Origin of the sequence: Bradyrhizobium oligotrophicum S58 (assembly GCF_000344805.1) — a bacterium.
In the GTDB taxonomy this organism is placed as follows: Bacteria; Pseudomonadota; Alphaproteobacteria; order Rhizobiales; family Xanthobacteraceae; genus Bradyrhizobium; species Bradyrhizobium oligotrophicum.
On sequence record NC_020453.1, the window covers coordinates 7,420,001 to 7,535,343 of the forward strand.

The 115,343-nt window shown below is 65.1% G+C and carries 100 protein-coding genes and 1 rRNA gene (2 of these 101 running past the window's edge); 48 read left to right on the forward strand and 53 right to left on the reverse strand.

Annotated elements, in window-relative coordinates:
• Positions 1-1,477: ribosomal RNA gene (locus S58_RS32125) — 16S ribosomal RNA — on the reverse strand (it extends 12 nt beyond the left edge of the window).
• Between the two features lie 807 nt (positions 1,478-2,284).
• Here S58_RS32125 and S58_RS32130 point away from each other — a divergent pair.
• On the forward strand, positions 2,285-4,348 hold the full coding sequence (locus tag S58_RS32130; RefSeq protein WP_042340358.1) for a M23 family metallopeptidase: 2,064 nt from the start codon (positions 2,285-2,287) through the stop codon (positions 4,346-4,348).
• Positions 4,349-4,357: 9 nt separating this feature from the next.
• Here S58_RS32130 and S58_RS32135 read toward each other — a convergent pair whose 3' ends face one another.
• On the reverse strand, positions 4,358-5,137 hold the full coding sequence (locus S58_RS32135; RefSeq protein WP_144058433.1) for a hypothetical protein: 780 nt from the start codon (positions 5,135-5,137) through the stop codon (positions 4,358-4,360).
• 212 nt (positions 5,138-5,349) lie between these two features.
• The gene (clpB, locus tag S58_RS32140) at positions 5,350-7,989 is read right to left on the reverse strand and encodes an ATP-dependent chaperone ClpB (RefSeq protein WP_015669610.1); all 2,640 of its coding nucleotides are present in this window, start codon (positions 7,987-7,989) and stop codon (positions 5,350-5,352) included.
• Positions 7,990-8,172: 183 nt separating this feature from the next.
• Between clpB and S58_RS32145 the strand changes: the two genes are divergently transcribed.
• Positions 8,173-9,000 (forward strand): MOSC domain-containing protein, encoded by an 828-nt coding sequence (locus tag S58_RS32145; RefSeq protein WP_042340359.1) that lies wholly within the window; start codon positions 8,173-8,175, stop codon positions 8,998-9,000.
• Positions 9,001-9,366: 366 nt separating this feature from the next.
• Here S58_RS32145 and S58_RS32150 read toward each other — a convergent pair whose 3' ends face one another.
• Positions 9,367-10,023 carry a TIGR02594 family protein gene (locus S58_RS32150; RefSeq protein WP_015669612.1) on the reverse strand — a complete coding sequence of 219 codons (657 nt, stop codon included), beginning with the start codon at positions 10,021-10,023 and terminating at the stop codon, positions 9,367-9,369.
• Positions 10,024-10,279: 256 nt separating this feature from the next.
• Between S58_RS32150 and S58_RS32155 the strand changes: the two genes are divergently transcribed.
• Entirely contained in the window at positions 10,280-11,143 is an 864-nt protein-coding gene (locus tag S58_RS32155; RefSeq protein ID WP_015669613.1) for an alpha/beta fold hydrolase, read from the forward strand.
• Between the two features lie 465 nt (positions 11,144-11,608).
• Here S58_RS32155 and S58_RS32160 read toward each other — a convergent pair whose 3' ends face one another.
• The gene (locus S58_RS32160; protein ID WP_015669614.1) at positions 11,609-12,028 is read right to left on the reverse strand and encodes a secondary thiamine-phosphate synthase enzyme YjbQ; all 420 of its coding nucleotides are present in this window, start codon (positions 12,026-12,028) and stop codon (positions 11,609-11,611) included.
• A 70-nt stretch (positions 12,029-12,098) separates the two neighbouring features.
• A complete protein-coding gene (locus S58_RS32165) occupies positions 12,099-13,301 on the reverse strand; it encodes an ATP-grasp domain-containing protein (protein WP_015669615.1) in 1,203 nt (400 codons plus the stop codon).
• Positions 13,302-14,730: 1,429 nt separating this feature from the next.
• Here S58_RS32165 and S58_RS32170 point away from each other — a divergent pair.
• A complete protein-coding gene (locus S58_RS32170) occupies positions 14,731-16,893 on the forward strand; it encodes a malate synthase G (RefSeq protein ID WP_015669616.1) in 2,163 nt (720 codons plus the stop codon).
• 64 nt (positions 16,894-16,957) lie between these two features.
• Here S58_RS32170 and S58_RS38755 read toward each other — a convergent pair whose 3' ends face one another.
• The gene (locus tag S58_RS38755; protein WP_015669617.1) at positions 16,958-17,113 is read right to left on the reverse strand and encodes a Thivi_2564 family membrane protein; all 156 of its coding nucleotides are present in this window, start codon (positions 17,111-17,113) and stop codon (positions 16,958-16,960) included.
• A 175-nt stretch (positions 17,114-17,288) separates the two neighbouring features.
• Here S58_RS38755 and S58_RS32175 point away from each other — a divergent pair, with 175 nt between their 5' ends.
• Positions 17,289-19,382, forward strand: coding sequence for a methyl-accepting chemotaxis protein (locus S58_RS32175; protein ID WP_015669618.1), 2,094 nt, complete (start codon positions 17,289-17,291; stop codon positions 19,380-19,382).
• Between the two features lie 11 nt (positions 19,383-19,393).
• Here S58_RS32175 and S58_RS32180 read toward each other — a convergent pair whose 3' ends face one another.
• Positions 19,394-20,047 (reverse strand): DUF2865 domain-containing protein, encoded by a 654-nt coding sequence (locus S58_RS32180; RefSeq protein WP_042340360.1) that lies wholly within the window; start codon positions 20,045-20,047, stop codon positions 19,394-19,396.
• 15 nt (positions 20,048-20,062) lie between these two features.
• On the reverse strand, positions 20,063-20,812 hold the full coding sequence (locus tag S58_RS32185; protein WP_015669620.1) for a L,D-transpeptidase: 750 nt from the start codon (positions 20,810-20,812) through the stop codon (positions 20,063-20,065).
• A 228-nt stretch (positions 20,813-21,040) separates the two neighbouring features.
• Here S58_RS32185 and S58_RS32190 point away from each other — a divergent pair, with 228 nt between their 5' ends.
• From S58_RS32190 to S58_RS32200, 3 genes are all read left to right on the forward strand, one after another.
• Positions 21,041-22,159 carry an AI-2E family transporter gene (locus tag S58_RS32190; protein WP_042341053.1) on the forward strand — a complete coding sequence of 373 codons (1,119 nt, stop codon included), beginning with the start codon at positions 21,041-21,043 and terminating at the stop codon, positions 22,157-22,159.
• Positions 22,160-22,239: 80 nt separating this feature from the next.
• Positions 22,240-22,611: a DUF883 family protein gene (locus tag S58_RS32195; protein ID WP_015669622.1), complete on the forward strand. Its 372-nt coding sequence runs from the start codon at positions 22,240-22,242 to the stop codon at positions 22,609-22,611.
• A gap of 110 nt (positions 22,612-22,721) precedes the next feature.
• The gene (locus tag S58_RS32200; protein ID WP_015669623.1) at positions 22,722-23,165 is read left to right on the forward strand and encodes a hypothetical protein; all 444 of its coding nucleotides are present in this window, start codon (positions 22,722-22,724) and stop codon (positions 23,163-23,165) included.
• A gap of 73 nt (positions 23,166-23,238) precedes the next feature.
• Here the strand turns inward: S58_RS32200 and S58_RS32205 are convergent, their stop codons facing one another.
• On the reverse strand, positions 23,239-23,679 hold the full coding sequence (locus tag S58_RS32205) for a hypothetical protein (RefSeq protein WP_015669624.1): 441 nt from the start codon (positions 23,677-23,679) through the stop codon (positions 23,239-23,241).
• A gap of 426 nt (positions 23,680-24,105) precedes the next feature.
• On the opposite strand from S58_RS32205, the gene S58_RS32210 reads away from it, so the two are divergent.
• Positions 24,106-24,438, forward strand: coding sequence for an energy transducer TonB family protein (locus tag S58_RS32210; protein ID WP_244440676.1), 333 nt, complete (start codon positions 24,106-24,108; stop codon positions 24,436-24,438).
• A 140-nt stretch (positions 24,439-24,578) separates the two neighbouring features.
• Here the strand turns inward: S58_RS32210 and S58_RS32215 are convergent, their stop codons facing one another.
• Positions 24,579-25,382, reverse strand: coding sequence for a response regulator (locus S58_RS32215; protein ID WP_042340361.1), 804 nt, complete (start codon positions 25,380-25,382; stop codon positions 24,579-24,581).
• A 196-nt stretch (positions 25,383-25,578) separates the two neighbouring features.
• On the opposite strand from S58_RS32215, the gene S58_RS32220 reads away from it, so the two are divergent.
• A complete protein-coding gene (locus tag S58_RS32220) occupies positions 25,579-25,815 on the forward strand; it encodes a NepR family anti-sigma factor (RefSeq protein ID WP_042341055.1) in 237 nt (78 codons plus the stop codon).
• On the forward strand, positions 25,816-26,364 hold the full coding sequence (locus S58_RS32225; protein WP_015669628.1) for a sigma-70 family RNA polymerase sigma factor: 549 nt from the start codon (positions 25,816-25,818) through the stop codon (positions 26,362-26,364).
• 135 nt (positions 26,365-26,499) lie between these two features.
• Here S58_RS32225 and S58_RS32230 read toward each other — a convergent pair whose 3' ends face one another.
• The 15 genes from S58_RS32230 to urtA form a co-directional block, all read right to left on the reverse strand.
• Entirely contained in the window at positions 26,500-28,155 is a 1,656-nt protein-coding gene (locus S58_RS32230) for a CHASE domain-containing protein (RefSeq protein ID WP_015669629.1), read from the reverse strand.
• 300 nt (positions 28,156-28,455) lie between these two features.
• Positions 28,456-29,079 (reverse strand): urease accessory protein UreG, encoded by a 624-nt coding sequence (gene ureG, locus S58_RS32235; protein WP_015669630.1) that lies wholly within the window; start codon positions 29,077-29,079, stop codon positions 28,456-28,458.
• 139 nt (positions 29,080-29,218) lie between these two features.
• Positions 29,219-29,947: an urease accessory protein UreF gene (locus S58_RS32240; protein ID WP_042340362.1), complete on the reverse strand. Its 729-nt coding sequence runs from the start codon at positions 29,945-29,947 to the stop codon at positions 29,219-29,221.
• Complete coding sequence (ureE, locus tag S58_RS32245) at positions 29,928-30,557, reverse strand: urease accessory protein UreE (protein ID WP_015669632.1); 630 nt, start codon at positions 30,555-30,557, stop codon at positions 29,928-29,930. Before ureE ends, S58_RS32240 begins: the two co-directional genes overlap by 20 nt.
• Before the next feature lie 27 nt (positions 30,558-30,584).
• Positions 30,585-30,884: a putative quinol monooxygenase gene (locus S58_RS32250; RefSeq protein ID WP_015669633.1), complete on the reverse strand. Its 300-nt coding sequence runs from the start codon at positions 30,882-30,884 to the stop codon at positions 30,585-30,587.
• Between the two features lie 47 nt (positions 30,885-30,931).
• The gene (gene ureC, locus S58_RS32255; RefSeq protein ID WP_015669634.1) at positions 30,932-32,647 is read right to left on the reverse strand and encodes an urease subunit alpha; all 1,716 of its coding nucleotides are present in this window, start codon (positions 32,645-32,647) and stop codon (positions 30,932-30,934) included.
• A 54-nt stretch (positions 32,648-32,701) separates the two neighbouring features.
• Positions 32,702-33,241, reverse strand: a complete 540-nt coding sequence (locus S58_RS32260; RefSeq protein ID WP_015669635.1) for an HD domain-containing protein — start codon at positions 33,239-33,241, stop codon at positions 32,702-32,704.
• Between the two features lie 4 nt (positions 33,242-33,245).
• Entirely contained in the window at positions 33,246-33,551 is a 306-nt protein-coding gene (locus S58_RS32265) for an urease subunit beta (RefSeq protein WP_015669636.1), read from the reverse strand.
• A gap of 127 nt (positions 33,552-33,678) precedes the next feature.
• Positions 33,679-33,981 (reverse strand): urease subunit gamma, encoded by a 303-nt coding sequence (locus tag S58_RS32270; protein WP_015669637.1) that lies wholly within the window; start codon positions 33,979-33,981, stop codon positions 33,679-33,681.
• Between the two features lie 49 nt (positions 33,982-34,030).
• The gene (locus tag S58_RS32275) at positions 34,031-34,867 is read right to left on the reverse strand and encodes an urease accessory protein UreD (protein WP_015669638.1); all 837 of its coding nucleotides are present in this window, start codon (positions 34,865-34,867) and stop codon (positions 34,031-34,033) included.
• 59 nt (positions 34,868-34,926) lie between these two features.
• Positions 34,927-35,622, reverse strand: a complete 696-nt coding sequence (urtE, locus tag S58_RS32280) for an urea ABC transporter ATP-binding subunit UrtE (RefSeq protein ID WP_015669639.1) — start codon at positions 35,620-35,622, stop codon at positions 34,927-34,929.
• Positions 35,623-35,625: 3 nt separating this feature from the next.
• Positions 35,626-36,387 (reverse strand): urea ABC transporter ATP-binding protein UrtD, encoded by a 762-nt coding sequence (urtD, locus tag S58_RS32285; protein WP_015669640.1) that lies wholly within the window; start codon positions 36,385-36,387, stop codon positions 35,626-35,628.
• A gap of 4 nt (positions 36,388-36,391) precedes the next feature.
• On the reverse strand, positions 36,392-37,555 hold the full coding sequence (urtC, locus tag S58_RS32290; RefSeq protein ID WP_015669641.1) for an urea ABC transporter permease subunit UrtC: 1,164 nt from the start codon (positions 37,553-37,555) through the stop codon (positions 36,392-36,394).
• Positions 37,552-39,114 carry an urea ABC transporter permease subunit UrtB gene (gene urtB / locus S58_RS32295; RefSeq protein WP_377812517.1) on the reverse strand — a complete coding sequence of 521 codons (1,563 nt, stop codon included), beginning with the start codon at positions 39,112-39,114 and terminating at the stop codon, positions 37,552-37,554. Before urtB ends, urtC begins: the two co-directional genes overlap by 4 nt.
• Before the next feature lie 132 nt (positions 39,115-39,246).
• Complete coding sequence (urtA, locus tag S58_RS32300) at positions 39,247-40,569, reverse strand: urea ABC transporter substrate-binding protein (RefSeq protein WP_015669643.1); 1,323 nt, start codon at positions 40,567-40,569, stop codon at positions 39,247-39,249.
• Between the two features lie 508 nt (positions 40,570-41,077).
• Between urtA and S58_RS32305 the strand changes: the two genes are divergently transcribed.
• From S58_RS32305 to S58_RS32315, 3 genes are all read left to right on the forward strand, one after another.
• Positions 41,078-42,493, forward strand: coding sequence for a DEAD/DEAH box helicase (locus S58_RS32305; protein WP_015669644.1), 1,416 nt, complete (start codon positions 41,078-41,080; stop codon positions 42,491-42,493).
• A 24-nt stretch (positions 42,494-42,517) separates the two neighbouring features.
• Positions 42,518-42,808: a translation initiation factor IF-1 gene (gene infA / locus S58_RS32310; protein ID WP_015669645.1), complete on the forward strand. Its 291-nt coding sequence runs from the start codon at positions 42,518-42,520 to the stop codon at positions 42,806-42,808.
• A 302-nt stretch (positions 42,809-43,110) separates the two neighbouring features.
• Complete coding sequence (locus S58_RS32315; RefSeq protein WP_006612155.1) at positions 43,111-43,323, forward strand: cold-shock protein; 213 nt, start codon at positions 43,111-43,113, stop codon at positions 43,321-43,323.
• A gap of 330 nt (positions 43,324-43,653) precedes the next feature.
• Here the strand turns inward: S58_RS32315 and S58_RS32320 are convergent, their stop codons facing one another.
• From S58_RS32320 to S58_RS32335, 4 genes are all read right to left on the reverse strand, one after another.
• On the reverse strand, positions 43,654-44,238 hold the full coding sequence (locus S58_RS32320) for a TadE/TadG family type IV pilus assembly protein (protein WP_015669646.1): 585 nt from the start codon (positions 44,236-44,238) through the stop codon (positions 43,654-43,656).
• Between the two features lie 17 nt (positions 44,239-44,255).
• Positions 44,256-44,801, reverse strand: coding sequence for a TadE/TadG family type IV pilus assembly protein (locus S58_RS32325; protein WP_015669647.1), 546 nt, complete (start codon positions 44,799-44,801; stop codon positions 44,256-44,258).
• A gap of 310 nt (positions 44,802-45,111) precedes the next feature.
• Complete coding sequence (locus S58_RS32330; RefSeq protein ID WP_015669648.1) at positions 45,112-45,612, reverse strand: pilus assembly protein N-terminal domain-containing protein; 501 nt, start codon at positions 45,610-45,612, stop codon at positions 45,112-45,114.
• A gap of 131 nt (positions 45,613-45,743) precedes the next feature.
• On the reverse strand, positions 45,744-46,571 hold the full coding sequence (locus S58_RS32335) for a sterol desaturase family protein (RefSeq protein WP_015669649.1): 828 nt from the start codon (positions 46,569-46,571) through the stop codon (positions 45,744-45,746).
• Positions 46,572-46,957: 386 nt separating this feature from the next.
• On the opposite strand from S58_RS32335, the gene S58_RS32340 reads away from it, so the two are divergent.
• The 10 genes from S58_RS32340 (at position 46,958) to S58_RS32385 (ending at position 57,186) form a co-directional block, all read left to right on the forward strand.
• Entirely contained in the window at positions 46,958-47,122 is a 165-nt protein-coding gene (locus S58_RS32340; protein WP_015669650.1) for a Flp family type IVb pilin, read from the forward strand.
• 326 nt (positions 47,123-47,448) lie between these two features.
• On the forward strand, positions 47,449-47,973 hold the full coding sequence (locus S58_RS32345; RefSeq protein WP_015669651.1) for an A24 family peptidase: 525 nt from the start codon (positions 47,449-47,451) through the stop codon (positions 47,971-47,973).
• 126 nt (positions 47,974-48,099) lie between these two features.
• Positions 48,100-48,900, forward strand: a complete 801-nt coding sequence (cpaB, locus tag S58_RS32350) for a Flp pilus assembly protein CpaB (RefSeq protein WP_042340364.1) — start codon at positions 48,100-48,102, stop codon at positions 48,898-48,900.
• Between the two features lie 17 nt (positions 48,901-48,917).
• Positions 48,918-50,396 carry a type II and III secretion system protein family protein gene (locus S58_RS32355; RefSeq protein ID WP_015669653.1) on the forward strand — a complete coding sequence of 493 codons (1,479 nt, stop codon included), beginning with the start codon at positions 48,918-48,920 and terminating at the stop codon, positions 50,394-50,396.
• Between the two features lie 22 nt (positions 50,397-50,418).
• The gene (locus S58_RS32360; protein WP_015669654.1) at positions 50,419-51,156 is read left to right on the forward strand and encodes a CpaD family pilus assembly protein; all 738 of its coding nucleotides are present in this window, start codon (positions 50,419-50,421) and stop codon (positions 51,154-51,156) included.
• A complete protein-coding gene (locus S58_RS32365; protein WP_015669655.1) occupies positions 51,153-52,421 on the forward strand; it encodes an AAA family ATPase in 1,269 nt (422 codons plus the stop codon). Before S58_RS32360 ends, S58_RS32365 begins: the two co-directional genes overlap by 4 nt.
• Positions 52,422-52,442: 21 nt before the next feature.
• Positions 52,443-53,906, forward strand: a complete 1,464-nt coding sequence (locus S58_RS32370; protein WP_083938717.1) for a CpaF family protein — start codon at positions 52,443-52,445, stop codon at positions 53,904-53,906.
• Positions 53,907-53,916: 10 nt separating this feature from the next.
• Positions 53,917-54,891: a type II secretion system F family protein gene (locus S58_RS32375; protein WP_015669657.1), complete on the forward strand. Its 975-nt coding sequence runs from the start codon at positions 53,917-53,919 to the stop codon at positions 54,889-54,891.
• 8 nt (positions 54,892-54,899) lie between these two features.
• Positions 54,900-55,874 carry a type II secretion system F family protein gene (locus S58_RS32380; RefSeq protein ID WP_015669658.1) on the forward strand — a complete coding sequence of 325 codons (975 nt, stop codon included), beginning with the start codon at positions 54,900-54,902 and terminating at the stop codon, positions 55,872-55,874.
• A gap of 73 nt (positions 55,875-55,947) precedes the next feature.
• Positions 55,948-57,186, forward strand: coding sequence for a Zn-dependent hydrolase (locus S58_RS32385; RefSeq protein ID WP_015669659.1), 1,239 nt, complete (start codon positions 55,948-55,950; stop codon positions 57,184-57,186).
• A 6-nt stretch (positions 57,187-57,192) separates the two neighbouring features.
• On the opposite strand, the gene S58_RS32390 is transcribed toward S58_RS32385, so the two are convergent.
• The gene (locus S58_RS32390; protein WP_042340367.1) at positions 57,193-58,008 is read right to left on the reverse strand and encodes a tetratricopeptide repeat protein; all 816 of its coding nucleotides are present in this window, start codon (positions 58,006-58,008) and stop codon (positions 57,193-57,195) included.
• A gap of 196 nt (positions 58,009-58,204) precedes the next feature.
• On the opposite strand from S58_RS32390, the gene S58_RS32395 reads away from it, so the two are divergent.
• Both S58_RS32395 and S58_RS32400 read left to right on the forward strand, forming a co-directional pair.
• Positions 58,205-59,587, forward strand: coding sequence for a leucyl aminopeptidase family protein (locus tag S58_RS32395; RefSeq protein WP_015669661.1), 1,383 nt, complete (start codon positions 58,205-58,207; stop codon positions 59,585-59,587).
• Positions 59,580-60,419 carry a C40 family peptidase gene (locus S58_RS32400; RefSeq protein WP_015669662.1) on the forward strand — a complete coding sequence of 280 codons (840 nt, stop codon included), beginning with the start codon at positions 59,580-59,582 and terminating at the stop codon, positions 60,417-60,419. The genes S58_RS32395 and S58_RS32400 overlap by 8 nt, the downstream gene beginning before the upstream one ends.
• A gap of 732 nt (positions 60,420-61,151) precedes the next feature.
• Here the strand turns inward: S58_RS32400 and S58_RS32405 are convergent.
• Positions 61,152-62,498 carry an O-antigen ligase family protein gene (locus tag S58_RS32405; RefSeq protein WP_015669663.1) on the reverse strand — a complete coding sequence of 449 codons (1,347 nt, stop codon included), beginning with the start codon at positions 62,496-62,498 and terminating at the stop codon, positions 61,152-61,154.
• Positions 62,499-62,670: 172 nt separating this feature from the next.
• On the opposite strand from S58_RS32405, the gene S58_RS32410 reads away from it, so the two are divergent.
• Positions 62,671-63,519, forward strand: a complete 849-nt coding sequence (locus S58_RS32410; protein WP_015669664.1) for a DUF6502 family protein — start codon at positions 62,671-62,673, stop codon at positions 63,517-63,519.
• The gene (locus S58_RS32415; RefSeq protein ID WP_015669665.1) at positions 63,516-64,769 is read left to right on the forward strand and encodes a DUF5666 domain-containing protein; all 1,254 of its coding nucleotides are present in this window, start codon (positions 63,516-63,518) and stop codon (positions 64,767-64,769) included. The genes S58_RS32410 and S58_RS32415 overlap by 4 nt, the downstream gene beginning before the upstream one ends.
• 376 nt (positions 64,770-65,145) lie before the next feature.
• Here S58_RS32415 and S58_RS32420 read toward each other — a convergent pair whose 3' ends face one another.
• The 8 genes from S58_RS32420 to S58_RS32455 all read right to left on the reverse strand — a co-directional run bounded on the left by S58_RS32420 (position 65,146) and on the right by S58_RS32455 (position 74,604).
• The gene (locus tag S58_RS32420; RefSeq protein WP_198409255.1) at positions 65,146-65,556 is read right to left on the reverse strand and encodes a hypothetical protein; all 411 of its coding nucleotides are present in this window, start codon (positions 65,554-65,556) and stop codon (positions 65,146-65,148) included.
• A gap of 173 nt (positions 65,557-65,729) precedes the next feature.
• Positions 65,730-65,987: a hypothetical protein gene (locus S58_RS32425; protein ID WP_015669667.1), complete on the reverse strand. Its 258-nt coding sequence runs from the start codon at positions 65,985-65,987 to the stop codon at positions 65,730-65,732.
• A 38-nt stretch (positions 65,988-66,025) separates the two neighbouring features.
• Positions 66,026-67,663, reverse strand: coding sequence for an ABC transporter ATP-binding protein (locus S58_RS32430; RefSeq protein ID WP_015669668.1), 1,638 nt, complete (start codon positions 67,661-67,663; stop codon positions 66,026-66,028).
• 5 nt (positions 67,664-67,668) lie between these two features.
• Positions 67,669-68,847 carry an ABC transporter permease gene (locus S58_RS32435; protein WP_015669669.1) on the reverse strand — a complete coding sequence of 393 codons (1,179 nt, stop codon included), beginning with the start codon at positions 68,845-68,847 and terminating at the stop codon, positions 67,669-67,671.
• Positions 68,847-69,959 carry a microcin C ABC transporter permease YejB gene (locus S58_RS32440; RefSeq protein ID WP_015669670.1) on the reverse strand — a complete coding sequence of 371 codons (1,113 nt, stop codon included), beginning with the start codon at positions 69,957-69,959 and terminating at the stop codon, positions 68,847-68,849. Before S58_RS32440 ends, S58_RS32435 begins: the two co-directional genes overlap by 1 nt.
• A 3-nt stretch (positions 69,960-69,962) precedes the next feature.
• Positions 69,963-71,840, reverse strand: a complete 1,878-nt coding sequence (locus tag S58_RS32445) for an extracellular solute-binding protein (protein WP_015669671.1) — start codon at positions 71,838-71,840, stop codon at positions 69,963-69,965.
• Positions 71,837-73,681, reverse strand: a complete 1,845-nt coding sequence (locus S58_RS32450; protein WP_015669672.1) for an extracellular solute-binding protein — start codon at positions 73,679-73,681, stop codon at positions 71,837-71,839. Before S58_RS32450 ends, S58_RS32445 begins: the two co-directional genes overlap by 4 nt.
• A 374-nt stretch (positions 73,682-74,055) precedes the next feature.
• A complete protein-coding gene (locus S58_RS32455) occupies positions 74,056-74,604 on the reverse strand; it encodes a c-type cytochrome (protein ID WP_015669673.1) in 549 nt (182 codons plus the stop codon).
• Between the two features lie 254 nt (positions 74,605-74,858).
• Between S58_RS32455 and S58_RS32460 the strand changes: the two genes are divergently transcribed.
• Positions 74,859-75,593: a 3-deoxy-manno-octulosonate cytidylyltransferase gene (locus S58_RS32460; protein WP_015669674.1), complete on the forward strand. Its 735-nt coding sequence runs from the start codon at positions 74,859-74,861 to the stop codon at positions 75,591-75,593.
• 27 nt (positions 75,594-75,620) lie between these two features.
• A complete protein-coding gene (locus tag S58_RS32465) occupies positions 75,621-76,481 on the forward strand; it encodes a prephenate dehydratase (RefSeq protein WP_015669675.1) in 861 nt (286 codons plus the stop codon).
• Between the two features lie 182 nt (positions 76,482-76,663).
• On the opposite strand, the gene S58_RS32470 is transcribed toward S58_RS32465, so the two are convergent.
• Positions 76,664-77,557, reverse strand: a complete 894-nt coding sequence (locus tag S58_RS32470) for a LysR family transcriptional regulator (protein ID WP_015669676.1) — start codon at positions 77,555-77,557, stop codon at positions 76,664-76,666.
• Positions 77,558-77,657: 100 nt separating this feature from the next.
• Between S58_RS32470 and S58_RS32475 the strand changes: the two genes are divergently transcribed.
• Positions 77,658-78,527, forward strand: coding sequence for an SDR family oxidoreductase (locus S58_RS32475; RefSeq protein WP_015669677.1), 870 nt, complete (start codon positions 77,658-77,660; stop codon positions 78,525-78,527).
• An 84-nt stretch (positions 78,528-78,611) separates the two neighbouring features.
• Positions 78,612-79,280, forward strand: a complete 669-nt coding sequence (locus S58_RS32480) for an NAD(P)-dependent oxidoreductase (protein ID WP_015669678.1) — start codon at positions 78,612-78,614, stop codon at positions 79,278-79,280.
• Positions 79,281-79,512: 232 nt separating this feature from the next.
• Here the strand turns inward: S58_RS32480 and S58_RS32485 are convergent, their stop codons facing one another.
• On the reverse strand, positions 79,513-80,532 hold the full coding sequence (locus tag S58_RS32485) for an LLM class flavin-dependent oxidoreductase (RefSeq protein ID WP_015669679.1): 1,020 nt from the start codon (positions 80,530-80,532) through the stop codon (positions 79,513-79,515).
• A 372-nt stretch (positions 80,533-80,904) separates the two neighbouring features.
• Here S58_RS32485 and metF point away from each other — a divergent pair, with 372 nt between their 5' ends.
• Both metF and metH read left to right on the forward strand, forming a co-directional pair.
• Entirely contained in the window at positions 80,905-81,822 is a 918-nt protein-coding gene (metF, locus tag S58_RS32490; RefSeq protein WP_015669680.1) for a methylenetetrahydrofolate reductase [NAD(P)H], read from the forward strand.
• Positions 81,822-85,688, forward strand: coding sequence for a methionine synthase (gene metH, locus S58_RS32495; RefSeq protein WP_015669681.1), 3,867 nt, complete (start codon positions 81,822-81,824; stop codon positions 85,686-85,688). The genes metF and metH overlap by 1 nt, the downstream gene beginning before the upstream one ends.
• Positions 85,689-85,834: 146 nt before the next feature.
• Here metH and S58_RS32500 read toward each other — a convergent pair whose 3' ends face one another.
• The gene (locus S58_RS32500; protein WP_244440677.1) at positions 85,835-87,085 is read right to left on the reverse strand and encodes an IS4 family transposase; all 1,251 of its coding nucleotides are present in this window, start codon (positions 87,083-87,085) and stop codon (positions 85,835-85,837) included.
• Positions 87,086-87,527: 442 nt separating this feature from the next.
• On the opposite strand from S58_RS32500, the gene S58_RS32505 reads away from it, so the two are divergent.
• From S58_RS32505 to S58_RS32515, 3 genes are read left to right on the forward strand one after another with little or no spacing between them, the layout of a single operon-like run.
• A complete protein-coding gene (locus S58_RS32505; protein ID WP_015669682.1) occupies positions 87,528-88,661 on the forward strand; it encodes an ABC transporter permease in 1,134 nt (377 codons plus the stop codon).
• Positions 88,658-89,371, forward strand: coding sequence for an ABC transporter ATP-binding protein (locus S58_RS32510; RefSeq protein WP_015669683.1), 714 nt, complete (start codon positions 88,658-88,660; stop codon positions 89,369-89,371). The genes S58_RS32505 and S58_RS32510 overlap by 4 nt, the downstream gene beginning before the upstream one ends.
• A gap of 2 nt (positions 89,372-89,373) precedes the next feature.
• Positions 89,374-90,399 (forward strand): HlyD family secretion protein, encoded by a 1,026-nt coding sequence (locus S58_RS32515; protein ID WP_042340368.1) that lies wholly within the window; start codon positions 89,374-89,376, stop codon positions 90,397-90,399.
• 239 nt (positions 90,400-90,638) lie between these two features.
• Here S58_RS32515 and S58_RS32520 read toward each other — a convergent pair whose 3' ends face one another.
• The 9 genes from S58_RS32520 to S58_RS32560 all read right to left on the reverse strand — a co-directional run bounded on the left by S58_RS32520 (position 90,639) and on the right by S58_RS32560 (position 102,474).
• A complete protein-coding gene (locus S58_RS32520; protein WP_015669685.1) occupies positions 90,639-91,271 on the reverse strand; it encodes a glutathione S-transferase family protein in 633 nt (210 codons plus the stop codon).
• 60 nt (positions 91,272-91,331) lie between these two features.
• Complete coding sequence (locus tag S58_RS32525; protein ID WP_015669686.1) at positions 91,332-91,925, reverse strand: GNAT family N-acetyltransferase; 594 nt, start codon at positions 91,923-91,925, stop codon at positions 91,332-91,334.
• 10 nt (positions 91,926-91,935) lie between these two features.
• Positions 91,936-93,438 carry a glycerol kinase GlpK gene (gene glpK, locus S58_RS32530; protein WP_015669687.1) on the reverse strand — a complete coding sequence of 501 codons (1,503 nt, stop codon included), beginning with the start codon at positions 93,436-93,438 and terminating at the stop codon, positions 91,936-91,938.
• 155 nt (positions 93,439-93,593) lie between these two features.
• Positions 93,594-94,367, reverse strand: a complete 774-nt coding sequence (locus tag S58_RS32535; protein ID WP_015669688.1) for an SDR family NAD(P)-dependent oxidoreductase — start codon at positions 94,365-94,367, stop codon at positions 93,594-93,596.
• Positions 94,368-94,585: 218 nt separating this feature from the next.
• Complete coding sequence (gene pimD, locus S58_RS32540; protein ID WP_042340369.1) at positions 94,586-95,728, reverse strand: pimeloyl-CoA dehydrogenase small subunit; 1,143 nt, start codon at positions 95,726-95,728, stop codon at positions 94,586-94,588.
• Between the two features lie 185 nt (positions 95,729-95,913).
• The gene (pimC, locus tag S58_RS32545; protein WP_015669690.1) at positions 95,914-97,104 is read right to left on the reverse strand and encodes a pimeloyl-CoA dehydrogenase large subunit; all 1,191 of its coding nucleotides are present in this window, start codon (positions 97,102-97,104) and stop codon (positions 95,914-95,916) included.
• A 219-nt stretch (positions 97,105-97,323) separates the two neighbouring features.
• Positions 97,324-98,511, reverse strand: a complete 1,188-nt coding sequence (locus tag S58_RS32550; RefSeq protein ID WP_015669691.1) for an acetyl-CoA C-acyltransferase — start codon at positions 98,509-98,511, stop codon at positions 97,324-97,326.
• A gap of 20 nt (positions 98,512-98,531) precedes the next feature.
• Positions 98,532-100,196 carry a dicarboxylate--CoA ligase PimA gene (pimA, locus tag S58_RS32555; RefSeq protein WP_015669692.1) on the reverse strand — a complete coding sequence of 555 codons (1,665 nt, stop codon included), beginning with the start codon at positions 100,194-100,196 and terminating at the stop codon, positions 98,532-98,534.
• A 184-nt stretch (positions 100,197-100,380) separates the two neighbouring features.
• The gene (locus tag S58_RS32560) at positions 100,381-102,474 is read right to left on the reverse strand and encodes a 3-hydroxyacyl-CoA dehydrogenase NAD-binding domain-containing protein (protein ID WP_015669693.1); all 2,094 of its coding nucleotides are present in this window, start codon (positions 102,472-102,474) and stop codon (positions 100,381-100,383) included.
• A gap of 212 nt (positions 102,475-102,686) precedes the next feature.
• Between S58_RS32560 and S58_RS32565 the strand changes: the two genes are divergently transcribed.
• From S58_RS32565 to S58_RS32605, 9 genes are all read left to right on the forward strand, one after another.
• The gene (locus S58_RS32565) at positions 102,687-103,571 is read left to right on the forward strand and encodes an IclR family transcriptional regulator (protein WP_015669694.1); all 885 of its coding nucleotides are present in this window, start codon (positions 102,687-102,689) and stop codon (positions 103,569-103,571) included.
• 66 nt (positions 103,572-103,637) lie between these two features.
• Positions 103,638-104,435, forward strand: a complete 798-nt coding sequence (locus S58_RS32570; protein WP_015669695.1) for an ABC transporter ATP-binding protein — start codon at positions 103,638-103,640, stop codon at positions 104,433-104,435.
• Entirely contained in the window at positions 104,432-105,145 is a 714-nt protein-coding gene (locus S58_RS32575; RefSeq protein WP_015669696.1) for an ABC transporter ATP-binding protein, read from the forward strand. Before S58_RS32570 ends, S58_RS32575 begins: the two co-directional genes overlap by 4 nt.
• A 12-nt stretch (positions 105,146-105,157) precedes the next feature.
• Entirely contained in the window at positions 105,158-106,036 is an 879-nt protein-coding gene (locus tag S58_RS32580; protein ID WP_015669697.1) for a branched-chain amino acid ABC transporter permease, read from the forward strand.
• A gap of 2 nt (positions 106,037-106,038) precedes the next feature.
• Positions 106,039-107,055, forward strand: coding sequence for a branched-chain amino acid ABC transporter permease (locus S58_RS32585; RefSeq protein ID WP_015669698.1), 1,017 nt, complete (start codon positions 106,039-106,041; stop codon positions 107,053-107,055).
• A gap of 11 nt (positions 107,056-107,066) precedes the next feature.
• Positions 107,067-108,290 carry an ABC transporter substrate-binding protein gene (locus S58_RS32590; RefSeq protein ID WP_015669699.1) on the forward strand — a complete coding sequence of 408 codons (1,224 nt, stop codon included), beginning with the start codon at positions 107,067-107,069 and terminating at the stop codon, positions 108,288-108,290.
• Between the two features lie 355 nt (positions 108,291-108,645).
• Positions 108,646-109,869 carry an ABC transporter substrate-binding protein gene (locus S58_RS32595; protein WP_015669700.1) on the forward strand — a complete coding sequence of 408 codons (1,224 nt, stop codon included), beginning with the start codon at positions 108,646-108,648 and terminating at the stop codon, positions 109,867-109,869.
• 254 nt (positions 109,870-110,123) lie between these two features.
• Positions 110,124-111,347, forward strand: a complete 1,224-nt coding sequence (locus tag S58_RS32600; protein WP_015669701.1) for an ABC transporter substrate-binding protein — start codon at positions 110,124-110,126, stop codon at positions 111,345-111,347.
• Positions 111,348-111,375: 28 nt separating this feature from the next.
• A complete protein-coding gene (locus tag S58_RS32605; protein ID WP_015669702.1) occupies positions 111,376-112,656 on the forward strand; it encodes a glycerate kinase type-2 family protein in 1,281 nt (426 codons plus the stop codon).
• 18 nt (positions 112,657-112,674) lie between these two features.
• Here S58_RS32605 and S58_RS32610 read toward each other — a convergent pair whose 3' ends face one another.
• Entirely contained in the window at positions 112,675-113,187 is a 513-nt protein-coding gene (locus S58_RS32610) for a MarR family winged helix-turn-helix transcriptional regulator (RefSeq protein WP_015669703.1), read from the reverse strand.
• A 196-nt stretch (positions 113,188-113,383) separates the two neighbouring features.
• Here S58_RS32610 and S58_RS32615 point away from each other — a divergent pair, with 196 nt between their 5' ends.
• Together S58_RS32615 and S58_RS32620 are read left to right on the forward strand one after the other, a co-directional pair.
• Positions 113,384-114,424, forward strand: coding sequence for a branched-chain amino acid ABC transporter permease (locus tag S58_RS32615; RefSeq protein WP_015669704.1), 1,041 nt, complete (start codon positions 113,384-113,386; stop codon positions 114,422-114,424).
• 3 nt (positions 114,425-114,427) lie between these two features.
• Positions 114,428-115,343, forward strand: partial view of a branched-chain amino acid ABC transporter ATP-binding protein/permease gene (locus tag S58_RS32620; protein ID WP_015669705.1) — the 5' portion only. Its footprint extends 854 nt past the window's final position; the window shows 916 of its 1,770 coding nt (coding positions 1-916); its start codon is at positions 114,428-114,430; its stop codon lies off the right edge, out of view.

Sequence of the window (115,343 nt, forward strand, 5' to 3'; positions counted from 1 at the left end):
CCAGCCGCAGGTTCCCCTACGGCTACCTTGTTACGACTTCACCCCAGTCGCTGACCCTACCGTGGTCGGCTGCCTCCATTGCTGGTTAGCGCACCGCCTTCAGGTAAAGCCAACTCCCATGGTGTGACGGGCGGTGTGTACAAGGCCCGGGAACGTATTCACCGTGGCGTGCTGATCCACGATTACTAGCGATTCCAACTTCATGGGCTCGAGTTGCAGAGCCCAATCCGAACTGAGACGGCTTTTTGAGATTTGCGAAGGGTTGCCCCTTAGCTTCCCACTGTCACCGCCATTGTAGCACGTGTGTAGCCCAGCCCGTAAGGGCCATGAGGACTTGACGTCATCCCCACCTTCCTCGCGGCTTATCACCGGCAGTCTCCTTAGAGTGCTCAACTAAATGGTAGCAACTAAGGACGGGGGTTGCGCTCGTTGCGGGACTTAACCCAACATCTCACGACACGAGCTGACGACAGCCATGCAGCACCTGTGTTTCGGGCTCCGAAGAGAAGGTCACATCTCTGCGACCGGTCCCAAACATGTCAAGGGCTGGTAAGGTTCTGCGCGTTGCGTCGAATTAAACCACATGCTCCACCGCTTGTGCGGGCCCCCGTCAATTCCTTTGAGTTTTAATCTTGCGACCGTACTCCCCAGGCGGAATGCTTAAAGCGTTAGCTGCGCCACTGGTGAGTAAACCCACCAACGGCTGGCATTCATCGTTTACGGCGTGGACTACCAGGGTATCTAATCCTGTTTGCTCCCCACGCTTTCGTGCCTCAGCGTCAGTATCGGGCCAGTGAGCCGCCTTCGCCACTGGTGTTCTTGCGAATATCTACGAATTTCACCTCTACACTCGCAGTTCCACTCACCTCTCCCGAACTCAAGATCTTCAGTATCAAAGGCAGTTCTGGAGTTGAGCTCCAGGATTTCACCCCTGACTTAAAGACCCGCCTACGCACCCTTTACGCCCAGTGATTCCGAGCAACGCTAGCCCCCTTCGTATTACCGCGGCTGCTGGCACGAAGTTAGCCGGGGCTTATTCTTGCGGTACCGTCATTATCTTCCCGCACAAAAGAGCTTTACAACCCTAGGGCCTTCATCACTCACGCGGCATGGCTGGATCAGGGTTGCCCCCATTGTCCAATATTCCCCACTGCTGCCTCCCGTAGGAGTTTGGGCCGTGTCTCAGTCCCAATGTGGCTGATCATCCTCTCAGACCAGCTACTGATCGTCGCCTTGGTGGGCCATTACCCCACCAACTAGCTAATCAGACGCGGGCCGATCTTTCGGCGATAAATCTTTCCCCGTAAGGGCTTATCCGGTATTAGCACAAGTTTCCCTGTGTTGTTCCGAACCAAAAGGTACGTTCCCACGCGTTACTCACCCGTCTGCCGCTGACGTATTGCTACGCCCGCTCGACTTGCATGTGTTAAGCCTGCCGCCAGCGTTCGCTCTGAGCCAGGATCAAACTCTCAAGTTGAACTTGAAGCTTTGAACCGGCTGATCACAACGTTTGACGAGGTCCCACCAATCAGTACCCACGCTTCACAGCGCAAATACCATGGTGTTACCTTTGAAACATTGTCCGCCGAAGTCTTCTCGTCCGATCCCAGAACCAAAAGCCGAAGCTCTCAATCCTGAGACCCGCAAGGACTCCGCCGTCCACGTTTCTCTTTCTTCATCTTCACTTGTCAAACAGCCCGGGACCTCAGTCCCACCCTCTTCAAGAGGGGTCACCCACTCTTTTCCGACGGCGATGATCAACCGGGTTCTACCGGTTGTGCACCACTCAACAGAAGTGAGGAGCAACATTGACGCGTGTGCTCGCCCCGGTGTGTCCCGAAGCGGCGCCGCGTTCAGTGATTGGGTGTATAGGGGGAGCCGATCGGGGTGTCAACGCCCAATGTCAACAAATCGTCGCATCGAATCATTTTTTTCGGGACGACCAGAGAACCCCGATTTCTTGCGGACTTCGTGCCCCACTTGGGCCACAATCCTGCGACGATTTGTTAAGCATCGACCTGGGTTGATTTGGGTCCAGCGGGGGCCACCATCGATTCACGGATGATCCAGATCAAGGACATGGCGAGCCCTTCGCCTGACTCACACGGCCGAGACGACATCGAGAGATCCTGAAGAACAATAGCGGCTCGCAGATTCCAGCCTACTGGCTCAAGAGTCTCGAACCGTCAGAGGCGCGCCATCATTCCGAGCCGTTTGTCTTAGACGGTAATCCAACCGGCAGCTGAGTGATCTCGGTGCTGACTTTGAACTTGGGGGACGAAGGTTGAACCATCGGACGTCACGCGGGGGGTTTGGACGCGAGGTCGGCATGATCGATCTCGGTCATGAGCCGCCGCTATCGGTCGATGGCACCGAAGCCGCGGTCATCGACCGTCGCCGCGTCTCCGTCCAATGGTTCTCGGGCACGATTCTGACTGGTCTGTGCGGCGCGGCCCTGATCGGCGGCGCCGTTTTTGCGTCGCTGGACGGCGAGCTGACCTTCGCGCGCATGCCGGAACGGGTGGAGAGCGCGCTGCGCGGCGCGTTCGGCGCCAATGACCGGGTCGCCACCTTGCGCAAGAGCGATCGGCTGCCGCCGCCGAGCGAAGCCGCCGCCGCCCGCAACGTCGTGCGCGTCTCCACCGTGACCCGCTCCGGGTCGCGCGAGCTGGTGCGGGTCCGCCCCTATGTGCGGATCTCGGGCAACCTGTCGATGGCCACGAGCGACCTCTCGGCCAAGATCCCGCCATTCAACGCCCAGCGCCTGCTGAGCGACACCGACAACGACAAGACCGGCCCCGGCGAGGATCCCAACAATCCAGAGGCCGTCGAGCCGGACGCCGAAGTCTCGTTCGTCACCAAGGATCTCGCGACCGTGCTGCCGAAGGCCAAGATCGCGGCCTCGGTGGCGCTGGACGAGATCGTGATGCGGGTCCGCGATGCGGCGAACTGGCGCGGCAACAATGGTGGCGTCCGCTATGCCTCGCTCGCCAATGCCGCAGCCGACGCAACCGCCGCCCAAGGCGTCCAGAGCGGTGATCTCAAACTGTCCTACGCCAATGACGGCAGCTCGCCCGATCCCTATGCCGGCTTCGAGACCCGGGTGGTGCCGGAGAATGTCACCCTGCTGCCCAAGACCAAGGACCAGATCACCGGCGGCAACCCGCTCGGCGAACGGGTGCATCTGGCGAAGAAGGGCGACACCGTCGCCTCGATCCTGCGCGACCAGGGTGCGACGCCCGACGAGGCCAGGTCGATCGCAGCCCAGCTCGGTGCCCGCGGCCGCGACGGCGGGCTGAAGGAAGGCGAGAAGCTGCGCATCCTGATGGCGCCGACCAGCCCTGCCCCCGGCGCCCGGCTGCAGCCGGTTCGCGTGATCGTCGCCAACGACACCATGATCGAGGCGGTCGCCGCGCTGTCGGACCTCGGCAGATATGTCGCCGTCGACGTGCAGAGCATGAACACGGTCACCGAGACCGCCGACAACGCCAATGACGAGGAGGATGACGGCACCGGCGTCCGCCTCTACCAGAGCATCTACGAGACGGCGATGCGCAACAAGGTGCCGACGCCGGTCATCGACGACATGATCCGGATCTACTCCTACGACGTCGACTTCCAGCGCAAGGTGCAGCCGGGCGACTCGTTCGACGTGTTCTATGCCGGCGACGACGACGACAAGCCCGCCAACAACGACAAGAGCGAGGTGCTGTATGCCTCGCTGACCGTCGGCGGCGAGACCAAGAAATACTATCGGTTCCAGACCCCGGACGACAGCGTCGTCGACTATTACGACGAGACCGGCAAGAGCGCGAAGAAGTTCCTGGTGCGCAAGCCCGTCAACAACGCGATCATGCGCTCCGGCTTCGGCGGCCGCCGCCATCCGATCCTCGGCTATGTGAAGATGCACACCGGCGTCGATTGGGCCACCGCCTATGGCACGCCGATCTTCGCCTCCGGCAACGGCGTCCTGGAAAAGGTCGGCACCGAAGGCGGCTACGGCAAATACATCCGCATCAAGCACAACAACGGCTATGAGACCGCCTACGGCCACATGTCGGCGTTCGTGAAAGGCATGGAGCCGGGCAAGCGGGTACGACAGGGCCAGGTCATCGGCTTCGTCGGCTCGACCGGCCAGTCCACCGGACCGCACGTCCACTACGAGATCCTGGTCAACGGCCGCTTCGTCGATCCCCTGCGCGTGAAGCTGCCGCGCGGCCGGTCGCTCGAAGGTCAGATCATGGCGGGCTTCGAGAAGGAGCGCGACCGCGTCGATCAGATGATGACCGGCCGCGGCAACGGCGCCTCGCGCATGTCCGATGCCGGCCCGATCCAGATGAGCCGGTAGTCCCGGCCGTCAGCGCATCATGGGCGCCACCGGCACGACCGTGGAGCCGACCCGCGGCGTCGACTGCGCCGGCACGACGAAGTCGGGCGCGGCCCGCAACCCGCGCAGCGCCGCAGCGCGGGCTGCCGCCGGGGCCGGAGACGCATTCGACACCGTCTGCGAGGGAATGGCGACCTGCGCGTCCAGCAGCGCCTGCATGTTGGCGATCGTACATTTGATCGCGAGCTTCTGGACGTTCGCATAGGCAATGCAGGTGTCGGCGGGCACTCCGACATTGGCGGCGAAATTGTCCATGTCGTCATGGACGAGCTGCCTCACCTTGTAGAGATGCGTGCCGAACGTATAGACGGTGACGTAGTCGTTGATGATCGCCTTGCCGAACACGATGCCCGCGGTCGTGATCGTGATGGCCTTCAAGGCCGCGGCGGTCGAGCTCGTTGCATTGATGATCGATGTCGCGCCGACCAGGCCGGCATCCAGCGTCTGGTTGGTCGCCAACGCATTCTGCTGAAACTTGGTCGCGTTGACGAAGAACACTTCGCAGGCCGCGTAGACATTGGCGAACCCGACCTGCATGTAATCATTCGCGGCCTTCTGCCCGTCGTTTGGACCGTTGCACGCATTCACCTTTGCAAGAATGACCGCGTCGTCGACGGCCGGCCCGTTGCCGGCAAATTGCGCACACGCGCCGAGACCAACCACCCCGAGCAGGCCGGCGGCCCGCACGCACCCACGCCACACCCTGCTCTGTCTGCTCGGCTTCTGTCGTCCGACCATGACCTTTCGCATCGTACGCCCCTCCCGCCACATGTACGGCGAGAGTGTGATGACCGCGTCCGTGGGCGCGCAACGGGAATCCGGCCAGCCATGCAACGATCGACGCCGCGTGTTTCCTTTCTACAACACGCCCGGTAGTTGAGATAGAGCGAGATACCTTTCGGCAAAAAAGGCCCCGCCGTCTGGCGGGGCCTTGCTCTGCAGATCGTCCGTGGGCGCCAAGCTCAGTTCAGCTTGCGCTTGGGGATCGGCGCCTCGAACGGCGCGATCTCAGCGGTGCGATGCGCCTTGCCGTTGAAGGTCAGCACGTTGCCTTCCGTCGATATCGCGACCTTGTCGCCGTCCTTGATGTCGCCGGCGAGGATCATCTCCGCCAGCGGATCCTGCACGCTGCGCTGGATCACCCGCTTCAGCGGCCTTGCGCCATAGGCCGGATCCCAGCCCTTGGCGGCGAGCCAGTCGCGCGCGTCGGCATCGAGCGACAGCGTGATCTTGCGCTCCTCCAGGAGTTTCGAGAGCCGCGCGAACTGGATCTCGACGATCCGGCCCATCTCACTCTTCTGCAGCCGATGGAACAGGATGATCTCGTCGACGCGGTTGAGAAACTCGGGGCGGAAATGACTCCGCACCGTGCCCATCACCAGTTCGCGCACCTCCGACGTATCCTCGCCTTCCGGCTGATTGACCAGGAAGTCGGAGCCGAGATTCGACGTCATGATGATCAGCGTGTTGCGGAAGTCGACGGTGCGGCCCTGACCATCGGTCAGGCGGCCATCATCGAGCACCTGCAACAGCACGTTGAAGACATCCGGATGCGCCTTCTCGATCTCGTCGAACAGCACGACCTGATAGGGCCTGCGCCGCACGGCCTCGGTCAGCGCACCGCCCTCGTCGTAGCCGACATAGCCGGGAGGCGCGCCGATCAGCCGCGACACCGAATGCTTCTCCATGTACTCGGACATGTCGAGCCGAACCATCGCGGTCTCGTCGTTGAACAGGTACTCGGCGAGCGCCTTGGTCAGCTCGGTCTTGCCGACGCCGGTCGGGCCTAAGAACATGAACGAGCCCATCGGCCGGTGCGGGTCCTGCAGGCCGGCGCGCGAGCGTCGCACGGCGGTCGCGACCGCATGCACGGCCTCGAACTGGCCGACGACGCGCTTGCCGAGCGAGTCCTCCATCCGCAGCAGCTTGTCCTTCTCGCCCTCGAGCATCTTGTCGACCGGCACGCCGGTCCAGCGCGAGACCACCTGCGCGATGTGGTTGGCGGTGACCGCCTCCTCCATCATCTCGCCGGCATTCTCCTTGGCCTCGATATCGGCGAGCCGCTTCTCCAGATCGGGAATGCGGCCATAGGCCAGCTCGCCCGCTTTCTGGTACTCGCCGCGGCGCTGCGCGTTGGCGAGCTCGATGCGCAGGGCATCCAGCTCGCTCTTGAGCTTCTGCGCGTTGGACAGCTTATCCTTCTCGGCGCTCCACTTCGCCGTCAGCGCCGCCGATTTCTCCTCGAGATCGGCGAGCTCCTTCTCCAGCGCCTGCAGGCGGGTCTTGGAGCCGAGGTCGCTTTCCTTCTTGAGCGCCTCCTGCTCGATCTTGAGCCGGATGATCTCGCGATCCATCGAATCCAGCTCTTCCGGCTTGGAGTCGACCTGCATCTTCAGCCGCGCCGCCGCCTCGTCCATCAGGTCGATGGCCTTGTCGGGCAGGAAGCGGTCGGTGATGTAGCGGTTCGACAGCGTCGCAGAGGCCACCAGCGCGGAGTCGGTGATGCGCACGCCGTGATGCTGCTCGTATTTGTCCTTCAGGCCGCGCAGGATCGAGATGGTGTCCTCGACCGTCGGCTCGGTGACGTAGACCGGCTGGAACCGCCGCGCCAAGGCCGCGTCCTTCTCGACGTGCTTCTGATACTCGTCGAGCGTGGTCGCGCCGATGCAATGCAGCTCGCCGCGCGCCAGCGCAGGCTTCAACAGGTTGGACGCGTCCATGGCGCCATCGGCCTTGCCGGCGCCGATCAGCGTGTGCATCTCGTCAATGAACAGCACGAACGCGCCCTCTGCCCCGGTGACCTCCTGCAGCACGGCCTTCAGCCGCTCCTCGAACTCGCCGCGATATTTCGCACCGGCGATCAACGCGCCGAGATCGAGCGACAGCAGCCGCTTGTCCTTCAGGCTCTCCGGCACGTCGCCATTGACGATGCGCAACGCGAGGCCCTCGACGATCGCGGTCTTGCCGACGCCGGGCTCGCCGATGAGCACGGGATTGTTCTTGGTCCGCCGCGACAGCACCTGGATGGTGCGGCGGATCTCCTCGTCGCGGCCGATCACCGGATCGAGCTTGCCGTCGCGCGCTGCCTGGGTCAGGTCGCGGGCATATTTCTTGAGCGCATCATAAGCGTTTTCGGCGGTCGCCGAGTCGGCCGTGCGGCCCTTGCGCAAGGATTCGATCGCCGCGTTGAGGTTCTGCGCGGTGACGCCACCCTTGGCGAGAATGCTGCCGGCCTCGCTATTCTTCTCCAGCGTCAGCCCGAGCAGCAGCCGCTCGACGGTGACGAAACTGTCGCCGGCCTTCTCGGCCGCCTTTTCCGCAGCATCGAAGGCGCGCGCCAGCTCGGGCGACAGATAGACCTGTCCGGCGCCGCTGCCCGACACTTTCGGCATCTTGCCGAGCGCGTCTTCGGTGGCCTTGAGGATCGCGCGCGAATTGCCGCCGGCGCGATCAATCAGACCGCCCGCCAGTCCCTCGCCGTCGTCGAGCAGGACTTTCAGAAGATGCAGCGGCGAGAACTGCTGATGGCCGTCGCGCACGGCCAGCGACTGCGCCGATTGAATGAAGCCCCGCGCGCGCTCGGTATATTTGTCGATATTCATGATGTTTCCCTCAGCCTGCTGTCACGCCCCGAAGGCACGGTTCCAGCATCTTCATTGGGTTTCGGTTCGCGCACGTTGACGTCCATCAACGCCGCAACTTCTGACGTCGCCGGCTTGCACCCGGCTTGAGCTGAAATGTGGGAAGGCCGGCCAGAAACGGAAGGGGCCGCTTCACAAAATCGTGTGCCCTGGCCGCTGCCGCGGGAATCTCCTATGACCGCGGCCATGAGCCAGACCCCCTCCGCGCGCATCGCCGGCCTGTACCGATATCCGGTCAAGGGCCTTACCCCGGAACCGCTGCAGAGGGCGCCGCTACGGATCGGCCAGACCCTGCCCGCCGACCGTCGCTACGCGGTGGAGAACGGCCCGACCGGGTTCGATCCCGAAGCTCCGGTCTGGAAGCCGAAGACGGCGTATCTGATGCTGATGCGCAATGAGCGCCTCGCCGGCTTCAAGACCCGGTTCGACGACGCCACCAATATCCTGACCATCCGGCGCGACGATCAGATCGTCGCCCAAGGCGATCTCGAAAGCGACGAGGGCCGCGCAGCCGTCGAGCGGTTCTTCGCAACCGAGTTCGCCGACGAGCTGCGTGGTCCGCCGAAGCTGCTGTCGGGCGGCGGCTACAGTTTTACGGATCTGGCGCGCAAGGTGGTCTCGATTATCAACCTCGCATCTCTGGCCGAGATCGAAAAGCTGGTCGGCGCCGCCGTGCATCCGCTGCGCTTCCGCGCCAACGTCTACGTCACCGGCTGGCCGGCCTGGCACGAGGCGGCGCTGTTGGGCGAGACGCTGCAGATCGGCTCGGCGCGCCTCAAGGTCGTCAAGACCACCACCCGCTGCGCCGCCGTCAACGTCGACCCCGACACCGCCGCGCGCGACCTCGACATCCCGCCCGCGCTGCTGAACCACCGCGGCAACAATGAATGCGGCATCTACGCCGAGGTCATCGAAGCCGGCGACATCGCCGTCGGCGACGAGATGGCGGTAGAGCAGCCGCGGCTGGTGTGAGGCCTGGCGTAAGTCTCGGTCCCTCCTCGCGTCATTGCGAGGAGCCGAAGGCGACGAAGCAATCCAGACTTTTCGCGTGGCCCTGGATTGCTTCGCTCCGCTCGCAATGACGACGTTGCCACGTAGTTGTGATCCAATATTTTACCGCGGACTCGGTACGCCCCCTCGCCCCGCTCTTACGGGGTCGCGACGAGCTTCGCTCGCGCTGAGAGGGTCGGGATGAGGGGCAGACACTCGGAAATGTGCGTGGTGAGACCTGTACCCCCTCACCCGGATTGCATCTTCGATGCAATCCGACCTCTCCCCGCAAGCGGGGAGAGGTGCACCGTACGAGCCGCGACGGCTCCCCTATCAGTTCAAGACTTATCAGTTCGGCATCACGTAGGCATACACCCGCCCGCGCGACACGGCGCTCTCGCGGACGCGGTTGCCGTTGTTGCCGGAGATCACGATCGGGTTGCCCTGGGCATCGACGCCCGAGACCACGCCGACATGTCCGCCGCCACGGCGGCTCATGACCGCGATCGCGCCGACCTGCGGGCCGGAGACGCGCTGGCCGTAGCTTGCGAACGAGCGCGCCATGTCGGAGCCGGTGCCGTGATGGCCGGTGCGCTCCAGCACCATGTTCATGAAACGCGCGCACCACAGGCTGCGACGGCCGGTGGGATTGCCGCCGCCGATGAAGCTGCGCGCCGCGGACACCACGGTGCTGCTGCCACCGAAGCCGCCGGACGACGCCATGCCGTCAGGAGCCGTACCCGGCATCATGACGCTGGCCTGCGCATCGGCAACACTGCTCACCTGCATCTGCGCGACGCCGCGCTCCCAGCGCGACTGCCGGGCGAACGAACGACGGTGGTGATGATGCCGCGCAGCGTAATGGCCCCCGTGGCTGCGGTGGGCGTGATGCCCGGAGCCGTGATGCGGACGGGCCGAAGCCGGTGTTGCGGTGACGGCGACGACTGCCGAGCACATGGTGAGCGCAACGATGTGAAGCGACCGGCGAAGGGTAGACACAACCATACTCAATCCTTCTGTTACTTCCCCCAGTACCCTGACTTGGCACCCCCTGGTCCTCAGCGCGGCCCCTCTGCAAGCCGCCAGCGAGGTCCGTAAAATGTTGCGCTGTGACCAAACCATGACCATCGATGGCAAATGGCCGGCGCCGAGAGGGTGATTCCGGGTTTATTCTACGGCAAAAACAAGGCCGGCAGCCGCCCCATTGTCGCGCCTCGCGCCAATCGTCATCATCAGGCACGTGACACGGGAGAAGCCGAAGATGCCTTACGCGACTGCGAAAGATGGCGTTCGCCTCTATTTTGAAGAGGTCGGCGACGGCACGCCGCTCATCTTCCTGCACGAGTTCGCCGCCGACCACACCAACTGGGAGCCGCAGCTGCGCTACCTCGCGCGGCGCCACCGCTGCATCGCCTACGCGGCGCGCGGCTATACGCCCTCGGACGTGCCGGCCGCGGCGGACCTCTACACTTACGTGCACTTCTACACGGACGCCCTCGCCGTGCTCGACCACCTCGGCATCGACAGCGCCCACTTCGTCGGCCTGTCAATGGGCTCCTATTCGTCGCTGCAGGTGGCTTTGAACGCGCCTGATCGTATCCGCTCCATGGTGCTCGCCGGCGTCGGCTCCGGCTCCAGCCTCGCCCAGCTCGAGGCCTTCCGCACCCAATGCCGGGCGACGGCCGAGCAGTTCGAAACCTTGGGGTCAGCCGAGACCGCCAAGGTCACCCGCGAGGCCCCCGGCCGCATCCCGTTCCTGGTCAAGGACCCACGCGGCCACGCCGACTTTTACGCCGCCCTCGCCTGCCACGACGCGAGAGGATCGGCCAACACCATGCGCGGCTTTCAAGGCGCGAGGCCCTCGATCTACACGATGACGGAGGCCATCCGCCGTGTCACCACGCCCGCCCTGATCATCTGCGGCGACGAGGATGACGCCTGCATCGAACCGAGCCTGTTCCTCAAGCAGCACCTGTCGGCCTCGGGGCTGACGTTCTTCCCGAAGTCAGGCCACGTGCTGAACCTGGAGGAGCCGGCGCTGTTCAACGAGGCGGTCGAGCGGTTCATCGCGTTGGTGGAGGCCGGGCGATGGGGAGCGCGGGACCCGAGGTCGATGGTGGGATGAGGATGCGGGCTAGCCTCACCAGAGGGGGACTTGCCGCGAACTCCGGCGACATCGAAACCGCGCGCGCTTCACCATGGGGTTCGCCGTCGGTCGGGCCAATGCCGTCGCCCCACCTGAGGTGTCATCGTCCGCGCAGGCGGACGATCCAGTACGCCGCGGCCCCTCAGTCGAACACTGCTGTCCGTGAATACTGGATCGCCCGCCTTCCGGGCGATGACGGTGGAATGTGGAGTTGCTACTGGATGCCCGCCGGAGCCCGTCATCGGGCTCGCCGAAGGCGAGACCCGTTGGCGGGCATGGCAGCCGAGGCTGTAGCCCCCTCCTTCGTCGTCGCGAGCGCCAGCGAAGCGATCGAGGACTACGTAGACGATCTGCCTTTGTGGCCGCTGGATCGCTTCGTCGCTTACGCTCCTCGCAATGACGGCCTCTCAACCTTCGGCCTTCCAACACCGCAGCGGAGTAACCCTACTCCCCGATGATCTTGATCAACGCGCGCTTGCGCCGTCCGCCGTCGAACTCGCCGTAGAAGATCTGCTCCCAGGGGCCGAAATCGAGCTTGCCGCCGGTGATCGCGACCACGACCTCGCGGCCCATGATCTGGCGCTTCATGTGGGCGTCGGCGTTGTCCTCGCCGGTCCGGTTGTGCCGATAGCCCGACACGGGTTCGTGCGGCGCCAGCTTCTCCAGCCATTGCTCGTAGTCGTGGTGCAGCCCGCTCTCGTCGTCATTGATGAAGACCGAGGCCGTGATGTGCATCGCGTTGACCAGCAGCAGCCCCTCGCGCACCCCGCTCTCCCTCAGCGCCGCCTCGACATCGTCAGTGATGTTGATGAAGGCGCGCCGGCCCGGGATGTCGAACCACAGCTCCTTGCGAAATGATTTCATCCGCCCGCTTCTCCAACGCTCTCAAGAGAGCAATCCATCGAATCTGAACTGTTCAGGCCCGCAGCCGCCATCACCCCGCCGCAGCCAGGATCTCCGCCCACGCCTCCGGCGTGACCGCGTAGGGACCGACTGCGCCTGCATGGAATTTGCGCCACAGGGACGGGCTGATCAGCGTCGCACCGAGCGCGACGAGAACGGGAATCGCCGCGCGCGGATCGCCGGCGATCGGCGTCAGCTCTTCCGCCGATCCGGCATAGTCGCCAAGCGCGCAAATCGCGTCGACCGCTTCGCGCAGCACCGCGGTTCGCGATCCGCTGTGCTGTGCGGCACCGAGGATCGCGAGCAGCGTCTGGCGCGTGCGCACGCCGGCCATCCCGGCCGCACGCTCCGGAGCCGCGACGCCGGTTGCAGCCTCGAGCATCGCAGCGACGAGATCAACGCCCGCGGCAAATGCGTTGGCCGGCTCGACCAGCCGCGGGTTGACGTCGATGATGACAGGTCCATCATCACCGATGATCACGTCCATCGACAGGCCGCCGTGCCAGGCGAGCGACGCGACCAGCCGCGCCAGCATCCCGGCGAGTTCGGGCAGGACCATGCTCTGCTTCAGCGCGGCCCCGCCACCGACGCCCTCACGCACGCGAAGGCAGGCGTGATGCGCGACCAGGCGGCCGCGGTCGGCGACGGCCTGGACCATGGCAAGCGGGCCGGACACCTGGACCTGCGCAATCAGCTCGGATCGGCCCAGACCGAATTCGTGCGCCGCAGCCACCAGCTCCTCGACATTCCCGGCGCGCCGAACGCCCGAGCTTGCCGTGCTCACCGGTCGCTTCAGGAAGACCGGGTAGGTATCGATGCCGCGAAGGTCGTCGGCATGCGCGATCAGGTAAGTCTGCGGTTGCGGCGCGCCGGCGGCTTCGAGCGTGTGAAACGCGGCGATCTTGTCCTGCACACGCGCGAGACTATCGAATGGCGGCACGATGGTCGCGACGTTGAGGTGCGGCAGCCGCGCCGACAGGACGGTGACCTGCTCCTGCGTCGGAAACAGCAGATCGATGCTGCGCCCAGCCGCAATCCGTTCCGCCGCAGCAAGCCATCCGAACGGATCGCGCCCGAACCGCGGCACGTCGTGAACGGCCCGCACATGTCGCGTGAAGCGCGACAGGCAGATGCGTGTCGATGAGAGCAGCTCGACCTCGTGGCCGAGCGCGCCAAGCCGGCCTGCAACCTGGCGCGACGTCAGGCCCGATCCTTCCGACAGCAGGATGCGCATGAGGCTCCTTGTTCACTCGGTTCAGGACATCCGCCATCGAACCGCGGGCTACCAGCCCCAGGCATTTGTCGCACATGGTCGAGCTGTATCAACACCATCTGCAACGGCTATCGACCCTATCATCTCGGGATTTTGGGGTCGCCCTGCGGGCGTCCCGGAATGACGCCCCCCTGGCGAGCGAGAGCAAGAGAAGCGCGAGTTCTGCCCGACGGGCAATCAGCGCATGGGCGTCATGCACCAACTGCCCGTCGTGTTGGTTTGTCGCAGCTTTCGTGCTTGCACCGTCGGGCAAATCAGATCCATGTTTCCGCCCGTCCCGCCTCACTGCAAGAGGGGCGTATCGCGGTCGTCACGAACGCTGAGGTGGGATGCGGTGGGCGTGTCGGGTTGCGCGTGGGATTTCCCGCGCGGGCGAACAATTCCGGCACGCACGGTCAAGTCGCGCGGTCCTGACATCCCGACGCTGATGTCCTGCGCAACGCGGTGACGCGTTGTGCACACGGTGGCCAGAAAGCCCGGCGCACCGAGGAGAACGCGAAGCAGCCGTTAGACCATCGCGCAGGGAAGGCCGGGTGTTCCGGCTCGTACCTGTGGTTCCTGCCGCCTGCATTTTTTCCGCAGGCGGGCCATGGGTGCGGCCAGCATCCGGCCTTCCCTGCGCCTCTTCGTGATCGAGAGGCGGCCAAGAGCAAAGCTCGGACGCGAACACGCGCCGCGAGAACGAAGTCGCATGGGCGATGATCCCGATGAGTTACGATCTCCTTGAGTTGGGTGGCGCCTCCACACCCACAGCCGTCATCGCCCGGCTAGACCGGGCGATCCAGCAGTCCAGAGACGCCAGTGAGCCCCTGAGAAGCAGCGGCGTACTGGATCACCCGCTTTCGCGGGTGATGACGGCGGCGTTCATACCAGCAGCCGCGAGCGAGGCCGCGATGAGTTCGTCGCGTGCGAATGACCACAGACCTCGACCAGGACGCATGCTCACCGCAGGAGCACGCCGGAGCGTCCGGTACGGAAGACATCATTCGAGGCAAGGCGCCTGCTGTCGCCCTCCCCTGGAGGGGGAGGGTCGGCGCGCATCGCGGCAGCGATGCGCGCCGAGGTGGGGTGGAGCCACGGGCGCCGGTGCGTGTGGAGAGATCACCCCACCCCGGCTCAGGCTTCGCTGCGCTCACCGTGAGCCGACCCTCCCCCTCCAGGGGAGGGTCGCAGCACGGCGACGAGGAGGCGCCCGCTTTCTGGTTCTTTTTCAGGGCCTCACGCAGGATGCTCCCCTGCTCGCGCCCCCCCGACCAACTGCGATACCCCTCCCCCCTTTCGCTGGCCTCCGCTTGGCGCTAAATGCACTGCACAAGCTGCCCGAGGCGGCCATTTCAGCATGCCCAGATCACGCGCAACGTCGCTTTGACCCCGAGAGAAACGTCTCATCATGACCCGTATCGACGCCCATGGACTGAAGATCGCCCCCGTTTTGTTCGACTTCATCGCCAAGGAGGCCGCGCCGAAAACCGGGATCGAGCCGGACGCGTTCTGGGCCGGCGTCGCCGCGATCCTGCGCGATCTCGCCCCTAAGAACCGCGAGCTGCTCGCGTTCCGCGATACCCTGCAGGGCAAGATCGACGCTTGGCACCTCGCCAACAAGGGCAAGGCGTTCGACCTCGGCGCCTACACGGCCTTTTTGAAGGAGATCGGCTATCTCCTCCCCGAGCCGGCGACCCACAAGGTCGAGACGGCCCCGGTCGACGAGGAAATCGGCAAGATCTGTGGCCCGCAGCTGGTGGTGCCGCTGACCAACGCGCGCTATGCGCTGAACGCCGCGAACGCGCGCTGGGGCTCGCTGTACGACGCTTTCTACGGCACCGACGCCATCCCGCATGATCCCAGCGAAGGCGGTAAGGGCTACAACAAGGCGCGCGGCGACAAGGTGATCGCCAAGGCCAAGGCCTTCCTCGACGCCGCGGTGCCGCTCGCCACCGGCAGCCACACCGACGTCACCGCCTACAGCGTCATCGCCGGCCAGCTCTCGGCCAAGCTCAAGAGCGGCAACGCCACGGCACTCAAGACCGCCGCACAGTTCGCCGGCTACCAGGGCGCGGCCGACGCGCCACACGTCATCCTGCTCGCCAACAATGGTCTCCACATCGAGGTCGTGATCGACCGCAGCCACGTCATCGGCAAGGACGATCCGGCCGGGGTCTCCGACATGATCCTGGAGGCCGCGGTCTCCACCATTCTCGACATGGAGGACTCGGTCGCCGCCGTCGATGCCGAGGACAAGGTGCTCGTCTATCGCAACACGCTCGGCCTGATGAACGGCACCCTGGCGGCCGATTTCGAGAAGGGCGGCAAGACGCTCACGCGCGCGCTGAACAGCGACCGCAGTTACACGACGCCTTCAGGCGGCACGCTGACCCTGCACGGCCGCAGCCTGCTGCTGATCCGCAATTGCGGGCATCACATGTTCACCGACGCGGTCCTCGGCGCTGACGGGGAGGAGGTGCCGGAGGGCATTCTCGACGCGGCGGTCACCGGCCTGATGGCGATCCACGACCTCAAGGGTCTTTCCAAGGTCAAGAACAGCCGCACCGGCTCGATCTACATCGTCAAGCCGAAGATGCACGGCCCGGACGAGGTGGCCTTCGCCGTCGAACTCTTCGGCCGCGTCGAAAAGATGCTCGGCCTGCCGGAGAACACGATGAAGATCGGCATCATGGATGAGGAGCGCCGCACCACGGTCAACCTCAAGGCCTGCATCCAGCAGGCGTCCAAGCGCATCATGTTCATCAACACCGGCTTCCTCGACCGCACCGGCGACGAGATCCACACCTCGATGGAAGCGGGTCCGATGATCCGCAAGAACGAGATGAAGGCGCAGCCCTGGATCAAGGCCTATGAGGACTGGAACGTCGACAATGGCCTGATCTGCGGCCTGCCCGGCCACGCCCAGATCGGCAAGGGCATGTGGGCCGCGCCGGACAAGATGGCCGACATGCTGGCGCAGAAGATCGGCCACCCGCAGGCCGGCGCCACCACCGCCTGGGTGCCGTCGCCGACGGCCGCGACCCTCCACGCCCTGCACTATCACCAGGTCAACGTGCACGCCCGCCAGGACGAGCTTGCCAAAGGCGGCCCGCGCGCCAAGCTCGGCGACATCCTCACCATCCCGGTGTCGCAGTCGAACTGGGCGCCCGACGACGTGCGCCAGGAGATCGACAACAACTGCCAGGGCATCCTCGGCTATGTCGTGCGCTGGATCGACCAGGGCGTCGGCTGCTCCAAGGTGCCTGACATCCACGACGTCGGCCTGATGGAGGATCGCGCGACCTTGCGCATCTCCAGCCAGCATCTCGCCAACTGGCTGCACCATGGCGTGGTCAGCAAGGAGCAGGTGATGGATTCGCTGAAGCGCATGGCGGTCGTCGTCGACAAGCAGAATGCCGGCGATGCGCTGTATCAGCCGATGGCGCCGTCGTTCGACGGCGTGGCGTTCAAGGCGGCCTGCGACCTTGTGTTCGAAGGTCGCACCCAGCCCAACGGCTACACCGAGTACATCCTCACCGCGCGGCGGCGCGAGGCAAAAGCCAACGCCTGATACGACAAGCCCCGGCCTTTCGCCGGGGCTTTTTTTGATCGAACGGAGGTAACATGATGCCAAATCATATGACTGCGATGTACCGGAGCAGCGAAATCACGCCGAGCACGATCACAATGACGCGGCAGATCTGCTTGGCGCGGCCGTCGATCGGCAGCAGGTTGATCAAATAAAGGATCAGAATGACGACGAGAAAGGTGACGAGAGCACTGATGAGCATGGATGACCCCTGGACAAGATGGCGCGCTGGCGTTGACCAGCTAACCCGCTCGCCCGCTGCTAGTTCCATGCTCGGAACTTGGGCTTTCCAAGCCGCGTATCCGTAGTTCCACGGATCGAACCCTCATCCAGTTTTTTACCGGTTTGCGGTCGAATGCAGTGAATCGGAGATCGACATGCTGAACCGCCTCACCATCTCTTCACTGCTGAAGGCGGTGATCGTCACAGCCGCCCTCGCCGTCATCGCCCTCGTCTCGCTGAACGCCTGGACGTCCTGGAACAGGCTGCAATCCGCCCAGCGGCTGGCGCGCGTGGCCGAGGTATCGGGCGTCCTGTTCAAGGCCATGAACAGCATGCGCAGCGACCGCTCGACCACGATCCGGGTCCTGAATGCCGATCAGGCCATGGACGGAGACACCGAGAAATTCCTGCGTTCCGGCCGTGAGATCTACGTGCCCGCGCTGAACCAAGGTCTCGCACTGCTGCAGGGGATCGATTTCGCGCAAAGTCAGACTCTGGTGGCCGACCTCGACCGGCTCAACAAGACGCTGATTGCCGAGCATGCGGAGTTCTGGACCGAGATCGTGAAGCCGAAGGCGGCGCGCCGGGCCGGGCTGGCGAAGGAATATGGCGAGACCTTCGATACGCTGCTGCCTTTGCTCGACAAGATCGCGGGCAACGTCGCTGCCAGCGTCAATCATCAGAGCGCGACCATCGATCAGCTGCTTCTGATCAAGCAGATGGCCTGGCTGATGCGCAACACCGCCGGCGAGGCGTCGCTCATCATCAGCAATGGGCTGACGGCCGGCAAGGTTTCACCCGAGGTGGTGCTGGCCTACAACAAGCTGGTCGGCGGCATCGAGACCGGTTGGAAGGCCGTCCAGCTCGCCACCTCCGGCATGGACCTGTCTCCCGCGCTTGCCGCCGCGATGTCGAATACCGAGAAAGCCTACTTCACCCCGGAGTATGCCGGCCTGCGCGAACGGCTGCTCGCGGCGCTGCAGAAAGGGGAGAAGCCAGAGCTGACGCCCTATCAGTGGAGCCCGTTCTCGGTGAACAAGATGACGAGCGCCGTTGCCCTGGCTGAGGCGGCGCTCGACGCCGCCAAGGAGCATTCCAGCGCGCAGCAGAGCGCGGCCATGGAGTCGCTGATGCTGCAGCTGACGCTGCTGCTCGTTGCGATCGGCCTGAGCGGCGCGGCGATGGCTGCCATCAGTGGCCGTGTCATCCGTCCGCTGCACCGGATGCGCGATGCGATGCTGGCGGTCGCGGGCGGCAACCTCGGCGTCGACACCGGCTACACGAAAAGGCAGGACGAGATCGGCGCATTGGCCAATGCGCTCGAGACCTTCAAGCAGCAGGCGAAGGACAAGCTCGCGATCGAAGCGCAGGAGCGCGAGCGCAACGCTGCAACCGCGGCGCGCCAGCGTGCGATCGAGACCTATGTCGCCGAGTTCGAAGGGCTGGTACGGGGCTCGCTGGAGCAGCTGGGCCAGGCTTCGACCGACATGCAGGCGACGTCCGCCGGCCTCACCAACGTGTCGCGGCAGACCAATGCCCGCGCCGAGGTTGCCGAGAAGGCCTCGAGCGACGCCTCGATGAGCGTGCAGACCGTCGCCTCCGCCGCGGAGGAGCTGAACGCCTCGATCGCCGACATCAGCAAGCAGGCCTCCCACGCCGCCGGCATCGCCAGCCGCGCCGTCGAGCAGGCGCGCATGACCGACGGCACGGTGCAGGGGCTGGCGCAGTCCGCGAACCGGATCGGCGAGGTCGTCGGCCTCATCAACAGCATTGCCTCGCAGACCAACCTGCTGGCGCTCAACGCGACCATCGAGGCGGCGCGCGCCGGCGAAACCGGCAAGGGGTTTGCCGTCGTCGCCTCCGAGGTCAAGACGCTGGCGAGCCAGACCGCCAAGGCGACCGACGATATTTCCGAGCAGATCGCCGACATCCAGCGCGTCGCCAACGATGCGATCGATGCCATCCAGCGCATCGGCGGCATCATCGGCGAGGTCAACGAGGTCGCCACCGCCATCGCCGCCGCCGTGCAGCAGCAAGGCGCCGCGACGCAGGAGATCTCGCGCAGCACCCAGTTTGCCGCCGACGGCACCAAGCACGTGTCCGAGAACATCACCGGCGTGAAGTCGGACGCCGATGCCGCCGCCGCTGCGGCCGACAACGTCCGCAATGCGTCAGAGACGCTGGAGAGCCAGAGCAGGAGCCTCGGCCATCAGGTCACGGATTTCCTCAACAAGATCCGCGCGGCCTAGAGGTCGCGGGATCAGTCGGAGGCCATCACCGGCGCGCGCTCATACTTGGCGCGCAGCGCTGCGGGCGCCGGCGAGAAGTTCAACTCGGCGCGCTTGCCGCTGCCGGTCCGGTTGGCCACCTTGAGGCCCTCGTCACTGGCAACGACGTCGCCCCTGCGCAGGGTCGGGTCGCTGTCGATCGACACCTTGGCGAGGCCGAAATGGTCCTTGCCGTTGCAGGTGCAGCCGTCGACGATCTCAGTGCGATACTTGAACGCGTTCGGCAAAGCCGAATATGCCTTGCCGCCATCGGTCTCGGCGCCATCGATCGAGCTGCCATAGACGACCTCGGTCTTGGACGCCGGGCAGAAGCTGTTGCACGCCGCCTCCTTGCTCTGGTCACCGGTGGCTCCGAGCGGGAAATAGCGACCATCACAGGTGCGCACGCACCAGGCCGTGCCGCCGCCACCGGAATAGACCGGCTGGCTGCGCGGCGCCGAACGCTGCACCGGCGCCGCCTCGTCGGCAAACGGCATCCGGATGTAGGGCTGCGGCGCTTGCCGCTGCGGCGCACCGAACAGCGCCGAGAAGAAATCCTGCGCGCCTGCCGTGGCCGGCATCGCCAGAGCGCCCCCGGTTGCGGTGATGGCCACCGCAATGGCAGCGAATGCTCGTCGAGCTCTCATGATTTCCACTCCAGATCAGTTGACGGCCGCGACCGGCAGCGACATCGCCTGCCGGCCGGACGGCAGCGACGTCACCCGCGGCGCGCGGTCGACGTTGGTACGAGCCTGGAGCGATCCGCCCTTCGGCAGCACGACGACCTTGCTGCCGACTTGCACGCGGCTGAACAGGTCGGAGACGTCCTCATTGGTGAGGCGGATGCAGCCGGACGACACGAACTTGCCGATGGTGGACGGATCGTTGGTGCCGTGGATGCGATATTCACTGGAGCCCAGATACATGGCCCGCGCGCCGAGCGGATTGCCCGGGCCGCCGGCCATGAAACGCGGCAGATAGGGCTGACGCGCGATCATCTGCGCCGGCGGGTGCCAGTCCGGCCATTCCGCCTTGCGCGTCACCGTCTGCACGCCCGACCAGGTGAAGCCTTCGCGCCCGACGCCGACGCCATAGCGCAGCGCGCGTCCGCCGCCGAGCACGTAGTAGAGATAGGTATTGCCGGTATCGATGATGACCGTGCCCGGCGCCTCCCGCGTATCGAGATTGACGATCGTGCGACGCAGACGGTCCGGCAGCTGACTGTCCTCGCCCTGCTCCACCGCAGGTCCCGTTGCATCGTCAGGCGGAAACGCCTGCTGCTCGACCGGCGCATAGCCGAGGCTCTGTGCATGAGATGCGGGCGCCCCCGCGACGAAGAGCGCGGCGACGCCGGCGATCAACGAAGCGGTCCGCCGCGACGCGCAGCGATGGCCGGTAGCGAGCTTGGTCATGGAATGCCCCCTGTCAGACGAGCACCGCGGTGCGATGCGTGATTGCTTTCCAAACGCCGAACGCCTCGCCGCAGTTCCGGCCCGGATGTGGTCGCTCTGCGTCAGTCAAGCGCGGCAGCTCTCACGTTCTCGCGACGGAACCCGCAGCAGCTTCGACAGTTGTGTGCCTGTAAAGCAGGGCGTCACGAACGCGAGCTACGCGCGTCAACTCCGTCGGGGGAAATCATGGTGCGTGTACTTCCCACCGAGCGGCTCCTCGCGGGCGGAAATGACGGCTCTGCCGTGAATGAAAGCCACCACGAGCTCCCTCCCGTGATCAAGCGGGCGGAGGTCGTCGCGATCACGCTGGTCATTCTTGCGGCCATCTGTGTGACCGGCGTTCTCTACATTGCGAGAGGCTTCTTTCTTCCCATCGTCATGGCGTTCGTCGTCGGAACGATGCTGTCGCCCGCAGCCAACTTCCTCGAACGCTATCGTGTACCTCGCGGCGTCGGTGCCGTGCTGATCGTGATCGCGGTCGCCGCAGGGCTCGCCTTCATCATCGGCCTGATCTCGGCGCCGGTGCTCGACTGGACCAACCGACTTCCCGAGCTTGCAGCGCAGCTCAAGGACAAGCTGCACGTATTCGACCGGCCGCTCGCGTTGTGGCACGAGATGCAGGCGGCGATCGGCGGCGGAAGCGCGCAGACCTCGACCAGCCTGGAGCTGCCGAAATTCGACTGGGTCCAGCCGACGATCGAATTCCTGTCGCCGACCTTCACCGAATTCCTGCTGTTCTTTGCCACCCTCGTTCTGTTCATCGCGAGCTGGCGCGATCTGCGGCGCACTCTGATCATGACATTCGGCGATCACGAAGCGCGACTGCGGACGCTGCGCATTCTGAACGAGCTCGAGCTCCACCTCGGCAACTATCTGCTGACCGTCACGCTCATCAACACCGGCGTCGGCATCGCGGCGGGCATAGCCTGCGCGATCGCCGGCATGCCCAATCCCGCGGGCCTCGGCGCGCTCGCGGCGACGCTGAACTTCATTCCGATCATCGGGCCGATCGCGATGTTCGCCGTGCTCGTTCTGGTCGGCATGATCGCGTTTCCCACGTTGAGCAGTGGCATGGTCGCGCCGCTGATCTTCGCCGTGATCACCTTCATGGAAGGCCATTTCGTCACGCCGACGATCATCGGACGACGGCTCGCGCTCAACGCACTGGCCGTGTTCATTGCTCTCGCGTTCTGGACATGGCTGTGGGGCCCGATGGGAGCGTTCCTTGCATCGCCGCTCCTGATCGTTGGGCTGATCATGAAGGAGCATCTGCTGCCAGACACTTCCCCGCAACTGCCACCGGACTAATTCGGTTTCATTCGAGGAACTTCCGTTCCCGCTCAGCGTTTGTCGATCAGACGCATATAACCTCGCTCCAGGAGATTCCCATGTCACCGACCGACGGTGAGACCGCCTTCAAGGATCTCACTGACAAAGCGAACTATGAACGCCTGCAGAAGGATGTCCACGCCGTGAAGAACGATATCGCAGCTCTCACCGACCAGATCACCGACGCGCTGAACGCCTTCGCCGGCCAGGCCGGCAAGCAAGCCCGCAGCGGCTATCGCCAGGCGCGTGACAATATGGACCAGACCTTCGACGACATGTCGGAACGCGGTGGCGCGATGCTGGGCGCGGCTCAGGACGCTGCGAATTCGTTGGAGGAGCGGTTGGAAGACGTGATCTCCCAGCGCCCGCTGGCGACCGTAGGTCTTGCGCTCGGCCTGGGATTTCTGATCGGCGCGGCGTGGCGGCGCTGAGACCCACTTCAGCAGCCGCGCAGATCTTTGTGAGCTGATGAGTCGGCGCCGCAAGCGGCGCCGATTTGAATTTATCCGATTGCCATTCAAGAGAAGTGGGGAGAGCACCTATGCTTCAGCGCCTGATCGCAGACGTCAAGGAATCGACCGGGCACACCCTCCGGCTCACGTCTCTCGCGCTTGCGGCTGCAGCGGGGTTGTTCGTGACGACGTGCTTCCTCTGCGCCGCCGCCTTCGTCGCCGTGCTCCAGCGCTACGGCCTGATTGCAGCTTGCCTCGCGGGTGCGGCCATATTCTTCGTGGTGACGTTGATCGCTGCGATCAGCTACATGGTCCGCAAGCGGTCGCTCGCTAAGCGCATGCCCCGCCCGACTGAAGCTGCACGGTCGGCCGCGCAGTCGCTTCTCGCGGATCCGATGCTGTTGGCCAGTGGCCTGCAGCTCGTGCGCATGATCGGGGTCAAGCGCCTGATCCCCATTCTTGCCGTGGGCGGGCTCGCGCTCGGCCTCCTCGCCCGTAGCCAGATGACGGAAAATGCGGAGCCGGCGGAATAGTCGCCAGCGCTCGGATCGTGAACGCCTATTGTAGCTAGAGATCCGCTCGCTGAGGGTCACCGCAAGCGATAGCTCAGGTCACGCAGCGTCCCGGTTGCAACCGCTTTGCAATCTCGGTCAGCACGGAAACGGACGGCTCACAGGCAACCGGCCGCTTTGCATCGCGCCGCTCGGTCTCCGTGGTGATGATCCGCGAACCCTGCGGCGACGCACCCTGGCGATCCCGCAGCTCCGTACCGGCGAGCGGCAGCCGCAACAGGAACGAGGTATCGGTGAACGCAGCGAGCTTGATGGAGACCGTCTGCGTTGGCGCAGCGTTCGCTACCGCGGCAGCGCGATCAGCCTTGCTCGCCCGGTTGACATCGTTCACGCCCGCCGACAGCTCCGCCTGATTGGACGCCTGCGTGGGCAGGTCAGCGGCGAGATCGTGCCCGGAGGCGAGTTGCATCGCACCCACGAGCATTGCCGAAGCCGCGAGTGTGCCCAGGGTGACGACTTTTCCAGTCTGCGACATTGTCTCTGCTCCCCCGCCAGCGGGCGATCGGCATACCAACGTAAGTCGCAGCAACTGGGTTCTCGGACGGGCAAATCACTTAACCGTGTGTCAACGCATGCAGCATTTGCGAAAATATTTGCTCCACCTCGGAACGACTTCTTGGGCCGTGCGTCATCATGGCAGCCGGTTATTCCCCCTGCCCCATTGACCGGCGACGCGGGGCACCGCCGTGGTGATGCCGGCGGTGCCCCGCATTCTTTTGCAGCGTCGAGCTGGCATATGGCATCGCTTCCCACTCAGCCCTCCCAACGGTATATGTCGGCCCCGCTGCAGCTTTGTTGCTTGCGCGTGGGGACGGAGATGCAGAGGACGTCGGGTTTCGCTGGCGGGGTGCGGAAGGTCGGACTGGCGCTGGCCATCATGAGTCTGCTTCCAGCCCCTGGGATGGCCGACGGCGGCAAGGAGATTTGGATCAAGAGCCTCCTCAGGCAGCTGAATACTCAGCGCCGCTATCCGGCTCGGGCCACCGACGAAGGCGGGACCGCCAAGGTCGTCTTCCGTATCGACCGCGCCGGCCATCTGGTCTCCACGGCCTTGGTCGAAAGCACCGGCGACCCCGCGCTGGATCAGGAGGCGCTGGCCATGGTCAAGCGTGCGCAGCCGTTTGCGCCACCGCCGCCAGAGCTGGCCGATAGTGAGCTGACCTTGCTCTTGCCAGTCGTCTTCGCCCCTCGGCGGACGTCGGACGTCATCAAGCTCCGCGCAGCAACGCTTTAGTCGAACAGACCAGACCGAAACGGCGCCCCCGCTCGGGAAGGCTCGACTGCGCACCGCTGTGATTTTGCACCCGGCGCCAAACAAAACGGCGCGCCCACCAGGAGCGCGCCGAAAAAAGATAACCAAAGTTAATCGGTGTCTCAGGCGGCCGGCTTCGGCATCCGGTTGCGCGAGTTGCGCTGGAAGAACAGGGCCTGGCTGGCCACGGCCGAAACCATGGCCGGCTGGAACGGCTTGGAGATCAGGAACGCCGGCTCAGGGCGCTCACCGGTGAGGAACCGTTCCGGATAGGCCGTGATGAAGACAACCGGAACCTCGAACGTCCGCAGCAATTCGTTGACGGCGTCGAGACCCGACGAGCCATCGGCAAGCTGGATGTCGGCCAGGATCAGGCCGGGCTTCTTGTTCTTGGCAAGCGCGACGGCATCGGCATGCGTTCGCGCGACGCCAATGACGTTGTGCCCGAGATTCTTGACGAGGCTCTCGAGGTCCATGGCGATGAACGTCTCGTCCTCGATGATCAGCACGTCGGTTGCGATCTCCACCGCGAGCTCGCGACCGGCCGCATCCGCCAAACGTCGGGTTTCCGCGACATCGATGTCGAGAATGAACGACACTTCCTCTTCCGGGAAGCCCTCGAGCGACAACAGCAGAAATGCCTGCCGCGGTAGTGGGGTGATGTTCGAGAGGCGGCGCTCCGGGGGCATCGGCAACGTCGCCACCTCGGCGTCATCATTGAGTGCAACCGAGTTCCAGATCTGGGTAAACAGCCGGAACAGAGCGGCCCGCGCGCCATAGCGCTCGTCCAACAGCTCCGGATCCTGGATCAGAGCCTCCAGCATCGCGCCGACGTAAGCGTCTCCAGAACCCTGGCTGCCAGTGAGGGCACGCGCATACCGGCGCAATAACGGCAAATGTTCAGCAACTAGCTGTGATCGGCTCATCCCCACTCCATTTGGTATTCTGGGCTTCGGCCCGGGTTCCATGACGGGCTAATTACGCTCGAAACGAAGAAAAGTTCCCCGCACGCGTGGAACTTTTGTCGCCCGGTTGCATTAGTTCCCGGTCATACCCCCTCGACAGCGAGGATAATTCTTGAAGCTTCAGGGACTTAACTCTCGGGGAAACGTGGAAAAGGTCATGAAAGATGTAAAGTCTCAAGCCAGCAGGAATGCGGCACCGCGTAAGCCCGGCGGACTCAACGCGGAGATCCAATCCAGAATCGGTCATCAACTTCGCGCGATGTACGACGATGTCGTTCGTCAGGGGGTTCCGGATCGGTTTACGGATTTGATCCGCAAGCTTGATGGACCGACAGCTCAGTCCCACGTGGAGAATGGCGGGGGATCCAACGACCAAAACGACGGGAGGGAGTGAATGCCTCTCACTGATTCCTTGCGGGACGATATCCTCGCGGCCGTCCCAAGCCTCCGTGCATTTGCTATTTCCTTGAGTGGTAACAGCGATCGCGCCGATGATCTGGTGCAGGAGACACTGCTTCGGGCGCTGGCGAACATCGATTCGTTTCAACCGGGCTCCAATCTGCCCGCGTGGCTGTTTACGATTCTGCGCAACCTGTTCCGCTCCGACTATCGCAAACGTCGTCGTGAAGTCGAAGATGCCGAAGGCAACTACGCCAAGACGCTCAAGACGCACCCCTCGCAGGGTGCCCATCTCGAGTTCGAAGAGTTTCGCGCAGCACTCGAGAAGCTGCCTCAGGATCAACGCGAAGCGCTGATCCTGGTCGGAGCATCCGGATTCTCATACGAGGATGCGGCGGCAATCTGCGGCTGCGCCGTGGGCACGATCAAGAGCCGCGTCAACCGCGCGCGCTCGAAACTCGCGGCACTGCTCTATGTCGAAGGCGCCGAGGATTTCGGCCCCGACGAGACGATACGGGCCGTGATCGGCGGCAGCGGCGGCTGATCGCGCCTTTCATCTAAGCCAGAAGAGGCGGCGTTCCCAAAGGGAAACGCCGCCTCTTCTTCATTTGTATTGTCTCGTTTGTCTTGTCTCGACGGCTGCTGCTCGAAACTCGCGCTCGGCCAGGGCCACCGCGAGTTATCGCGATGGATGAACAGGGGCCGAAAACTGCTCGGTACGATCGCGCTCGGTCATGTCGATGACGGTCTCCATCGGCGCGGACAATTCGTAGACGTAGCTCGCCTCGGTGAAGAAGCGCTTGGACGTGCCGCCGAGCGCCTCGGGGGCGACGCGATCGAGCAGAATCAGCCCGAAATCGCTGTCGGGCCGCCGCGTCGCCTCGCTGGTGTTGCACTCCTCCCAGCGGAAATTGAACATGGAATTGGGCTCCTCGCCCGTCACTTCCCATTTCGCGGTGATGTGCGGGTGCTTGCCGACCAGCGACAGCCCTTCGTCAGAGTGCGACGCGAGCTCGAAGAACAGCAGTGACAGGCTCTGCGCCGCCCGCGCGCTCACCGTGATATCGGGACCACTGACGGCAATCCGCTCGGCATGCGGAATGGCGCGAGCCTCGAACAGGCCGCGGAGCTGGACGCCCTGCCATTGGCTCTCGCTCAGCAACGTCACCACGTTCGACATCGCGTGGATGCGCCCGATCAGAAGCTCGCGGGCCACGTCGATATCGCTGCCATGGCGCAACGTCCGCGTCACGATGGACTGGATCACCGCAAGGATGTTCTTGACCCGGTGGTTGAGCTCATCGATGACCGCCGTCAAGCGGCGCTCGAAGCCGATCCGCACCTGGATTTCCCGGCTCAATCGCAGATTATTGTAGGCGACATAGCCGAACAGGCCGCAAATGATTCCGGTCAGAGCCAGCCCGATCACCCCCACGATTGCCGCGGTCTGTTGCGCCCGCCGCACCGCGTTGCTCTTGGCGTAGTAGACCAGCGACCAGTCATGGTTGCCGAATGCCACCGTGCGGATCGACGATGGCGCCGGATCGTCCGGGCCACGCGTCCGGTTGGTCACCGCCCCCTGGTCGTTGGCGACCAGTTCGTCGGAGGCGTTGCGCGGGTCCTTCAAGGCGACCGAGAACAACGACAGATCGTCATTGGTGAGCAGTAGCGGCCCGATCTCGTAGGAGAACGTGACGAAGCCGGCCGGCGCGGTCGCCCCCTGCGGGACCACGGGGGCCGCCAGAACGATCCCGATCGGACCATCGACCCGCAACAGCGGCGTCGGGTCGGACGCGACCGGCTTGCCCTCCGCCATCGCCCTCGCCAGCATCGGCCCGACGATCGGCTGCCGATCCAGCGCCACGCCGGGAAGCTTCGAGGTTTCGGCGTTGCGCGGCTCCAGATCCATCAGCACGTCGAGCGGGCGATCGATGCTGGGACCGAGCGGCGTGTCGTCGTAATTGCGGATGGTCGGGTTCGGAAAGCCCGCCTGGCGCAATTCGGCCTGCGCCACGGGAAGCTCATCGGGCCGCAGCCGCGCGATCCACGACGCCACCACGAAATCGGTCTTGAATGCGTAGATCGACGACCGCAGCGGCTCGAGCATGTTGGCCTTGATCACCGACGGCGCCCTGAACAGCCCCGAGGCCACCCGGGCGAGCAGCTCGCGCTCGGTCAGCCGGTCCTGGACGAGGCTGGCATGGACGTCGATGGCGCGCGCCAGTGCAATGCGGTCGAGGGCCAGTTCCTGGTCATGAACGCGGTAAGCCGCCAAGCCGGATAGCGCCGTCCCGAGCAGCGCGATCACACCGATGATGACACCCAGCCGAAGCACTCGTTTACTCTAAGGTGAAGGGTTGGCGGAGGAGAAAACGAGTCATCCAATAACCGGGCCTGCTACTCAAGTATCGCGCACCTCGAGGTGAGCGGAAGTGATCGAAGCGATCACCGGAAACGATCCCATGATACCGGTCACGGCCATCCCACCAGCCGCCAATGCGCCTCGCGGGAGGCACACCCCGGGTCGAGGCAACACCCCGGAGCATAAGTTGTTCCGCCAGGTGAGGCTTTTTTGCGTCTACTACAACAGCTGACACGTTCGGCAACGATGTGGCGACCTCGGCAGATTAGTCGCTCAGGCCGACGTTTTCAGGCCGCCCTTGGCCTCGATGAAGCCAATGATACTGTCGAGCCCCTGACTTTTCTTCAGATTGGTCATGACGAAAGGGCGCTCGCCGCGCATCCGCCTGGCGTCCGTTTCCATCTTCTCGAGAGAAGCGCCGACATGCGGCGCGAGGTCGATCTTGTTGATGACCAGCAGGTCCGAGCGGGTAATCCCGGGACCGCCCTTGGAGGGGATCTTGTCGCCGGCGGCGACGTCGATGACGTAGATCGTGATGTCGGCCAGTTCCGGCGAGAACGTCGCGGCCAGATTGTCACCGCCGGATTCGATCAGGACCAGATCGAGCCCGGGGAACTTGGCGCGCATGTCGGCGACGGCCGCGAGATTCATCGACGCATCTTCCCGGATCGCCGTGTGCGGACAGCCCCCGGTCTCGACGCCGGCAATGCGGTCCGGGGTCAGCGAGCCGGAGCGGACGAGGTATTCGGCATCCCACTTCGTATAGATGTCGTTGGTGATGGCCGCGATATCGTAGCGCCCACGCATCGACTTGCAGAGGAGATCCATCAGCGCGGTCTTTCCGGATCCGACCGGACCACCGACGCCCACGCGAAGCGGACCATGAGACGAAGCCATATTGATTGCCCTTCTGCCGTTCCCAAGGGGGAAGCGAAATCCTCAGATCCCATTTATCGCAATGTCCATGGACCCGCGCATTCAAATTCAACCGGCCGCTGGCGATGGAGCATCAGGCCGAAGGGACTGCGTCAGCGCCTCACGATCGGAACAGCCGCGTATACTGCGTCTCGTGGCTAAGACTGGCGAGATCGGAACGGAACGTGGAGCTGCCGACCTCGTCGAGCGAGGCTGACGCGGCGCGTGCCGCGGTCGCCGTCACGACCGACTCGAGGGCAGCCAGCACGCGCTGGCTCTCGGTCTGGCCGAGCGGGATCAAACGACTGCCCGCCGAAATCCAGTTCGAGGTCACGGCATGCAGGAAGGCGTGCAGCAGCGGCCGCAACGGGATCTCATGAATGGCCCCCACCAATCCCACCGCAACGGGATAGACGATGGTCTCGCATTGCGCCACGGCCTCGTCGAGCCCAGCGCGGCTCCAGGCGGAACGCGCAATCTCGATGAAGGCGCGCCCTTGCGCGGTTGTTTCCAGTTGCCGCTCACGCGACGGCACGAAGGCGGCCGCGAGCTCGGCCACTTCGCGGAGGGTCGCCATGTCGTCCAGCTCGACCGCCCGGTGCGCGTGCACGAGGAAAACCGCATCGCAGAAGCCGGCCCCGTCCGTGAGCATCGTCGAAAGCCAGCCGCGAAGCGAGGCGGCATCGCTGATGTCGCCGGCTTCGACGGCCCATTCGATGCCGCTGGAATAAGAGAAGCCGCCGACCGGGAACGCCGGCGACAGCCACGTCATCAGCCGATAGAGCGCGGCGGCTTCGAGCTCGGTCAGCACCTCCAAGGAGCTCGTTCGCTCACTTGTGGTCGTGAGCATGGGAATGACCGTGATGATGGTCGTGGCCGCAGTGCTCGTCATGCTCATGATGATGATCATCATGCGCGTGGCCGTGGCCGTGGCCGTGATGCGCATGATCGTGGTCACCATGACCGTGACCATGGCCATGATGCTCATGCCCCTGATGATCATGGTCATCATGACCAGGCGCATGGCTGGGCTCGGCATAGGCTCCGCCCTCCGGATCGAACGGTGCCTCAATCTCGATGACGCGCGCACCGAGGCCCTTGACCATCGCCTCGATCACATGGTCGCGACGGATGCGCAGGCTCTTGGCCATGAGCTGGGTCGGCAGATGCCGGTTGCCGAGGTGCCAGGCGAGCCGCACCAGGTGATGCGGATCGGCGGCACGGATCTCGAGCAGCGGCTCGGCGGCGGCCACGACCTCGATCAGCCGTCCGTCCTCCAGCACCAGGGCATCGCCACCGCGAAGTGCGGTGGCGTGCTCGAGGTCGAGCAGGAACTCCAGCCCGCGCGTACCGGTCATCACCAGACGCCGGCGATGCCGATCATCGAAATCGAGCAGGACGGAATCGGCTGCAGCCTCTTTCCAACGATGCTGCCCGAGCACGCGGGTGGCGCGGATCATGCTGAAATCCTCATTCTCTTATTCCGCTCAGCGGACATCGACCTTCTCGGGCGTAATGATCTCGATCTTCGGCGGCGCCGACATGCATTGGACCGCAACGCGTCCGAACGTTTTCATGTGCTCGGTCGAACGGTGCGGCACCAAGGCCTCGGCATTCTCCCACTGCTCGACGAACACCATCTTGCTCGGATCGGTGACGCTCTCATGCAAATCATAGGCGATATTGCCGGGTTCTTTGCGGGTCCCCGCAATGCAGGCGGTCGCAGCGGCAATGAATTCCGCACGGGTTTCGGGCTTGATGGTCAAGGTGGCAACGACATAGATCACGAACTCGTCCTCCCGGTACTTTTCTGGTTCTGATACCGGGCGGAAGCCTAGTACATGAAGTACCGCTGCGCCATGGGCAGCACCTCGGCCGGCTCGCAGGTCAGGAGCTCGCCGTCGGCGCGCACCTCATAGGTCTCCGGATCGACCTCGATGTTCGGCGTCGCATCGTTGTGAATCATGCTCTTCTTCGAGATGCGGCCCCTGGTGTTCTGCACCGCATAGAGCTTCTTGGAGAGGCCGAGCTTGCGGGCAAGCCCGCCGGTGATGGCCGCCTTCGAGGTGAAGATCACCGAGGAGGCTGTCAGCGACTTGCCGAAGGCGCCGAACATCGGCTGGTAATGCACCGGCTGCGGCGTCGGAATCGAGGCGTTGGGATCGCCCATCGGCGCCGCCACGATGGTGCCGCCCTTGATCACGCAGTCCGGCTTGACGCCGAAGAAGGCGGGCGACCACAGCACGAGGTCGGCGAGCTTGCCCTTTTCCACCGAGCCGATCAGCTTCGACACGCCGTGCGCAATCGCAGGGTTGATCGTGTACTTGGCGATGTAGCGCCTGACACGGAAATTGTCGTTGTCCTTGCCCTTGTCCTGCGGCAGCGCGCCACGCTGCTTCTTCATCTTGTCGGCGGTCTGCCAGGTCCGGATGATGACCTCGCCAAGCCGGCCCATCGCCTGCGAGTCCGACGACATCATCGAGAGCGCGCCGAGATCGTGCAGGATGTCTTCCGCGGCGATCGTTTCCTTGCGGATGCGGCTCTCGGCAAAGGCGAGGTCTTCCGCAATCGACGGATCGAGATGATGGCACACCATCAGCATGTCCAGATGCTCGTCGATGGTGTTGCGTGTGAACGGCCGCGTCGGGTTCGTCGAGGACGGCAGCACGTTCTTCAGGCCGGCGACCTTGATGATATCGGGGGCGTGGCCGCCGCCAGCGCCCTCGGTATGGAAGGCGTGGATGGTGCGGCCCTTGAAGGCCTTGATCGTGTCCTCGACGAAGCCAGATTCGTTCAGCGTGTCGGAATGCAGCATCACCTGCACGTCGTAGTCGTCCGCGACCGAGAGACAATTGTCGATCGCCGCCGGCGTCGTGCCCCAGTCCTCGTGCAGCTTCAGCGCGCAGGCGCCGGCCTTGATCATCTCGACCAGCGCGGCCGGGCGCGAGGCGTTGCCCTTGCCGGAAATGCCGAGGTTGACCGGGAATGCGTCGAACGACTGCATCATCCGCCCGATGTGCCAGGGGCCGGGCGTGCAGGTGGTGGCGAAGGTGCCGTGCGACGGACCGGTGCCGCCGCCGAGCAGCGAGGTGACGCCCGACATCAACGCGTGCTCGATCTGCTGTGGGCAGATGAAATGGATGTGACTGTCGAAGCCGCCGGCGGTGAGGATCTTGCCTTCGCCTGCGATCACGTCGGTGCCGGGGCCGATCACGATGGTCACGCCGGGCTGGATGTCCGGATTGCCCGCCTTGCCGATCGCGCTGATCATGCCCTCTTTGATTGCGACGTCGGCCTTCACCACACCCCAGTGATCCACGATCAGCGCATTGGTGATGACGGTGTCGGCGGCCCCCTGCTTGTTGGTCGCCTGCGACTGGCCCATGCCGTCACGGATCACCTTGCCGCCGCCGAACTTCACCTCCTCGCCATAGATGGTGAAGTCCTTCTCGACCTCGATGATCAGATCGGTGTCGGCAAGCCGAACCTTGTCGCCAACGGTCGGACCGAACATGTCGGCATAGACGGAACGCTTGATCTTGACGGACATCGATGGCCCCCAACTAGCTTTGCTTGTCTTGATTTCGAGATGCCGGCGAACCGCTCACAGCGTGCCCCGCGCATGGGCGACGGTCTCGTCGAACAGGGCGTCCAGCGCCGCATTCACGCCGCGGCAGCCGGCGACCACCTGCTCGGCCCAGCCGAGATACTCCATCAGCTCGAGCTGCTGCTCGAGGTCCGGCTCGAAGAAGACGCGCGTCCGGATATTGCTGATCTTGTCGGCGATCTTGATCTGCTTGGCGCCATCAGATTTGCCGGGAGCCGCGATGACCTGGACCGCGCGCCGCTCGCTCTTCGGCAGGGTCATGTCATCGGTCACTTCCTCGACCATATCAGCCACGCGTGCCCCGAAGCGTTCGGTCAGCTCGGCATGGGTCGTGTCGGTGTCCTCGATGGTGTCGTGGAGCCAGCCGGCTGCGACCAGCTCGGCATCCTCGCCGTTGCTGGCGATCGACAGGATGTTCGCGACCTCAGCGAGATGATTGATGTACGGCTCCTCGTCGCGGCCCTTGCGCTGCCGGCCAGCATGACGGCGCGCTGCCAGTTCGGCCGCTTCGGAGACGAGGCGCAACCCGGTCAGCATCGGCTTACAACTTGCCCATCACGTCGCCACGGAAGCCGTAGACCGTGCGCTTGCCGGCGAGAGCCACCAGTTGCACGTCACGGGTCTGGCCCGGCTCGAAGCGCACGGCCGTCCCGGCCGCTATGTCGAGGCGCATGCCGCGCGCTTTTTTCCGGTCGAACTTCAGCGCCGGATTGGTCTCGAAGAAGTGGTAGTGCGAGCCGACCTGGATCGGCCGGTCGCCGGTGTTCGCAACTGACAGCGTCACGGTCTTGCGGCCGGCATTGAGCTCGATCTCGCCGTCCTGGATGAAGAGTTCGCCGGGGATCATGTTGTCTCTCTCCGTCATTCCGGGGCGGTCCGCAGGAGCGAAGCCGGAATCTCAAACAATTATTTCCAAACCATCTCTGGATTCCGGGTCCAGCGCGCCGCGCTGTCCCGGAATGACATGCAAGAATTCAGCGGATCGGCTCGTGCACGGTGACGAGCTTGGTGCCGTCCGGAAACGTCGCCTCGACCTGGATGTCGTGAATCATCTCGGGGATGCCCGGCATCACCTGGTCGCGGGTCAGGACCTGGGCGCCGGCCTGCATCAACTCGGCCACGGTGCGGCCGTCGCGCGCGCCTTCCAAAATGAAGTCGGAGATGATCGCGACCGCCTCGGGATGGTTCAGCTTGACGCCGCGCTCCAGTCTGCGGCGGGCTACGATGGCCGCCATCGAAATCAGGAGCTTGTCTTTTTCGCGGGGAGACAGGTTCATGCGGAAATCTCGAGTGATCGTCTTCTGGTAATCGTTGGTTGGTAAACGTCTAGTTGAGCCACAGCCGCGGCAGCGGCCCAGTCGAAGCGCAGCCGAGCACCGCCATCATGTCGGCGCGCAGGCTCGCGGCATCTTGGGCACAGAAGCGTGCCATTGCAAATCCATTCCAGGCCGACAGCCCGGCCTCCCCTCGGAAGGCTGGCAGGCTCTCCCTGATGCGCTCGACCAGCGCGGCGTCGCCGGGGACGATCAGCGCCGTCCCGATTGCCGCGGCGCCCTTGGCGATCGCGGGCTGCGCCAGCTTCTCGCCGATGTTGCCGTCGAGGCGGACCGTCTCGGCGAACACGAGTTTGCCGCCACGCCGCAGCCGCCAGCGATCGACGAATTCGCCCTCGCGCATGCGCTCGCCCATGGCCGTGCGGCCGAACACGACGATCTCGCACAACAGCAACGAGGCGGTGTCAGCGAGGTCGATGTCGATGCGGCGATGGATGCGGGCGCGGTCGAACAGGATCGTCTCCTGCGGCAGCCAGGAGATGTGGGCGTTCGCTGCCGCCTTGAGCGAAATAGCCAGCTCCGCCGGCTTGCCGGAAGCCCGATAGACCTTCTCGGCCGCGGCGCTCGACAATGTGACGCGGCTGCCCTCGCCGGCCGCGACCTCAATCGCGAAGCGGTCACCGCCGGCAACGCCGCCGGCCGTGTTGACGAACATCGCCGACAGACCGTCGTCCTCGGGCGAGGGGAAGCGGACCCGCAGCGAACCGGACTCATACAGATGGTGGCGCCGCGTCACGCCGTCTTGCAGCCGCACGTCGAAGTGCACCGCGCCGCGGGCGCGGTTGGCCTCGAAGATGTCGGCGGCGACGGTGGCAGGATCGGCTCGCATCGATCCCCTCCCCCGGGACCAGACGCGGGCGAGACCGCGTCGAGAAGCTCAAGTGATCGTCACAGCGCCATCTGGCGGCTGATCTCGGCCGGATCGAGATTGGCGCGGGTGCAGGAATATTTCACGGCGCCACGATCCATGACGGCGAAGTTGTCGCCGAGTTCGCAGGCAAAGTCGAGATATTGCTCGACCAGGACGATGGCGATGTTGCCGAGATTACGCAGGTACGAAATGGCCCGGCCGATGTCCTTGATGATCGAGGGCTGGATGCCCTCGGTCGGCTCATCGAGAAGCAGAAGCTTTGGCCGCATCACCATGGCGCGGCCGATCGCGAGCTGCTGCTGCTGGCCGCCGGAGAGGTCGCCGCCACGCCGGCCGAGCATCGACTGCAGCACCGGAAACAGCGAGAACACGTCGTCCGGAATGCTGCGGTCGGCGCGCTTCAGCGGTCCGAAGCCGGTCTTGAGGTTCTCCTCGACCGTCAGCAGCGGGAATATCTCGCGGCCCTGCGGCACGAAGCCGATGCCCTTGCGCGCCCGCTCATACGGCTTCAGATGGGTGATGTCGGCGCCGTCGAAAGTGATGCTGCCGGAGGCCAGCGGATACTGACCGACCAGCGCGCGCAGCAGCGAGGTCTTGCCGACGCCGTTGCGGCCGAGCACGCAGGTGACCTTGCCGGGCTCCGCTGCGATCGACACGCCGCGCAGCGCCTGGGCGGCGCCGTAATAGAGGTTGATGTCCTTGACGTCCAACATCGCCTAGCGCCCCAGATACACTTCGATCACCCGATCGTTCGACGACACCTGATCGATGGTGCCCTCGGCCAGGACAGTGCCTTCATGCAGGCAGGTGACCTTGACGCCGAGTTCGCGAACAAAGGTCATGTCGTGCTCGACGACCATGACGGTGTGATCCCGATTGATTTCCTTCAGCAGCTCGGCCGTCTGATGCGTCTCGACATCGGTCATGCCGGCGACCGGCTCGTCGACCAGCAGCAGCTTCGGGTCCTGCGCCAGGAGCATGCCGATCTCCAGCCACTGCTTCTGGCCGTGCGACAGGCTGCCGGCGAGCTTGCGCCGGAGATCCTTGAGCCGCACGGTTTCGAGCACCCGGTCGATCTGCTCGGCTTCGTTTCTCGATCCGCGCCAGAACAGCGTGCCCTTGACGCTGTGGTCGACGTTGAGGGCGAGCAGCAGGTTGTCCTCGACCGACTGGCTCTCGAACACCGTCGGCTTCTGGAACTTGCGGCCGATGCCGAGCTCGGCGATGCGCGTCTCGTCCAAACGCGTGAGGTCCGTCTTGCCGTCGAACAGCACCGTACCTTCGTCCGGCTTGGTCTTGCCGGTGATGATGTCCATCATCGTGGTCTTGCCGGCGCCGTTCGGGCCGATGATGGCGCGCATCTCGCCGGGCTCGAGCGTCAGCGAGAGGTTGTTGATGGCGTGGAAGCCGTCGAAGGAGACGTGCACGGCGTCGAGATAGAGCAGCGACGACGTCGAGCGGGTATCCATCACGTTCATGGGATCACTCCGCCATCTTGGGTTCGGTGACGCCGTCCTCGCGGGCAGCGCTTTCGGCATTCGGCGTCTTGGTGCTGAGCTGGTCCCACCAGCTGTTGAAGGTGCCGATGATGCCCTTCGGCAGCAGCAGGGTCACCAGCACGAACAGCGCGCCGAGCATGAACAGCCAGTAGGGCGCGAGCAGGCCGGAGGTGAAGAAGGTCTTGGCGTAGTTGACCACGACCGCACCAAGTGCTGCACCAACCAGCGTGCCACGACCGCCGACCGCGACCCAGATCACCGCCTCGATCGAGTTGCCGGGCGCGAACTCGCTCGGATTGATGATGCCGACCTGCGGCACATAGAGCGCGCCGGCAACACCGGCCATGCAGGCCGACAGCGTGAATACGAACAGCTTGTAGGACTCGACGCGATAGCCGAGGAAGCGCGTCCGCGACTCGGCATCGCGGATCGCGATCAGCACCTTGCCGAGCTTCGAGGTCACGACCGCCCGGCAGATCAGGAAAGCTATGATCAGCGACAGACAGCTCAGCGCGAACAGCGCGGCGCGGGTGCCTTCCGCCTGAACGTTGAAGCCGAGGATGTCCTTGAAGTCGGTCAGGCCGTTGTTGCCGCCGAAGCCGAAATCGTTGCGGAAAAACGCGAGCAGCAGCGCGTAGGTCATCGCCTGGGTGATGATCGAGAGGTACACGCCGGTCACGCGCGAGCGGAACGCGAGCCAGCCGAAGCCGAAGGCGAGCAGGCCCGGCACCACCAGCACCATCAGCGCGGCGAACCAGAACATGTCGAAGCCGTGCCAGTACCAGGGCAGCTTGGCATAGTTCAGGAACACCATGAAGTCCGGCAGCAGCGGATTGCCGTAGACGCCGCGGGTGCCGATCTGGCGCATCAGATACATGCCCATCGCGTAGCCGCCGAGCGCGAAGAAGGCGCCGTGGCCGAGCGAGAGGATGCCGCAATAACCCCAGATCAGGTCGATCGAGAGCGCCAGGATCGCGTAGCAGACATACTTGCCCCACAGCGCGACCAGATAGGTCGGCACCTGCAGCGCGGAGCCTGCCGGCAGCAGCAGGTTTGACAGCGGGATCAGGATGCCGCAGGCGGCAACGACCAGCAGGAAGATCGACGCGCCGCGGTCAAGCGAGCGGGTCAGCAAATGCGGCATCATGCTTCCACCGCCCGGCCCTTGAGCGCGAACAGGCCGCGCGGGCGCTTCTGAATGAACAGGATGATCAGGACCAGGATCGCGATCTTGCCGAGCACGGCGCCCGCCACCGGCTCCAGGAACTTGTTGGCGATGCCGAGCGTGAAGGCGCCGACCAAGGTGCCCCAGAGATTGCCGACGCCGCCGAACACCACGACCATGAAGGAGTCGATGATGTAGCTCTGGCCGAGGTTCGGGCTGACGTTATCGATCTGCGACAGAGCTACGCCGGCGATGCCCGCGATGCCCGAGCCGAGCCCGAAGGTCAGCGCATCGACGCGCGAGGTGGCGATGCCCATCGATGCCGCCATGCGGCGGTTCTGCGTCACCGCGCGCATTTCGAGGCCGAGCGCGGTGTAGCGCAGCATCGCCAGCAGGATGACGAACACCGCCATCGTGAAGCAGAGAATCCAGAGCCGGTTGTAGGTGATGGTGATCTGGCCGAGCTCGAACGCGCCGCTCATCCAGGAGGGATTGCCGACCTCGCGGTTGGTCGGACCGAACGCGGACCGCACCGCCTGCTGCAGGATCAGCGACAGGCCCCAGGTGGCGAGTAGCGTCTCCAAGGGCCTTCCGTAGAGGAAGCGGATGATGGTGCGCTCGATCAGCACGCCGATCGCGCCGGCGACCAGGAAGGCGAGCGGTGCGGCGATCAGGAGCGAGTAGTCGAACAGCGCCGGGTAGCGCGTCCGGATGACCTCCTGCACCACAAACGTGGTGTAGGCGCCGAGCATCACCATCTCGCCATGGGCCATGTTGATGACGCCCATGACACCGAAGGTGATGGCCAATCCGATGGCCGCGAGCAGCAGCACCGAGCCGAGCGACAGGCCATACCAGGCGTTCTGCACACCGGACCAGATCGCCAGCGAGCCCTGGATCGAGACAATCGCGCTCGCCGCGGCCTTGGTGACATTGGCCGGCTGATCGCCACCGCTGATCTCCGTCAGCAGCGCCAGCGCCTCCTGATCGCCGCGCGCCTTCACCGTGGCGACCGCTTCGAGCTTGTCGACCTCGCTGGCGTCGGACTTGAACAGGAAGATGGCGGCGCGCGCGTCGGCAAGCGCCTGCTTGACCGCGCGATTGGTTTCCTTGGCGAGCGCCGACTCAACGGTCGGCAGCGTCGCCTCGTCATGTGATTTGAATACCGACTTGGCGGCCGACAGGCGCGTGTTCACGTCCGGCGACAGCAGCGTCAGGCCGCCCAGCGCGGCGTCGACGCTGCGGCGGAGGCGATTGTTGAGGCTGACCGCTGCGGCAGTGTCGGGAAGCTTGTCGACGGCGGCACCGGTCGCGGCATCGATGATCCTGCCGTCGGTCTGCTTGACATAGACCTTCTTGCTCTCGGCATCGAACATCAGCCGCTCGTCCTGCAGCGCGCTGATGATCGGGAACGCCAGCGGGTTGCCGGAAACAGCGATCTCGCCCACCGCATCGTCGGTGTCGGAGAAATCGTCATTGGCCAACTTCGCAACGGACTCTTCGAAACTGGCGGCGAAAGCCGGAGCGGTCGCGACGATCAAAGCAATGGATAGAAGAAGGCTGCGCACAAGCGCGAGAACAATGGCAGGCACTGGACCACCCCGGCAGGAGGAAGAGAGAAGGCGGCATTGTTCGCCGCCTTCTCCGGTCGTGATGACGTCGTCAGGCTCGGATCAGGTGCCCGAACCCAGGCACTTGTTGGTCTTGACGTTGAAGTTGCCGCACTTCTTGCCGACCCAGTCGCCGATCAGGTCCTTGGAGCCCTCGAGCTCCTTCGACCAGGCGTCGCCCGGGACGAGGTCCTTGGTCTTGTAGACGACGCTGAACTGGCCATCGCCCTTGATCTCGCCGATGAACACCGGCTTGGTGATGTGGTGGTTCGGCAGCATCTTCGACACGCCGCCGGTCAGGTTCGGCGCCTCGGTGCCCGGGAGAGCATCGATGACCTTGTCCGGATCGGTCGACTTCACCTTCTCGACCGCCTTCACCCACATGTTGAAGCCGATCACGTGGGCTTCCATCGGGTCGTTGGTCACGCGCTTCGGGTTCTTGGTGTAGGCCTGCCACTCCTTGATGAACTTCTCGTTGGCCGGCGTCTTGATCGACTCGAAGTAGTTCCAGGCGGCGAGATGGCCGACCAGCGGCTTGGTGTCGATGCCGGCGAGCTCTTCCTCACCCACCGAGAACGCGACGACCGGAATGTCCTTGGCCTTGATGCCCTGGTTGCCGAGCTCCTTGTAGAACGGAACGTTGGCGTCGCCGTTGATGGTCGAGACCACGGCGGTCTTCTTGCCGGCCGAGCCGAACTTCTTGATGTCGGCGACGATCGTCTGCCAATCGGAGTGACCGAACGGCGTGTAGTTGATCATGATGTCGTCCTGAGCCACGCCCTTCGACTTCAGGTAGGCTTCGAGGATCTTGTTGGTGGTGCGCGGATAGACGTAGTCGGTGCCGGCCAGCACCCAGCGCTTCACCTTCTCTTCCTTCATCAGGTAGTCGACCGCCGGGATCGCCTGCTGGTTCGGCGCCGCACCGGTGTAGAATACGTTGCGCTCGCTCTCCTCGCCCTCGTACTGGACCGGGTAGAACAGGATGCTGTTGAGCTCCTTGAACACCGGCAGCACCGACTTGCGCGACACCGAGGTCCAGCAGCCGAACACGACCGCGACCTTGTTCTTGGTGATCAGCTCGCGGGCCTTCTCGGCGAACAGCGGCCAGTTCGACGCGGGGTCGACCACGACGGCCTCGAGCTTCTTGCCGAGCACGCCGCCCTTCTTGTTCTGTTCGTCGATGAGGAACAGGATCGTATCCTTCAGCGTGGTCTCGCTGATGGCCATGGTGCCGGACAGAGAATGCAGAACGCCGATCTTGATCGTGTCGTCAGCGGCCATCGCCGGACCGAAGCCGGCAATGCCCAGCGCCAGGCCGGCAGCAGCAGCCAGCCAGCGACGGCGGCTGAACGGCGCCGTTAATTCCTGAGTGAGTCGATTAAGCATGAGGTAATATCTCCCTGACGCAGACGCGCTTCGCAGCCAAGGCGGCCGGCGGTCTGCGGCGGAAGAATCGCAAGAAGCATGCCATGCCCTTCACATCAGGCAAGCTATTGAACAGGATGAAAAATTTCGTTCGATCGCGACTCGCGGTCGCAGTGACTTGCACCTACATTGAGCAAGTTCACTGACTAATTCAGCGGCACGAAGATGTGTTTTTAAGCACTTTGTTTCGAATGACTAAATTTAAAGCAGCAGAGTACCACTTTCGGCGCCGCCCCGTGGCAGACCGGCCTTGAAAGTGCCGTCCGCATGTTCCATATATCTGATAGATCGAGGCGAATCGGCCGGATCTTTGCAAGCCGCGTGTTCTTCAGCTCGACCAGAGCTTTTGGCTTCGCATCCTCACCAATCCAATCCGGGCGCTCCCAACACGCGGGTGTCTCTCATCACCCGCCCGCGTCCGGCTGACATGCCGACACGGGCCTTATCCTCTTATGGAAAGCCCCATCTTTTGACATCCTTTCAGGATTTTAACCTCGCCGACGCGCTGACGCGCGCGCTGAAGGAAGAGAACTACACCACCCCCACCCCGATTCAGGCCCAGACCATCCCGATCGCGCTCCAAGGCCGGGACGTGGTCGGCATCGCGCAGACGGGAACCGGCAAGACCGCCTCGTTCGCGCTGCCGATCCTGCACCGCCTGCTTGAGAACCGCATCAAGCCGCAGCCTAAGACGGCGCGCGTGCTGGTGCTGAGCCCGACCCGCGAACTGTCCGGCCAGATCCTCGACAGCTTCAACACCTATGGCCGCCACATCCGGCTGAGCTCGGCGCTCGCGATCGGCGGCGTCCCGATGGGGCGTCAGGTCCGCGCCGTGATGCCCGGCCTCGAAGTGCTCGTCGCCACGCCGGGCCGGCTGCTCGACCTCGTCCAGGGCAATGCCTTGAAGCTGAGCCATGTCGAGTTTCTAGTGCTCGACGAAGCCGACCGCATGCTCGACATGGGCTTCATCAACGACATCCGGAAGATCGTCGCCAAGCTGCCGATCAAGCGGCAGACGCTGTTCTTCTCGGCCACCATGCCGAAGGACATCGCCGAGCTCGCCGATGCCATGCTGAGGGACCCGGCGCGGGTCGCGGTGACCCCGGTCTCCTCGACCGTCGAGCGGATCGCCCAGCGCGTGATCCAGGTCGACCACTCCGCCAAGCCGAACCTGCTGGCTCAGCTGCTCAAGCAGGAGCCGGTCAACCGCGCACTGGTGTTCACCCGCACCAAGCACGGCGCCGACAAGGTCGTGAAGAGCCTGGAGAAGGCCGGCATCCCGGCCCAGGCCATCCACGGCAACAAGTCGCAGAACCACCGCGAGCGCACTCTGGCGGCGTTCCGCACCGGTGAGATCCGTACGCTGGTCGCGACCGACATCGCGGCGCGCGGCATCGACGTCGATGGCGTCAGTCATGTCGTCAATTTCGACCTGCCGAACGTGCCCGAGACCTACGTCCACCGCATCGGCCGCACCGCCCGCGCCGGCGCCGAAGGCGTTGCGATCTCGCTGGTCGCCGGGCCGGACGAGATGTCCTACCTGCGTGACATCGAGCGGCTGATCAAGGTCTCGCTGCCGCGCGAAGATCGCCGCACGCCGGGCCATCGTGAGGCCGCCGCCCCGCCGGCCAAGCCGCAGCAGCATCGCGGCGGCCGTCCTGGCATGCAGAATGCGCGCGCCAACGAGGGCGGCAACGCCGCAAAAGGCCCTCGCCGTCGTCGCCGTTCCAATGCTAAGGTGCCGGCTCTGCCAGGCAATCGTCAGGAGCCCCAACGTCCGTCGCAAGGCGGCGGCAAGGCCGGGTCGATTCAGGGCGTTGCTTTCCTGCATCGCGAGGGCAGACCCAAAAACCACGCTCAAAACCGCAACCAACGGCCAAACTAGACGTCTGTCGATCTGGAGAAAGACATGGCTAAGGAAGAGCTGATCCAGTTCGAAGGGCTGGTCACCGAAATCCTTCCCGACGCGCGCTACCGCGTGCAACTGGATGCTGGGCACGAAATCGTTGCCTATACCGCCGGCAAGATGAAAAAGAATCGCATCAAGACCCTGGCGGGAGACCGCGTGACCGTCGAGATGTCGCCCTACGATCTGGAAAAGGGCCGGCTGATCTTCCGCCACAAGGACGAGCGCCCGAGCTCGGCCGGCGGACCTCCGCGCGGCGCAGCGCAGCGCGGCGGCCAGTTCCGTCGCCGCTGAAGTCTGGGGCGGAACGATGTTCCGCCCCGCCCCGGTAGCTTGCTCAGCCCTTGCGCAATCAGCGACAATCCAACGCGTCGGCGACCAGCCGGCGCGTCAAAAAATCGTGCGCCCTGCCGCACCTCAGGATTGTTTTGCGCGGCCACTTCCAATAATATATCCCGCAATCGATTTTCGGCCGGACGAGATTAGCTATTACCGGTACAGCCGGTTCAGACGCTGACGACCCTTCCAAAAATTCGATCTAACCAACCCAGACCCCTGGGTTACGACATTTGATATCTGAGAAGGGAACTACCCCCGTGAGCATGGGAACCGTGAAGTGGTTTAACGCGACCAAGGGCTATGGCTTCATTCAGCCGGATGACGGCGGCAATGACGTGTTCGTGCACATCAGCGCCGTCGAGCGTGCCGGTCTCGGAACGCTGCGCGAAGGCCAGAAGATCTCCTACGAGATCGTGGCAGACCGCCGTTCGGGCAAGTCGTCGGCCGACAATCTCCGCGCCGCCAATTGAGCGACGCCGGGGCAATCGCGCGATTGCCCAACTACGACACGAAAGGCCGCCTCGCGCGGCCTTTTTTATTACCGGCTGTCATTTATTACCCGGCTCTTAGTTGCCTGGAGCCTGATCCGAAAAAAGTGGGGAGCCGGCCTTCCCGCGCGACGAACGCCAAAGGCGGTTGCGTGGGGATCAAGCTCAAACAAGCAGATGAGATCATGATGCGATTCCGTGGAATCGCGCCATGATCTCATCGCTGTTGATCGCCTGGTCGTCTGTCGGTACGGACCGCAGCGCGCGAACGCCGCTCCGAGGGGCAAATGGCCGACGTCTCGCCCCCTGACCTCAGCAGGAGGTCGACGGGCTATAGAACACGCAGGTCGACTGCCGCGGACGGGTGTAAGCGACGTCGCTGAGATTGATCCCGGTCTTTCCCATCACATAGCCGATCGTCGGGACATACTGGTAGTTCACCTCGCTGAAGATCAGGTAGGTGCCGCTCACCAGCAGCTCCGCCGGCACACCCGCCGTCGTGCCGGGGGTCCGTGGCACCGAACCCTTGCTCCACTTGACGGTCGCCTGCTTGGTGGTCGGATCGACATAGAGCTCGGTGATCGTCGCGTTCACCGGCGTCGTCGAATACGGATACATGATGCCGGTCGAGGCGGCGAAAAAGTTGGACATGTCGCTGTCGCCGACCGAGGTCGACTGCGAGGTCAGGTCGGACAGGGTTCGGGCCATCAGCGTGACCTTGCGGTCGACCGCGATCGCCGAGCAGAATTCGACCGTGCCGAAGAACATCACCAGCATCAACGGCACGATGAAGGCGAACTCCGTCGCAGCGACACCGCGGCAATCGGCAAGGAAGGCGCCGGCGCGACGCCGCAGGCCGAAACTCGAAGACAGACCTGATAGTCTTCCGAAACGCATGATGTGTCCTGTCGCCGTTATGAATAAGGCTCGTTCTTGAACGCGGCCGTGCCGACCAGCAGCCGCTTGCTGCCCGACAGGTTGGCGATGTTGTAGCCGAGGCCCGTCACGAAGATCGGCCACTGATAGAACAGCCTGACGACGACGATGTCGCCTGCAGCGCCGGGGCTGTAGGTCATGTTGTTGACGAAGTTGCCGCTGTTGTCGATCTGGTTGCTGATCGAGACGCTGCCGAACGAGGAGTAGCTCTTCACGTCGATATAGATCTTGTTGCAGTCGAACAGCGCCGGAACCTGGGTGCAGACGTAGCTCGCGAACTGCGATTGCGTATAAGACCCCTGCTGCGCCTGGCCGGTCAGGATCATGCGCGCGGAGTCCTGCGTGATCGTCTCGAGCACCTGGCCGGCAAAGAACATCAGGGCCGTCTCGATGATCGCGAACAGAAGCGCGAAGAAGATCGGGGCGACGAGCGCGAATTCGAGCGCGGCCGACGCCCGCCGGTTGCGGCGGAAGCGTCGCAGCAGTCTGCGGATCGAACCGGTCGAAGGGACGGAGGCTTGCATCGTTTGGTCCGGAATTGGAAAGGCACATCAACCTGAGTGCAACGAATAGCGGAAACTCGTTCGCAAAGAGTTTCCTACAATCCGAACGGTCTGCCCGGCCGCGTCAATTTTTTGCTAACCATGGCCGCCGAAGGGCGCGCGCGAGCCCCATTTCTCGAACTGGCATGCGCAGCCGATCACCCGCCCGCCACCGAAATGGACGGACCGTCACGGCATCCGGAAGTCACGCCGGAACGGCGTCGCTGCCGAAGCGGGTCGCGGCACGACCAAGCCTCGCCCGTGGCTGCAGCACCGACGACGATGCCCGATCTCAGTTGGTCTTCGAAGCGGCCGCGGCATTGCCGCTGGCCTGGCTCGACATCGTACCGGCCTGATCGAGCACCGATTTGAAGTAGGTGTCACCGTCGCCCAAGGTCACGCGGCGCTGGCAGACCGGCATGCAGCTATAGGTTTCGCGGTCGACGCCGCGATACACCGTGACGAGGCGATCGGTCGGCCCGGCGACCTGGATCTGGCGATCGATCAGCACCTGTCCGCCGCGATCCATCGCGATGAAGTTGGTGGCGCCGTAGCTCTTGCCGGTGACGACGATGATGCCGCCGCTCTGCAGCGTCACGTCCGCGATCATCGGATTTCCGACCACGAGGGTGGCGACCCGGTCGGGCAGCTTGACCAGCTTGGCCTGATCGACGTTCACCGCGATGGCCGGATCCGGATCGGCCGAGGCGACTGCCGGCCATAGCAGCGCTGCCGCGACAGCGGTCCGCAGCGCGAAGGAAACACAAGGACGGCACGATACTCTGAACGACATACTCAACCCCGGGACATTGACGAGCCGTCTCAAGCGATACGCAGCGGTGACGGCGCCCGACGCGGCAAATCTGCGCTCAATTGGTGAACGATCTCCAAACGCGCCTGAACTCTCCGACATCCCGGCGCCATTCAGCGGCGGAACGGAAAGGCGAGTTGGCCGGCGAATTCGCCGGGCATCGTGGCTTCATCCTTGCCGTAGGTCGCGGGCAGTTGCCCGTCCGGCATCCGGAACGTACCGAACAGGATGTCCCAGAGCGGGAAGGTGCCGGCGAAATTGGTGTTGCCGCCCTCCTCGAGAGACGTGTGATGCCAGCGATGGAAGACCGGCGTCGCCAGGACATACTTCAACGGGCCCAGCGTCCAGCTGAGATTGGCGTGCACGAAAGCCGAATGGAAGGTCGTGAACGGGCCGACCCAGATCATGACGTTGGGCGAGATGCCGGCCATCAACAGGATGACGTCGACGGCGATCGTGCCGAGGATCAGGTTGATCGGATGAAACCGCGCGGCCGAGATCCAATCGAGGTCTTCCGACGAATGGTGGACGGCGTGGTACTTCCAGAACTCGCCGCCGTGGAACAGGCGGTGCGTCCAATACAGCATGAAATCCGAGAGCACGAGAAACAGCAGTCCCTGCAGCCACTCCGGCAATTGCGCCAGCGGCCCATGGCCGTTCTCATAAAAGGCGATCAGTTCGTCGGCATCATGGATCCTGAACACGACCCCGGCGCCGAGCACCAGCAGTCCGATGCGCAGCACGCGCGCGAACACCGGCACGAAGAACCAGTAGACCATGTCGGTGACGAGCTCGCGCTTCTGCCACCATGGCGTGCCCGGATTGCATGCCCAGAAATGGCTCAGCACCGAGAACACGACCGCCAGGACCAGCGTGATCGGCAGCACCTTCTCGATGGTCTGGCCGAGCATCAGCGCGACTTCCCATGGCAGACCAGACATAACGAGCCTCTTCTCATCAAGTTTCCCGAGGGGTACTCCCCGGCGCTTAAGGAGCCGTGAACCTACGGCGCTTTCGGAGTACTTATGACTCACGCAACGCGCCCTCAGAGCAAGACCAGGATTGCAGGCGAGCGGCCAGGGCGGGCGACGTGATCTCCATCGACGGCAAGCCAGCTCCGGCGGCCCGTGGGCTCTGTTTCAGTTTTTCATCATGCGGTTCATCGGAAATTTACTCTGCGCAAGAACGGCGATCTGTTCCGATGTTTCATTGACCGAATTAACTACGCCGAAATTCCTACGCCCTACGGTGTGCGCATGGTCACGGTGCTGAGAACGCCGCAACGACCAGAATTTGTTCGACCAGCCACGTGTACATGGAGTTACCTATGAAGAATCTTGTTGCTCGCTTCGTGAAGGATGAATCCGGCGCGACCGCGATCGAATACGGTCTGATCGCCGCCGGCATCTCGCTTGCGATCATTGCCGCGGTGAACGGTCTCGGCTCCAGCCTGAGCTCCAAGTTCGGCGCGATCAACACCTCGCTGAAGTAAGCGGTCGTCACGGCCGAGCGCAGAAGGCCCCGGCGATCCGGGGCCTTTATCGTTTCGATCTTCAGCTCAGCGGCGTTCAGTGATGCGTAACCACGTTTTCCCAACAGCCGCGTCCCGGCGGCCGCTGCCACAAGCCGATGCCACGTTGCGTTGGATCTGCTGCGCGCTCGGCTTGTCCATCCTCGTTCTCGCGGCCCGCATCGCCAGCGTCTGGTGAGCGAGGTCTTGCAGGATCGGATCCTCGGCCGTTTCCCGATCATTTATCTGTTGCCGCTAGATTCGGCGCATCGGCGTATTCCGCGCCGCCTCGATGCCGTTGAGAGCCCATGACCCTCGATCTCGCGCGCCTGCTGCTGTTCCCGGCCCTGATGGCCTTCGCTGCGGCGAGCGACCTCTTCACGATGACCATTTCGAACCGGGTCTCGATGGCGCTCCTCGCCGGCTTCCTGGTTCTGGCGCCGCTGAGCGGAATGGGCATGGCCGAGATGCTCATGCATCTCGGGGCAGGCGCTGTGCTGCTGGTGATCGCCTTCACGTGTTTCGCATTCGGCTGGATCGGCGGCGGAGACGCCAAGGTCGCGTCGGCCGCCGCGTTGTGGTTCGGCTTCGCCCACCTGATGAACTATCTGTTGTATGCCTCAATCTTCGGCGGCGTGCTTACCCTCGCCCTGATGCAGTTCCGGCAATGGCCCCTGCCCTACATGCTGGCAGGGCAACCGTGGCTTGCACGCCTTCATGCCAAGGAGAGCGGCGTTCCCTATGGCATCGCGCTCGCGCTGGGCGCGCTGATGGTCTATCCCGAGACCGAGTGGGTGAAGGCGATCGATGCCGCGCGTCTCGCGCTGCTCTGACAACACCGTGTGAACGCGGCGTTAAGGCGATTTAGATACGCCTCATTAACCATGCTTTGACGAATAACTGCTCAACTCCCATCACGGCGGCGGAAACGTCGCGGCGTAATGTGGAAAGTGAAGCGTATGAATACCGCACGCATTGTGGTTCTGACCATCGCTGTGGGCGCTGGCGGCGTGGCCGCATATCTTGCGAGCGGGTCCGACGACCGGCCGGCTCAAGTTGCCGCACCCACGCCGCAGTTGCCGACGGTCGACGTTCTCGTCGCCAAGGGCGATATCGGTCTTGGCCAATCGCTCAAGCCGGAGGATCTGCAATGGCAGAGCTGGCCGGCAGCGACGGCCAGTTCCAGCTTCATCCGGCGCAACGAGCGGCCTGAGGGCCAGACCCAGATCACCGGCACGATCGCGCGGGCTCCGTTCATTGCAGGCGAGCCCATCCGCGAACAGAAGCTCGTGAAGGCCGACGGCTCCGGCTTCATGGCCGCGATCCTGCCGGCCGGCATGCGCGCCGTTTCGACGGAGATCTCACCGGAGACCGGCGCCGGCGGCTTCATTCTGCCCAACGACCGCGTCGACGTGATCCTGTCCAAGCGCGAGCGCAATTCGGATCAGCCCAACGCGGGCGACGTCGTCAGCTCCGACATCATTCTGGCCAACATCCGCGTGCTGGCGATCGATCAGGCTCCGAAGGAGAAGGATGGCCAGAACAGCGTCGTCGGCAAGACGGTCACCCTGGAACTGAAGCCGGAGCAGGCCGAGACGCTGGCGCGCGCCCGCCAGACAGGCACCCTGTCTCTGGCGCTTCGCAGCATCGCCGACGTCAACGTTGCCGAGAACCGCCCCGACGAGAGCAGCCGAAAGCGCGGCGACAGCGTTGCTGTCATCCGTTTCGGCATTCCCAGCACGATGACGCCGCAGAAGTGACCGAGAGGACGACCAAGATGATTTGCAGCGAAAATCAGCGGAAGTTGCGGACCCTGGTGGTCCGCGCGCTGTCGTTTTCGGCCGCCGCTGCGCTGACCCTCAATCCGGCGCTGGCGCCGGTGATCGCGGCGGACTACCGCCCGGCGGCTGCAACCGCCGCCGCCGAAGGCCAGATCAATGCACGCTTTCTGGCGCTCGGCATCGGCAAGTCGGTCGTCATCGATCTGCCGCGCGACATCAAGGACGTTCTCGTCGCCGATCCGAAGATCGCAAACGCCGTCGTGCGCTCCTCCCAGCGCGCCTACATCATCGGCGCGGCGATCGGCCAGACCAACATCGTGTTCTTCGACGCACAGGGCCAGCAGATCGCGGCCTACGACATCGCGGTCAAGCGCGATCTCAACGGCGCGCGCGCGGCGCTGAAGCAGTTGCTGCCGAACGCCGAGATCCAGATCGAAGGCCTCGGCGACAGCATCGTGCTGACGGGCTCGGCGGCGAGCCAGATCGAAGCCCAGCAGGCCGGTGAACTGGCCGCTCGGCTCGCCGGCGGCGCCGACAAGGTCGTCAACTCGATCAGTGTGCGCGGCCGCGACCAGGTCATGCTGAAGGTCACGGTCGCCGAGGTGCAGCGCTCGATCGTCAAGCAGCTCGGCATCGATCTGTCCGGTCAGCTCAACTACGGCACGGCCGTGGTCAAGTTCGCCAACTCCAATCCGTTCACTGCCTATGGCAGCAATCTCGTCTCCAACAATGCCGTCAGCGCGGCGTTGGGGGCGACGCCGACCGTGCAGGCCACGCTGCGCGCGATGGAGAACGCCGGCGTGATCCGCACCCTCGCCGAGCCGAACCTGACCGCGATTTCCGGCGAGTCGGCGACATTCATCGCGGGCGGCGAATTTCCGGTTCCGGCCGGATACTCCTGCGATCCCACGACCCATGTCTGTACGACGCAGATCAGCTTCAAGAAGTTCGGCATCTCGCTCAACTTCACCCCGGTCGTGCTGAGCGAAGGCCGAATCTCCCTGCGCGTGATGACCGAGGTCTCGGAGCTCTCCAACGAGAACGCGATCACCCTGTCGCAGGCCGTGAGCTCGTCCACCGTCAACTCGCTGACCGTGCCTTCGATCAAGACCCGCCGCGCCGAGACCACGCTGGAAATCCCCTCGGGCGGAGCCATGGCGATGGCCGGCCTGATCCAGCAGCAGACCAAGCTCGCGATCAGCGGCATGCCGGGCCTGATGCAACTGCCGGTCTTGGGCGCCCTGTTCCGCAGCCGCGACTACGTCAACAATCAGACCGAGCTGATGGTGCTGGTGACGCCCTTCGTCGTACGCGCCGTGGCGCAGAAGGATCTCTCGCGTCCCGACGACGGCTTTGCCGCGGCGTCCGATCCGCAGGCCGATCTGCTGGGGAGCATCAATCGCATCTACGGCGTGCCAGGCCGGACGGAGCCCGGGCGCAACTACCGCGGCACTTACGGCTTCATCACGGACTGAGCTGGGACAAGGACTTGCACCGATGACAACGAAATCCAGCCCCGCTCGACGCCGCCTGCCTCTTGCTGCCGCCCTGGCCGCAACGGCAGCCCTGCTCGGCGCCTGCAACTACAACCGAGACCCCGCCATCACGGCGAGCATTCCCGACGACTACCGGCTGCGTCACCCGATCGCGATCCAGGAAGCCCCGGACTCCCTGGTCGTTTTCGTCGGCCAGGGCCGCGGCGGCCTCACCGCCGAGCAGCGCGCCGACGTGATGGGACTGGCGCAGTCCTGGAGGCGCCAGGGAACGGGCGCAATCAGCGCCGACGTGCCGAGCGGCACCCCGAACGCGCGGGCAGCCGCCGATTCGATGCGGGAGATCCAGTCCCTGTTCGCAGCTGCGGGCGTCCCGCCGCACGGCCTCACCATCCGCAACTACCAGCCGAAAGACCCGCGCCAGATGGCCGCGATCCGGCTGAGCTATCCGAAAATTTCGGCCACCGCAGGCCCCTGCGGCATCTGGCCGGACGATCTCGGGCCCACGATCAAGAACAAGAACTGGTTCGACAACAAGCCGGATTGGAACTTCGGCTGCTCGTATCAGCGCAACATGGCCGCGATGGTCGATAACCCCTCCGATCTCGTCCAGCCGCGGTCCGAAACGCCGTCCTATACCACCCGGCGCACCGCGTTATTCGACAAATACCGCAAGGGACAATCAACCGGAATCACGTATCCCGAGGCCGACAAGGCCAAACTCAGCGACACAGGCAAATGATCAGCTACGCCCGACAGACCCAAGAGGAGCAGCCTGACGTCGTGCCGCCGCCGGCCGACGATCACATCGCGCCGGCGCCGCGTGTCTCGGTGCAGGCGTTCTGCGAAACCGTGGAAACCGCCGCCACCGTGCAGGCCGCCGGTGAAGACCGGCGCCTCGGCAAGGCGCATCTGAAGATCCAGATGGGCGGCATGGCAGCGGCGATCGAGGCCTACCGGACGGCGCCGACGCCCAACGTGATCGTGCTCGAAACCGATTCCCGCACCGACATCCTGGCGGGCCTCGACCATCTCGCGACCGTCTGCGATCCAGGCACCCGCGTCGTCGTGATCGGCCGCGTCAACGACGTCACGCTGTATCGCGAACTCGTCCGGCGCGGCGTCAGCGACTATGTGCTGTCTCCGGTCACGCCGATCGACGTCGTCCGCTCGATCTGCAACCTGTTCTCGGCTCCGGAGGCCAAGGCCGTCGGACGCATCATCGCCGTCGTCGGGGCCAAGGGTGGCGTCGGCGCATCGACCCTCTCCCACAACATCGCCTGGGCGATCGCCCGCGACCTGTCGATGGACTCCGTCGTGGCGGACCTCGATCTCGCCTTCGGCACCGCCGGTCTCGACTACAATCAGGATCCGGCGCAGGGCATCGCGGACGCCGTGTTCTCGCCGGACCGGATCGACATCGCCTTCATGGACCGGCTGCTGTCGAAATGCACCGATCATCTGAGTCTGCTGGCGGCACCGGCAACGCTCGATCGGGTCTACGATTTCGGCGCGGAAGCATTCGATTCCGTCTTCGACACGCTGCGGGCCTCGATGCCCTGCATCGTGCTCGATGTCCCGCATCAGTGGTCGGGCTGGACCAAGCGGGCGCTGATCAGCGCGGACGACATCCTGATCGTCGCCGCGCCGGATCTCGCCTCGTTGCGCAACACCAAGAACATGTTCGATCTCCTCAAGGCCGCACGGCCGAACGACCGCATGCCGCTCTATTGCCTGAACCAGGTCGGCGTTCCCAAGCGGCCGGAGATCAATGCGAGCGAATTCGCCAAGGCAATCGAAAGCCCGCCCATCGTAACGATTCCGTTCGAGCCGCAGATCTTCGGCGCGGCAGCCAATAACGGCCAGATGATCGCGGAGATGTCTCCCAATCATCGGACGACCGAGATGTTTCTCCAGATCGCCCAGCGGCTCACCGGCCGCAGCGAGACCAAGAAGCCGAAAGGTTCCTTCCTGTCGCCTCTGCTGGACAAGCTGAAGGCGAAGTAAGCCTGCGTGGAGTTCTAAGTCGTGTTTGGTAAGCGTAGTGGATTGGACAACGATACCAGGGCTCTCAGGCCGGCCGCGCCAGCGCCCGAGCCGGCGCCGGCTGCGCCGCGCGCGGCTTCTCCGGCCGTGTCGTCGCCTCCTCTGGCGCCGACCCGACAGGCTCCGCCGCCCCCGCCTCCCGTGGTGGAGGCCCGGCGCTCGGACAACTACTACCAGGTCAAGGCGACGATCTTCGGCGCGCTGATCGAAGCAATCGATCTGGCTCAGCTCGCCAAGCTCGACGGCGAGTCCGCGCGTGAGGAAATCCGCGACATCGTCAACGAGATCATCGCGATCAAGAACATCGTGATGTCGATCGCCGAGCAGGAAGAGCTGCTCGACGACATCTGCAACGACGTGCTCGGCTATGGTCCGCTCGAGCCGCTGCTGTCGCGCGACGACATCGCCGACATCATGGTCAACGGCGCCGGCACGGTCTTCATCGAAGTCAACGGCAAGATCCAGCGCACCGGCATCCGGTTCCGTGACAACCAGCAGCTCTTGAACATCTGCCAGCGCATCGTCAGCCAGGTCGGCCGCCGCGTCGACGAATCCTCGCCGATCTGCGACGCCCGCCTCGCCGACGGCTCGCGCGTCAACGCCATCGTTCCACCGCTCGCGATCGATGGCCCCGCGCTCACCATTCGTAAGTTCAAGAAGGACAAGCTGACGCTCGATCAGCTGGTCAAGTTCGGCGCGATCTCGCCGGAAGGCGCGGAGATCCTGCAGATCATCGGGCGCGTCCGCTGCAACGTGCTGATCTCCGGCGGTACCGGTTCGGGCAAGACGACGCTGTTGAACTGTCTGACCAACTACATCGATCACGACGAACGCGTCATCACCTGCGAGGACGCCGCCGAGCTCCAGCTGCAGCAGCCGCATGTGGTGCGCCTGGAAACCCGGCCGCCCAACATCGAGGGCGAAGGCCAGGTCACGATGCGCGAGCTGGTGAGAAACTGCCTGCGTATGCGGCCCGAACGCATCATCGTCGGCGAGGTCCGCGGACCCGAAGCATTCGACCTGCTGCAGGCCATGAACACCGGCCATGACGGTTCGATGGGCACCTTGCACGCCAACAATCCGCGCGAAGGTCTGTCACGCTGCGAATCCATGATCACTATGGGCGGCTTCTCGCTGCCCTCGCGCACCATTCGCGAGATGATCTGCGCCTCGATCGACGTCATCGTCCAGGCGGCGCGCCTGCGCGACGGCTCGCGCCGCATCACGCACATCACCGAGGTGATGGGCATGGAAGGCGACACGATCATCACCCAGGACATCTTCCTCTACGACATGATCGGCGAGGATGCGAACGGCAAGATCATCGGCCGCCACCGTTCCACCGGCATCGGCCGGCCGCGCTTCTGGGAGCGTGCGCGCTATTACGGCGAAGAAAAGCGGCTTGCGGCTGCGCTCGACGCCGCCGAAGTCGCGAGCAAGGACTGAGGAGCAGCCCATGAAGTTTCAAGCTCTGGCCCTCGCCTTCCTCGCCGCGACCGCCATCGGCGGCATCGCGTGGGTGTTCCTCTATCCGCTGCTGTCGGGCGAGCGGAAGGCCGAGCAGCGGCGCAGCACCGTGGCCAAGTCGGAGCCGGTGGTCCGCCAGGCGGAACGCAGCCAGCGGTCGCGCCGTGAACAGGTCGAGTCCTCGCTCAAGGATATCGAGGCCAAGGCGCAGAAGCAGAGCAAGGTGCCGCTCAACCTGCGGATCTCGCAGGCCGGGCTCGACTGGACCGTGCAGAAGTTCTGGATCATCTCCGGCGTCCTCGGCTTCGCGGTTTGCGCAGTCGCCTTCTTCGCCGGTGGCGGCCCGATCGGCGCGCTCGGCCTCGGCTTCGCGGCAGGTCTCGGCCTGCCGCGCTGGATCCTCGGCTTCCTGAAGAAGCGGCGCGAGAAGGCGTTCTTGAAGGCGCTGCCCGACGCGGTCGACGTGATCGTGCGTGGCATCAAGGCGGGCCTGCCGCTGTTCGAATCCATCAAGGTGGTCGCAGCCGACGCGCCCGAACCGCTGCGCGGAGAGTTCCTGGCGATCATCGAGACGCAGGCGATCGGCATGCCGCTCGGCGAGGCCTGCGCGCGGCTGTATGAGCGGATGCCACTGCCGGAGGCCAACTTCTTCGGCATCGTCATCGCGATCCAGCAGAAATCCGGCGGTAACCTCTCCGAGGCGCTCGGCAACCTCTCCAAGGTGCTGCGTGACCGCAAGAAGATGAGCGAGAAGATCCAGGCGATGTCGATGGAAGCCAAGGCCTCCGCCGGCATCATCGGATCCCTGCCGCCGATCGTGATGCTGCTGGTCTATCTGAGCACGCCCGAATACATCTCGCTGCTCTGGACCCATCCGACCGGCCAGCTGATGCTGGTCGGCTGCGTGATCTGGATGTCGATGGGCATCATGGTCATGAAGAAGATGATCAACTTCGATTTCTGAGGTGGACCGTGGTCGACATTCTGGTCTCCAAGCTGCACGATCCGCATTTCATGACGATGTTCTTCGCCGCCATCGCGGCGACGGCCACCGTGTACACGCTGATCATGCCGCTGTTCGCGGGCGAGAACCTGAACAAGCGCATGAAGGCGGTCGCCAGCGAGCGCGAACGGATCAAGCAGCGCGAGCGCGAACGGCTGAACGCCGGCGAGAAGGTCTCGCTGCGGCAGACGCCGAAGCAGCTGATCTCCAGAGTGGTGGAAGATTTCAATCTCACCAAGTGGCTGGCGCAGGAGGCTGCGCGCAACAAGCTCATCATGGCGGGCTATCGCGGCCAGGCGCCTTATATCACCTTCCTGTTTGCGCGCCTGGTGACCCCGCTCGTGCTGTTCGTCGGCTCCGTGCTGTACGTCTTCGTGATCGCCAATCTGCAGAAGTCGATGCCGGTCAAGATCGGCATCTGCGTCGGCATGGCCTATCTCGGCCTGCAGGCTCCTATGCTGTTCCTCAGCAATGCGATCTCCAAGCGGCAGCTCTCGATCAAGCGCGCGTTTCCCGACGCGCTGGACCTGCTGCTGATCTGCATCGAGTCCGGCATGTCGATCGAAGCGGCGTTCCGCAGGGTGGCGATCGAAATCACCAGCCAGTCGGTCGCGCTGTCCGAGGAGTTCACGCTGACGACGGCGGAACTCTCCTATTTGCAGGACCGCAAGGTCGCTTATGAGAACCTCGCCCGCCGCACCGGCCTGGAAGGCGTGAAATCGGTCTGCCTCGCGCTCATGCAGTCCGAGCGATACGGCACGCCGCTCGGCCAGTCGCTGCGCGTGATGGCGCAGGAAAATCGCGACATGCGCATGAACGAGGCCGAGAAGAAGGCCGCCGCGCTGCCGCCGAAGCTGACGGTGCCGATGATCCTGTTCTTCCTGCCGGTGCTGTTCGTGGTCATTCTCGGACCGACCGGCATCAAGGTCGCCGCCATGCAATAGAAGGCCGGAGATTTCGCTTGCAGACGGCGCTGCCACCTGAAAGCTAGGCGGAGCACGATGAGGTCTCCGCCTGATGTCCGACCATTTCCGCCGCGCCGATGGCGCCCGCGTCCTCGCCGACCTGAACACGCTGCGTGCGTTCGGCGCCTACAAGACCGGCGTGCACCGCCCGACCTTCTCCGCGGCCCACCGGCAGTCATTGACTTGGCTCGCCGAGCGCCTGCCGGACGCGCAACTTTCGCCTGATATCGACGGCATCGGCAACGTGCTGGGCGTCAGCGCCAAGCCGGGGCGCAAGCTGCTCGCTGGATCGCACCTGGAGAGCCAGAACCATGCCGGCTGGCTCGACGGCCCGCTCGGCGTCATCTACGCGCTGGAGGCGGCGCGCGTACTCAATCCCGATCCGTCGATCGACGGCGCGGTGGAAGTGGCCTCCTGGTGCGACGAGGAAGGCCATTTCGGCAGCATGCTCGGCAGCCGTTCCTATGTCGGCGACGTCAGCGAAGCCGAGATCGACGCCGCGCGCGACCGCAGCGGCCCGCGCACGATGCGCGAGGCGCTGGCCGAGATGGGCCTCGCCGGGCGAACGCGGCTGCACGCCGAGCGCGGCCGTCACATCGGCTACCTCGAAGCCCATATCGAACAGGGCGACACGCTGGAGACGGGCGAGCTCAAGGTCGGCGTCGTCACCTCGATCGTCGGCATCTGGCAGTATCGCATCACCTTCAGCGGGGAGCAGAACCACGCCGGCGCGACGCGGATGGCGGTGCGCAAGGATGCCGGGCTTGCTCTCGCCCAATTCTGCGTCGCGATCGATGCGCGCTTTCCGGCCGCCTGCGGTCCGCGCACGGTGTGGACCACGGGCCGCATCACGCTCGATCCGGGTGCGCCGAGCATCATCCCCGGTCAGGCCGAGATGCTGTTCCAGGTCCGCGACGACAATCCGGCCGTGGTCGATCGCCTCGAACAGCTGCTACGGAGCATGGCGGCAGAAGCCACTGCGGCGGGTCCGTGCCAGGTCGAGGTGGAGCGCATCCGCACCGGCGCGCCTGCGATGATGGATGGCGCATTCCAGGATGCGATCGAGGCTGCGAGCGCCGCGCTCGCCGGCGGCAAGTCGCTGCGGATGCCGAGCGGCGCCGGGCACGACGCCCAAGTGCTGGCGACCATCATGCCGGCGGGGATGCTGTTCGTGCCGTCGATCGGCGGCATCAGCCATCATTGGACCGAGAACACCGCGGACGCCGACATCGTCACCGGCGCCGATGTGTTCGTCGACACCTGCCGGCGGCTGCTCACGGGCGCGCCGTAGTCCGGTTCACTCGTCGGGCTGGTTGAGCGCCGCCATCGGCGTCGCACGCCGCGCCTTGCCTTTGCCCTGGCCCTGGCTCTGTCCCTGGATCATCTGCTTCAGATAGGCGACGTTGGCGGCGGCTTCGTCCGGCGGCAGATCGGCACGCGCGATCTGCTCGGCTTCGCTGAAGCGCCCCAGCAATCCGACTACCAGCGCGAGGTTCTGACGCACGCGCGCATCCGCCCGCTGCGAGCCGTAGGCCTGGCGCAGCACCTCCTCCGCCTTCGGCAATTCCTTGGACAGCATGTAGGACAGGCCGAGATTGGACAGCACCGACGGCTCGCCCGGCATGATCTTCAGCGCGCTCTCGTAGTAGCGCCGCGCCTCGTCGTGGCGGGCCATCTGGTCGAGCACCGTGCCCTGCACCGACAGCAGCTTCCAGTCGGGATTGTCGGGCGAATGCGCCCGCGACAGCACGTCGAAAGCCAGCTTGAAATTGCCGTTGTCGGCGAGTGCCCGTCCGTACGCCGCGAGCACGGCCTTGTTGCCGGGATTGGCGAGCGTCGCCTGTTCGAGCACGGCGACCGCCTGCTCGCGCTGGCCGTTGACGCGCAGCGCCTGGCCGTAGGCGACCGCATTGGCCGCATCCTTCGGGTTGGCGCGGTAGCGCTCGCCATAGACCTCGGCCGCCCGCTGCGGCGTCGCCGGTGCCGGCTCGGCGCGGCCGCCGATGGACCCGGTGACGTCGGACACGGTCTGGCAACCGCCGAGGCCGGCAGCGACGAGAGCTGCGACCGCCGCTGAGGCGAGGAGCCGGATGATGGGAGGCTGCTGACGCATGTCACTGGACTCGAGGGACGAGCGAATTGGATGCGCCAGCAATAAACTGTTAACGCTAACAGCCGGTTAATGGCGCGATGCGGGCGCGCATGCCCGATCTGCGGCGGCTTGCGGGCGATGCCGCCGGCGTGATTGCAGCCGGGGTCAAACTCTGCGAAGTCTGCTGCAGAGCGCGTCCCTTAAGGAACCATTAGGCATGCCGTCGATCTTCGAGACCGCCTCCGCATCGTCCGCCATCCCGATCACCTTCGTGACGAAGGCGAGCTGGCCGGCGATCAAGGAAGGCCTTTCCACCGAGGCGCGCAACTTCGCCGAAGCCAATGTCTACGGCGCCAAGCCGGGCAGCTGCCTGATCCTTCCCGCTGCCGACGGCCGCATCGCGCAGGTGCTGTTCGGCATCGAGGACGACGACGCCAAGCACCGCGATCTATTCAGGCCGGGCGCCCTGCCCGGCCTGCTGCCGGCGGGCACCTATCGCTTCGCCAATGCGCCGCACGATATCAGGCTCGGCGCGCTCGCCTTTGCGCTTGGCAGCTACCGCTTCGGCCGCTACCGCAAGTCCGACTCGTCGGACGTCCGGCTGGTGCCGCCCGACGGCGTCGATGCCGCGGAGCTGAACCGCCTCGCCGAGGCGGCAGCGCTGGCGCGCGATCTCGTCAACACGCCATCGAACGACATGGGGCCGGAGGAGCTCGAAGCCGCAGCCAAGCAGGTCGCCGACCGCTTCGGCGCCCGCTGCACCAGCATCGTCGGCGACGATCTGCTGCAGCAGAATTTCCCGCTCGTTCACGCCGTCGGCCGCGCCTCGACCCGCGCACCGCGGCTGATCGAGCTGGTGTGGGGCGATGCGTCGCATCCCAAGGTGACCCTGGTCGGCAAGGGCGTGTGCTTCGACACCGGCGGGCTCGACTTGAAGCCGTCGAGCAGCATGCTGCTGATGAAGAAGGACATGGGCGGCGCCGCCAACGTGCTGGCGCTGGCGCAGATGGTGATGGATGCCAAGTTGAAGCTGCATCTGCGCGTGCTGATTCCAGCGGTGGAGAACGCGGTCGCCGGCAACGCCTTCCGTCCGATGGATGTCTTTCCCTCGCGCAAGGGCCTCACGGTCGAGATCGGCAACACCGACGCCGAGGGCCGGCTGGTGCTGGCCGATGCGCTGGCGCTCGCCGACGAGGACAAGCCCGATCTGCTGATCGACATGGGCACGCTGACCGGCGCCGCCCGCGTCGCGCTCGGCCCGGACCTGCCACCGTTCTACACCCAGGACGAGGCGCTCGCCGCCGACGTCGCGCGCTGCGCGGCCGCAGAGAACGATCCGTTGTGGCGCATGCCGCTGTGGGCGCCCTACGATTCATGGCTCGACTCGAAGGTGGCGACCATCAACAACGCGCCCTCGGGCGGCTTCGCCGGCTCGATCACCTGCGCGCTGTTCCTGCAGCGCTTCGTCGAGCATGCCGGGAGCTGGCTGCATCTCGACATCTTCGCCTGGACGCCGTCGTCCAAGCCCGGCCGTCCCGAAGGCGGCGAGTGCCAGGCTGCACGCGCGCTCTACAAGCTCTTGAGCGAGCGCTATGGCTGATCCACGCCTCACGCCGGCGCGCGGCGACATCGCAGCCAAGCATCTCGAGGGACAGGTGACTGCTGAGCGTTTCGTCGAGGGCGAGGCGCTGATCGTCGCCGATCCGATCGCGCCACTGCGTCAACAGCCGTTCTCGGGCGCCGAGCTGGCGACGCAGGTGCTGAAAGGCGAGCGCGTCACGGTCTACGACCGCAACGGCGAGGGCTGGGCCTGGGGCCAGCTCGCGGCGGACGGCTATGTCGGCTGGCTGCCGGAGGCCGCGCTCGCCGCACCTGCCGCAGCACCGACGCACAAGATCGCGGCGTTGCGCACCTTTGCGTTTCCGGGGCCGTCGATCAAGCTGCCGCCGCTCGAGACGCTGCTCATGGGATCGAGCATCGCGGTGAACCGTGAGGACGCCAGCTTCGTCGTGACGGCGGAGGGTCAGTTCATTCCGAAGCAGCACGTCGCTCTGCTCGATCATGTCGAGCCAGACTACGTCGCTGTCGCCGAGCGCTTCCTCGGCACCCCCTATCTGTGGGGCGGCAAGAGCAGTCTCGGCATCGACTGCTCGGGTCTGGTGCAGGTGTCGTTGAATGCAGCGGGCGTGCCGTGCCCGCGTGACAGCGACATGCAATTGGCGGCGCTGGGACGCGTGCTCGACGGTGGCGAGCCGCCCAGCCGAGGCGATCTGATATTCTGGAAGGGCCACGTCGCCATCGCCAGAGATGCCGACACGCTCGTGCATGCCAACGCGTTCCATATGGCGACGGCGATCGAGTCGATCCCCGAAGCGATCGCGCGGATCGAGGCTAGCGGCAGCAAGGTGCTCGCGATCAAAAGGCTTGATTGAGTTTGCCTCATCGCGCTGACGTCCTCCCGATGAGTCGAGAGACACGCACTCTCTCCTCGTCTTTGCGAGCGCAGCGAAGCAATCCAGAGTCACGCGTGACGCCCTGGATTGCTTCGCTGCGCTCGCAATGACGTGGAGAGAGCAGAGCAAGGGTCCGATTCACCTATCAAACAGCATGGGGACGAGCGTCCGCATTCCCGCGGCACCAACGGCCCGAGCTATGCGGCATCATCGCCCTCGAAGATAGAGAGGGCGCAGGGAAGGCCGGGCGCCGATCGCACCCATGGTTGCGTGCAAGAAGCACGCGGTAGTCACCACAGGTACGAGCCGAACATCCGGCCTCCCCTGCGCGATGGCTTTACGTCTTATACGTGCTCTCCCCAGGGACCGGCTTTCTTGCCCCTGTCAGCCGCGAAGCCATCGGCTCTCGCGACCTTGACGCCAGCATCGGGGCGCCAGGACCACACGACTTCGCCGTCCGCATGATGTCGTCCGTCCGTGCGCAAATGCACACTGCAACACCATCGCGGCCATCGCATCCCGCACCCGACGTCCGTGACGACGCGTACGCCCCTCTCGTGAGGCGGGACGGCGCAATGAATGGCGCTGATTTGCCCGACGGTGCAAGCTTATTCTTTTTTACAGAATCTATTAACTGATTTTCCGAACACCGGCCCGTCGGGCAACTCACCCCGCCGATGGCGGCCAAGGACCGCGCGCCGATGCTCGCTGTCACGCGGCCGTGGCCTCGCCGTCGTGGCGATCATCGGTCGTGCGGCCAAGGCCAGATCGCGGGCTCTCCAGCGGATCGGCAGCGTTGCCGCGGCCGAGTGCGACGCCGCCGACCACGCCAATGCCGATCACATAGATCCATCCCTCGTTGACGTCGAACAGATTGGCGCTGAGCAGCGAGCCGACGAATGTCTGGACGACGATCGCCAATCCGACCCAGGCGATCCAGTCCCGGCCGCGAACCAGCCTGATGTGGCTGATCCACATCGCGTAGAGCAGGACGAGACCGGCCAGCCCCCATTGCAGGACGACGGACAGGCTCTGGTTCTGCGGATCACGGGCGGTCCCCGGCATCTCCCGCGGACCGGGTGCATCGACCGCGGACTGCGGGCGGATCGCCCCGGTGCCATGGCCGAACAGCGGGGCCTCAGCGATCGACGCGATCGAGCGCCGCCAATCGGCCTGGCGCTCGGCTGGTCCGCCACCGTTCAGTGCTGAGATGTGACGGTGCACGACGATGTCCACCAGCGGCCCGCTCAACAACGGTGCTGCCGCCCAGGCCACCCCGCCGGTGACGGCCACCGATGCCAGCAGCACGATTGCGAGCCGCCGGCTGAAATGGCGGATGGCCAGCGCGAGCAGAAGGATCGTCGTGGCGATACATGTCGTTCGCGCCGGACCCACGACCAGATCATGGGCGAAGAACAACAGGCTCGCGCCAGCCAGACCGATCGCCATCCGGACCTGCCCGCGCTGGTAGACGGCGGCGGCAGGGGCCGCCAGGGCCAGCGCACACAGCGTGAATTGCTGACGCTGGCCGAAGTCCCGACCGATCGGCAGGCCGGCCGGCACCAGCGACGGATCGGCCAACGCGATCCATGACAGCATCATCAGAGCCATCGAGGAGACGAGAAAGCCGATGAACACCCAGACGGCGCGCTCCGAGCGCCTGAAATGATAGAAAAGGAACGGAAGCAGCAGCAGCTTCGACACGGGATTGATGGCCTGCAATCCCGCTTCCCAGGGGCCTTCGGACCAGAGCACGCCGATATCCGCCATCGCGAACAGCGCCAGCGGCAGTGCGCAGGCGGGAAGCGTCAGGCTTCTGATGAGCTCGTCCCAGTCGATCGTCGGAATCACCGCGATCGACCAGCACACCATGAGCGCCGCCGTTGCCGTCAACGACCACGGCAAGGTCACCGCGGCCAGCGTCACCAGGAGGTCTACGACAAGGGCATAGGCCGGAGCCTCCGCCCATGACGGCGGCGCCCAGCCGGTCGTTCCCAGGTTCGCCGGCGAGTTCGAAGCGCCGCCCTCGACGTTCATGAGATACGCCTCCTGGAGCATATCGAACTCCCCGTTCAGACAAGACCGCCGGGTGCCACCGCAACGCGCCCTGGCATTGCGGCATCTGCACCCGCCGTGGGTTGAACGTTATCTTCCAATACGTGGGAATTTTTCACACGTCAAATGAATGTGTGGGATTGTGTCCCACAATTGCGCGGGCTAAAAATTGGTCATGGATCCGAAATCCCGGACGCCGTCGCAGCTCAGCGCGACACAGCTGCAGGCGCCGCTGGCGCGGCTGCTGCGTCCGCTCGTGCGGCTGTGCATCCGCAGCGGGATGACGTTTCCGGCGCTGGCGCAGCTGTTGCGCGAGCTGTTCGTCAACGTCGCCGAGCACGACTTCGCGCTCGACGACAAGCCGCAGACCGACAGCCGCGTCAGCCTGCTCACGGGCATTCATCGCAAGGAGGTGGCGCGGCTGCGCGGGGCCGGCGCCCCGGTCAACGTCGTGCCTGCGACGCTGTCGCGCACCAGCGCCATCATCGCGCATTGGCTGGCCGCACCGGAGTTCACCGATGCCAAGGGCGATCCGCGGCCGCTGCCGCGCACCGCCGACGACGGCGCGCCGTCGTTCGAGGCGCTGGTCGGTGCGATCACCAAGGACGTGCGGCCGCGCGCGGTGCTCGACGAATGGCTCGACCGCCAGCTCGTCACCATCGATGCCGACGACAACATCGTTCTCGCGGATACCGGCTTCGTGCCCCGCGGCGACGACGACCGCAAATGGTACTATCTCGGCCGCAACCTGCATGATCACATCGCCGCCGCGGCCGACAACGTCTCCGAAGCCACGCCGCGCTTCATGGAGCGCGCGGTGCATTATGACGGGCTGTCGCCGAAGCTGGCGCGACGCCTCGAAGCACGCTCGCGGGAGCTTGCGATGGAGGCGCTGAAGACCGCCAACCGCGAAGCCAACCGCGCGCTCGCCAAGGACAAGGGCGGCGACGCCCGCTGGAATTTCGGCGTCTACATCTATTTAGAAGAGCCGAAGGACGCGCGCGAGGAAGGCGGCGACTCGTGACCAAGCGGCCGGTTCTCTCGCGCAGGGCGCTGCTCGCCGGACTCTGGCTCGCCGGATCCTCCGCGCTTGCGTGGGGACAGACACGCAAGGGCAATGATCAGGGGCTTGGCGGCACCGGCCTTACGGGCGGCCAGGACCAGGGCATGGGCGGCACCGGCATCGTCGGCGTGATCCAGCGCTTCGGCAGCATCTTCGTCAACGGCGAGCGTGTCAGCTACGCGCCGAACGTGCCGGTGCGGATCGACGGCGAGGCCGCCTCGGTGAAGGCGCTCAGAATCGGCCAGCTCGCCCGCGTGCTGGCGCAGCGCGACGCCCAGGGCGTGCTGACCACCGCGCGCATCGATGTCGTGAGCGAGGTCACCGGACCGATCGAGGCGATCAGGCCGGGCGAGCTGACCGTGCTCGGGCAGACCGTCGTCTCGCCGGGCCAGGAGAGCTGGCGGAAGGTCGGCGCGCAAGTTGCCGTTTTCGGCCTGCGGCGCAGCGACGGCGTGATCGTCGCGAGCCTGGTCGATCTGCGGAGCACCAGCGCGAACCGGATCAGCGGGCTTCTCGTGCGTGATCGCGCTGGGCTCTCGATCGGCGGGCTCAAGCTCGCCGGCGCCGATCCGACCCTGGTCGGCCGGCGCGTGCAGGCCGAAGGCCGTGTGGCGCAGGGCGTGATGCAGGTCGCGCATGTCAGGCCCGACGACCTGAAGGAATTCGCGCGCGCCAGCCGCCTCCTGGTGGAAGGCTATGTCCAGCGCGTCGGCAGCGATCTGCAGTTCGGCTCAGGCTATGTCGCCCGCGACAATTCACGCTTCCAGCCCTCCGGCGAGACCCGCGTCGTGGTCGATGCGGTGCCCGACGGCGCCGGCGGATTGCGCGTCGAGGCCGTGCAGGCGGTCAGCCGCTTCCCAGGCGAGTCGGTCCGCGGCCCGCAGGCGCCGCCGCGCAGCCAGGGGCCGGGTGGCGCGAGCGGACCGGGTGGGCCGGGCGGCCAGGGTGGCGGCAATCATCCGGGTGGGCCGAACGGCATGGGAGCGCCAAGCAATCCAGGTGCCCCCGGCCACCAAGGCCTGCCGGGCTTCGGCCGCGACGGCGGCATGAATTCACCCGGCGGTATGAACCCGTCCGGCGGCTTCGGTGCGGGCGGACCGCCAGGCGGACCACCCGGCTTCGGCGGCTCACCGGGCGGGCCGCCCGGTGGCGGCGCCTTCGGCGGCCAGGGCGGTTTCGGGGGCGGAGGCGGCGGTGGGGGCCGCCGCTGAGGACGTCGTCAAGCCATCCCCCGATACTTGCCACAGCAGAGGTGAGCAATCTTCGCTCGGCGCGCATTTGAGCACGGAGCTCACGGCGAACTCGGTGCCAGCCTCTCCCCTCTTTTGCCCGCGACCTTGACGCCAACGTCGGGGCGCCAAGCCATCGGATTCCACACCCAATGTCCGAGACGACGCGCACGTCCCTCTCGTGGGCCAGGACGGAGCGGAGCACGCACGAGTTCCGAAAATATGAAAAAGAATATCCCGCGAGAGGGCTGGACAGCCGTTGCAGAAGCTGCCGGTCGGGCAAGTCATTTCGCACGCCACGGGGGTCGAACGATGAGGTCCTCGCGGCCCTCATGCGCGCTGAGCTACGTTAACGGAATCAAGACGCGTTCGTGTCCTGCGCAAATCGCTCGACGAGGTCGGACCAAAACGGAATGTGTTTGACTTGCGCAGGCCAGGGTTTGCTGCTCCAGCCCGTGAACTCTCGTTCAAAATAGTCGTTCAGATTGGCGCCATAGTAAATCGCGTCGACACCGTAGATCGAAAAGACAGGGTTGCCCGACTCGTGCGGCTGCTCGGGCAGATAGCGATGAGCAATCAGCGGGATGAGTTTAGGCGCCCGGGACACGATGTCCGGAAGTGCATCTGCCCGGGCACGTGCGGTCGAAGGGAGCCTCCCCCACTCCGACCACCACAGTTGCCCGGTCTCGACAGCGTGATGAAGACTTTCGAACGGCCATTCGAGCGCTCGTCTTATCGCGCGCTCGTCGGTCCAGTCGTGGCCGTCCACCGGCCGCCTCCGCGTCAGGAGCGCGATCAGATCGGGAGGAAAGACCAACCCAAATCGGCGTTGCGCCCTGTCGAGCTCGGATCGCGTATAGCCCTTGGTCCAACGAACCGTGTCCCTGCCGGACATTGCCATCGCTTCCGTTTGTTAGGGCTCGATCCGCCCGCATCGGCGACCTAGCTTTGATAGATCATCAAAACCCTTGCAGCGATCCGATGATCGGCTTCAGGACGCCCCGCGAGTGACATTCTGTCCGTGACGACACCGGTGAGATAGCTCGCGATCGACTCAGCACCGGCACCGTCTTCGAGCATGTTGAAGACCTGGAGAGCGTAGCGATCATATTCGTTTTCGGCGCCCTCGCAGCCGGAAACGCCAATCGGGTCCCAATCGGACAGCAGAAGAGCTCTTATAAGATCCAACTTGGACGGCATTGTCTCGCGGTTGCTCCGGTGCCGATGTATGCGATCTATTATGGCGCCGCCGTCCCATTCCCCGCCGTCTCATTCCTGAACGCTGCCGCAAACAGCGCGCGGGTGTAGTCGGTCTTCGGCGCCTTGAACAGCTGCGCGGCGGCGCCCTCCTCCACCACCTTGCCGTGACGCATCACGATCAGGTGGCTGGCGAGCGAGGCGACGACGCGCAGATCGTGCGAGATGAACATGTAGGTGAGGTCGAGCTTGCGCTGCAGATCGCGCAGCAAGGCGACCATCTGCGCCTGGAACAGCATGTCGAGCGCCGAGGTCGGCTCGTCCAGCACGACGAAGCTCGGCTCGAGCACGACGGCACGCGCAACCGAGATGCGCTGGCGCTGGCCGCCGGAGAATTCGTGCGGATAGCGGAAGCGCGTCGCCGGATCGAGCCCGACCTCGGTGAGCGCCTTGACGACCTTCGCCTCGGCCTCCTCCTCCGACAGGCCGGGCTGATGCACGCTCAAGCCTTCGGCGATGATGTCGCCGACCGACATGCGCGGGCTGAGCGAGCCGAACGGGTCCTGAAACACGATCTGCATGTCACGGCGGAACGGGCGGACCTGCTTGAAGCTCAGCCCCTGGATCTCGCTGCCGAGAAACACGATCGGACCGTCGGAGGAGATCAGCCGCAGCAGCGCCAGCCCGAGCGTGGTCTTGCCGGAGCCGGACTCGCCGACCACGCCGAGCGTCTCGCCCTTGCGCACGGCAATGCTGACGCCATCGACCGCCTTGATGTGGCCCACCGTGGAGCGGAACAGGCCGCGCTTGATCGGAAACCAGACCTTGAGATCCTGCGCCTGCATCACCACCGGCTGATCGGGCCGCGGCGGCGCCGGGTCCGGCTTCGGCTCGGCCGCGAGCAGCGCCTTGGTGTAGGGATGCGAGGGCGCGGTGAACACCTGCTCGACCGGCCCCTGCTCGACGATCTTGCCGCCATTCATGACGCAGACACGATCGGCGATGCGGCGGACGATGCCGAGATCATGGGTGATGAACAGCAGGCTCATGCCGAGCCGCGCGCGGATATCGGCGAGCAGCGCCAGGATCTGCGCCTGCACGGTGACGTCGAGCGCGGTAGTCGGCTCGTCGGCGATCAGGAGGTCCGGCTCGTTGGCGAGCGCCATCGCGATCATCACGCGCTGGCGCTGGCCGCCGGAGAGCTGATGTGGATAGCTGCCGAGCCGCGTCTCCGGCTCGGGGATGCCGACCTGGGTGAGCAGTTCCAGCACGCGCGTCCGTGCGGCGCTGTTGGAGATCGGCTGATGCAGCTGCAGGATCTCGCTGATCTGCCGCTCGATCGTGTGCAGCGGATTGAGCGAGGTCATCGGCTCCTGGAAGATGATCGAGATGTCGCTGCCGCGGAGCTCGCGCATCTCGCCTTCCGACAAGGGCAGCAGATCGCGGCCCTTGAAGCGGATGCTGCCCGACGGGTGCGAGGCGACCGGATACGGCAGGAGCTTCAGCACCGACAGCGCGCTGACCGATTTGCCCGAGCCGGATTCACCGACCAAGGCGATGCATTCGCCGCGCTTGATGTCGAACGAGACGCGGTCGACGGCGGTCGACACGCGGCCTCCCTGGTGGAAGGCCACCGAGAGATCCCTGACCGAGAGCAGCGGCTGGCTGATCGCATCCATGTCGATTACCTGAAGGTCTTGCGCGGATCGAACGCGTCACGCACCGCTTCGCCGATGAAGATCAGCAGCGAGAGCATGATCGCGACCGAGAAGAAGCCGGTAAGGCCGAGCCACGGCGCCTGCACGTTCGACTTGGCCTGCGACAGCATCTCGCCGAGCGAAGGCGAGCCCGGCGGCAGGCCGAAGCCGAGGAAATCGAGCGCGGTGAGCGTCATCACCGAGCTCGACACGATGAAGGGCAGGAACGTCATGGTCGCGACCATCGCGTTCGGCAGCAGATGGCGGACCATGATCACCGCATTGGAAACGCCGAGCGCGCGTGCCGCCTGGATGTATTCGAAATTGCGGCCGCGCAGGAATTCGGCGCGCACGAGGCCGACCAGCGACACCCAGGAGAACAGCAGCATGATGCCGAGCAGGGTGAAGAAGCCGGGCACCAGCACGGCGGAGAGGATCAGCAGCAGATAGAGATAGGGAATCGCATTCCAGATCTCGATGAAGCGCTGGAACAGAAGATCGACCCAGCCGCCGAAATAGCCCTGCACGCCGCCGGCGGCGATGCCGATGATCGAGGAGAAGAACGTCAAGGACAGCCCGAACAGCACGGAGATGCGGAAGCCATAGATCAGGCGCGCGACGACGTCGCGGCCCTGGTCGTCGGTGCCGAGCCAGTTGTATTCGAGATCCCTACAGCTCTTCAGCCCCTTCTTCTCGACCACCGTCTTGCACTGCGCTTCCGTCAGCATCCAGGTCGGCTTCGACGGCGCCGGCGTCGGCAAATCGAGATTGTGGGTCGCGTAGGAGTAGCGGACCAGCGGCCAGATCGTCGTGCCGCCCTTGTCGGCGATCAGCTTCTGCAAATACGGATCGCGATAGTCGGCCGCGGTCTCGAAGTCGCCGCCGAACGCGGTCTCCGGATAGGAGACGAAGGCGGGAAAGTAGAGATGGCCGTCGAACTTGATCAGGAATGGCCGGTCATTGGCGATCAGCTCGGCGAACAGCGAGACGACGAACAGGAACAGGAAGATCCACAACGACCAGTAGCCGCGGCGGTTGGCCTTGAAGTTCTGCCAGCGGCGCTGGTTGAGCGGCGACGGCCGGAAGCGATGCCGCGTCGGCGGCACGGCCGCGCCGAGCGGCGACGGCGTCGTGGTCTCGACCGGAGGGGTGGCTGTCAGCGTCATCAGACCTCCCGCGCCTCGAAATCGATCCGCGGATCGATCCACATGTAGGTCAGATCCGAGACCAGGTTGATGGCGAGGCCGAGCAGCGAGAAGATGAAGAGATTGCCGAACACGACGGGATAATCCCGGTTGAGGATGCTCTCGAACGACAGCAGGCCGAGGCCGTCGAGCGAGAAGATGGTCTCGATCAGGAGCGAGCCGGAGAAGAAGGCATGGATGAAGGTGCCCGGGAAGCCGGCAATCACGATCAGCATCGCGTTGCGGAAGATGTGGCCATAGAGCACCTGGTTCTCGCTGCAGCCCTTGGCGCGCGCGGTCATGACATACTGCTTGCGGATCTCGTCGAGGAACGAGTTCTTGGTCAGCAGCGTCATGGTCGCGAAGGCGCCGAGCGCCATCGACACCAGCGGCAGAGTGAGATGCCAGAAATAGTCGATGATCTTCCAGTACCACGGGAAGTCCGACCAGCCGTCCGACGTCAGCCCGCGCAACGGGAAGATGTTCAGGAACGAGCCGCCCGCGAACAGGATGATCAGGAGAATAGCAAACAGGAAGCCCGGAATGGCATAGCCGACGATGATCACGGCCGAGGTCCAGACGTCGAAGCGCGAGCCGTCCGCGACCGCCTTGCGGATGCCGAGCGGGATCGAGATCAGGTAGGTCAGCAGGGTCATCCAGACGCCGAGCGACATCGACACCGGCAGCTTCTCCTTGATCAGCTGCAGCACTGAGGTGTCGCGGAAATAGCTCTTGCCGAAATCGAAGCGCGCGAAATTCCACACCATCAGCGCGAAGCGCTCCGGCGCCGGCTTGTCGAAGCCGAATTGTTTTTCGAGCTGCTTGATGAAGGCCGGGTCGAGACCCTGGGCGCCACGATATTTCGAATTGGTGTCTCCGCCGGAGCCCACCTGACCCGGCGGCCGCGCGCCGAAATCGGAGCCGCTGCCGCCCGAGATGCGCGACGTGCCGCCGGTGTCGGCGCCGGTCAATTGCGCGATGACGCGCTCGACCGGCCCGCCCGGCGCGAACTGCACCACGACGAACGAGATGAACAGGATCCCGAGCAGGGTCGGGAGCATCAGAAACATGCGGCGGACGATATAGGCAGCCATGAACTACTTCGCCTGCTCCAGCTTCGAGGCCTTGGCGGCATCGTACCACCAGATGTCGGGGGCGCCGACGCCAGATGCGTATTTCGGCGGCTTCGGCGGGTGGCTGAATTGATCCCAATAGGCGATCGGGTGGGTCTGGCGATACCATTGCGGTATCCAGTAATGGCCGGCACGGAACACGCGGTCGAGCGCGCGGCAGGCCGACGTCAACTCGCCGCGGGTCTCGGCGCCGATCGCCTTGGCGACCAGCGCGTCGATCGCGGGATTGCTGATGCCGCCGAGATTGTAGGAGCCCTTGGTCTTCGCCGCATCCGAGGTGAAATACGGCCGCAGGCTGTCGCCGGGGGTCGGCGACATCGACAGCCGCTGCACCGTGATGTCGAAGTCGAAATCCTCGACCCGGGCGCGGTACTGCACGGCGTCGACGATGCGGAGATCTGCATCGATGCCGAGTGTCTGCAGGTTCTTGATCAGGGTGCCGTGATGCGGCTTGAACGAGACCTCGTCGATCAGGAACTCGATCGCGAACGGCTCGCCATTCGGCAGCAATCGCTTGCCGTCCTTCACCGGCAGGCCTGCCTGCTGCAGCAGCTGCGTGGCCTTGCGCAGCAGCGCGCGATCCTGCCCCGATCCGTCTGAGACCGGCGGCACGAACGGCTCGCCGAACACGTCGTCCGGCACCTGGCTCCGGAACGGCTCCAAGAGCTTCAGCTCTTCAGGCGACGGCGGCCCGACCGCGACCATGTCGGAGTTCTGGAACGGCGACACCGTGCGCGCATAGGCGCCGTACATGATGGTCTTGTTGGTCCATTCGAAGTCGAAGGCGTAGGTCAGCGCCTGGCGAACGCGCGGGTCCTTGAACTTGTCGCGGCGGGTGTTGATGAACCAGCCCTGTCCGCCCGACGGCGTCTCGTCCGGCAGCAGCTCGCGCTTGACGCGGCCGTCCTTGATCGCCGGGAAATCGTAGCGCGTCGCCCAGATGCGCGAGGTGAACTCCTCGCGGAACAGATAGCTCTTGGCGGTGAAGCCCTCGAAGGCGACGTCGCGGTCGCGATAGAACTCGTAGCGCACGATGTCGAAATTATACATGCCGCGACTGACCGGCAGGTCCGCGGCCCACCAGTCCTTGACGCGCTCGAACTCGACGTAGCGATTGATCTCGTATTTGCCGACCTTGTACGGCCCCGAGCCGAGCGGCACGTCGAGCGGGTTCTCGTCGAAGGCGCGGTTGGCGTAATAAGCCTTGGAGAAGATCGGCAGCGTGACGACATAGAGCGGCACGTCGCGCGCGCGCTTCTCGACGAAGCTGACCACGACCGTCGCATCATCGAGCGCCTCGGCCTTCACGAAGTCGCGCAGCTGCACGACGATCAGCGGATGGCCCTTCTCCTTCAGCGTGTTCAGCGAGAAGGCGACGTCCTGCGCCGTGATCTTCGAGCCGTCGTGAAAACGCGCCTCGGGCCGCAAGGTGAAGCGATAGGACAGCTTGTCCGGCGAGATCGCGACCGACTTCGCGACCAGGCCATAGACCGCATCCGGCTCGTCGCTCGCGCGCACCATCAGCGAGGCGAACGTCATGTCCATGCCCTGCGCGCCCTCGCCCTTGAGGACATAGGCATTGAACGAGTTGAACGTCTGATAGGACTGGTTGTAGGCGCGCACCGAGGGGATGAGCGAGAACAGCCCGCCCTTCGGTGCGTCGATATTGACGTAGTCGAAGTGAGGAAAGTCGGCCGGATATTTGAGATCGCCGAACGCCGACATGCCGTGGGAGTCGGCACCGAACTCCGCGGCCATGGCGGGCCTGAGCAGCGGAGCACCGAGCGCGCCGAGCCCGAGCCCGAGCACCCCGCGGCGCGACAGATGCGAGAGCGGGCTCAAGAGCGCTTCACCTTGGCTGCCTTGTCGGCGTCGTACCACCACAGCGACGGCCAGCCGGTGCTGGCGTATTTCGGGAACGGCTCGAAATGGCTGAAACGGTCCCAGCGCGCGCTGCGCAAGAACGGATAGGTGAACTGCGGGACGACGTAGAAATTCCACAGCAGCACGCGGTCGAGCGCGTGCGTCGCCGCTTCCAAGGTGGCGCGGTCCTTGGCGAAGATGATCTTCTCGATCAGCGCATCGACCGCCGGGTTCTTGATGCCGACCGAGTTTTTCGAGCCCGGCTCGTCGGCCGCCTTGGAGCCCCAGAAGTCGCGCTGCTCGTTGCCGGGCGACAGTGACTGGCCCCAGAGGTCGGTGATCATGTCGTAGTCGAAGGTGCGCACCCGTTGCTCATACTGCACGTTGTCGACCTGGCGCACCGTGACGGTGACGCCGAGCCGCTCCAGCGACGGCTTGTAGAACAGCACGATGCGCTCGGATGACGGGTCCTGGACCAGCATCTCGATCGCGACCGGCTTGCCGGCCGGATCGATCAGCTTGCGCTCCTTGATCTCGTAGCCGGCGTCCTTCAACAGCTTGGTGGCTTCGCGCAGGTTGGCCCGCACGTTCTCGGGATTGCCGCCCACCGGGTTCTGATAGGCCGTCGTGAACACCTCCGGCGGCACCTTGTCGCGCAGCGCCTCGAGAAGCTCCAGCTCCTGCCCTTGGGGCAGCCCCGAGCAGGCGAGGTCGGTGCCTTCGAAATAACTGTTGATCCGCTTGTACTGGCCGTAGAACAGCTGCTTGTTCATCTCCTCGAAATCGAACGCGTAGTTGAAGGCGCGCCGCAGCCGGGGGTCCTGGAATTGCGGACGCCGCAGATTGAAGATGAAGCCCTGCATGCGGCCGGAATCGCGGACCGGAAACTCTTCCTTGACCGCGCGCTTGTCGGCGATCGCCGGAAAATCATACTGCGTGGCCCACTGCTTGGCCGAATTTTCGTTGATCCAGTCCGCCTGGTCGGCCTTGAAGGCTTCGAGCGCGACCTGGTTGTCGCGGAAGTACTCGTATTGCAGCTCGTCGAAATTGTTCTGGCCGATCCGGACCGGCAGGTTGGCGCCCCAATAGTCCTTGACGCGCTCGACCTTGATGGAGCGGCCGGGAACGAAGTCCTTGATCCGGTAGGGGCTGGATCCGAGCGGCAGCTCCAGCGTCGTGGCGGTCACATCGCGCTTGCGGCCCTGCGCGTCCGTGCCTTCCCAATAATGCTTGGGCAGCACGACCATCTCGCCGACGATATGCGGCAGCTCGCGATTGCCTGGACCGTCAAAGGTGAACTTCACCTCGAGGTCGCCGGTCTTCTCCACCTTCACGACGTGGCGGTAGTAGGACGAGTAGAACGGGCTGTTCTTCTTGAGCACGTCGAGCGAGAAGATGACGTCCTCGGGGGTCACCGGCTTGCCGTCGTGCCAGCGCGCCTCCTTGCGTAGGCGATAGATCACCCAGGAATAATCGTCCGGATAGGAGGCCGCCTCGGCGAGCAGGCCGTATTCGGTCGAGATCTCGTCCTGCGACCGCGTCATCAGCGTCTCGTAGGGGAGCATCGCGGCCGCGGCGATGTTGCCCTTCACATACATCACGACGATGTTGAAATTGTCGAAGGTCCCGAGCGAGATCATCCGGGCCGTGCCGCCCTTCGGCGCGTCGGGATTGACGTAGTCGAAACGCTTGAAGTCGACCGGGTACTTGATCTCGCCGAACAGCGACAGGCCGTGGCGCCAAGTCAGTTGCTCGCCGGCCTGCGCCTGCGCGGCATCGAGAGGGGCGAGGCTGGCGGCCGTGCCGAGCGCCGGGGTCATCGCAGCGAGGACGCTGCTCTGCAGGAGCTGTCGTCGGGTAATCGTCAAATGAGACTTCCTCTGAATAAGACCGCTTGAAGCAGGTGGTCGGCCACGGCCGCTGCTGCTCCCTAGATCCAACGTCTGATCGTAACCCAGTTCGCGAGGGCAGGTTGCGCTGGCCACAGCGAGGGCGCCCCGGCTCGCGAACCCGTTCCATTCAGGGGAGCAATATACGGCAAGGTTTCGACCAATAACCTTGCTTTTTCCTCATGGTACCGGGTTGTGAACGAACCGGATGCGACCAAAGGTCCCAAATGCGGCGAAATTCGCCCCGCAAAGCAAAACGGCCGGGCTTGGGGCCCGGCCGTCCGAAACGGGAAATCAGCAGCGGATCACTTGGCTGCGGTCGGCAGCGGCGCCGGGCTGTCGGCCAGCGAGTTCAGATAGGCCAGCACGTCGGCGCGCTCGGAGTCCTTCTGGATGCCGGCGAAGCCCATCGCGGTGCCCGGGACGTAGCCCTTCGGGTTGGCGATGAACTGGTTGAGCGCGTCGATGGTCCAGGTGCCGCCCTTGGCCTTCATCCCGGCCGAGAAGTTGAAACCGCGGCCCTCGCCGACCTTGTCGCCGACGATGCCGTAAAGGTTGGGGCCGACGGCATTCTTGCCGCCCTTATCGAAGGTATGGCAGGCCGCGCACTTCTTGGCGGCGGCAGCGCCCTTCTCGACCGAGGCGGTCTGCAGCAGCTTCTCGATCGGCTCCGCCGCGGCCGGCGCAGCGCCACCCTTGGCGGCGCCCTCGGCTTCCTTCACGGCGATCTCGAAGCCCGGCTTCTCCGGCATTTTCGGCGCGAACAGCGCGTTGGCGGTGAAGCTCGTGACCAGCACGACCAGACAGGCGGCCAGCACGGCGCCGAGGATCTTGTTCAGTTCGAAGGAGTCCATTTTGGAATCAGGCTCCGAGGGCGGATTTCATTGTTCTGTCGGAGGCCGCTAGGCCGCGACCGCGAATCGCCCCAGAGGTCGTCAAGGAATCGTCAAGGCATCGAGCGGAATCGAGCCGTCGCGCCTCCCCCTGCGGCAGAAGTGAGATATCGGTTTGCCCGTGCTCTGGCAACCCGTATAAGCAGCCGGCTTTTGCTGTCCCCATCAAGTCCGGCCCGCGCTGTTGCGACCGGCTCCGACCTGTCGTTTTCCGGATGACCAGACCCAAGACCCTCGTGCTGATCCCCGCCCGCATGGCCTCGACCCGCCTGCCCGGCAAGCCGCTGCTCGACATCGCCGGCCTGCCGATGATCGTGCAGGTGCTCCGTCGCGCTCAGGAGGCCGCGATCGGCCGGGTGGCGGTGGCGACCGACACGCCCGAGATCGCGGACGCCGTGACCGCACATGGCGGCGAAGCCGTGATGACCCGCGCCGACCATCCTTCTGGCTCGGACCGGATCCACGAGGCGCTGAGCAAGCTCGATCCCACCGGCGAGGCGGAGATCGTGATCAATCTGCAGGGCGACTTCCCGACCATCCTTCCGCAGAACATCCGCGACGTGCTGCTGCCGCTGTCCGATCCGGCCGTGGATATCGCGACCCTTGCCGCGCAGATCCACACCGAGGAGGAAGACGCCGCGCCGAGCGTGGTGAAGGCGGTCGGCTCCCCGATTGGCGAGCGGCGGCTGCGAGCGCTGTATTTCACCCGGGCCACGGCGCCGCATGGCGACGGACCACGCTACCATCACATCGGCCTCTACGCTTATCGTCGCGCCGCCCTGGAACGCTTCGTCAGCCTGCCGCCCTCGCCGCTCGAACTTCAGGAGAAGCTGGAGCAGCTGCGGGCGCTGGAGGCCGGCATGCGGATCGACATCGGCATCGTCGACACCGTGCCGCGCGGGGTTGATACCGCGCCTGATCTCGAAACCGCGCGCCGGCTGCTGTCCTGACCATAAGCTGCTGCTACAAGGCCCCTCATGAGCAAGATCTTGAAAATCGCATTCCAGGGCGAGCCGGGAGCCAATTCCCACATCGCCATCTCCGAGGCCTATCCGAGCGCGGAGGCCATGCCCTGCCCGACCTTCGAGGACGCGCTGAGCGCGATCTCCTCGGGCGAGGCCGATCTCGGCATGATCCCGATCGAGAACTCGGTCGCCGGCCGTGTCGCCGACATCCATCATCTGCTGCCGGCCTCCGGCCTCTACATCATCGGCGAATGGTTCCTGCCGGTGCGCCACCAGCTGATGGCGCTGAAGGGCACCAAGCTCGCCGACATCAAGACCGTGGAGAGCCACGTCCACGCGCTCGGCCAGTGCCGCCGCATCATCCGCCAGCTCGGCGTCCGGCCGATCGTGGCCGGCGACACCGCGGGCAGCGCACGGGACGTGTCCCAGCGCGGCGACAGGAGCGTCGCGGCGATCGCCTCGCGTCTCGCCGCCGAGATCTATGGCCTCGACATTCTCGCCGAGGACATCGAGGACGAGGCCCACAACACCACGCGATTCGTGGTGCTGGCGCGCCAGGAGCAGTGGGCCGAGCAGAACTCCGGCCCACTGGTGACGAGCTTCGTGTTCCGCGTCCGCAACCTTCCCGCAGCGCTGTACAAGGCGATGGGCGGCTTCGCGACCAACGGCGTCAACATGACCAAGCTCGAGAGCTACATGGTCGACGGCAATTTCTTCGCCACGCAGTTCTATGCCGACGTCGACGGCCATCCCAACGACAAGGGCCTCGCCTTCGCGCTGGAAGAACTGAAGTTCTTCTCGCGCGAGCTGCGCATCGTCGGCGTCTATCCGGCGCATCCGTTCCGCGCGACGTTCAGCGAGACGCGCGAGTGACCCTCGCCTGTCGCCCCGGCGAACGCCGGGGCCCATAGCCACAGGGCGGAGTGGTCGCAGCACGGTCTCTCCCACCGTCTTCTCGCAGCAACATCACGCGGTATGGGTCCCGGGTCTGCGCCCAAGCAGCGTTGTGCGCTGCTCGGGCTTGCCCGGGACGACACCGGGAATTCACGCGCCACCTACGTCTCGACATAGGCTGCCAGCTCGGCAGGCGTTCCCGTCGGGAAGGCCTCCTTCAGGAAGTCGAGGAAGGCGGAGACGCGCGCGCTCAGCAGCCGCCGCGACGGATAGAGCGTCCACAGCGCAATGGCGGGCGCGTCGAGATCGCCCCAATGCGCCAGCCGGCCGGCCGCCAGATCGTGGCTGACGAGCGAGAGCGGCAGGCGTGCGGCGCCAGCACCCGCGCGGACTGCATCGCGGACCATGATGAGCGACGACAGGCGAAGGATCGGATCGAACGCGATCCGCGATCGTCCGGTCGGCGCCGTCACATCCCAGGCTCCGGCCTGGTCACTCGATCCGCGAACGACGGCCGGAACCGCTGCATCGTCCGCCGGCCGCACCAGGCTTGGGCTTGCCACGACCACCAACTGGTCGCGCAGAAAGATGCGTCCGACGAGGCTCTCGTCGACATCGGGATTGACCCGGATCACCAGATCGTAGCCCTCCTCGACCATATCGACCGTCCGGTCGTCGGTGGTCACCTCCAGGCGAACTTGCGGATATCTGAGCGCGAATTGGGCGGCGAGCTTGCCCATCGCAGCCTGCGAGAACAGCAGCGGCGCGTTGATCCGTAACCTTCCACGCGGCGTGTCGCCCCCTGAGGAGATCGCGGCGACCGTCTCGTCAAGCTCAGTCAGCAGCGCGCCCGCCCGCTCGAACAGCACCAGCCCCTCCTCGGTCAGCTTCAGCGTCCGGGCACCGCGCTCGATCAGCCTGATGTCGAGACTCGCCTCTAACTCCGCGACCCGGCGGGACAGCGTCGCCTTGGGACGGCCGGAGGCACGGGCGGCACGGCCAAAGCCGCCGTTCCTGGCGACGAGCGTGAAATCAGCAAGCGCAAGCAAGTCCATCTGTTCCACCAATGAGACAGCCTGTCCAAATATAGCGTCTATTGGCTCGCATGTGGATCGCTATTTTCGGGGTGTCTCACAACCAACCCGGAGAATCCCCATGACCATCCTCGTTACCGGCGCCACTGGCACCGTCGGCCGTCACGTCGTCGAACAGCTCGTCAAGCGCGGCGCCGATGTTCGCGCCCTGGTCCGCGATCCAGCCAAGGCCAACTTCCCGGCGGGCGTCCAGATCGCGAAGGGCGACCTGCTCGACGTCGATTCGCTGCGCGGTGCATTCTCGGGCGTCTCGACGCTGTTCCTGCTCAACGCCGTCACACCTGATGAATTCACCCAGGCGCTGATCGCGCTCAATCTGGCCCGCGAGGCCGGCATCGAGCGGATCGTCTATCTCTCGGTGATTCACGGAGACGTCTACGTCAACGTCCCGCACTTCGCCGGCAAGTTCGCCGTCGAGCGGATGATCGAGCAGATGGGCTTGAACGCCACCATCCTGCGCCCGGCCTACTTCATGAACAACGATCTCACGATCAAGGACGTCGTGCTCAATTTCGGCATCTACCCGATGCCGATCGGAGCCAAGGGCCTCGCGATGATTGACATCAGGGACATCGGCGAGATCGCGGCGATCGAGCTGATCCGCCGCGAGCAGTCGGCCACGCCGCTCCCGCTGGTGCGGATCAACCTGGTCGGTCCGGACACGCTGACGGGCACGGATGCCGCCGCGATCTGGTCGGACGTATTGGGGCGTACGATCGCCTATGGCGGCGACGACACAGCAGGCTTCGAAAAGAACCTCCGGCAGTTCATGCCGAGCTGGATGGCGTTCGACATGCGCCTGATGAGCGAACGCTTCCTGACCGACGGCATGATCCCGGACGAAGGCGACGTCGCCCGTCTGACCGAGCTCTTGGGCCGCCCACTGCGCTCCTATCGCGACTTCGTCGCCGAGATCGCGGCCGCGGCCTGACGGCAACCAGCTCTGATCATCACCCGAAACCAACATGCGGGGCGCCTCCGAGGATGCGTCCCGCCCTCATTCAAGGAGGTCATCATGACCAATCGCGACAACGATAACGCCGCCACCGCGAAGCTGAAGATACTCGTTCTCGGCGCCACCGGCGGCACCGGCCGCCTGATCGTGCGCGAAGCGCTAGCGCGCGGCTACAATGTGACCGCGCTGGTGCGGTCGCCTGACAAGGCCCGCGATCTGCAAGGGGCGCATCTCATCGTTGGCGACGCCCGCGACGAAGCGGCGCTGCGCAAGGCGCTGAAGGGTCAGGACGCCGTCATCAGTGCATTGGGCACGCCGGCCAGTCCGTTCCGCGAGGTGACGCTGCTCTCGACAGTGACGCGCTCGCTCGTCAATGCGATGAAGGCGGAGCACGTCTCGCGTCTGGTCGCCATTACCGGGATGGGCGCCGGCGACAGTGCGGGGCACGGCGGCTTCCTGTTCGACCGGCTGATTTTTCCGCTGCTGCTGCGCAAGGTGTACGCCGACAAGGATCGGCAGGAGGCGATCATCAGAAACAGCGGGCTCGACTGGGTGCTCGTCCGTCCCTCCGTGCTCAACGACAAGCCGGGCGGCCACGCCCTGCGCGCCCTGACGGATCTCTCCGGCTTTCATGGCGGAACGATTGCCCGGGCCGACGTCGCGCGTTTCGTCGTGGACCAGGTGAGCGACGACAGCTTCCTGCACGGCTCGCCGCTGGTCACATGGTGAGACCAACACCGTGCGCGATCCGTCGCGCCCTCGCGATGATCAAACGGTCGCCGACTCGACTGGACCACACGCTCCTTCGTCATTCCGGGGCAATCGGCAATGCGCAGCAGCGAAGCGGCTGCGCGTTGTCGATTGAACCCGGAATCCCAAGATGATGAGCACAGACGCAAGACAATATCGAGATTCCGGGTTCAAGGCCTGCGGCCTTGCCCCGGAATGACGGTGGTTGTGACTACGCCGCCGCCTTCCGCTCCAGGCCGAAGGCGTCGGCGAGCAGGCTGTAGGAGCGCTTGCGGGCGTCGTGGTCGAAGGTCGCCGTAATCACCATCAGCTCGTCGGCCTGGCTGGCGGCGATCATCGGATCGAGCTTGGCTCGCACCGTCGCCGGCGAGCCGACAAACAGCCGCGAGCGGTTGCGCGCGATCGAGGCCCGGTCCGCGTCTGTATACATGTACGCCGCGGCCTCCTCGGGGCTCGGCAGCGGCAGGAACTGGCCGCGGTCGCGCCGGAGCCGGTTGAGGTCCATCGACGACGCCAGCCGCTCGGCCTCGGCATCGGTGTCCGCCGTCACCACGGCCACCGCCAGGATCGCATGCGGCTGCGACCGCCAGCGCGACGGCGTGAAATGGGCGCGGTAGGTTCGCATCGCATCGACAGCGTCGTGGCTGGCGAAATGATGCGCGAAGCCGAATCCCAGGCCGAGTTGCGCCGACAACTCGCTGGAATAGTCGCTGGAGCCGAGCAGCCAGATCGGCGGCAGCGGCGCGTCGTCGGGCATCGCGATGACGTTGTTGTAGGGATGACCCGCGGGAAATTCGCGCGTCTCCCACAACATCAATTCGTGCAGCCGCTCCAGGAAATCGTCGCCCTCGCGGCGATCGAGCCGGCTACGCAAGGCATAGGCCGTGGTGCCGTCGGTGCCGGGTGCGCGTCCCAAGCCAAGATCGATGCGGCCGGGAAACAGCGCCTCCAGCATCTTGAAACGCTCGGCGACGACCAGCGGAGCATGGTTGGGCAGCATGACGCCGCCGGAGCCGACCCGGATATGCTGGGTCGCCGCTGCGATCTGCCCAATCATGATGTCGGGCGACGGGCTCGCGACCGAAGGGAGGCTGTGATGCTCGGCCAGCCAATAGCGGACATAGCCGAGCTGATCGACATGGCGGGCCAGATCGATGCTGTTGCGCAGCGCCGCCGACGGCTTGGTGGCCGTGGTCGTGACGGAGAGGTCGAGGACTGAGAGCGGGATCATCGCTTCAACCTAGTGCGTGCGGGGCCCGCCACAATGGGCCAAATGCGGCCGTGACCCGCTGCAAATGCAGAGGCTGGTCGCCATGTCATTGGGATAGGCAACCTGTATACAATAGTCGATATCATTCAGCCCACTGGAAATTTCGATAAAAATCGCGCGCAACCCGCGCCTTTCCATTGATAACGCGCTGGTTTTTTAGCCCACATCCAAGTCATGCCAAACACAATAAAAGTCCATAATGCGTAAGTATGTGGGCCAAATCCCATTCTCAGTGGGCTGTCTATTGCGACGCACTTCCCATATCTTGAGCCGATCGAGATGGGGCCACCCTCTTGAGTTGAAATTTACGTCCCATCGGGAACCTGCGTTGCCATGACCGACCTCGCCTCCGCCATCACCGACGGCCATTCCGCGCTCATCCGGCCGAAGATCTCGTTCGAGTTCTTCCCGCCGAAGAGCGAGGAGATGGACCGGACCTTGTGGGCCTCGATCGAGCGCCTCGCGCCGCTGGAGCCCAACTTCGTCTCCGTGACCTACGGCGCTGGCGGCTCGACGCGCGAGCGCACCCACGCCACCATCGCCCGAATCTTGAAAGAGACGGCGCTGCTGCCGGCGGCGCATCTGACCTGCGTCGGCGCCTCGCGCGGCGAGATCGACGAGGTCGTCGACCGCTATCACGAGGTCGGCGTACGCCACATCGTGGCGCTGCGCGGCGATCCGCCCGGCGGCATCGGCACACCCTACTCCACCCATGCCGAGGGCTATCAGAGTTCGCCCGATCTGGTCGCCGGCATCAAGAAGCGGCATCCCGACATCGAGGTCTCGGTCTCGGCCTATCCGGAGAAGCATCCCGAGAGCCGCGACTTCGACGCCGACATCGACATGCTCCAAGCCAAGGTCGATGCTGGCGCCACCCGCGCCATCACCCAGGTGTTCTTCGACAACGACGTCTACTTCCGCTACCTCGACCGCGTCCGCGCCCGCGGCATCGACATTCCGATCGTGCCCGGCATCATGCCCCTGCACAACTTCAAGCAGGCGCGCGGCTTCGTGAGCCGCAATGGCACCAGCGTGCCGAACTGGCTGGCCGAGAAGTTCGACGGCCTCGATGACGATCCCGAAACCCGCAAGCTGGTCGCGGCGACCGTCGCCGCCGGCCAGGTACAGAAGCTCGCCAAGCATGGCGTCGACACCTTCCATTTCTACACCATGAACCGCGCCGACCTCGTGTTCGCGATCAGCCATCTGCTCGGCATCCGACCGAAGTCCGTCAACAAGGTCGCCGCCTGATGTCCGCCCCCGTATCAAAAGCGCGTACCGCCCTTCTCGCCGCCGCCGCTCAGCGCATCCTGATCCTCGACGGCGCCATGGGCACGATGATCCAGGCGCTGCAGTTCGACGAGGCCGCGTTCCGCAGCGAACGGTTCAAGGATTTTCATCGCGACCTCCGCGGCAACAACGACCTCTTGATCCTCACCCAGCCCGAGGCGATCGAGGACATTCACGCGCAATATCTGCGCGCCGGCGCCGACATCGTCGCGACCAACACGTTCTCGGCGACGTCGATCGCGCAGGCCGACTACGATCTCTCCGACATCATCTACGAGCTGAACCGCGAGGGTGCCCGGCTCGCGCGCAACGCCGCGATCCGCGTCGCCGCCGAGGACGGCAAGCCGCGCTTCGTCGCCGGCGCCATGGGCCCGACCAACCGCACGGCCTCGATCTCCCCTGACGTCTCCAATCCCGGCTACCGCGCAGTGACCTTCGACGATCTCCGGCTCGCCTATGGCGAGCAGGCGCGCGGGCTGCTGGATGGCGGCGCCGACATCCTGCTGCTCGAAACCATCTTCGACACGCTCAACGCCAAGGCGGCGCTGTACGCCATCGCCGAGCTGTGCGAGGAGCGCGGCATCGACGTGCCGGTGATGATCTCCGGCACCATCACCGACAAGTCCGGCCGCCTGCTCTCCGGCCAGATGCCGGAAGCGTTCTGGAATTCGGTGCGTCACGCGAGGCCCCTGACCATCGGCTTCAACTGCGCGCTCGGTGCCGAGGATCTGCGCGCCCATGTCGCCGACATCGGCCGCGTCGCCGACACGCTGGTCTGCGCCTATCCGAATGCCGGCCTGCCCAACGAGTTCGGCCAATACGACGAGACGCCGGCCTACATGGCGCGGCTGATCGGTGAGTTCGCAAGCGCCGGCCTCGTCAATATCGTCGGCGGCTGCTGCGGCACCACGCCGGATCATATCGCGGCGATCGCCGCCGCCGTTGCTCCGCACAAGCCACGCGCCGTGCCCGAGATCGCGCCGCGGCTGCGGTTGTCCGGCCTGGAGCCGTTCGAACTGACGCCGGCGATCCCGTTCGTCAATGTCGGCGAGCGCACCAACGTCACGGGATCTGCCAAATTCCGCAAGCTGATCACCGCGGGCGACTACACCGCCGCGCTGCAGGTCGCGCGCGACCAGGTCGAGAACGGCGCCCAGGTCATCGACGTCAACATGGACGAGGGCCTGCTCGACTCGGAAGCCGCGATGCGGACCTTCCTCAATCTCGTCGCGGCCGAGCCGGACATCGCCCGCGTGCCGGTGATGGTCGATTCCTCGAAATTCCATGTCATCGAGGCCGGCCTGAAATGCGTGCAGGGCAAGCCGGTCGTGAACTCGATCTCGCTGAAGGAAGGCGAGGAGAAGTTCATCCACGAGGCGACCATCGCGCGCCGCCACGGCGCGGCCGTGGTCGTGATGGCGTTCGACGAAACCGGCCAGGCCGACACCTACAAGCGCAAGACCGAGATCTGCGCCCGCGCCTACAAGATCCTGGTCGAGCAGATCGGCTTCCCGCCCGAGGACATCATCTTCGATCCGAACATTTTCGCAATCGCGACCGGCATCGAGGAGCACGACAATTACGGCGTCGATTTCATCGAGGCGACGAAGTGGATCCGGCAGAACCTGCCGCATGCCCACATCTCCGGCGGCGTCTCCAATTTGTCGTTCTCGTTCCGCGGCAATGAGCCGGTGCGCGAAGCGATGCACTCGGTGTTCCTGTATCACGCCATCAAGGCCGGCATGGACATGGGCATCGTCAATGCCGGGCAGATGATCGTCTATGACGACATCGATCCGGAGCTGCGCCAGGTCTGCGAGGACGTCGTCCTCAACCGCGACCCCGGCGCCTCCGAGCGGCTGCTGGCGCTGGCCGAGAAATTCCGCGGCCAGGGCAAGCAGACCAAGGAGGCTGATCTCGCCTGGCGCGAATGGCCGGTCGGAAAGCGCCTCTCTCACGCCCTGGTGCACGGCATCACCGAATTCATCGAGGTCGATACGGAAGAAGCGCGCGCGGCCTCGACGCGGCCGCTCGACGTCATCGAAGGCCCGCTGATGTCGGGCATGAACGTGGTCGGCGACCTCTTCGGCGACGGCAAGATGTTCCTGCCGCAGGTGGTCAAGTCGGCGCGCGTCATGAAGCAGGCGGTCGCCTATCTGATGCCGTTCATGGAGGCCGAGAAGGCCGCCAACAAGGGCCGCGCAAACGAACGCTCCAACGCCGGCAAGATCGTGCTCGCCACCGTCAAGGGCGACGTCCACGACATCGGCAAGAACATCGTCGGCATTGTGCTCCAGTGCAACAATTTCGAGGTCATCGACCTCGGCGTCATGGTGCCCGCGGCCAAGATCATCGACACGGCGAGGGCCGAGAAGGCCGATATCGTCGGCCTGTCCGGCCTGATCACGCCCTCGCTCGACGAGATGTCCTATCTCGCCGCGGAGATGGAGCGCCAGGGCCTCAACGTGCCGCTGCTGATCGGCGGCGCCACAACGAGCCGCGTGCATACGGCCGTGAAGATCGATCCGAACTACCAGAATGGCCCGGTGGTGCACGTCAACGACGCCAGCCGCGCCGTCGGCGTCGCCTCCTCGCTGCTGTCGGCGGAGCGCAAGGATGCCTATGCCGCCGAGGTCCGGACCGAGTATCAGAAGATCGCCGCCGCGCATCTGCGCGGCCAGGCCGACAAGAAGCGGCTGAAGCTCAGCGACGCCCGCGCCAATGCGCCGAAGATCGATTTTGCCAAGGCCAAGCCGGTGAAGCCGACCTTCCTCGGCACGAAGACGTTCGTCGACTACGACCTCGCCGAGCTCGTTCCCTACATCGACTGGACGCCGTTCTTCCAGACCTGGGAGCTGGCAGGACGCTTCCCGGCCATCCTCGACGACGCCAAGGTCGGCGAGGCGGCGCGCGCGCTGTATGACGACGCGCTGAAGATGCTGAAGCGTATCGTCTCCGAGAAATGGTTCACGGCGCGCGCCGTGATCGGCTTCTGGCCGGCCAACGCCAGGGGCGACGACGTCGTGCTCTATGCCGACGACAGCCGCACCACGGAGATTGCGACGCTGCATACCCTGCGCCAGCAGCTCGAGAAGCGCGAGGGCCGCTTCAACACGGCGCTCTCCGATTTCGTCGCGCCGCAGGCCTCCGGCGTGCCCGACTATGTCGGCGGCTTCGTCGTCACCACCGGTCTTGGCGAGGACGCCGTCGCCGACCGCTTCAAGAACGCCAATGACGACTACTCGTCGATCCTGGTGAAAGCGCTGGCCGATCGCTTGGCCGAGGCATTCGCCGAGCGCCTGCACGCCCGCGTGCGCCGCGAGTTCTGGGCCTATGCCCCGGACGAGGCGCTCTCCTCCGACGATCTGATCCTGGAGAAGTACCAGGGCATCCGCCCCGCACCGGGCTATCCGGCGCAGCCCGATCACACCGAGAAGGCGACCTTGTTCGAGCTGCTCGACGCCGAGAAGAACGCAGGCGTCACGCTCACCGAGAGCTTCGCGATGTGGCCGGGCTCCTCGGTGTCGGGTCTCTATTTTGCTTCGCCGGAGAGCTTCTATTTCGGCGTCGGCAAGATCGAGCGCGACCAGGTCGAGGACTACGCCGCGCGCAAGGGCATGACGGTGACAGAGGTCGAACGCTGGCTGGCGCCGATCCTGAACTACATCCCGGCGCGGGGCACGCAGGAGGCCGACGCGCCTCGCGCGGCTCCGGCCGCTCCGGCCGCAGCCAATGACGCCGCCCCCGCCGAGCTCGCCAGCCACCCGGTGGGCTGCACCTGCGCCGTACATCTGGCCTGGCGCAAGAAGGCGGTCGGCGCGAAGTAGCCCGCGCGCAGTCGCCACACCCACAACTGTCGTCCTCGCGAACGCGAGGACCCATACCGCGGAATCTCTCTGTAGTCCGCGGAGGTCAATATCAAGCGTAACACGGCTTCCTGTGGCTATGGGTCCCTGCGTTCGCACTAGGGTTTCTACACGGTTTGGAGGGCTCTGCCGGCGACGAGGATTTGGAAGCGACTCATTCCGTTGTGGAAGGTGATGGGCCCGGGAGGCCGATGGGAGGCGTAGCCGGTCCATCCGCCGAGTTTGGCGATGATCCATGCCGCCCACGCGAGTGTTTGGGCAGGATGAGGGTTTTCCTGAAGCTTGGTCCTGCCCTTCATCGTCTTGTTGATGGCCGCCAGGGCCTTCATTTCTTCCGGAGTGAAGGCGCATTCGATCGGCAGTTGTTGACCGCCGTTGCGAGCCTGAACGAGCTGAATGACGATGCAGGCTGCTTTGGTGGCGATGGCCACGAGCTTGATCAGGGCCTGGGCGCTTTCGAGCTGGCTGTCCTCGATCTGCAACCCTTGGGTCTTCAGCGAGCGGAAGAGCTGTTCGATGATCCAGCGCTGCTTGTACCAGGAGACGATCTGCCAAGCGTCGGACGCCTTGGCGATCGAATGAGTGGTCAAGAGCAGCCAATGAACGGCCTCAGCCCCTTTCGGAGGATGCAATTCGACGACTTCCACGAAGCTGACTTCGACGCGCTCCGGCAGGCCCTTCACGCCGGGGCGCGCCGGCCGCTTGAGCTCGGCCGTTCCGAACCGCAGCGAGAGCTGAGCTTGGCGGGCGCGGCGATCCATGCGCTGCGGCAGGTCGATCATCGCCTTGTCGCAGAAGCGCGCTCGCTCCACCGCCTGGTAGAGTGTGCTGCCATCGGCCAGCGCATGATCGTGCATGGCTCGCGTCAGCAGGTGGACGTTGTCTCCCGGCGTCAAAGCCCAATGCGCAAAGAACTCCCCTTCGCGATCATTGACGACGGTGATCATGCGTGCGGCAGCGAGAACGTCACAGGCCTGTTCGGCGGTCGTCACCCAGCGCGCCGATTCCTTGTCGGCCAACTCCCGCTGGTCGTGAGGCACCTTCACCTTGCCCCGGCGCGTCCACACCTTGCCGCCGGTGAGACCGAGGCAGGCGCCGCTGTCGGCATCGACCGCCAACATCGCATGCAACAGCACGCCACGGGCATTGCCTTTGCCGACCTCGCCCAGTCCGCGCCGCCGCCCCTTCCGCGTCTGGAATTTGACCTCGCTGGTGTCCTGGATCGCCAGCACATGCCGCCCCGCGACCACAGTCGCCGTCTGCCGGCTCCAGCCTTCAATCAGCCGATCGATCGTGACTTGCGGATTGTTCACAAACCGCCAGTACGCCATGTACGCGGCCCAGTCACCCTGCGCCATCCGGCGCAGGCAGACGCTGCGCGTGCAAAGCATAGCCTGGACGAACGCTGCCCCCTTTTATCGAGGCGAACGTCGCCAAACTCCCCCAGTGACAGATCCGGCTCTCGCTCCATCTCCGATGCTCCCTTGAATCAAGCATCGGAGATGGAATCATACAACCCGCAAAGACGGCACAACATCATGACTTCCCGAGTCAATCTGTCGCGCCAGACGTGTAGAAACCTTAGTGCGTTCGCAGGGACGACACCGTGCATGACGGACCGCCGGTGCCTCTCATCGGCGTTCGCGGGGACGACAGGCGGTATGACACCCCTCCCCGTGTCCTCCGCGCCACGACCGCCGCGAATGACAAAGCGCCACAGCCGCGGTCACGCGATGCAGCGTGGACATCTCCCCTGTAACCGGCTGAAATGCCCCTGGGGCCTCCGGGTGGTTTTCGTTCATGTCGTTGCAGTTCAGGCTTGCGTCGCGAAACCTGTTTCATGACAGGCTGCGCTTCATCGCGACCATCATCGGCATCATCTTTTCGATCGTGCTGGTGACCGTGCAGATGGGCCTCTATGTCGGCTTCCGGCGCATGGTCACGACCATGATCGACCACTCGCCGGCCGAGCTGTGGGTCATGCCGGTCGGCACCAAATGCTTCGAGGATCCGTCGCTGCTCGACGAGCGGCAGCGGTTCCGGGCGCTCGCAGTTCCCGGTGTGGCGGAGGCAACGCCGCTGGTGATCGGCTATGCGCAATGGCGGCTGCCGCAGGGCACCACGACGCCGGTGTTCGTGGTCGGCTCGGAGCTGCGCGGGCTCGGGCTGCATCCGTGGAACGTGGTGGAGGGGCGGCTCGACGACCTGTCGGTGCCCGGCGCGGTCGCGATCGACCAGACCTATTTCGAGCGGCTCGGCATCACCGGCCCCGAGCAGGCCGCGGAGCTGCGCGACCGCAAGGTGCAGGTGATGGCCGTCACCAAGGGCATCCGCTCCTTCACGACCACGCCTTACGTGTTCACCGATGTCGAGCGCGCGCGGAACTTTACCGGCATCGCGCCGAACAAGGCGTCCTATCTGCTGGTGAAGCTTGCTCCCGGCGCCGATCTCTGGACCGTGCAGCAGGCGGTGCGCGACAGTCTCGGCAATGTCGAGGTGTTGACCGCGGCCGAGTTTCGCAACCGCAGCCGTTCGTTCTGGCTGTTCGGCACCGGCGCAGGCGCGGCGCTGTTCGCGGGCGCGTTGCTCGGACTGATCGTCGGCACCGTGATCGTGGCGCAGACGCTGTATTCCAGCACCAAGGACCACATCAACGAATTCGCGACCCTGCGCGCGATCGGCTCGACCAGCCGCTACATCTACACCGTCATCATCTGGCAGGCGCTGCTCAGCGCCGTCGTCGGCTTCGCGGGCGCCGCCGGCATCGGCAAGATCGTCGCCGCGGCAACCGCGGAGTCGGCGCTGCCGGTCATCATGACGCCGGCGCTGACGGTTGCGCTGTTCGTCCTGACGCTCACGATGTGCGTCGGCTCGGCGATCGCGGCGATCGTGAAGGTGATGCGCATCGATCCGACCCTGGTGTTTTCCCGATGAGCACGATCGTGCTCGAGGCGACCGATCTCGTGCAGCACCTCGGCCAGGGCGCCGGCCGGGTGCAGGCGCTGAAGGGCGTGAGCCTGTCGCTGAAGGGCGGCGAGCTGGCGCTGCTGATGGGCCCCTCGGGCAGCGGCAAGACGACGCTGCTGTCGATCCTGGGCTGCCTGATGACGCCGGATAGCGGCACAGTGCGGGTCGGCGACCAGCCGGTCGCGGGGCTCGATCCGGAGGCGCTGGCGAAGTTGAGGCGCGAGCGCATCGGCTTCATCTTCCAGTCCTATCATCTGTTTCCGACACTGAACGCCGCGGACAATGTGCGGCTTGCGCTCGATGTGCGCGGTGAGCGCGCGCGGCTTGCGAAGAAGACGGCGCGCGAGGTGCTCGACAGGGTTGGCCTTGGTCACAAGACCCGTTCGTTTCCGCGCGAGCTCTCAGGCGGCGAGCAGCAGCGCGTCGCCATCGCCCGCGCCATCGTCGGCAACACCCAGGTCATTCTCGCCGACGAGCCGACCGGCGCGCTCGATACCGCCAATGGCCAGGCGGTGATGACCCTGCTCGCCGACATCGCCAAGGATCCGTCGCGCGCCGTGCTGGTGGTCACGCACGATCCGCGCATCCTGCCGTTCGCCAACCGCGTCATTCATATCGAGGACGGCCGCATCGTCGGCGAAGAGGCTGGCGGCGACGCAATGAAGAAGGTCTCGTGAGCATGATCGGATCGAGGATCGCACATCGCGCCTGCGCGATCGGGCTTGCCACGACGACGGCAGCTGCCCTTGCCATGGCGCCCGTCTGGGTCACGCCACCGGTGCACGCCGCCAGCGCCCAGGACGAGCGCTGGCTCGCGGTGGCGCCCGGCCGGGTCGAGCCGGCCTCCGGCCTGATCAAGCTCGGCACGCCGGTCGGCGGGTTGATCCAGGAGGTGCTGGTCAAGGCCAACGAGACCGTGTTCGCCGGCCAGGCGCTGGTGCGGCTCGGCGATGCCGAGGCCCGCGCGCAGCTCGCCAGCGCCGAGGCCCAGGCCGCGATGCGCAAGCGCGTGCGCAACAAGGAATCCACGCCATCGGGTGCGGGCCCGCGGCGGCGCGCCGAGGACGGCTTGGCCGATGCGCAGGCCGCGCTGTTCGACGCGCGCACCGCGCTCGACAAGGCGGTCGCCGAGCGGCGCACCGGGCGCGGCGCCGATGCCGATGTCGAGACCGCGCGAACGCAACTGGCGACTGCGCAGACCAGGCTGGAGCAGCAGGCCGATGAGCTGCGCAAGGTCACCGCCGACGCGCCGCTGCCGATCAGCGCCGAGGGCCAGCTCAACGTCGCCCGCAGCGAGCTGCAGGGCGCGCGCGCCGGCTTGGAAAAGCTCACCATCCGTGCGCCGCTCGACGGCACCGTGCTGCAGGTCAATGCGCGCGCCGGCGAGATCGCCTCGCCGCAGGCAACGCCGCCGCTGGTGCTGCTCGGCGACATCACGTCGTTGCGCGTCCGCGCCGAGCTCGACCAGCGCGACCTCGACAAGATCAAGCCGGGCCAGCAGGCCGTGGTGCGCTCGGAAGCCTTCCGCGGCCGCGACATCGCCGGCAAGGTCGCCGTCGTCGCCCCCCTGGTCGAGAGCAGCCGCGCCTCAACCCTCAGCCAGCGCAACATGACCGACGTCGACGTGGTCGAGGTGCTGGTGGATCTGGCGGAGCCCGGCCCGTTCGCGGTGGGCATGAAGGTGGATGTGTATTTCAGGCCGTGAAGGGGGGTGTTCTGATGTCGCTTAGCGCCCAACCGCCACCCTCCCCTTGAGGGGGAGGGTCGATCGCACGCGCAGCGGGCGAGCGGGGTGGGGTGAAGCCACAGGCGCTCGTACACGTGGAGAGATCACCCCACCCCGCCTCGCGTTTCGCTTCGCTCATCGCGAGGCGACCCTCCCCCTCCAGGGGAGGGTGAGCACCGAGCCTGCGGCGTTCGCCCTACGGCTTCAAACCCACCATCTCAAACCCCGCTCGGCGGGGCCAGCGGCTGGACGACCTCCTCGAACGGCGGCAGCGCCTCGCATCTTGCAGCGTGAGCTGCCAGCGCCGGGAAACGCGCGGCTTCAAACAGATGCGGATGTGCTTCTGATGTGAAGCGCAGCACGCAAGCCACCGCAATGTCGGCATGGCCGATCTGCTGACCGTACCAATAGTCGGTCGAGACCGCCGCGCGCTCCGCCTCCAGCATCGCCAGCACGCCCGAGATCTGCATCTCGCAGCGCGCGACCCACAGCGCCAGGCGGTCCTTGCGCAGCACGCGCTCGTAGATCAGGCTGACGGCCTTGTCGCCCAATCCGGTAGCGAGCGCGATGGTGCGCAATTGCCTGCGGCGCAACGGCCCGCTGCGCGCCAGCATCGCGCGCTCGGGCCCGACCGCCTCATCGAGGTGATCGAGGATCGCCGCCGAATCGATCAGCGCTTCGCCGTCGTCGAGCACCAGCACCGGCACGCGCAGCAGCGGATTGTACGGGGCGATCTTGTCGGCATCGCCGAAGGTCGACCATGGCCGGTGCTCGAACGGCAGGCCGTAGAGCTTCAGCGCGATCGCGGTGCGGCGGACGAAGGGCGAGTCGTATTGGCCGATCAGGAACATCGGTTGTCCTCCTGTGCGGCGCATTCAAGCGCCGTTCGGCCCCGCTGTCAGCTACCGACTTCAGCCGATCAGCGGCACATGGCGCGCCACGTCGCGCGGCAGGGTGCCGTCGAGCCGCGGGTCGGGGGCGATCTCGATCTGCCGGCGGTAGGGACGGAAGCCGGAGCGCTGGTAGAAGGCCAGCGCGCGGGGATGGTCGAAGCTGCAGGTGTGGACCCAGAGCCGCGTGAGCGGCTGCGCCCAGGCGCGGCGCAGCGCGTGGTTCATCAGCAGGCGGCCGGCGCCGGTGCCGATCAGCTTGGACGTCACGCCGAACAGCACCAACTCGCACTCGTTCGCCTTGCGGAAGTCCAGCTCCAGCAAGGCCTCGTCGCCGCCGTCATGTTCGAGCGTGGTGATCTCAACACCATGAGCGCGGATGGTCGCGGCGAGCTCGGCGTCGCTCATCCGCAGCCGCTGCGACCACAACCATTCCCGGCCGATGCGGGCATAGAGGTCGCGGTACCAGTCGGCATCAGGGTGCGCGACGCGGCGCAAGGTCCAGTCGTCGGCCGGATCGGGAGGCAGCACCGGCGGCGCCAGCATCTCCAGCGAGGTCACGACGGCGGCAATCTTGCCGGGCGGGACGTCGTAATAGCCGTCAGGAACAGACACGCCCTCGCCCCTACTCGCCCTCGTCGCTCGCGAGCACGCCCTTCACGGCGCGGGCCCAGCCGGCGAGCTTGCGCTGCCGCGTCGCCGCGCTCATCGCCGGCCGAAAGCGGTGCTCGAGCCGCCAATTGTCGGCGAACTTTTCCGGATCGGGATAGACGCCGGCATGGAGGCCGGCGAGATAGGCTGCGCCGAGCGCCGTCGTTTCCTGGATCATGGGGCGATCGACCGGCGCATCCAGGAGATCGGCGAGGCGTTGCATGGTCCAGTCCGAGGCGGTCATGCCGCCGTCGACGCGCAGCACGATCGTGGCAGCCGAGGCATCGGGCCAGTCAGCACGCATCGCGGCCCACAGATCGTAGGTCTGGTAACAGACGCTTTCGAGCGTGGCATGCGCGAGCTCCGCCGGGCCGGTGTTCCGGGTCAGGCCGAACAGCGCGCCGCGCACGCGCGGATTCCAATACGGCGCCCCTAAGCCGACGAAGGCCGGCACGAGATAGACCGACTGCATCGAATCCGACTTGTCGGCGAGCGGGCCGGTCTCGGCGGCATGCTTGATGATGCCGAGCCCGTCGCGCAGCCACTGCACGGCGGAGCCGGCGACGAAAATCGAGCCTTCGAGCGCGTAGGTCCTGACGCCGTTGAGCTGATAGGCGATGGTGGTCAGCAGCTTGTTGTTCGACTTCACCGGCGTGGCGCCGGTGTTGAGCAGCGCGAAGCAGCCGGTGCCATAGGTCGACTTCATCATGCCCGGCGTAAAGCAGGCCTGTCCGATGGTCGCCGCCTGCTGGTCGCCGGCGATGCCCGCGACCTTGATCGGGCCGCCGAACAAATCCGGCGTGGTGGTGCCGAAATCGGCGGAGGAATCCTTCACTTCAGGGAGCATCGAGCGCGGTACGCGCAGCAGCTCAGGCAGCGAATCGTCCCACTGCCCGGTGTGGATGTTGAACAGCAAGGTGCGCGAGGCGTTGGTGGCGTCTGTCGCATGCACCTTGCCGCCGGTGAGGCGCCACAGCAGGTAGCAGTCGACGGTGCCGAACAGCAGCTCGCCGCGCTCGGCGCGCTCGCGGGCGCCCGGCACGTGGTCGAGGATCCAGGCCACCTTGGTGCCGGAGAAATAGGGATCGATGATCAGGCCGGTCCTGGCGCTGACATCGGGCTCGTGGCCGTCTGCCTTGAGCTTGGCGCAGATGTCGGCGGTGCGACGGTCCTGCCAGACGATGGCGCGATGGACGGCCTGGCCGGTGGCACGGTCCCACACCACGGTGGTCTCGCGCTGATTGGTGATGCCGATCGCGGCGATGTCCTTCGCCGTGAGGCCCGCCTTATCCAGCGCGTCGCGGCAGGTCATCACCGTCGAGGTCCAGATGTCCTCCGGCTCGTGCTCGACCCAGCCCGAGGCCGGGAAATGCTGCGGAAATTCCTGCTGCGCGACCGCGGCAATCGAGATGTCGGAGCGGAACACCATCGCGCGCGAGGACGTGGTGCCCTGATCGATGGCCAGCACGAAGGACATGGGCGGTTCTTCCCGGGAGGTTGACGACGTTGGGGCGAGAAGCAAGCGGATCATGAGCACGAGGTCAAGATGGAGCGGCGCGTGGAATGCCCGCCCTCCCCTGGAGGGGGAGGGTGAACACCGCAATCAGCACCGCCGCTCGGACACGAGAGCGGCTACACCGCCGCCGTCGTTACGCCACCGTCCACGACGATCGTCTGTCCCGTCATGAAGGTCGACCCATCCGAGGCCAGATAGGCCACCGCGCCGGCGATCTCGTGGGGCTCGCCGATGCGGCGGAGCGGCGTCGTCGCGCAGCGCTGCTTGAGGCGCGCCTCGTCTTCCCACAGCGCGCGGGCGAAATCGGTCTTGACCAGGCCCGGCGCGACGCAATTGATGCGCACGCCCTGCGGGCCCCATTCGCCGGCGAGGCTGCGGCACAGCGAGAAATCGGCGGCCTTGGAGATGCCGTAGGCGCCGATCACGGTCGAACCGCGCAAGCCCCCAATCGAGGAGACGATGACGACCGAACCTTTGCCGCGCGCGGCCATCGGCGGGATCGCCTTGGCGCAGAGCCACAGATTGCTCTTGACGTTGGATGCCATGATCTTGTCGAAGGCTTCGTCGGTGATGTCCAGCAGCGGGCCGTAATACGGGTTCACCGCGGCGTTGCAGACGAGGATGTCGACCTGGCCGTAATGTTCGACCGCGCCATCGATCAGCGCATCGACCTCGGCGCGGCGCGAGATGTTGCAGGGGATGACGTGGGCGTCGCCGCCATTGGCGCGGATGCCGCTCGCGACCTCCTCGCAGGCCTCGGCCTTGCGGCTGGAGATCACCACCTTGGCGCCGAGCTGCGCCAGCAACTCCGCCGACGCGCGACCGATGCCGCGGCTGGAGCCCGTGATGACGGCGACCTCGCCGGAGAGGTTGAAGGGATTGGGGGCCATGTCTCGTTCCTCGGCAGCGGCCTCGTAGCCCGGATGAGCGCAGCGATATCCGGGTTCACACGAACTTTGGCGGAGAACCCGGATGTCGCTGCGCTCATCCGGGCTACGAATTCTGCTCTGCCGTCATTGCGAGCGAAGCGAAGCAATCCAGGGCCGCGTGCGCGACTCTGGATTGCTTCGTCGCTTCGCTTCTCGCAATGACGGAGTCACTTGGAGAGCTAGATCAACCCACCCGCCTCGCTGACGCGGCGCATGTGGTAGTCGGTGTCGCCGAAGGTGGTCTCGATCATCGTCAGACGCTTGAAGTAGTGGCCGATCTTGGCCTCCATCGTCATGCCGATGCCGCCATGGAGCTGGATCGCCTGCTGGCCGACGAACTTGGCCGATTTGCCGATCTGCACTTTCGCTGCGGCGATGGACGTTGCGCGCTCCCGGGCGTCGTCGAAATCGGCGGCCATGGTGGCGAACATCGACATCGAGCGGGCCTGCTCCAGCGCCACGAACATGTCGGACGCGCGGTGCTGCAGCGACTGGAACGAGCCGATCGCGACGCCGAACTGCTTGCGCGTCTTGATGTACTCGACCGTGGTCGAGAGCGACTCGTCCATCAGGCCGACGGCTTCGGCGCACAGCGCGATGCGGGCCTCGTCGACGACACGCTCGATCAGCGGCAGGCCATCAGCGGGATCGCCGATCACGGCATCAGCACCGACCTCGACACCGGTGAAGGCGATATCGGCCGCGTGCAGTCCGTCCTGGGTCGGATAGCCCTTGCGGGTGACACCCTTGGCATCAGCGGGAACGATGAACACGCCGATGCCGGACTTGTCGCGCTGACCGCCAGCCGTGCGCGCGGTGACGATCAGCGTGTCGGCATTCTCGCCGTTGAGCACGACGAACTTCTCGCCGTCGATAACCCAGCCGTCGCCCTTCTTCTTCGCAGAAGTGGCAACGTCGAACAGGTCGTAGCGCGACTGCTTCTCGAGCTGGGCGAAGGCGAACGTCTTGCTGCCGTCGATGATACCGGGCAGATGCGCGGCCTTCTGTGCCGCCGAGCCGCCATGGCGGAGGAAGCCGCCCGACAGCACCACGGTCGCCAGATACGGCTCGAGCACCAGCGCGCGGCCCATCGCTTCCATCACGATCATGGTCTCGACGCCGCCGGCGCCGAAGCCGCCATCGTCCTCGGAGAACGGCAGACCGAGCAGGCCCTGCTCGGCGAGCTTGGACCACATCGTCCGGCTCCAGCCGCCCTTCTCCTTCATGTACAGCTTGCGCTTGTCGAAATCATAGGCATCCGCCAGCAGGCCGTCGATGCTGTCCTTGAGGAGACGTTGCTCCTCGCTGAGATCAAAATCCATGTGAGTTGCTCTCTCGAAACGCGTGCGTTTGTTATGGGCGCCATCGTCGCCAGTCATTCACTCGTCATCCCCGCGAAAGCGGGGATCCAGTACGCCGCGGCGGTTGTGATCTGCCACGACTGCCGCGGCGTACTGGGTCCCCCGCCTTCGCGGGGGACGACATCTGTGTGTGTTAAACCAGAGTGCTACAGCCCCAGCACCGCCTTGGCGATGATGTTGCGCTGGATCTCGTTGGAGCCGCCGTAGATCGAGACCTTGCGGTTGTTGAAGTAGCTCGGCGCGATCTGGGCGGTCCAATCCATGGTCTCGTTGCTGTCCTCGTCGCCATGGATGTCGTAGGGCGCGGCGAACGGGCCGATCACTTCCATCAGCAGCTCGGTCGTCGTCTGCTGGATCTCGGAGCCCTTGATCTTCAGCACCGAGGACGCCGGGTTGGGCTTGCCCTTGCCGTGCTTGCCCTCGTCGGCAACGACGCGCAGCTGCGTCAGCTCCAGCGCCTTCAGCTCGACCTCGCAGGCCGTCAGCTTCTCGCGGAACGACGGATCCTCCAGCACCGGACGGCCGCCGGACTCGATCTTGCCGGCAAGCTCCTTGATGCGGCGGATGCGCTCCTTGGAGACGCCGACGCGAGCGATGCCGGTGCGCTCATTGCCGAGCAGGAATTTGGCGTAGTCCCAGCCCTTGTTCTCCTCACCGATCAGGTTCTCGATGGGCACCTCGACGTCGTCGAAGAACACCTCGTTGACCTCATGGCCGCCATCGATGGTCTGGATCGGACGCACGGTGACGCCCTTCGACTTCATGCTGAAGACGATGAAGGAGATGCCCATCTGCTTCTTAGCAGAGGGGTCGGTGCGGCACAGGCAGAAGATCATGTCGGCGTGCTGGGCCAAGGTGGTCCAGGTCTTCTGGCCATTGATGATCCACTTGTCGCCGCGGCGCTCGGCCTTGGTCTTCAGGGAGGCGAGATCGGAGCCGGAGCCCGGCTCGGAGAAGCCCTGGCACCACCAGTCGTCGACACTGGCAATGCGCGGCAGATACTGCTTCTTCTGCGCCTCGTTGCCGAAGGTGTAGATCACCGGGCCGACCATGCTGACGCCGAACGCGAGCGGCTGCGGCGCCGGATAGGCCTGCAGCTCCTCGTTGAAGATGTAGTGCTGCACCGAGGTCCAGCCGGTGCCGCCATATTCCTCGGGCCAGTGCGAAACGCCCCAGCCCTTGTTGTTGAGGATGCGCCACCAGGTCACCATCTCGTCCTTCGACAGATGGCGGCCTTCGATCATCTTCCGCCTGGTCTCCGGCGGCACGCTGTCCTTGAAGAACTGCCTGACTTCCTCGCGGAACGCCTGCTCTTCGCTCGTGAATGCAAGATCCATTGGATCCTCCCTTAGGTATTCAAATCGTTCGTCTTGCTCAGCTGTCGTCCCTGCGAACGCAGGGACCCATAACCACCGGCCGTCGTTGGGAGCGAAGGTGGCTGCCAGAATGCCCCAAGCGGCATCACGCGGTATGGGTCCCGGGTCTGCGCTGCGCTTGCCCGGGACGACAGTTGTGGGAAATCCCGCGCGAGTTGCGCGCGGGATTACGGTCGTTCGTTACTGCAGCACCTCGAACAGGCCGGCGGCGCCCATGCCGCCGCCGACGCACATGGTGACGACGGCGTACTTGGCCTTGCGGCGGCGGCCTTCGATCAGCGCGTGGCCGGTCAGGCGCGCACCGGACATGCCGTAGGGATGGCCGACCGCGATGGCGCCGCCATTGACGTTGATCTTGTCGGGGTCGATGCCGAGCTTGTCGCGGCAATACAGCACCTGCACCGCGAACGCCTCGTTGAGCTCCCACAGGCCGATGTCGTCGACGGTGAGGCCATGGCGCTTCAACAGACGCGGCACCGCGAACACCGGGCCGATGCCCATCTCGTCGGGCTCGCAGCCATGCGAGACGAAGCCGCGGAAGATGCCGAGCGGCTGCAGGCCGCGCTTGGCGGCATTGGCGTCGCTCATGATGACGCAGGCCGAGGCGCCGTCGGACAGCTGGCTGGCATTGCCGGCGGTGATCGAGAAGCCGTCGCCGCGCACGGCCTTGAGGCCGGCAAGGCCTTCGGCGGTCGTCTCGGGGCGCGGACCTTCGTCCTGCGACAGAGTGATGTCCTTGAACGAGATGTTGCCGGTGGCCTTGTCGGTGACGGCCATCTTGGTGCTGATCGGCGCCAGCTCGTCGTTGAACTTGCCGCCCTGCTGCGCGGCCGCGGTGCGGCGCTGGCTCTCCAGCGCATATTCGTCCTGCCGCTCGCGCGAGATGCCGTAGCGCTTGGCCACGATCTCGGCGGTGTCGATCATCGGCATGTAGACGTCGCCCTTGATCTCGAGCAGCGCCGGGTCGGTGGCCTGGAAGCTGTTCATCTTGTCGTTCTGAACCAGCGAGATCGACTCGCCGCCGCCGCCGACCGCAATCTCGACGCCGTCGAAGATCACGGAGCGCGCCGCGAGCGCGATCGCCTGCAGGCCGGAGGCGCATTGGCGGTCGATCGTGGTGCCGCCGACCGACACCGGCAGGCCGGCGCGCAGCAGCGCCTTGCGCGCGATGTTGCCGCCGGTCGAGCCCTGCTGCAGGGCCGCGCCCATCACGACGTCCTCGATCTCGGAAGGATCGACCTTGGCGCGCTTGACGGCCTCGCCGATGGCGTGGCCGAGCAAGGTGGCGCCGCCGGTGGCATTGAGCGCACCGCGATAGGCCTTGCCGATCGGCGTGCGGGCGGTGGAAACGATGACGGCATCGGTCATGGGCGGACCTCCTGTTGTTGTTACTGATGTTTGACGTGAGACGGTGGTGATTGCTGCTGGCGCAATTCGTGGCGCGACAGCTTGCCGACCGGCGTGCGCGGCAGCTCGTCGACGAACTCGACGGCCACCGGCAGCTCGTGCTTGCCGAGCTTGCCGGTCAGGAAGGCGCGGAGATCCTCGACCGGGAACGGCGCGGCGCCATCGCGCAGCTTGATGAAGGCCTTGGCGGCCTCGCCGCGATAGGCGTCGGGAATGCCGATCACGATCACCTCCTGCACGGAAGGATGGGTGTAGATCGCCTGCTCGATCATCTGCGGATAGACGTTGAAGCCGCCGGAGATGATCATGTCCTTCTTGCGGTCGACGAGAAAGAAGAATCCGTCGGCATCGACATAGCCGATGTCGCCGGTGAGGAAGCGGTCGCCGACGAAGGACTGCGCCGTCTCCTCCGGCCTGTTCCAGTAGCCCGCGGTGACGTTCGGTCCTTTGACCCGGATCTCGCCGACCTCGCCCGTACCGAGCACCTTCGCAGGATCTTCCAGCGACACGACGTCCATCTCGATGCCGGGCAGCGCGATGCCGATCGAGCCGGGCTTGTCCGGCCCCTCCTTGGGATGGCTGGTGCCGGGCGAGCAGGTCTCGGTCATGCCCCAGCCGCTCTTGAGCTTCATGCCGACGCGGCGCTCCAGGATGCGCGCGACCTCCACCGGCAGCGGCGCGCCGCCGGAGCCGACGCTGGTCAGCGACGACAGATCGCGCTTGTCGAGATCGGGCAGATTGGCGATCGCGATCCACATCGTCGGCACGCCGGGGAAATAGTTCGCGCGCTTCTGCTCGATGTCGCGCAGCACGGCCTCGACGTCGAAGCGCTGATGCAGCGAAACCAGGTTGCCGAGACGCAGCGCGGTCAGGAGCACCACGGTCAGCGCGTAGATATGAAACAGCGGCAGCACGCAGATGACGCGGCCGGTGCCCTCGCTCTGGGTCCGCGTGGCGCGGCTCCACAGCGTGATGATCGACACCGCCGAGGTGAGATTGCCGTGGGTCAGCATCGCCCCCTTGGGCAGGCCGGTGGTGCCGCCGGTATATTGCAGCAGCGCGATGTCGTCGGGCGAGATCGCAGGCCACACCGCGGGCTCTGCTGCGCCGTCGACGAAGGCACGATGCGTGATCACCGCTGCGTTGTCGGGCAACGTCGTCTGCGGCGTACCGACCTTGCCCCAGTGATCATCCTCGCAGACGATCAGGCGATCGAGCAGGCCCTTCTCCAGGAACTTCAGCGCCGTCGGCAGCAGTGCGGACAGATTCGACGTCACCAGGATGCGCGCGCCGGAGTCGCTGAGCTTGTGCGACAGCGCGATCTCGCCGTCGAGCGGCGACAGGTGCACGACACGGGCGCCGGCCTTGAGCGCACCGAAGAAGTTGATCGGGTGATCCGGCGTATTGCCGAGGAACAGCGCGATCGAGGCGCCCTTGCCAAAGCCCGCGCGCAGGAAGGCGGCGGCGGCCTGGTCGACGAGCGCTGCGAGCTGCTTGAAGGTGATGGGGCGGTCGCGAAATTCGAGCGCGTCGCGATCGCCGAAATCATCCACCGCCTGCGCCAGCAGATCCGGCAACGTGCCGCGCGCGATCGTGTCGTCCCAGCGGACGCCTTCGGGATAGAACTGTTCGCCGGGATGGGTCATGCGAGCTCAAATTCCGTTGGCGTCAGGTGGCCCCGCTGCTTCTGTTCCCTCCCCCCTTGTGGGGGAGGGTCAGGGAGGGGGGTGGCCCCAAGCGAGACTGCCGTTGTGGACCCCCACCCCCGACCCCTCCCCGCAAAGGGGAGGGGAGCGCACCTGCGCACGGAGCAACAGCGAAACGTCGGCCTCAAGCGGCCTTCCCCTGCGCCAGCGACGCGAACGTCTTGCCTTCATCGGCGAGCTTCTTCAGCAGCGGCGCCGGCTCCAGCGACGGATCGTTCGTCTCCTTGGCGTAGAACGCGAGCCGCTCGGCGATGTGCTTGAGGCCGACACTGTCAGCCCAGTACATCGGACCGCCGCGATAGATCGGCCAGCCATAGCCATAGAGCCAGACGACATCGATATCCGACGGCCGTGCGGCGATGCCTTCGGCGAGGATCTTCGCGCCCTCGTTGATCATCGGATACATCATGCGCTCGAGGATCTCCTCGTCGCTGACGGCGCGGCGCTTGAGGCCGAGCTTGGCGAGCGTCTCGTCGATCAGCCTCTCGACGTCGGGATCGGGCAGCGGTGCGCGCGAGCCCGCCTCGTATTTGTAGTAGCCCTTGCCGGTCTTCTGGCCGAAGCGGCCGGCTTCGCACAGCGCGTCCGCGATCTCGCTCTTGATGCCGCGGTCCTTGCGCGAGCGCCAGCCGATGTCGAGGCCGGCGAGATCGCCCATCGCGAACGGGCCCATCGGCATCCCGAACTTGGTGACGACGGCGTCGACCTGCTGCGGCAGCGCGCCTTCGAACAGCAGCTTCTCGGCCTGCTTGCCGCGCTGCGCCAGCATGCGGTTACCAACGAAGCCGTCGCAGACGCCGACCACGGCCGGCACCTTGGCGATCTTGCGCGCGATCGACACCGCGGTGACCAGCGCGTCCGGCGCGGTCTTCTCGGCGCGCACGATCTCGCACAGCTTCATCACGTTGGCCGGCGAGAAGAAGTGCATGCCGAGCACGTCCTGCGGACGGCTGGTCTGCTTGGCGATATCGTCGATATTCAGGTACGAGGTGTTGGACGCGAGCACGGCGCCCGGCTTGGCGTATTGATCGAGCTTGCCGAACACTTCCTTCTTCACCGCCATGGTTTCGAACACCGCCTCGATGATGAGGTCGGCATCGCCGACGTTCTCGAGTCCGACCACGCCATTGATCAGCGCCATGCGCTTGGCCGGCGCATCGGCCGGGATGCCGCCGCGCGCCGCGGTCGCCTCCCAGTTCTTCTGCATGATGCCCATGCCGCGCCTGAGCTGCTCTTCGGCAGTCTCGATCAGCGTGACCGGGACACCGGCATTGGCGAACGACATCGCAATACCGCCGCCCATGGTGCCGGCGCCGATGATGGCGACACGCTCGACCTTGCGCCCCTTGGTGCCCTCGGGCACGCCGGCGATCTTGGCGGCCTCGCGCTCGGCGAAGAAGGCGTAGCGCTGCGCCTTGGACTGGTCGCTGGCGACGAGCTTGAGGAAGCCCTCGCGCTCCTTCTTCAGGCCCTCGTCGAACGGCAGGTCGATTGCGTAGCCGACGGCGTCGGCTGCCGCGAACGGCGCTTCCAAGCCGCGCGACTTCTTGGTGATCGCAGCCACCGCATTGGTGAAGATCGAGCGATCGGCCTTGGCCGCCGCGATCTTGGACTCGTCGTCGCGCAACTTGCGCAGCGGGCGGTTCTCCGCCAGCACCTTGCGCGCGAACGCCTCGCCGCCCGATGCCGGCCCCTCGATGATCTCCTCGATTAGGCCGGACTTGAGGGCCTCCGCCGCGCCGATCGGATCACCGCCGACGATCATCTTGACCGCGAGCTCCGGGCCCACCGCGCGCGGCAGGCGCTGCGTTCCGCCCGCGCCCGGCAGCAGCCCGAGCTTGACTTCCGGCAGGCCCAGCTTCGCCTCCTTGGTGGCGACACGATAATGACAGGCAAGCGCCACTTCGAGGCCACCGCCGAGCGCCGTTCCATGAATGGCGGCAATCACAGGCTTGGGGCTGTTCTCGATCGCACTCAAGACGTCGTTGAGCGCCGGCGGCTTCGGCGGCTTGCCGAACTCGGTGATGTCAGCGCCGGCGATGAAAGTCCGCCCCCCACAGGTGAGCACGATCGCCTTGATGGCGGGATCGGCGATCGCAGCGTTGACGTTGTCCAGGATGCCGCCGCGCACTGCGGCACTCAGCGCATTGACGGGCGGACTGTCGATGGTGACGATGCCGACGATGTCATGACGATCAAGCTTTGCCACTTCGCTCACGCTAGGCTCCTTGGGATGTCGTTTCTTTGTGGCCGGTTAACGTTCCGACCAATTCTTGGCTCTTCATTTGCGCAGAATATCGGCCATGCTTGCGTCTACCCGCTGCCGACGATCAATTCCGCAGTGCGAAATCTAATTCCACATCTTGACATCCAGGGTTATTTTGAAGCACGAGCGTTGTCAACGAGGCTCATCAATCAACAGCCGATGACATGAAACGCCCAGGGAAGAAAGCCGCGACCGATCGCAGCTTCGTCGTTGCGCTGTCGCGCGGCCTCGAAGTGCTGAGGGCGTTCCGGCCCAATGACGGACTGCTGGGCAACCAGGAAATTGCCGCGCGCACCAATCTGCCGAAGCCCACCGTGTCGCGATTGACGTACACGCTGACCAAGCTCGGCTATCTCACGCCGGTGCCGCGCTTCGAGAAGTATCAGCTCGCGCCATCCGCGCTCCTGCTCGGCTATGCCGCGCTCGCCAATCTCGGCGTCCGGCACCTGTCCGAGCCGTTTCGCGAGCAGCTGATGCGCGAGACCGGCGGTGCGGTCGCGATCGGCGGCCGCGACCGGCTCAGCATGATCTATTTCGGCCAGAGCCGGCACGGCGTCGTCAACGTTCAGCTCGACGTCGGATCACGCATCCCGATCGCGACCACCGCGATGGGCCGCGCCTACATCTGGGCGCTGCCGGATGACGAGCGCGCCGCATTGATGCGGGACATGCGCGAGCATTACGGCAGCCGCTGGCCGAAGATCCGCGACGGCATCGAGCGCGCCGGCGAGACGGTCGCCAAATACGGCTTCACAATCTCGGCGGGGGAATGGCAGGACGACGTGCACGCCGTCGGCGTCGCGCTGAAGCTCAACGACGGAACTGGTCCCTATGCGGTGAACTGCGGGGCGCCTGCATTCCGCTTCACGGAAGAGCGTCTGCGCACCGACATTGGACCTCGTCTCGTCGCGATGGTAAGGAACATCGAAGCGGCGCTCGGGGGACTCGCGCCGCAAACTAATCAAACAAACAACCAATCAAACAAAGAACTCAATAAGAAGCCGAAGCCAGGAGGAAAAGTTGCCCGTGTTGCCGAGGGTATCAGATAGCCTGCATCGTCGCGGTCGGCTGGCGCCGCGTCCCGACCTGAGCGATTTCGGGAGGGGCGAGACGAGATGACGCAGGCACAACTCGCCCAGACCGGCGATCCGCTGCTCGCCGTGCGCGACGTCAGCGTCGTGTTCGGCGGCATCGTGGCGCTTAACGGCGTCTCGTTCGACATGCGCGAAGGCCAGATCCTCGGACTGATCGGCCCCAACGGCGCCGGCAAGACGACCTTGTTCAACTGCCTCAGCCGGCTCTACCAGCCGAGTTCCGGCGACATCCTGATGGAGGGCCGCAGCATCCTGAAGCGGCCGCCGCATCGCATCGCCGAGATCGGCATCGGCCGTACCTTCCAGAACGTCGCGCTGTTTCCCAATCTGTCCGTGCTCGACAACGTCCGCGTCGGTACCCACGCGCGGACCTCGAGCGACATCATCTCCGACTCGCTGCGCCTCGCCTGGATCCGGCGCAGCGAGAAATCGGTGAACACCAAGGTTCACGAGATCCTCGCTTATCTCAAGCTCGAGGACGTCGCGCACAAGACCGTGTCCGGATTGCCGTTCGGCACCCAGAAGCGTGTCGAGCTGGCGCGCGCGCTCGCCGCCGATCCAAAGATCCTGCTGCTCGACGAACCCGCTGGCGGCCTCAATCACGAAGAGGTCTATGTGCTGGGCGACCTGATCCGGCGCATCCGCGACGAGCGCCATGTCACCGTGCTGCTGGTCGAGCACCACATGGGCCTGGTGATGTCGATCGCCGACCACGTCGTCGCACTGAATTTCGGCAAGAAGCTCGCGGAGGGCACGCCGGCCCAGGTGCAGGCCGATCCCGACGTCATCAAGGCCTATCTCGGGAGCAAGGATCAATGACGGCGCTTCTGAACGTCAAGGATCTGCGCGCCTACTACGGCCAGGTCCAGGCCCTTCACGGCCTGTCGTTCTCGCTCAACGAGGGCTCGCTGACGACGCTGCTCGGCGCCAACGGCGCCGGCAAGACCACGACCCTGCGCGCGATCTGCAACATGGTGCGCTCGACCGGGGCGATCGAGTTCGAGGGCAAGCCGCTCAACAACAAATCGACCGAGAGCATCGTCCGCTTCGGCATCGCCCACGTGCCGCAGGGCCGCGGCACCTTCACCAACATGACGGTGGAGGAGAACCTGCAGCTCGGCGCCATCACCCGCGGCGACAAAGCGGGCATCGTCGCCGACATCGAGCGGATGTACTCCTACTTCCCGAAGCTGAAGGAGCGCCACACCCAGCAGGCCGGCACCTTGTCCGGCGGCGAGCAGCAGATGCTGGCGGTGGCACGCGCCTTGATGCTGCGTCCGCGGCTGATGCTGCTGGACGAGCCGTCGTTCGGCCTCGCGCCGCTGGTGGTGCGCGATCTGTTCGGCATCCTCGGCAAGATCAATCGCGAGGAGAAGGTCTCGATCCTCGTCGTCGAGCAGAACGCGCAGCTGGCGCTCGAGCTCGCCGATCAGGCCTATGTGATCGAGACCGGCCGCATCGTCATGTCGGGCGCGGCCAAGGACATCGCAAACGACGAGAACGTCCGCAAATCCTATCTGGGCTACTAACGGAGCGGGACAATGGAACTCTTCACCAACCAGGTCCTGGCCGGCATTGCCACGGGCGCGATCTACGCCTGCATGGCGCTCGCGGTCGTGATGATCTACCAGGCGATCGACCATCTCAACTTCGCGCAAGGCGAGATGGCAATGTTCTCGACCTTCATCTCGTGGCAGCTGATGCAATGGGGCCTGCCCTATTGGGTTGCCTTCGTGGTGACGCTGGCTTTCTCGTTCGCCGGCGGCATCGCGATCGAGCGCGTGCTGTTCAAGCCGCTCGCGAAGGCGCCGATCCTGACCCAGGTCGCCGGCTTCATCGCGCTGTACTCGATCATCAACTCCTTCGCCGGGCTGACCTGGGACTTCACCATCAAGCAATATCCGACGCCGTTCGGATCCTCGCCTTTTCTCGGCAGCCAGCTGATCTCGACCCACCAGGCTGGCATGATCGGCATCACCCTGGTACTGCTGGTCGGGCTCTACTTCTTCTTCCAGTACACGCGGGTTGGCCTCGCGATGCGGGCCGCGGCGGCTGTGCCTGAATCTGCCCGCCTGGTCGGCATCAACACCTCGTGGATGATCGCGCTCGGCTGGGGCATGGCGGCGGCGATCGGCTCGATCGCCGGCATGCTGATCGCGCCGGTGGTGTTCCTCGAGCCCAACATGATGGGCGGCGTGCTGATCTATGGCTTTGCCGCAGCCGTGCTTGGCGGCCTCACCAGTCCGTTCGGCGCCGTGCTCGGCGGCTTCATGGTCGGCATCTTCGAGAATCTCGCCGGAACCTACATCCCGCATGTCGGCAACGAGATGAAGCTGCCGATCGCCCTGGCGCTCATCATCTCCGTTCTGGTCATCAAGCCCGCCGGCCTGTTCGGCCGCAACATCGTGAAGCGAGTCTGATCATGAGCGCAATCGAGGACATCACATCCCAGGCGCCCGCGGTCGCGGCGGTTCCGAAGCGGGCCATGACCTTGAGCTCCGGCACGACCTTCGTGATCGTGCTGCTGCTCATGGTCGTGCCGCTGTTCGTCAAGAATTTCATCATCTTCCAGATGACGATGCTGCTGATCTACGGGCTCGCCGTGCTGGCGCTCAACATCCTGACCGGCGGCAGTGGCCAGTTCTCGCTCGGAAATAGCGCGTTCTATGCCGTCGGCGCCTATACGTCGGCAATCCTGATGGAGCAGTACAACGTCAACTACGCGCTGACGCTGCCGGTGGCCGGGGTCGTCTGCTTCGGCGCCGGCTTCCTGTTCGGCCAGCCGGCGCTGCGGCTGTCGGGGGTGTACCTCGCGCTCGCCACCTTCGCGCTGGCCACCGCCATGCCGCAGATCCTCAAGCTCGGCTTTTTCGAGCCCTGGACCGGCGGCGTGCAGGGCCTGGTCGTGACCAAGCCCGATGCGCCGTTCGGCCTGCCGATGTCGCAGGACATGTGGCTGTATTATTTCACGCTTGTCATCACGATCGCGATCTACATCTTCTCGGTGAACCTGCTGCGCTCGCGCTCCGGCCGGGCCTTCATGGCGATCCGCGACAACGAGATCGCGGCCTCCGCCATGGGCATCGACGTTGCGACCTACAAGACGCTGGCATTCGGCGTCTCTGCCGGCATCACCGGCGTGGCCGGCGGGTTGGGGGCCATCGCCGTGCAATTCGTGGCGCCCGACAGCTACACGATCGTGCTCGCGATCTCGCTGTTCCTCGGCATGGTGGTCGGCGGCGTCGGCTGGCTGCCCGGATCGTTCATCGGCTCGGCTTTCATCATCTTCGTTCCCAACATCGCCGAAGGCATCTCCAAGGGCCTGTCCGGCGCGGTGTTCGGCATTCTCTTGTTCCTGATCATCTTCCTCGTGCCGCACGGCGCGCGGCAGGTGGCGATGGTCGCTCAGCAGCTGCTGAACAAAGTAAGAAAAAGCTAAGGAGGAAAATCTTGCTCGTCTCCCGACACCTACGAATCGCCGCGCTCGCGACGGCGGTCATCGCCCTCACCTCGGGCGGAGCATTCGCCCAGAAGAAATACGACACCGGCGCATCCGACACCGAGATCAAGGTCGGCAACATCATGCCCTATAGCGGCCCGGCGTCCGCTTACGGCGTGATCGGCAAGACCGAGGAGGCGTATTTCAAGAAGATCAATGCCGAAGGCGGCATCAACGGCCGCAAGATCAACTTCGTCTCCTATGACGACGCCTACTCGCCGCCCAAGGCGGTCGAACAGGTGCGTAAGCTGGTCGAAAGCGACGAGGTCTTGTTCGTCTTCAATCCGCTCGGCACGCCCTCGAACTCGGCGATCCAGAAATATCTCAACGGCAAGAAGATCCCGCAGCTGTTCGTCGCCACCGGCGCGACCAAGTGGAACGATCCGAAGAACTTCCCATGGACCATGGGCTGGCAGCCGAGCTACCAGAGCGAGGGCCGCATTTATGCGAAGTACCTGCTCAAGGACAAGCCGGGCGCCAAGGTCGGCGTGCTGTTCCAGAACGACGATTTCGGCAAGGACTATCTGAAGGGCCTCAAGGACGGTCTCGGCGACAAGGCCGCATCCATGATCGTCATGGAGGAAAGCTACGAGACGTCAGAACCGTCGATCGACGGCCACATCGTCAAGCTCAAGGCCAGCGGTGCCGACGTGTTCTTCAGCGTCACCACGCCGAAATTCGCAGCGCAGGCGATCAAGAAGCTCGCCGAGATCGATTGGCACCCGACCCATCTTGTCGTCAACGTGTCCGCCTCGGTCGGCAGCGTGATCAAGCCGGCCGGCTTCGAGAACTCGCAAGGAATCCTCTCGGCCGCCTACGCAAAGGATGCCGCAGATGCCCAGTGGGACAACGATCCCGGCATGAAGAAATTCACCGAATTTCTTGCGCAGTATTTTCCGGACGCCAACAAGCTCGACAGCTCCGTCGTCTATGGCTACGGCGCCGCGCAGACGGTGGTGAAGGTGCTGCAGATGTGCGGCGACGACCTGACCCGCGCCAACGTCATGAAGCAGGCGGCGAGCCTGAAGGACTTCACCCCGGACACGCTGCTGCCGGGCGTCAAGATCAACACCTCGGCCACCGACTTCGCACCGATCGAGCAACTGCAGATGCAGCGGTTCAAGGGCGAGAAGTGGGAGCTGTTCGGCGAAGCGATCAGCGGCGCCATCGAGTAGCCGAGGATTGGAGTCATCGCGCATCGCCGCAGAAAGCGGTGCCGATCTCCACTGGCCCTCCGTGCCATCGGCACGGGGGGCTTTTTCATTCATGGCCCGTGCGGTCTTGCTAACAACAGTGAGCGCCCGCCAGTTTCTTTATCTCAGGCTGTTATTGCAAGGCACCTGTCGCTGAAATTGTGCACCTCTCTCGCAACTGCACATGACGGATCGCAGGTTTGGACCGCGAAAACACGGACCGTGCCGCGATGTCGCAACCGCGCCGCGCCGTCTCTGCTATAGTTCCCGTCACAACAAGAGCTTCCTCAAGGAAGTCACGACACGTCACCCAGAACAAGAACGGGAGAAACGCACCATGATGATCACGCGAAGGGCAGCCCTCGCTACGGCCGCCGCAATCGTCCTCGCCTCGAGCGGCGCATCCGCTGCCGACAAGAAATACGACACCGGCGCCTCCGACACCGAGATCAAGATCGGCAACATCATGCCCTATAGCGGGCCGGCCTCGGCCTACGGCATCATCGGCAAGACGGAGGCGGCGTATTTCAAGAAGATCAACGCCGAAGGCGGCATCAACGGCCGCAAGATCAACTACATCTCCTATGACGACGCCTATTCCCCACCGAAAGCAGTCGAGCAGGCGCGCAAGCTGGTCGAGAGCGACGAGGTGCTCCTGATCTTCAACTCGCTCGGCACGCCCTCGAACACGGCGATCCAGAAATACATGAACGCCAAGAAGGTGCCGCAACTGTTCGTCGCCACCGGCGCCACCAAGTGGAACGACCCATCCAACTTCCCGTGGACCATGGGCTGGCAGCCGAGCTACCAGGCCGAGTCGCGGATCTATGCAAAGTATCTCCTCAAAGAGAAGCCGGATGCCAAGATCGCGGTGCTCTACCAGAACGATGATTACGGCAAGGACTATCTGAAAGGCCTCAAGGACGGCCTCGGCGCCAAGGCGGCGAGCATGATCGTCATGGAGGAGAGCTACGAGACCACCGAACCCACGATCGACAACCACATCGTCAAGCTGAAGTCGACCGGCGCCGACGTGTTCATGAACATCACGACGCCCAAATTCGCGGCGCAGGCGATCAAGAAGTCGGCCGAGATCGAGTGGAAGGCGCTGCACATTCTCAACAACGTCTCGGCCTCGGTCGGCAGCGTGATCAAGCCGGCGGGATTTGCCAATGCCCAGGGCATCGTCTCCGCGCAGTACCTGAAGGACACCACCGACCAGCAATGGGCCGACGATCCCGGCATGAAGAGCTATCTCGAGTTCATGACGAAGGATTTTCCGGAGGGCGACAAGCTGGATAATGGCACCGTGGTCGGCTACGGCGTGGCACAGACGCTGGTGCAGGTGCTCAAGCAGTGCGGGGACGATTTGACGCGGGAGAACGTCATGAAGCAGGCCGCGAGCTTGCGCGGCTTTCGCACCGGGGTGCTGCTGCCCGGCATCGCCATCGACACCTCCGCGACCGACTTTGCTCCGATCAGCCAGCTTCAGCTGATGCGCTTCACCGGCGAGCGATGGCAATTGTTCGGCGACGTCATCTCGGCTGACGTCGGCGGCTAGCTGCTCGGAACACAACGAGCATGGCCTCCTGCGGCTTCGCGCCGCAGGAGGCTGCATGTCCAGGCATCTGCGCTGTCTTCACCAAGTATTTCTTAAGCTAGGAGTTCAAAGAACGGTGGTCATGCATCGGCGGCGGTTACGCACCACGCGCTGCTGCGCTATGGGGACTCGTCCGGAGTGAAACGAGTCGCTCGCCTTGCGGGCGGATCCAACAACAAGGCCAAGCTCGAAGGCCGAGAAGGAGTCCTCTTCCCATGACCACCGCCCTCACCCGCCGCGCCGTATCCGGCATGCTCGGCCTTGCCGTCTTTGGTGCTGCCGCCGGCACCGCGTACGCCGACAAGAAATACGACACCGGCGCCAGCGATACCGAGATCAGGATCGGCAACATCGTGCCCTATAGCGGTCCGGCCTCGGCCTACGGCTCGGTCGGCAAGGCGATGACGGCCGTGTTCAAGAAGGTCAATGACGACGGCGGCATCAACGGCCGCAAGATCAATTTCATCTCCTATGACGACGCCTATTCGCCGCCGAAGACGGTCGAGCAGGCGCGCAAGCTGGTCGAGAGCGACGAGGTGCTGTTCCTGTTCGGCGTGCTCGGCACCGCGCCGAACACGGCGATCCAGAAATATCTCAATTCCAAGAAGGTGCCGCAGCTGTTCGTCGCGACCGGCGCCACCAAGTGGAACGAGCCGAAGACCTTTCCGTGGACCATGGGATGGCTGCCGAGCTACCAGTCGGAAGCGCGCATTTACGCGAAATATCTCGCCGTCCAGCAGCCGACCGGTAAGATCGCGGTGCTCTATCAGAACGACGACATGGGCAAGGACTATCTGAAGGGCCTCAAGGACGGCCTCGGCGATACGTCGCGCCTTGTGCTGGAGGAGAGCTACGAGATCGCCGAACCCACGGTCGAATCGCACATCGTCAAGATGAAGTCGGCCAATCCCGACATCGTGGTGCTGTTCACGACGCCGAAGTCCGGCGCCCAGGCGATCAAGAAGCTCGGCGAGATGAACTGGAAGCCGCTCACCATCATCTCCAATGTCAGCGCCTCGACGGCTGCGGTGATGCGCCCGGCCGGCGTCGAGAACTCGCAAGGGGTGATCTCGGCCGCCTACGCCAAGGACGCGTCCGATCCGCAATGGGCCAACGACCCCGGTCTCGGCGCGTTCAGGGAGCTGCTGGCCAAATATCTGCCGGAGATCAACCCCGTGGATTCGTCGGCGCTGACCGGCTACAACATCGCCACCACAATGGTCGAGGTGCTGAAGCGATGCGGCGACGAACTGACCCGCGCCAATGTCATGAAGCAGGCCGCAAGCCTGAAACAGTTTGCGCAGGGCGGCCTGCTGCCCGGCATCACGCTGACCACGGGTCCCGAGGATTTCCAGCCGATCGAGCAGCTGCAGCTGATGCAGTTCAAGGGCGAACGCTGGCAATTGTTCGGCGAGGTCATGAGCGGCGAGTTGAAGTGAGCCGTTGCGCCGGCGCGGGCGGCGCCGCATGACCAGCCGCCGTCCGCTGTTGCGCGCCATCTTCGACGCCGCGGTCGCCGCGGCGCATCCCGATATCGTGCTGCCGGCCTTCCTGCCGGCGGCCCCCAAGGGACGCATCATCTGTCTTGCCGCCGGCAAGGGCGCAGCCGCGATGGCGGTCGCGGCGGAACGCCATTACCTGGACACGCTGGGATTCGATCCCGCGAAGCTGACCGGCATCGCGACGACTCGCCACGGACATGGCGTGCCGACGCGGCGGGTCAAGGTGATCGAGGCTGGTCATCCGACGCCTGACGAGGCCGGGCTCAAGGCTGCTGAGGAGACATTGCAGCTGGCCGCGACGGCCGAAGCCGACGACCTGATGCTGGTGCTGATCTCGGGCGGCGGCTCCGCAAACTGGGTCGCGCCCGCCAATGGCGTGAGCTTCGCGCAGAAGCAGCAACTGACCCGCGCGCTGCTGCGCTCGGGCGCGCCGATCGGCGAAATGAACACCGTTCGAAAGCATCTGTCGCGCATCAAGGGCGGTCGCCTGGCCCGTGCCGGACACAAGGCGGAAATCGTCACGCTCGCCATTTCGGACGTGCCTCATGACGACCCCTCGGCGATCGCGTCGGGTCCGACCGTGCCGGATCCGACCACGCTTGCCGATGCCCGCGCGATCGTTGCCAAATACAAGCTCGAGGTCGACCCGGCGATCGCCCGGGCGCTCGAGGATGCCGCCAATGAAAGCTGCAAGCCGGGCGATCCAGCCTTCGCCCGCGCCTCGTTCGAGCTGATCGCGCGTCCGGCCAGCTCGCTCGAAGCCGCGGTCGCCAGCGTCAAAGCCGCGGGCTATGACGTGCTCGATCTCGGCGCCGACCTCGAGGGTGAGGCGCGCGAGGTGGCCGCCGACCACGCCAAGCTGGCGCGCGAGGCCCGCGCGCTCGGCCGCCGCATGGCCATCATCTCGGGCGGCGAACTCACCGTGACGGTGCGCGGCCAGGGTCGCGGCGGGCCGAACCAGGAATATGCGCTGGCACTGGCCGATCTCCTCAAGGACATGGAGGGCGTCGCGGCACTGGCCGGTGACACCGATGGCGCCGATGGCGGCGGCGGCAGCGCCTCCGATCCGGCCGGCGCGCTGGTCGATGCCGAGGTCATCGCGGCGATGCGGGCGCAGCAGCTCGATCCGCAGGCCTATCTCGCCAACAACGACGCCACCGCGTTCTTCGCCGCCACCGGCGGCCTGCTGCAGACCGGCCCGACGCTGACCAACGTCAACGACGTCAGGGTCATCCTGGTCGATTGAGGGGCGCGACGGCGCCCTTCAGAACTCCTCCGCGACCTTGGTCAGCATCGCCAGCAGCGCCTCGCGCCCATCCGGGCCGAGCAGCTCGTTGAGCCGCGCCTCGTGCTTCGACATCACGAGCTTCTTGGCGCGGGCGAGCACGGCACGCCCCTTCTCGGTCAGCATCAGGATGTGGGAGCGTCGGTCATTGGCCGAGCGGACGCGGGTGCAGAGATCGCGGGTTTCCAGGCTGTCGAGCAGCGACACGAAATTCGGCCGGAGGATGCCGAGGGTATTGGCGATCTCGGTCTGGTTGCGGCCCGGATTGCCGTCCAGCAGCAGCAGCACCGAGAACTGCGCCGGCGTCAGCTGCAGCGGCGCCACACAGCGCAGGAAGTCCTCGAACACCTTCAGCTGCGCCCGTTTCAGCACATAGCCGAGCAGATCGGAGAGCTCACCGAGCTGGACCGCTTGCGTCTCGTCGGCCGCTACGGCAGCTTCCTTGCGGCCTTCCCTCGAGGGTCCGCTGACGGGCTTGGCGCTATCGGCCATCACAATCCGCCAAATTCATCACACCTGCTTCCATCCCTGGTCTCGAATGCCGCAGCCGGAACAGCGGCCTTGAGATTATAATCGATAATTGTTATCCACCATATCAAACACGGGCAGCCCAATTCAACTGCCCTGACCAGCGGCATGGCGCCAGGCGCAGCCGCATCGGGTCACCACAGAGGGGGAGCGTCCGGTCTTGAACACAACGATCTTGCTGTTCCTGTTGCAGGACGGCATTACCAACGGCGCGATCTACGCCCTGCTCGGGCTGGCGCTCGTGCTGGTGTTTGCCGTCACCCGGGTGATCCTGATCCCGCAGGGCGAATTCGTCACCTATGGCGCCCTCACCTATGCCTCGCTCGCCGCCGGGCGCATGCCGGGCACGGCGAAGCTCGCCGTCGTCATCGGGCTCGCGGCCTTTGCCTTCGACCTCTACGCCATGCGCAAGACGCTGCATGCGCCGCGCATGCTTCGCGCCTTCGGCCTCAACGTCGCCTTCCCCGTGGCCGTGCTGCTCGCCAGCATGTGGGCTGCGGACCAGCGCATGCCCGCCGGCGTCAGCCTGGTGCTGTCGCTGCTGATTGTCGCCAGCATCGGCCTGTCGCTGTATCGGATCGTGTTCCAGCCGCTCGCCCACACCTCCGTGCTGGTGCTGCTGATCGCCTCCGTCGGCGTTCACCTGGCGCTGCAGGGCCTCGGCCTGCTGTTCTTCGGCGCCGAGGGCCAGCGCGGCCCGACCTTGCTCACCGCCAACGTCACGCTCGGCTCGCTGCGCTTCACCGGCCAGGGCATGGCGGTCTACGGCATCACCGTCGCCTTCATCGTCGGCCTCTGGCTGTTCTTCGGCCTGACCCTGTACGGCAAGGCGCTGCGGGCCACGGCGGTCAACCGGCTCGGCGCCCGCCTGGTCGGCATCCGCACCACGCTCTCCGGCCAGATCGCCTTCCTGCTGGCGTCCACCATCGGCGCGCTCTCCGGCATCCTGATCGTGCCGATCACGACGCTCTATTACGACACCGGCTTCCTGATCGGCCTCAAAGGCTTCATCGCCGCGATCATCGGCGGCCTGATCAGCTACCCGCTGACCGCCGTCGCCGCGCTCGTCGTCGGCATCGTCGAGGCGTTCTCCTCGTTCTACGCCTCGAACTTCAAGGAAGTGATCGTGTTCACGCTGCTGATCCCGGTTCTGCTGCTGCGTTCGCTCGCCGCGCCCGCGGTCGAAGAAGAGAAGGATTGAGCCGTGCGCGAGCGTTGGCCTCTCATCATCTTTGCCGTCATCGTTGCGGCGATCCCGTTCATCCCAGGCGTGCCGCCGTTCTGGATCGTGCTGCTCGACAATATCGGCCTGTCCGCGCTGGTCGCGATGGGGCTGGTGCTGCTGACCGGCGTCGGCGGCCTCACCTCGTTCGGCCAGGCCGCGTTCGTCGGCTTCGGCGCCTACACCACGGCGGTGCTGTCCGCCAACTACGGCATATCGCCCTGGCTCACCTTGCCGCTGTCGCTGCTGGTGTCGGGACTCGCCGCGGTGCTGCTCGGTCTCGTCACCGTCAGGCTGTCCGGCCACTATCTGCCGCTCGGTACGCTCGCCTGGGGTCTCGGCCTGTTCTACCTGTTCAGCAAGCTCGCCTTCCTGGGCCGCAATGACGGCATCTCCGGCATTCCGCCGCTGTCGATCGGCAGCCTCAGGATGCTCGATCCCGGCACGATCTACTTCGCGATCTGGGCCGCCGTGCTGATCTCGGCGCTGCTGACCATGAACCTTCTGGACTCCCGCACCGGCCGCGCCATCCGCGCGCTGCGCCGCGGGCACATCGCCGCCGAGGCCTTCGGGGTCTATTCGCCGCGCGCCAAGCTGCTGGTGTTCATCTATGCCGCCGTGCTCGCCGGCCTGTCCGGCTGGCTCTACGCGCATTTCACCCGCGCGGTGAACCCGACGCCGTTCGGCGCCCAGGCCGGCATCGAATATCTGTTCGTGGCCGTCGTCGGCGGCGCCGGCTATGTCTGGGGCGGCGTGCTCGGTGCTGCGATCGTCGTGATCCTGAAGGAGGTGCTGCAGAGCTACCTCCCGCTGCTGCTGCATGGCGAGGGCCAGCTCGAGACCATCGTGTTCGGCATTCTCCTCGTCACGCTTCTCCAGCTCGCGCCGACCGGCCTGT

Coding starts and splice junctions, on each gene's coding strand:
- S58_RS32320 (WP_015669646.1), bottom strand. CDS start 44,238: ATGCGTTTCGGAAGACTATCAGGTCTGTCTTCGAGTTTCGGCCTGCGG.
- urtA (WP_015669643.1), bottom strand. CDS start 40,569: ATGCTTAATCGACTCACTCAGGAATTAACGGCGCCGTTCAGCCGCCGT.
- S58_RS32205 (WP_015669624.1), bottom strand. CDS start 23,679: ATGTCGCAGACTGGAAAAGTCGTCACCCTGGGCACACTCGCGGCTTCG.
- S58_RS32265 (WP_015669636.1), bottom strand. CDS start 33,551: ATGATCCCCGGCGAACTCTTCATCCAGGACGGCGAGATCGAGCTCAAT.
- S58_RS32275 (WP_015669638.1), bottom strand. CDS start 34,867: ATGCGAGCCGATCCTGCCACCGTCGCCGCCGACATCTTCGAGGCCAAC.
- S58_RS32430 (WP_015669668.1), bottom strand. CDS start 67,663: ATGGATGCGATCAGCCAGCCGCTGCTCTCGGTCAGGGATCTCTCGGTG.
- S58_RS32375 (WP_015669657.1), top strand. CDS start 53,917: ATGAAGTTTCAAGCTCTGGCCCTCGCCTTCCTCGCCGCGACCGCCATC.
- S58_RS32505 (WP_015669682.1), top strand. CDS start 87,528: ATGTCGTTGCAGTTCAGGCTTGCGTCGCGAAACCTGTTTCATGACAGG.
- clpB (WP_015669610.1), bottom strand. CDS start 7,989: ATGAATATCGACAAATATACCGAGCGCGCGCGGGGCTTCATTCAATCG.
- S58_RS32405 (WP_015669663.1), bottom strand. CDS start 62,498: ATGCTCCAGGAGGCGTATCTCATGAACGTCGAGGGCGGCGCTTCGAAC.
- S58_RS32165 (WP_015669615.1), bottom strand. CDS start 13,301: ATGCGCATCCTGCTGTCGGAAGGATCGGGCCTGACGTCGCGCCAGGTT.
- S58_RS32330 (WP_015669648.1), bottom strand. CDS start 45,612: ATGTCGTTCAGAGTATCGTGCCGTCCTTGTGTTTCCTTCGCGCTGCGG.
- ureC (WP_015669634.1), bottom strand. CDS start 32,647: ATGTCCGTCAAGATCAAGCGTTCCGTCTATGCCGACATGTTCGGTCCG.
- S58_RS32440 (WP_015669670.1), bottom strand. CDS start 69,959: ATGGCTGCCTATATCGTCCGCCGCATGTTTCTGATGCTCCCGACCCTG.
- S58_RS32485 (WP_015669679.1), bottom strand. CDS start 80,532: ATGATCCCGCTCTCAGTCCTCGACCTCTCCGTCACGACCACGGCCACC.
- S58_RS32575 (WP_015669696.1), top strand. CDS start 104,432: ATGACGGCGCTTCTGAACGTCAAGGATCTGCGCGCCTACTACGGCCAG.
- S58_RS32225 (WP_015669628.1), top strand. CDS start 25,816: ATGCCTCTCACTGATTCCTTGCGGGACGATATCCTCGCGGCCGTCCCA.
- S58_RS32515 (WP_042340368.1), top strand. CDS start 89,374: ATGATCGGATCGAGGATCGCACATCGCGCCTGCGCGATCGGGCTTGCC.
- infA (WP_015669645.1), top strand. CDS start 42,518: ATGGCTAAGGAAGAGCTGATCCAGTTCGAAGGGCTGGTCACCGAAATC.
- S58_RS32500 (WP_244440677.1), bottom strand. CDS start 87,085: ATGGCGCAGGGTGACTGGGCCGCGTACATGGCGTACTGGCGGTTTGTG.
- S58_RS32470 (WP_015669676.1), bottom strand. CDS start 77,557: ATGGACTTGCTTGCGCTTGCTGATTTCACGCTCGTCGCCAGGAACGGC.
- S58_RS32195 (WP_015669622.1), top strand. CDS start 22,240: ATGTCACCGACCGACGGTGAGACCGCCTTCAAGGATCTCACTGACAAA.
- ureG (WP_015669630.1), bottom strand. CDS start 29,079: ATGGCTTCGTCTCATGGTCCGCTTCGCGTGGGCGTCGGTGGTCCGGTC.
- S58_RS32335 (WP_015669649.1), bottom strand. CDS start 46,571: ATGTCTGGTCTGCCATGGGAAGTCGCGCTGATGCTCGGCCAGACCATC.
- S58_RS32455 (WP_015669673.1), bottom strand. CDS start 74,604: ATGGACTCCTTCGAACTGAACAAGATCCTCGGCGCCGTGCTGGCCGCC.
- S58_RS32240 (WP_042340362.1), bottom strand. CDS start 29,947: ATGCTCACGACCACAAGTGAGCGAACGAGCTCCTTGGAGGTGCTGACC.
- S58_RS32450 (WP_015669672.1), bottom strand. CDS start 73,681: ATGACCCCGGCGCTCGGCACGGCCGCCAGCCTCGCCCCTCTCGATGCC.
- S58_RS32170 (WP_015669616.1), top strand. CDS start 14,731: ATGACCCGTATCGACGCCCATGGACTGAAGATCGCCCCCGTTTTGTTC.
- S58_RS32220 (WP_042341055.1), top strand. CDS start 25,579: ATGAAAGATGTAAAGTCTCAAGCCAGCAGGAATGCGGCACCGCGTAAG.
- metF (WP_015669680.1), top strand. CDS start 80,905: ATGACCGACCTCGCCTCCGCCATCACCGACGGCCATTCCGCGCTCATC.
- pimC (WP_015669690.1), bottom strand. CDS start 97,104: ATGGATCTTGCATTCACGAGCGAAGAGCAGGCGTTCCGCGAGGAAGTC.
- S58_RS32605 (WP_015669702.1), top strand. CDS start 111,376: ATGACCAGCCGCCGTCCGCTGTTGCGCGCCATCTTCGACGCCGCGGTC.
- S58_RS32465 (WP_015669675.1), top strand. CDS start 75,621: ATGAGCAAGATCTTGAAAATCGCATTCCAGGGCGAGCCGGGAGCCAAT.
- urtD (WP_015669640.1), bottom strand. CDS start 36,387: ATGAACGTGATGGATACCCGCTCGACGTCGTCGCTGCTCTATCTCGAC.
- S58_RS32260 (WP_015669635.1), bottom strand. CDS start 33,241: ATGCTGACCGGGTTGCGCCTCGTCTCCGAAGCGGCCGAACTGGCAGCG.
- S58_RS32395 (WP_015669661.1), top strand. CDS start 58,205: ATGCCGTCGATCTTCGAGACCGCCTCCGCATCGTCCGCCATCCCGATC.
- S58_RS32475 (WP_015669677.1), top strand. CDS start 77,658: ATGACCATCCTCGTTACCGGCGCCACTGGCACCGTCGGCCGTCACGTC.
- S58_RS32200 (WP_015669623.1), top strand. CDS start 22,722: ATGCTTCAGCGCCTGATCGCAGACGTCAAGGAATCGACCGGGCACACC.
- S58_RS32385 (WP_015669659.1), top strand. CDS start 55,948: ATGTCCGACCATTTCCGCCGCGCCGATGGCGCCCGCGTCCTCGCCGAC.
- ureE (WP_015669632.1), bottom strand. CDS start 30,557: ATGATCCGCGCCACCCGCGTGCTCGGGCAGCATCGTTGGAAAGAGGCT.
- cpaB (WP_042340364.1), top strand. CDS start 48,100: ATGAATACCGCACGCATTGTGGTTCTGACCATCGCTGTGGGCGCTGGC.
- S58_RS32175 (WP_015669618.1), top strand. CDS start 17,289: ATGCTGAACCGCCTCACCATCTCTTCACTGCTGAAGGCGGTGATCGTC.
- S58_RS32345 (WP_015669651.1), top strand. CDS start 47,449: ATGACCCTCGATCTCGCGCGCCTGCTGCTGTTCCCGGCCCTGATGGCC.
- S58_RS32600 (WP_015669701.1), top strand. CDS start 110,124: ATGACCACCGCCCTCACCCGCCGCGCCGTATCCGGCATGCTCGGCCTT.
- S58_RS32210 (WP_244440676.1), top strand. CDS start 24,106: ATGGCCGACGGCGGCAAGGAGATTTGGATCAAGAGCCTCCTCAGGCAG.
- S58_RS32610 (WP_015669703.1), bottom strand. CDS start 113,187: ATGGCCGATAGCGCCAAGCCCGTCAGCGGACCCTCGAGGGAAGGCCGC.
- S58_RS32410 (WP_015669664.1), top strand. CDS start 62,671: ATGGATCCGAAATCCCGGACGCCGTCGCAGCTCAGCGCGACACAGCTG.
- S58_RS32160 (WP_015669614.1), bottom strand. CDS start 12,028: ATGAAATCATTTCGCAAGGAGCTGTGGTTCGACATCCCGGGCCGGCGC.
- S58_RS32360 (WP_015669654.1), top strand. CDS start 50,419: ATGACAACGAAATCCAGCCCCGCTCGACGCCGCCTGCCTCTTGCTGCC.
- S58_RS32480 (WP_015669678.1), top strand. CDS start 78,612: ATGACCAATCGCGACAACGATAACGCCGCCACCGCGAAGCTGAAGATA.
- S58_RS32185 (WP_015669620.1), bottom strand. CDS start 20,812: ATGACCAAGCTCGCTACCGGCCATCGCTGCGCGTCGCGGCGGACCGCT.
- glpK (WP_015669687.1), bottom strand. CDS start 93,438: ATGTCCTTCGTGCTGGCCATCGATCAGGGCACCACGTCCTCGCGCGCG.
- S58_RS32535 (WP_015669688.1), bottom strand. CDS start 94,367: ATGGCCCCCAATCCCTTCAACCTCTCCGGCGAGGTCGCCGTCATCACG.
- S58_RS32355 (WP_015669653.1), top strand. CDS start 48,918: ATGATTTGCAGCGAAAATCAGCGGAAGTTGCGGACCCTGGTGGTCCGC.
- S58_RS32520 (WP_015669685.1), bottom strand. CDS start 91,271: ATGTTCCTGATCGGCCAATACGACTCGCCCTTCGTCCGCCGCACCGCG.
- S58_RS32595 (WP_015669700.1), top strand. CDS start 108,646: ATGATGATCACGCGAAGGGCAGCCCTCGCTACGGCCGCCGCAATCGTC.
- S58_RS32565 (WP_015669694.1), top strand. CDS start 102,687: ATGAAACGCCCAGGGAAGAAAGCCGCGACCGATCGCAGCTTCGTCGTT.
- S58_RS32550 (WP_015669691.1), bottom strand. CDS start 98,511: ATGACCGATGCCGTCATCGTTTCCACCGCCCGCACGCCGATCGGCAAG.
- S58_RS32400 (WP_015669662.1), top strand. CDS start 59,580: ATGGCTGATCCACGCCTCACGCCGGCGCGCGGCGACATCGCAGCCAAG.
- S58_RS32585 (WP_015669698.1), top strand. CDS start 106,039: ATGAGCGCAATCGAGGACATCACATCCCAGGCGCCCGCGGTCGCGGCG.
- S58_RS32325 (WP_015669647.1), bottom strand. CDS start 44,801: ATGCAAGCCTCCGTCCCTTCGACCGGTTCGATCCGCAGACTGCTGCGA.
- S58_RS32365 (WP_015669655.1), top strand. CDS start 51,153: ATGATCAGCTACGCCCGACAGACCCAAGAGGAGCAGCCTGACGTCGTG.
- S58_RS32580 (WP_015669697.1), top strand. CDS start 105,158: ATGGAACTCTTCACCAACCAGGTCCTGGCCGGCATTGCCACGGGCGCG.
- metH (WP_015669681.1), top strand. CDS start 81,822: ATGTCCGCCCCCGTATCAAAAGCGCGTACCGCCCTTCTCGCCGCCGCC.
- S58_RS32340 (WP_015669650.1), top strand. CDS start 46,958: ATGAAGAATCTTGTTGCTCGCTTCGTGAAGGATGAATCCGGCGCGACC.
- S58_RS32390 (WP_042340367.1), bottom strand. CDS start 58,008: ATGCGTCAGCAGCCTCCCATCATCCGGCTCCTCGCCTCAGCGGCGGTC.
- S58_RS32435 (WP_015669669.1), bottom strand. CDS start 68,847: ATGACGCTGACAGCCACCCCTCCGGTCGAGACCACGACGCCGTCGCCG.
- urtE (WP_015669639.1), bottom strand. CDS start 35,622: ATGTTGGACGTCAAGGACATCAACCTCTATTACGGCGCCGCCCAGGCG.
- S58_RS32150 (WP_015669612.1), bottom strand. CDS start 10,023: ATGGTTGTGTCTACCCTTCGCCGGTCGCTTCACATCGTTGCGCTCACC.
- S58_RS32135 (WP_144058433.1), bottom strand. CDS start 5,137: ATGCGAAAGGTCATGGTCGGACGACAGAAGCCGAGCAGACAGAGCAGG.
- S58_RS32510 (WP_015669683.1), top strand. CDS start 88,658: ATGAGCACGATCGTGCTCGAGGCGACCGATCTCGTGCAGCACCTCGGC.
- pimD (WP_042340369.1), bottom strand. CDS start 95,728: ATGGATTTTGATCTCAGCGAGGAGCAACGTCTCCTCAAGGACAGCATC.
- S58_RS32570 (WP_015669695.1), top strand. CDS start 103,638: ATGACGCAGGCACAACTCGCCCAGACCGGCGATCCGCTGCTCGCCGTG.
- S58_RS38755 (WP_015669617.1), bottom strand. CDS start 17,113: ATGCTCATCAGTGCTCTCGTCACCTTTCTCGTCGTCATTCTGATCCTT.
- S58_RS32155 (WP_015669613.1), top strand. CDS start 10,280: ATGCCTTACGCGACTGCGAAAGATGGCGTTCGCCTCTATTTTGAAGAG.
- S58_RS32215 (WP_042340361.1), bottom strand. CDS start 25,382: ATGAGCCGATCACAGCTAGTTGCTGAACATTTGCCGTTATTGCGCCGG.
- S58_RS32180 (WP_042340360.1), bottom strand. CDS start 20,047: ATGAGAGCTCGACGAGCATTCGCTGCCATTGCGGTGGCCATCACCGCA.
- urtC (WP_015669641.1), bottom strand. CDS start 37,555: ATGATGCCGCATTTGCTGACCCGCTCGCTTGACCGCGGCGCGTCGATC.
- pimA (WP_015669692.1), bottom strand. CDS start 100,196: ATGACCCATCCCGGCGAACAGTTCTATCCCGAAGGCGTCCGCTGGGAC.
- S58_RS32425 (WP_015669667.1), bottom strand. CDS start 65,987: ATGCCGTCCAAGTTGGATCTTATAAGAGCTCTTCTGCTGTCCGATTGG.
- S58_RS32460 (WP_015669674.1), top strand. CDS start 74,859: ATGACCAGACCCAAGACCCTCGTGCTGATCCCCGCCCGCATGGCCTCG.
- S58_RS32270 (WP_015669637.1), bottom strand. CDS start 33,981: ATGAACCTGTCTCCCCGCGAAAAAGACAAGCTCCTGATTTCGATGGCG.